The sequence below is a fragment of the Cyanobium sp. BA5m-21 genome, from assembly GCF_024346235.1.
Classification (GTDB): domain Bacteria; phylum Cyanobacteriota; class Cyanobacteriia; order PCC-6307; family Cyanobiaceae; genus Cyanobium_A; species Cyanobium_A usitatum.
The window spans coordinates 1-108,323 of record NZ_JAGQCO010000002.1 but is presented as its reverse complement, the minus strand read 5'-3'; the positions used below and the strand labels follow the sequence as shown (position 1 = coordinate 108,323).

Sequence of the window (108,323 nt, the reverse complement as noted above, 5' to 3'; positions counted from 1 at the left end):
CCGTCCGGTGGGGAGAGTCCCTTCGGTGGCAGTCCCCAGGAGCTGTACCTCGACCCCGAGATGCTGGCTCAGGAGCTGGCAGAAGAGCTGCGCGGTGATCCGCTCGACGATCTTGATAGCAGTGATCCAACGGCCAGTGATGTGGCGGCCGAGTGCGATCTGGGCTTGGCATTGTTGCGGGGCGATGCAGGGGCAGACAGCCAGGAGCGGTGGCTGCAGGGTTTGCGCATTTTTTGTGAACACCGTGATCCCCGGGCCCTGCCCCTGTTGCTGCCGCTGCTGACGGAGAGCTGCCCGATCCTGCGGATGAGCGCGGTCTACGCCTTGGGCCGCAACCCCAGCCCCCAGGCGGTTGAGCCCCTGCTGGGCCTGCTGGTCTCAGATGACAACGGCTACGTGCGCAAGGCCGTGGCCTGGAGCCTGGGCAACTACCCCGACGCTCCAATCCTTAATCCCCTAATCCGCTCCCTGCAGGTGGATATCTCCGCGGTGCGCCTCTGGGCTGCCAGCTCCCTGGCTGAGGCGGGCTGCACCGGGCCGGCAAAGGCCGATCCAGCTGCGGCCCAGCTGTTGCTCAGCATGCGCATCGACAGTGAGCCGGCGGTGCGCAGCAACAGCGCCTGGGCCCTCGGTCGCATCTACGGCGAGCTGGTGGAGCCTCGGCAGCAGCTGGTGGTTGAGTCCCTGTTGCACGCCATGCTCAACGATTTCGAATCGGGTGTGCGCGATGAGGCCCGGCTGGCCCTTGAGCAGCTCGAGCAGCCGGAGGTGTTGGAGCGTCTGCAGACCCTGGTGGAGGAGGGGTTGCTCAGCTGAACGGGAGCAGGATTTCCTGGTTAACATCTTCGAACCTTTCCAGCGTGGGATGGAACAGCTCACCATCCGTTATCGAATCCACCCCGATGGGCGCGTCGATGAGCTGGTGGAAGGGCTGAATGGCATGGCGTGCGAGCAGCTCACTGAGCGCATTGAGGCCAGGCTTGGAGTTGTGCAGCAGCGCCGGTCAACGGCTGAGGCCTTTCTCTGCGAGCAACAGGCGCAGCAAAGCCAGTTCCAGTCCCTCTCCTGAACCGATTACCTCTTCCTAGATCGATGTCGCACTTCAGCACCATCAAGACCGAGCTCCGTGATCGCCAGTCCTTGCTCGAGGCTCTCGAGGATCTGGGCCATGGCCCAAGGCAGGGAAGTTTGATGGTGCGCGGTTATCGCGGCCAAACCGTGGAGGCCCAGCTGGCTGTGGCCCAGGCCAATGGCGCTGATATCGGTTTTCGCCTCAATCCTGAAACCGGTAGCTATGAGCTGGTGACCGATCTCGACCTCTGGAATCAGGCCGTGCCGGTGGAGCGCTTCTTGGCCCAGCTCAATCAGCGATATGCCCTGCGCAGCATTCTGGCCGCCACGGCTGAGGAGGGTTTCCAGGTGAGCGAGCAAGCCCAGCAGCAAGACGGCTGCATTGAATTGGTGGTTACCCGTTGGGCTTAGATCCGGGAGCTCACCCCGGCATGGTTGATCCCTCCCTGGCGTTCACCGCCACCGCCTTTTCCCCCGAGTCACGTCGTAGTGGTCACGAACCACTGTTGGGTGGAGCTTTGGGTCAGAAGGCCGTATGGGTTGACGAGGCTGTCTGCATTGGCTGCCGCTACTGCGCCCACGTGGCCGTCAACACCTTTGCGGTCGAGCCCCACTGGGGCCGCTCCCGGGCGATTCGCCAGGACGGCGACGCCACCGAGCTGATACAAGAGGCGATCGATACCTGTCCCGTTGATTGCATCCATTGGGTTGCTTATGAGCAGTTGCCCGAGTTGCAGCAGCAGCTAGACGGCCAGGAAATTCTTCCCCTTGGTGTGCCTTCGCCGGTGCGGCTCAAGCGCACGTTGCCGCGCCCAGGGGCTGCTTAGCCGGCAGCCCCACGGCCCTGGGATAGGTGCGCGGGCAGGGGGCCAGCGGTTTAACCACCAGGGCGTGGCGGCTACCCCGGCCACTAGGTAATTCCCTGGCCAGGCACTGGTCGATGCCAGCCTTCAGGGGGATAAGGGCGGCGCTGAGGTCCCGTTGGTCATCGGCTGACCACTGGCCGCGATAAAGCAGGGCTCGCCCTTGGGGTTGCAGCAGCGGTACCAGGTATTCGGCCACCACCGGCGCGCTGGCCACGGCCCGGGCCAGAGCCCAGTCGAACTGGCCCCGACAGGCCTGCTGCTGGCCGGTGCGCTCGATCCTTTCGCAGCGCAGCTGCACTCGCTCCCCAAGCCCTAGCGCTGCGGCCATGGCCTGCACCGCCTCCACCTTGCGCCCCACCGAATCCACCAGGGTCAACTGGGCCTGGGGAAAGGCGATCGCTAGCGCTAGGCCGGGGAAGCCACCGCCGGTGCCCACATCGATCAGCCGCATCGGTGCCTGGGCTGCCCCCGATTGCAGCAGGGGCACCAGGGGCCAGAGGCTGTCAAACACCTGGGCTATCCAGAAGTCGTCGTCCTCCACCAGCCGGGTCAAGTTGAGCTTGCTATTCCATTGGCGCAGCTGCACCTGCAGGTCGCCCAGCGACTGTTCTTGGGCTGGGCTGGGCTGCCAGCCGAGCTCCTGCCAGAGGGCATTGCCGGTGAGGGTGCGAGCCATCCAGCTTGGTAACGGGTTTCTGATCTCTAGGATCCCGCAGACCGGATCGTTTTCCCGGCGCCCTGCCCTTGGCCAGCTCCCCACTTAGTTATTACACGTTGCTCCAGGTGCAGCAGAGCGCCTCGCCCCAGGAGCTACGCCAAGCGTTCCGGGGGCTGAGCAAGCGCTACCACCCCGATACCACCGTGCTGCCGGCTGGGGAGGCTGCATTGGCTTTCCAGCAGCTGCAGCAGGCCTATGGGGTGCTGAGCGACCCGGCCCTGCGCCAGCGCTACGACGACCAGCTGCGCCCGCCTTCGGCACCCAGTAGCCCCGTTGCACCGCCCCCGACCAGCATTACTCGGCCTGTTTCAGTGCGGCGTGAACTTTCTGGTGGCGAGTGGCTGGCGCTGCTGCTGCTGGGTTTTGCCCTGGTGTTGAGCTTGGTTCTGGGGGTGGGAGTGGCCTGGATGCGCGGCGCCCAATTGGTGCAATGGCCTAGCTGGTGGCCTGAGGGCGCTCCCACCAACGTGACAGGGTTGGTTTCATGACCGAGATGCCCAGTTCCCAGACACCGCTGTACCACCACCCCCTGCCTGCTTTGGAGCACTGGCTGGAGCAGTTGGGTGCCAAGCGGCAGCGCGCCAATCCCTGCCTCTGGGACCTGCACCGCCCTGAATGGAGCGCCCAGATTGAGCTGGAGGTGGACGAGCTCAAAGTGAGCTGGCACAGCGACGGCCAGGTGTGCGTGCGTCACTTTCCCTATGGCTTGTCGCGGGCCGATGCCGAGGCGGTGATCCTGGCGGGGCCTTAACGGCAGATGCGGCTCTGCTGCTCCTCTGCGCTGGAGAGCGGCCCGCAGTTGACCCAGCGCACCAGGGAGGTTTCCACGTCGGTGAACAGCACCAACACGCCGCCACAAAGCAGTACTAGGGCGCCACTTATTAACCAGTGCTGCTTGCTCATCGTCGGGGGTTGGGGGCTGCGCCCATGGCTGCCGTCAGGGTACGGCCCAGATCTTGCGCCCGCCATTGGGCAGCCAGCCCGGAGGCGGTGAGCGGTTCTAAAGGTGGCAGCTGGGCTAGAACCGGCGCTTGGGCCAATGCGGCCAGGGTGGCGGGATTGTCGGGATGGAGCGGGCCATTAAGCACTAGTCCCAACAGCGGAATGGAGCGCTGGCGCAGGGCCTCCACCGACAGCAGGGTGTGGTTGAGGGTGCCCAGGCCGCTGCGGGCCACCAGCAGCACCGGCAGCCTCCAGGCGGCTAGCTGATCGATTTGCAGCCAGTCGCGGCGCAGGGGCACCAGCAACCCACCGGCGGTCTCAACTACCAATGCTCCGGCCATTGCCGGCAGGGCCAGCCGGGCCGGGTCGATCGTGATGCCCTCTAGTTCGGCGGCCCAGTGGGGTGACACCGGCGTCTGCAGCCGGTAGGCCTCCGGTAGCAACCGCTCCGCTGGCAGCTGCAGCAGGGCCTGCAGGCGGCCCGAGTCGCCGCCGCCTTCCAGTCCGCTTTGTACCGGTTTCCAGTAGGTGGCCCCGAGCCCCTGGACCACAAGGGCGCTCACCACGGTTTTGCCCACGTCGGTGTCGGTGCCGCAGATCACCAGGGCGTTGCTGCAGCTGCTCATGGGCCGGGTCGCTGACCAAATAGCACTAATACTTCCCAGCTGACGCAGCCATCTGCTGGCCAGCAGTGCAGCAGCCGGCGCAACTGGGCCGCACTGAGGCGGTTGGCTCGGCTGGCGCTGGCCCCGAGGCCCTGTAGCTGCTGCAGAAAGCCGAGGCCGCTGCCGTAGGCGCGGCTGAAGCGCAGCCGGCGGCTGTAGTGAGCCATCAGGCCGCCCCTGCTGGCGGCGGCCAGCAGGGCTTCGGCGTCGGGCAGGCTCAGAGCTGTGCAGGGCACCCCTGCAGCCGCGGCGGCCTGGTGCCACTGGGGAAAACTGGCGCTTGTCGGCACTGCCAGGCCGAGCCAGCCCCCTGGCCGCAACTGCTCGCACCAGTGCTGTACTTGGGCTGGGGGATTCTCCAGCCACTGCAACGCGAAGCTGGAGGTGAGCAGGGAGGCCTGGCCCAGTTGCTCCGGCAGCCCCCAGTTGAGGTCCCAGCTGAGCTGGCCGCCGGCAGTGGTTTGGGGGTTATGGGCCAGCAGTTCGGGGCAGATATCAAGCTGCAGGAGGGCTCCCTGGCATCCCTGAGCCCGCAGCGCCTGCCCCACCAGCCCGGAGCCCGCGCCCAGATCGGCCCGGGGGCCGGCGGCAAGGTGGAGGGGCGCGCACAGGTGGGCCAGGCGCCAGGCCACCCCCTGCTGCAGGCGGGCATGGCGGGCATAGCCGGCGGCGTGGCGGCCGAAGCGGCTGCTCACTCGCGCGCTGAAACCTGCTTCATTTAAAAGCTTGTCATTTAAAAGCGTGTCTCTCAAAACCGTGTCGCGCACTGGATTTGCGTTCACGGCAGGCCCTCTATCCAGCCACACACGGTGGGCACGAGGGCCGGGCTGAGCAGGCAATGCCCCACGCCCGCCAGCACCAGGTTGTCGGCGGCAGGTAGGAGGTTGCGCAGCTGGTGGCGGGCTTGTGGATTCACGATTTGATCCTCGCCGCCCTCCACTATCAACAGCCGAGCCTGGAGCGGGAAGCCAGGCGGTAGCCCCGCCGTGGCCGCCAATAGGTTTAGATCTTCCGCCAGCCGCTGGCGGCCGGAGGCAGCAATAGGGGCGGCGGCGATGCCAGGGGGCAGCAGGCTGGAGGGTTGGGGGGCTGCGGCGCGCTCCATGAAGGTTTGGAGCATGGCGCTGGCTTCGGGGCCGGCCAGCTGGCTTGCCATGGCCGCCACGGCGCTGCGCAGCCGGCCGCCGCCGGGGCCCTCGGGCACAAAGCGGCCAAAGCTGGCGAGCAGCACCACCGCATCGGCCTGGGCCAGCACGGAGGCGGGCAGCAGATGGGGGCCCAGCGAGTGGGCGATCACCAGCTTCAGGCCCTGGTCGCTCTGCCAGGCCACCGGCCTGGGAGCTTGCCCGCCGTAGCCCCGTTCGCCGCACTGCCACGTCCAGCCGCGGGCGCTCCAGGCGCTTTGGAATGGTTCCCAGCCCTGGGCATCGCCGGCCCATCCGTGCATGGCGATCAGCTGCATGCAGGACTCCCCAGAGCTGTGAGCAATCGCTCCAATGTGCCCGCCGGTAGGTCGTGGCGCAGCACCAGCCGCAGCCGCGCCGTGCCTTCAGGCACGGTGGGGGGGCGGATGGCGACGCTTAAGAGGCCGGCTGCTTCTAAGCGTTGTTGCAGCTCGAGAGCCCGGTGATCGTCGCCCACCAGCAGCGGCAGGATCGGCCCGGTGCCTGGCGGCCGCGGCCAGCCGGCCGCTTCCAGACATGTGCGCCAACGGGCGGCTCGCTGCAGCAGGGCCTCGCTGCGGGGTTCGGCCTGAATCAGGGCCAGGGCGGCCAGGGCGCCGGCGGCCAATGGTGGGGCTAGGGCCGTGGTGTAGCGGTAGGCGCCGCTGGATTGCAGCAGCCAGTCCCCCACCAGGGCATCGCCGGCCAGAAAGGCCCCGCCGCCACCAAAAGCCTTGCCCAAGGTGCCGCTGATCAGGGCGATTTCGGGCTGGTTGTGGCCCAAGCCCCGTCCGCCGGGGCCGAGCACTCCCAGGGCATGGGCCTCATCGAGCAGCAGGGCGGCGCCGTGTTCGGCGCAGAGGGCCGTCAGGACCGCCACATCCACACTGGTGCCCTGCATCGAGAACAGGCTCTCGCTCAGTACCAGCAGCCGCTGTCCGGGAGCGCGCCGGCGGGCTGCTTGCAGCTGGGAGTCGAGCTGGGCCAGGTCGTTGTGGGCGAAGCGCTGCAGCCGGGCACCGCTGGCGCGCACCCCGGTGAGCAGGGAGTGGTGGATCAGTCGGTCGGCCAGCACCAGGCTGTGGCGATCAGCTAGGGCCCCTACCGCCGCCAGGTTTGCCTGAAAGCCGCTGGGAAATAGCAGCACCTGCTCGCGCCCCAGCCAGGCCGCCAGCGCTGCCTCCAGCTCGTCATGCACCGGCCGACTGCCACTCACCAGCCTCGATGCTCCTGCCCCCAGTCCCTGGCTGGCCGCGGCGGCCTGGGCGGCTGACACCACCTCGGGGTGACGGCTCAGACCTAGGTAGTCGTTGCTGGCTAGATCCAGCAGGGGGGCACTCCTGCTACCGGGAGTTGCCAGATCAAGGGTGGCGGCGGTTGCGGCGGGGGCAAAGCTGCGCAGGCCGCGGCGGCGCTGGGGGGGAATGGCTGCAAGTTGACGCCGCAATTCATCCCGCCAGCTGGCGGCTCTTTCCCCTGAGGGGGGAGAGGTGGTGCCGGGTTGTGTCAACGACCGGACATTGCTCCGCAAACGCTAAATCCGAGCTTGTGCCACGGCCTGTTGCTACTAGAGCTTGCCCGAGGCGGAACAGGCTCCTCCCTCATAGGATGGCTTCATGATCCAGCTCAAATAGCAGCGTGCCTGAAACGGCGCCCAATGGGCTGGATCCTGCAGCAATTTTCCCCTTCCCGCTCGACGACTTCCAGCTCGAGGCGATCGACGCGCTCAACCAGGGCCACTCGGTAGTGGTGAGCGCCCCCACGGGCTCCGGTAAGACCCTGGTGGGTGAGTACGCCATCTACCGCGCTCTGGCCCACGGCCAGAAAGTTTTTTACACCACGCCGCTGAAGGCCCTCTCTAATCAGAAACTGCGCGATTTCCGGGAGCAGTTTGGTGCCGACAAGGTGGGGCTGCTAACCGGTGATATGAGCCTCAACCGGGAGGCCCAGGTGGTGGTGATGACCACCGAGATCTTCCGCAACATGCTCTACGCGGAAGCCGATGCGGGAGATGACCCGCTTGAGGGCGTGGAGGCGGTGGTGCTCGATGAGTGCCACTACATGAACGATTCCCAGCGCGGCACCGTCTGGGAGGAGTCGATCATTCACTGCCCGCTGCCGATTCAGTTGGTGGCTCTTTCGGCAACGGTGGCCAATGCCGGCCAGCTCACCGACTGGATAGAGAGAGTGCATGGGCCCACCCAGCTGGTGCTCAGTGACCACCGGCCGGTGCCGCTGGCCTTCAGCTTTTGCAGTGCCAAGGGACTGCACCCCCTGCTCAACGACGAGGGCACCGGGCTCCATCCCAACTGCAAGGTGTGGCGCGCCCCCAAGGGCAGCCAGCGCAAGGGTCCGAAAACACCGAAACCACCCCAGCCCGAGGCTCCGCCCCTGGGTTTTGTGGTGGCCCAGATGGCGGAGCGCGACATGCTGCCTGCCATCTACTTCATCTTCAGTCGCCGCGGTTGCGATAAGGGCGTCAAGGAGCTGGGCAAGGCCGCCCTGGTGACGCCTGCTGAACAGGCGCGCATCAAGGCCCGCCTGGATCTGTTTATGGCAACGACCCCCGAGGCGGTGCGGGAAGGCGGCCACGCTGAGGCCCTGCTGCGGGGCATTGCCGCCCACCATGCCGGCGTGCTGCCGGCCTGGAAGGAGTTGATCGAGGAGCTGTTCCAGCAGGGGCTGATCAAGGTGGTGTTTGCCACCGAAACCCTGGCGGCCGGCATCAACATGCCGGCGCGCACCACGGTGATTTCGGCGCTGAGCAAGCGCACCGAGCGAGGCCACCGCCCTTTGATGGGCAGTGAGTTTTTGCAGATGGCGGGCAGGGCCGGCCGGCGCGGCCTTGATACCCAGGGCTACGTGGTGACCGTGCAGAGCCGCTTTGAAGGCGTGCGGGAGGCGGGCCAGCTCGCTACTGCGCCGGCAGATCCGCTGGTCAGCCAGTTCATGCCCAGCTACGGCATGGTGCTCAACCTGTTGCAGCGCTACGACCTGGCTAAGGCCAAGGAGCTGGTTGAACGCAGTTTCGGCCGCTACCTGGCCACCCTCGATTTAGTCGAGGACGAGGCCCGCATCGGCCAGTTGATGCAGCAGCTCGAAGGCCTGGAGGATGGCTCCGGCGAGGTGCCCTGGGACGACTTCGAGGACTACGAAAAGCAGCGAGCTCACCTGCGCGAAGAGAGGCGCATCCTGCGGATCCTCCAGCAACAGGCCGAGGAAACCGTCGCCCATGAGCTCACCTTGGCGCTGCAATTCGCCAGTGAGGGCACTTTGGTGAGTCTCAAGGCGCCCCAGCTACGCGGCCGGGTAACGCCGGCGGTGATTGTGGAGAAGGTGAAAGGGCCGGGGCAGTTTCCTTTGCTCAAATGCCTCACCGACGAGAACCTTTGGCTGTTGCTGCCCTGCCACGGGGTGGTGAGCCTCCATGCCGAGCTCAGTTGCCTGCAGGTGAGCCAGGTGGATCCCCCCGAGTTGCGCCAGCTTGGCGAGTTGCGCCACGGCGATCAGGCCAGCGGTGGCCTGGCCCTTGCCGTTGCCCACATGGCCAGTCGCCACGACATGGCCACGCCCCAGTACGACCTGGCCGGTGAGGTGCAGGACCAGGCCCAGCAGGTGCATCAGCTGGAGGAAAGCCTGGAGCTGCATCCGGCCCACCGCTGGGGCGACCGCCGCCAGCTCAAGAAGCACCGCCGCCGCATGGAGGAGTTGCAGCTGGAGATCGAGGAGCGCCAGCAGCTGCTGCACTTCCGCTCTAATCGCCACTGGGACACCTTCCTGGCCCTGATTGAGGTGTTGCGCTTTTTTGGGGCTCTGGCGGGAGCTGATGGCCTGGAGCCCACCGAAGTGGGCCGCACCGTGGCCGCCCTGCGCGGCGACAACGAGCTGTGGCTGGGACTGTCGCTGATGAGCGGCCACCTCGATGAGCTCGATCCGCCCCAGCTGGCGGCGGTGTTTGAAGCCATCTCCACCGAAGTCAACCGGCCCGATCTGTGGTGCGGCTACCCGCCGCCACCGGCCGCCGAGGAGGCCCTGCATGATCTGTGCGGCCTGCGCCGCGAGCTGGAGCGTCAGCAGGAGCACGCCAAGGTCAACTTCCCGCTTTGGTGGGAGCCCGAGTTGATGGGCCTGGTGCACGCCTGGGCTAAAGGTGCCAGCTGGAGCGACATGATTGCCAATACCTCCCTCGACGAGGGTGATGTGGTGCGGATCTTGCGCCGCACCGTGGATTTGCTGGCCCAGGTGCCCTACTGCGAGGCAATCAGCGAGCAGCTGCGCAGCAAGGCCCGCGCTGCCCTCAAATCGATCAATCGCTTCCCGGTTTGCGAGATCGAGGATTTGGTGGCTAGTGGCAACGGTCACCTGGATCCGGCGATCGAGCGCCCCCAGTCTTGAGGTTGGTGGGCCGTAACCCATGATCAACTCCGCCCGCATACGCATCATTGCCGTCGGCAAGGTGCGCAAGGGCTGGGTGAGCGAAGGGGTAGAGACTTATCGCAAGCGGCTCCCGGGCCTGGAGATCGTGGAACTGCGGGACGGTGGCATGGCCCGCGAGGCGGAGGCCATATCCGCTGAGCTGCGCGGCGGCGAGCAGTTGGTGGCCCTGTGCGAGGAGGGCCAGAGCTACGACTCGTTGGCCTTCGCCAAGGCGCTTGAAGGTTCTGGCTCGGAGCGGCTGGCGTTTGTGATCGGTGGGGCTGATGGTCTCGACCCGGCGCTCAAGGGGCGGGCCCACTGGCGCCTGAGCCTCTCACCGATGACCTTCCCCCACGAGCTGGCGCGGCTGCTGCTGTTGGAGCAGCTTTACCGGGCCAGCTCGATTCAGCAGGGCGGGCCGTATCACCGCGACGGCGCTTGACTGGGGTAGTGCTTACGCCCCGCGATGACCACGATTGACAGCCGCTACGAGGGAGCCCTGCGCTGCCACTCCAGCCACGGGCCTTCGGGCTGCGAGCTCGAGACCGATGCCCCCACCGACAACCAGGGCAAGGGGGAGCGTTTCTCGCCCACCGATCTGGTGGCCACGGCCCTGAGCACCTGCATCCTGACGATCCTGGGGATCGTTGCCGAGCGCCACGGCTGGCCGCTGCAGGGGGCCAGCGCTCGGATTGAAAAAACCATGACCCCCGAGGCGCCACGGCGCATTGCCCTGCTGGAGGTGTGGATCAGCTTGCCGGCGGGTCTCAGCGAGGAGCAGCGGGCCGTGCTTCACCGGGCCGGAGAGACCTGCCCGGTGAAGCTGAGCCTGGAGGGTGCTGTGCCGATGCGGCTGCACTGGGCCTGAACTGCCTGCCAGCTCAAATCCTTAGCTAAATCCCTAGTCGCTGCCAGATCACGTCCAGGTTGGCCTGATGCAGATCGGTGCTGAAACACTCAGCCAGCTGCTCAGCGCTGAGCTTGCTGATCACCTCTGCATCGGCTTCAAGGTTGGCGCGGAAGTTGCCGCCGTCCATATTCCAGGCGCTGTGGGCGTTGCGCTGCACGATCCGGTAAGCGTCTTCGCGGTTGATGCCGGCTTCCACCAAGGCCAGCAGCACCCGCTGGCTGAACACCACTCCGCCGTAAACGTTCATGTTGCGGGCCATGTTGTCTGGGTAGACCCCTAAGCCCTTCACTACCTCGGTCATCTCCCGCAGCATGAAGTGCAGGGTGGCGGAACAGTCGGGCAGCATCATGCGCTCCACCGAGCTGTGGCTGATGTCGCGCTCGTGCCAGAGGGCGCAGTTTTCCAGGGCCGCCACCACATAGCTGCGCAGCACTCGGGCCAGGCCACTGATCCGCTCGCTGCGGATCGGGTTGCGCTTGTGGGGCATGGCCGAGCTGCCCTTCTGCCCCTTGGCGAAATTTTCCTCCACCTCGAGCACGTCGGTGCGCTGCAAGTTGCGGATCTCGGTGGAGAAGCGCTCCAGTGCCGCGCCCACCAGGGCCAGGGTCTGCACGTATTCGGCGTGGCGATCGCGGGCGATCACCTGGGTGCTGGCCGTATCTGGCTCCAGGCCAAGCTTGGCGCAGGCGATCGCCTCCACCTGGGGGTCGGTGTTGGCGTAGGTGCCCATGGCGCCGCTGATCTGGCCCACGCTCACCACCCGCTCGAGCCGCTCGAGGCGCTCGCGGTTGCGTTCCACTTCCGCCAGCCAGCCGGCCACCTTGAAGCCGAAGCTGATCGGCTCGCCGTGGATGGCATGGCTGCGGCCGATCATCACCGTGCCCTTGTGCTCGCGGGCTAGCGCCCTGAGGGCATCGGCGAGGGCATCAAGCTCGGCGCGCAGTAGGGCCACCGAAGCTTTCATCTGCAGGGCCAGGCCTGTGTCGAGCACATCTGAACTGGTCATGCCCACGTGGATGTAGCGGCCCGCATCCCCCACGTGTTCATTCACATTGGTGAGGAAGGCGATCACGTCGTGGCGAACCTCGGCCTCGATCTCGAGGATCCGCTCTACCGAAAATCTGGCCTTCGCCTTAATCGTCGCAACTGCCTCAGCGGGCACTCGCCCCAAATCACAATTGGCCTCGGTGGCAGCGATCTCCACATCGAGCCAGCTTTGGAACTTCGCCTGCTCGCTCCACAGGGCGCCCATCTCGGGCAGGGTGTAACGCTCGATCAAGGCCGCGCCTGGCTCACTGCCAGACCAATGTATGGGTGCGCCCCTTAGGCAGCGGTCGTCAGGCGTTGGTGCTCCACCTCCCAGTGCACCTGATGGCCCCAGGCCTGCTGCCGCACCCAGCAGCGGCCGCCGCGGCACTGGATCAGCTGGAAGGGGGGCAGGTCGGAAGGTTGATTGCGCAGTTTGACGAAGCTGCCGGGATAGAGCAGTTCCAGCACATTGGCTGCAGCATTCGCGGTCCGGATTGAGGTGGCCATCGGTGCCGGATCAACTTCTGGGTGCCATCCTCTGCCGGGTTTTGGTGCGGAGGCAGAGATGCTTGGAATCTGTTCCGTTTGCGTTGTGGTTTGATCACAAAAGGTGGAGCGCCATGGCTCGCAAGCAACGACTGGATTTGGAGCTCGTGGCCCGCGGCCTGGCGGCTAGTCGTCAGCAGGCCCAGCTGTTGATTAGGGCCGGGCGGGTGCGCCACGGCGACAAAGTGCTCGATAAACCAGGCACCGAGGTGTTGCCGGAGGCCGAGCTGGTGGTGCAGCAACTTCCTCGCTATGTATCAAGGGGTGGCGAAAAGCTGGTGCGGGCCCTTGAGGCCTTCCCCATCGCCGTGCAGGGGCGCGTTTGCCTTGATGGCGGCATCTCCACTGGCGGCTTCAGCGATTGTCTGCTTCAGCACGGGGCCTGCCGCATTTATGGAATTGATGTGGGCTACGGCCAGACGGCCTGGAGCCTGCGCAGTGATCCGCGGGTAGTGCTCAAGGAGCGCACCAACCTGCGTCACCTCACCCCGGATGCTCTTTACGGCCCCGAAGACCCCTGGCCCGATCTAGCGGTGGCCGATGTGTCGTTTATTGCCTTGGCCTTGGTGCTGCCTGCCCTGCTGGCGCTGCTGCAACCCCAAGCACCCGTGGATCTGCTGTTGCTGGTTAAACCCCAGTTTGAGGTGGGCAAGGGCCGGGTGGGCAAGGGCGGGGTGGTGCGTGATCCGGTTGCGCATTGCGATGCCATCGAAGGGGTGATCACCGCGGCCTCTGGCCTGGGTTTGGTGGCTTGCGGCCTGGTGGCATCACCAATCACTGGACCTGCCGGCAACCACGAATACTTGCTCTGGCTGCGGCGCTCCGATTGCGATGGGCGGGTCGGAATGGGTGATGTTGCCGGGGATGTTGCAGTGGATGTTTTTGAGCCTGTTGAACAGCTTGTTGAACCAGCCCAAAGCGACCCGAAATTCAGCTCTGCGCCAATCCGCCCTGCGCCAATCAGCCCAGAGCAAATAAAAAACCTGGTAGCCAGCACGCTGACTCCCAGGGAATAAAAATCAAAAGGGGTGCTGGCGCTCAGATGGCGCCGCTGTCCCGATCACCGGTGCGGATTCGAACCACCGAATCAATCGTGCTCACGAAGATCTTGCCGTCGCCGATTTCGCCGGTGCGGGCCGCGTCTTGAACGGCGCTAACCACGGTGTCGACCTTGTCGTCATCGACAACTATCTCAAGTTTCAGCTTCTGGAGGAATTCGACGGTGAATTCAGAGCCGCGATAGCGCTCTACCTGGCCCTTTTGACGGCCAAAACCCCGCACTTCGCTCACGGTCATGCCCACGATCCCCGCATTGACCAGGGCGACCTTGACGTCCTCGAGCTTGAAGGGACGAATGATGGCCTCAATTTTTTTCATAGGAACAGCTCGGGCTAATTAGGAAGTCTCTCAGGAAATCCCTGCCGATGGTAGGGAGTAAAGCCATTACGCCCGAGCTTTGCGGGGGTCGTCGTAGCGATTGCTACCGGCTCGGGCAGCCGTTGGCTGCGGCCACTTTCCTTAAGATCGCCCAGTGGCACTGGCCCTTACCCTTTCCTTGCTCCGATGTCTTCCAGCCCAGCTTCTGCTAACGCGTCCTCCCTCACCCAGGCGCCCATGTATGGCGAGCGCGCCATCGCTGAAGCAGAGCTGATCTGTTTTGACAATCCCAGGCCTGCCCGTGCCTACGAGATTTCCATCGAGCTGCCGGAGTTCACCTGTAAGTGCCCATTTTCCGGGTACCCCGATTTTGCGGTGTTGCGCCTGATCTACCAGCCCGGCCCCCGGGTGGTGGAGCTCAAGGCCATCAAGCTCTACGTCAACAGCTACCGCGACCGCTCCATTTCCCATGAAGAGGTGACCAATCGCATCTTGGATGATCTGGTTGCCGCCACCGATCCCCAGTGGATGCAGCTGGAGGCTGATTTTCACCCCCGCGGCAACGTTCACACCGTGGTGCGCGTCAGCCACGGCACGCGGCTGGATTGTTAGAGCTGGGCGAGCATCTGGGGCAGCTCGGCAGCGAAGCCGGTGAGATTGCGGTTGCAGAGGCCCGCAACGTGCAGCTGACCCGCTTGGCCGGCCGGCTGCTCAGCGATGGCCCAAAGCTGACGCGTAGCAAGCAAGCTGAGACCACCGCCGGCTAGGGCGATCGCAAATCCTGCATAAACCAGTGGAACCCCAGGATCACGCTTCAGCAGGATGCCACTGGCGGGGAGCACGCTTTCAACCCGTATCGGTAGCCCTTTCACTTCCACAGCTGCGCCGCCTGGGGCTAGGCGAGCTAAGGAGATTCCGTCGGCGCCGTAGATCTCCACAGGGCCTTGTTCGCTGCCCAAGCTGAGCAGCACCGGCTCGCTGCCATCGGGACGGGTGGGCAGCACGATTCCCCAAATCTGTTCGCCTAGCTGAGGAAAGCTCTGTAGCGGTAGCTCCAGTAGGGGGCTTTTGCCCAGTTGCAGGCTGATGGTGGCCAGGGCCCAGTCGGCTTGATAAAGGGTGACCCCCTTGAAGCGCAGCGGATGGTTAACGCTGATCTCAGCCTGCTTCAGCAGGCTGCCGCCGCTGCCATCGCCCTCCAAGATGCGCAACTGGGAGGTGAATTGCTCAGGTCGTCCGGCGGGATCGCGCTGGATTGAAAAGTGGTCGAGGGCGAGGGTGAGTTGGCTGCTGCCCCGGCTGTCCATCAGCTCCAGGCTGCGGCCGGGGGCGAGGTATTGCTCAGCCCGTTGCCCCCCAAGTGCCCCCCAGGCGGCTCCGAGCATCAGCACCACCATCCCGGCGTGCACCAGCAGGGGCCCGACCCGGCCTAGCAGCCCCTTGCGGGCTGCTAGGCGGTCGTCGTGGCGCTGAATTTGCCAGCCCTGGCGCTGCAGCAGTCCGGCCAGCTGATCGAGGCTCGCCGTGGGGGAGTTGGTGCTGAGGGTTTCGGCCACGCTCAGCTTGCTGAGCTGGCGGGGGGTGCTGTAGTCGATCCAGCGCAGGGCGGCCTGCAGGGCGGGCCACTGGCGGCGCCAGCTGCATAGCAGCAGGGCTAGGGCCAGCCAGGCCAGCAGCCCCAGGAACCAGCCGCTGGAATACACATGGTCGAGCTGGAGGGCCAGCACCCCATCACCGTTCAGCAGGCCGAGCCAGGGCTGGGGGTCGTAGAGCCGGTGGTAAAGGTCGGCTGGTTCCCGCTGGGGGATGGCCGTGCCGACGCCACTGGTGACGGCAATCACCAGCAGCAGCACGATCGCTACCCGCAGATCGGAAATCCAGCCGACCAGCCGCAGCAAGGCTTTCATCGCCAGTTGGCCACCAGGGTGAGGGCGCCGGTGGTCACCAGCACCACGCCGCTGATCGGGGGAACCCATTGGCCCAGCCGCCTCAGGCTCAGCAAGCCCGGCAGGCTGGCGGCCGCCGTGCCGGCCAGCAGCAGCGGCACCACCTGACCCGCTCCAAAGCTGGTGAGCAGCAACATGCCTACCAGTGGTTTGCCGTTCTGGGCCATCCAGGCCAGCAGCACAGCCAGCACTGGCGTTGTGCATGGGGTTGCGGCCAATCCAAAAGCCAACCCTGCCGCCAAAGGAGCTAGGGGGGCTGGCACCCGGCGACGCCAGACTTCAGGATCGGGTCCGGCGGGCAGGGGCAGCTTCAGCAGGCCCAGCAGGTTTAGGCCCATCAGCAGGGCAAGCACAGCCACCACCGTGGGAATCAGCCCGGGGATTTGGCCGTAGATCCGGCCCAGTAGGCCGCTAACCAAGCCCAGCAGCACCAAGGAGGCCACGATGCCGGCCGCAAAGCTGAGGCTGCGCTGCCAGGGAGCCTGGCTGGGCTTAACGCCGGGCGTGCCGCCAAAACCAGCCAGATAGGCAAGGGTGACCGGCAAAAGCGACAGGGAGCAGGGCCCCAGGCTCGTGAGCAGGCCGCCAGCAAAGACAACCCCAACGGTGGTGGGGGTGGGGCTGGCCAGGGAGCGCTGCAGCAGCGTCTCGCTGCTGCGGGCCCAATCGGCCAGTTGGGGCCCAAAACTAATCATCCAATCAGCCTATCGGGCAGCTGCGGTGCGGCGGCGCCTGGGGGTAGGGGCAAGACCGCCTGCCTCCAGCGAGCAGCGGATCAGCAAGCCGCAAATAAGCAGGCTGGCCATCAAGGAGTTGCCGCCGTAGCTGATCAGTGGCAAAGGCAGGCCGGTGGTGGGCATGGCACCGCTGGCTACGGCGATATTGAGGATGGATTGGCCCACCAGCAAGGTGGTGCAGCCGATGGCGATTAGGCGCTGCTGGTTGCTGCGGCAGCTGAGAGCAACCCTCAGGCCCACAAAGCCAAACAGCAGCAAAAACAGCAGCAGCACCAGCGAGCCCACGAAGCCAAATTCCTCAGCAAAAACTGCAAAAATAAAATCGGTGCTCTGGATCGGCAGGTATTGCAGTTTCTGGGTGGAAAGGCCAAACCCCTCGCCTAGAAAGCCTCCTGAGCCGATCGCCATCAAGCTCTGCACCAGTTGGTAGCCGTCCCCCTGGGCGTCCCGCCAGGGATCCAGGAAGGACACCACCCGCAAACGCTGGTATTCGTTGATCATGATGCTGGCGCTGCCAAGCAGCCCTCCCGCTCCGGCTGCCCCGAGCAGCATGGGCAGGGAAAGGCCCCCAGCCAGGGCCATCAGCCAGAGCAGCAGCCCTGATAGGGCGGCGGTGCTGAGGTTTGGTTGCTTGAGGATCAGCAGGATCAGGGCCCCAAATGCCCCTAGCCATAGCAGTTTCTGGTCGTTGCCGATGCGCTTCCAGTGGGCAAAAAGGGCAGCGCCCTGCAACACCACAAAAGGCTTGACCAATTCCGATGGCTGCAGCTGTACCGGTCCAAGCACCAGCCAGCGACTGGCGCCGTTGACAGTGCTGCCCATCACCAGGGTGGCTGCGACCAGAATGATCCCAACCCACAACCCCAGCGGAGCTAGGTGCAACCAGCGCCGCAGGCTGGTGCGCAAGCCAAACCAGAGCAGCCCCCAGCTGGCAGCCATCCAAACCAGCTGGCGTTTGAGATAAAAGGCGCCGTCGCCCATCTCCCGTTCAGCTACCCACCAACTGGCGGAGGTGAGCACCAGTAGTCCGATCACGCTCCAGACCGCCACCATGCCCAGAAGCAATCTGGCCTCTGCAGGCCACTGGGACCAGGGCAACGGCAGCAGCACCCCAGCCTTCGGAGGACCGCCGACAGCGTCGCGGTGGAGGTTGTGAGTTGCGGTGCGGGCCAAGGCTGGAATTGGGGAGTGGCAGAGGTAGGGCCATCTTCAACCCATTGAGCCGTGCCCGGGGGGGTGTTGTCGACCCCTGGCAGCCAGAGTAAAACAACAAAAAAGCCCGGCATCTGCCGAGCTTGGGAAGAAACGAAATGTACTGAATAATCAGTTGCCGACGTTCTGTTGGCGACGCCCAGCGGCTAGTTCTACTTTGAGGATCTTGCCGCCCTGTTTCATGATCCGCTGCTGCTCAGCGAACCAGCTGTCGTAGGGCACCCATTTGGTGAAATAGGTGTTTTGAAGCTCACGCTGGGAGCGGCTCTTTTCCGGGCAAGGAATGCAAGCCGTGATCTTGAACAGACGCATGGAGATGATCCTCGGGTGTGCCGATGGCAGGGATCAGTTGCCCAGGCCGGAGCAGATGTAGTCGAAGTAGACGGCCATTTCACGACCGGCATCAGGACCCACCAGTGCAGCGGTGGTTTCCTTCATGGCCTGGATGGATTGCACGGTGGCACCAATGGGTACACCCAGGGAGTTATAAGTCTCCTTGAGACCATTCAGCACCCGCTCATCCAGGATGGAGGTGTCCCCAGCCAGCATGGCGTAGGTGGCGTAACGTAGGTAGTAGTCCAGATCGCGGATGCAGGCTGCATAGCGACGGGTGGTGTACATGTTGCCGCCCGGACGGGTGACATCCGAATACAGCAGCGACTTAGCTACGGCCTCTCTGATGATCGCCGAACCATTGGCGCTGATGGTGGCAGCGGCGCGGACGCGCAGTTCACCACTGGTGAAGTACTGCTCCAGGCGGCCCATGGCGGAGTCGTCCAGGTACAGGCCCTGAACGTCGGCCTGGTTAATGACGTTTGTGATCGCGTCTTGCATGAATCCAGCTGTGGTGGCGGGGAGTAGTAAAAGAACGCTGCCTCAGGAGAGGGCGCCAATGACGTAGTCGAAGTAGAAGCCGGCTTCTTCAGCGTCAGAGCCGGTAAGTAGACCCATGGCGGCGTTCTTCATTTCCCGCACGGACTCAGCCATGGCATCGAGGGGAGTGCCGAGGGAGCGATACATCTCCTTGGCTCCGATGATGCCAACCTCTTCGATGGGGGTCACATCGCCGGCGATGATCCCGTAGGTCACCAAACGCAGGTAGTAGTCCATGTCGCGGAGACACGAAGCGGTCATCTCCTCGCCGTAGGCGTTGCCGCCGGGGGAAATCACGTCGGGACGCCGCTGGAACAGGGCGCCACCAGCGGTCTTGACGATGCGCTCGCGGCTTTCTCCGAGAACCTGGGCGACGCGGATACGACGTTGACCAGCGCCCACGAAGGACTTGATCTGGTCGAGTTCGCCAGGGCTGAGATAGCGGGCTTCCGCGTCCGCGTTGATGATCGAGTTGGAGACGATGCTCATGCAGTTCTGCCTCGAAACAAGCGGCCGCCTTGACGGAGACCGATATCCGGTGGGTAAGGGAAAGGATCGACTTGCGCCGATCGCCAAATCATTCTGCGGCAAAGCCCCTCGCTGGCCCCCTGGCGGTAACAGTTCTTCATGGCGTTTGTGGTTGAAAAACCCCTTGCGGCGCAATGGCTTTGGGCGGTATTGTTAATAGCGGCTTGGCGCAGCAATTATTCATCATTTTGCTTCGCTAATCGCTCCACTTGTTTCGGCTTGCGGCTCAACTTTTGCGACAATTATTATCTTGATCATAAAAAACCCCCCGAAGTGTCTCCGGGAGGCTCGCGAAGTCGCTGAAGCAGCGCGCAGGGGTGGCATCGGGTTGAGGCGTTGCTGGGCGTAGGGGCCTACTTCCAGCGGCGAGTTGGTGCAGGTGCTTGGCGGATGCTGCCCGGCCCTGCGATGAAGTTGTCTTCGGGCCGAGATGCCGTCATGGTTTCTCCCCCTACGGTCTGAGCTGTCCAGCTCCCCACGACAATCTGCCGGCGCCCCGGCAGGTTGCGATTGGTTACATCTCCGGTAGTGCGTACGGTCTGGTCAACGGGCACGTTTGGACGTTTGTCCTGGGTAAATTCATTGGCATAGGCAGAGGCGTCGAAGGCGCGGTTGAGGCCGGGCACCTTGCGCGCATTGCGATCAGTAGCGGTGACAAATCGCTCGTAGGGGACTATATCTTCACCGTAGGTTTCGTTGTATTCGCGGCTGTTCAGGATCCCGTCGACGACGCCGTAGAAGCCGGTGCGGGCAGCGGTATCGAAGTAGGCGTCAATTTCCCATCGCCCGAAGGTTGGGCGACCTAGCAGCCGGCGATGTATAACCTCGATGGCCTTGGTGATGTATAGGCCGCTCCAATAACGGCGGCGGAAGGCCTTGGAGCGGGCGACCTGGCGGATGAATTCCCGCAGGCTGATATCGCCGTTCTCGAGCTTGATTTCTTCAACCTTATTGCGCTCTCCGGCATAGCCAGCAGTGCCTAAAACTTGCACATAGACCGCATTAATAACGGCCTGGGTGCTGGCTTCAGTGCCACGGATGCTGGGCTGGCCGCCACGGGTGGGCACGGAGCTGCCGCCGGTAGCAATCTGCTGGAGGCGTACAACCTTGGGCCCCACCCGGCGGGGCTGGGCCTTACGGAACTGGGCGCTGTCCATCTGGCCAGGCTGGGCCAAGCCATTGCCGATCAGGATGCGGCGGCTGTCGTAGCCGTAGGGCGCTGGCCGGGTGGCCACTGAGGCGGTGCCGGAAGGGAAAATCGCGCCGAAGTTGAGGGCCAGGGGATCGTTGCCGCCGCCGTAGACGTGCTGATCGGCGAAGGGTTGGCGATAGGACGCGTAGAGGGTGACGTATTGGGGTGCGCCTTCAAAAGGCGCGCTGAAGCGGAATAGCTTGCGGTTTGATCCCCAGCCGGCACTCTCCTGGGCTTCTTCACCGAGATCCCGCAGGTAGGGCACGGTTTCCTCGCCGAACACCCGCGCGTATTCCAAGGTGTTGATCAGGGAATCCACTAGACCATTCAGGCCTTGGACGCTGACGATGTCGAAGTAGCGGGTGAATTCCTCACGGGAGCTGATGCCGCGACCGAGGAAGTGGCGGAAGGCCAGCTCAACCGCCCTGCTATTGGAAAAGCGTCCGAAAAACTGTTGGCGATATTCTTTGCTGTGGCCGAGGGAGCGGATGAATTCCCGCATCGACAGCTGGCCCTGGCGCACCTGGCTGGCTTCAACCGGGCAGGGCGTCTGGCTGTAGGCCTTGGCGATGTCCCGTTCAAAAACCTGGCGATAGGCGGCTCGAATCACTTCGGCTTTCTGGGCGCCACTTAGGCGCTTTCTCATGATGAAGCGCTGCTTGCCGTCTGCGGCTAGGGCATAGGTGGCAGGCAGTTGCAGGCCCTGACTTTCAGGGCTGCCGAGGCGCTGCCGGGTGCTTGGTGTGGCCACCTGCAGTTCGGCGAGCAGCACGTTGAAGTACTGGATCACCAGCTCGCGGGCCTGGGGATTGTCTTTGCAGAGGCCGGCGGCTGCGGCGCGCATTTCCTGCAGGGCCACATTGGTAGCCGCCAATGAGCAGGCCTTCTCCAATATGTCGCGCAGGCCGCGGGTGTTCACGGCCAGGATGCTGGGGTCTCCTGCCACCAGGGCGTAGCCCACATAGCGGAGGAACCAGCCCATGTCGCGCAGCGACTTGCGCATCCGATCGGTGCCGTAACGGCCCACGGCAATCGGGCTGAAGCCGGTGGGCAGCACAACCCTTACATCGGCGTCGCCACCTGAGCTTTCGAGCAAGCGAGTGATCAGGTTGCCGCTGGAGTTGCCGGTGCCCTGGGCGAAGGTCTGCACCGAACGCTGAAAGGCGGCCTGGTCAGCGGCCAAGGGGGTGGCGTCGCTGGACCCACTGCTGACGACGCTCAAGGGAGCATCTAGGTAGGAGAGGGGCGTGCCTCCGGAGAAGATCCGGTTGGCCGCCTTGGCCACGATGAAATCAGCGTTTTCTGAGATGCGGCGTGCAGCTTCTAAGCGCTGCTGGCCACTCTGGAAAAACGCCACCAAGGTTTCAAGCTCGCCGCCGTCGGGGAAGCGATCCTGTTGCTCCGCCTGACGGACGCTGGAGAGCGGCAGGGTGTCGTAGCGCTGGGGTGAAACCCTGGTGCTGCCGCTGCTGGCGGTCACGGTCATTGACGAGAGCGAACCGGGCAGGGCCACGTTACGGCGGGCCCTCGGGGCCTTTGCCCAGCCATGAACAAATGTTTGCAGCTTCGCTGGCTTGCTGATGCCAATTGACCCGTTTTGACTCGTTCTAGTGGCCGCTGGACGTGAAAAGCTCAGCCGGTTGCCGCTGATCCGTCCTTGCCTGCCAGTGATGCCGCCACGCCGATGGTGAGCGCCTTTTACGACCGTTTCCCCTACCCGGGAGACCCCCTCCAAGACGGCCCACCCCCTGGATACAACTGGCGCTGGTGCATCGATAGCGCCTGGGCTGCTGCTACTGGAGCCCTACCGCCGCGCTCCGACCAAGGTGAACGGTCTTGGCGGATTCTCGACGCCGGCTGCGGCACCGGCGTCAGCACCGATTACCTCTGCCACCTCAACCCCGGTTCCTCGGTCCTGGCGGTAGATATCAGCGCCGGAGCGCTTGAGGTGGCACGGGAGCGCACCCGACGTTCAGGGGCTGCAAAAGCAGTGCGGGAGTTGCGTATCGAACAGCGCAGCCTGCTTGATCTGGCTGGCGAGGGACCCTTCGACTACATCAATTCCGTTGGTGTTCTGCACCACCTGCGCGAGCCAGAGGCTGGTTTGCAGTCATTGGCTGGATTGCTGCGGCCAGGCGGGCTACTGCATCTCTTTTTGTATGCGGATGGCGGCCGCTGGGAAATTCACCGCACCCAGCGGGCCTTGGCACGGCTGGCCGTCGGTTCAGGAGCGGAGGGGCTAAGGCTGGGTCGCCAGCTGCTGGCTGAGTTGCCTGAGGGAAACCGACTGCGCCAGCATCACGAGCGGCGCTGGATCGTCGACACGGCAGCCGATGCCAATTTTGCGGATATGTATCTGCACCCCCAAGAGACCAGCTACAACCTCGAACGTCTGCTGGCTTTTGTCGCCTCAGCCGGTTTGGAGTTTGCCGGGTTTTCCAATCCGGAGGTGTGGTCGCCCGCGCGCTTGCTTAGTGGTGAGCTGCTGGAGCGGGCCCAGGGCCTCAGTCAGCTTGAGCAGTGGAGCCTGGTGGAGGAGCTTGATCCTGATATCAGCCATTTCGAATTTTTTCTCAGCCATGGTGCGGTGAGGGCACCCGATTGGAGCGACGACAAAGTTTTGCTGGCAGCTCGGGGTGAAATAAACCGCTGCCTTTGGGGTTGGCCAGCCACCCGCTTGATGGGGCCAGACCTAACGCCCCTTGACGTCAGCGAGGCGGGGCTCAATTTGATGGCTGCCCTTGAGACCGCACCGGGTGTGGCGATCGGCCAGCTGCCTTTGGATTGGCCTGCAGCGCAACGGCTTGCCGTGGCCCGCCAACTGCTGAACCAGAGGGTTTTGCTGCCGGTGCTCTGAGGGGGCAGGGATCAGGACCGTGATAGATTCCGCGCGCCTTTTCAGGGATTTGAGCGCGCTTGTCGGTATCCCTCCCCTGCCCCCTACTTCCCGACCCTGAACCCACCGTTTCAACGGCAGTTCAGGCTGGTGAAGCGGTTGAGCAGCTGGATGATGCCACCGGTGCATCAACCCTGCCAGCGCTAACCGCCGATGTCAGCAATGGCATGGATGGTTATTTCCGGCTCCAACGCCGGCTCTTGCTTGCAACCTTGCTGCTTTCGGCAGTGGCGGTGGCAGGAACAGCCGTTTTGGGCTCCATCTCCACGGCTTCCAGCCTGTTGGTGGGTGCTTTAGCTGGCCTTCTTTACCTGTGGCTGCTCAGCCGCAGTGTCACCAAGCTGGGAGAAAATGCTCGGCGGGTTAGCAAGGTTCAGCTGCTGGTGCCGGTCGTCCTGGTGCTTATCGCAGCCCGGATTCCCCAACTTTCGATCCTGCCGGCTCTTTTGGGCTTTCTGCTCTACAAGCCGGCCGTGATCCTTCAGGCAGTCTTCGACACCTGACCCCATTTCCGTTCCGTCGCCCTGGCGACCCCGAACTCCCCTTCGCTGGCTCCGATGCCTCTCCTTCTCCCCTTTGCTGAACTGGAGGTTGGTAAACACCTCTACTGGCAACTTGGCAACCTCAAGATTCACGGCCAGGTTTTCCTGAGCTCCTGGGTCGTTATCGGTGCCTTGCTTGCCTTTGTAGTGGTTGGCACCCGCAAGCTGGAGCGTGATCCCCGAGGTACCCAGAACCTGCTGGAGTTCCTCTGGGATTACATCCGAGATCTCTCCCGTGAACAGATTGGTGAGAAGGCTTACCGCGATTGGATGCCCTTCATCGGCACCCTTTTTCTGTTCATCTTTGTGAGCAACTGGGGCGGAGCCCTGGTGCCCTGGAAGCTGATCCATCTGCCTAGTGGCGAGCTTGGGGCACCAACGGCTGATATCAACACAACCATTGCTTTGGCTTTGTTGGTATCCCTTGCCTACTTCTATGCCGGCTTGAGCCGTAAGGGGCTGAGGTATTTCGAGTACTACGTGGAGCCGACACCGATCATGCTTCCATTCAAGATCGTTGAAGATTTCACCAAGCCCCTTTCCCTTTCCTTCCGTCTATTTGGCAACATCTTGGCGGATGAACTGGTAGTCGCAGTTCTGGCATTTCTGGTGCCCTTGATTGTGCCCCTGCCTGCAATGTTCCTGGGTCTTTTCACCAGTGCTATTCAGGCCCTGATTTTTGCCACCCTCGCCGCCTACTACATCGGCGAGGCGGTGCACGAAGAGCACCATTAGGAGCTCCTCGCCAGCTGCTCCGCTCCGGCGGTCTGCTAAATCTCCCTCGCGCAGGTCCGGAAGCATCCCGGGCCCATTCTTGAAAGGATGTCCTCAGCGCAGGGTTTTATTCCCGGTCCATAACGCGCCACAACCGCGACCCCAATCCCCCACTCCACCATGGATTCCATCACCTCCGCTGCGTCTGTTCTGGCCGCTGGTCTGGCTGTAGGCCTCGGTGCCATCGGCCCCGGCATCGGTCAGGGCACCGCAGCTGGCGGCGCCGTTGAAGGCATTGCACGTCAGCCTGAAGCCGAAGGCAAGATTCGCGGCACCTTGCTGCTCTCCCTGGCCTTCATGGAAGCGCTCACCATCTACGGCCTTGTGGTCGCCCTGGTGCTGTTGTTTGCCAACCCCTTCGCTGGTTGAGCGTTGTTGTGAGTGGAAGGAGGGCTGGGGCTTGTTGCTCCTGCCCTCCCAGGCTCACAAACCTCAATCCCGACCGATCGTTCCAGCGCCCTCGCCCAAATGACCAGCTGGCTTCTGCTCGCCGAAGCAGGTGTCCCTGAGGGAGGTCTTTTTGACCTCGATGCCACCCTGCCGCTGATGGCGGTTCAGGTTGTTCTCCTCACTTTCATTCTGAATTCGCTGTTCTTCCGCCCCGTAGGACGGGCAGTGGAGGAGCGTGAGAGCTTTATCTCCACTAGCCGCGCTGACGCCAAGCAGAAGCTGGCTCAATCTGAGCGGCTGGAAGCCGATCTCAAGGAACAGCTCAAGGACGCGCGTCAGCAGTCCCAAAAGTTGATCCTCGAGGCCGAGCAGGAAATGGATCGTCTCTACCGCGATGCCCTTGCCGCGGCTACGGCCGATGCCAATGCTTCCCGTGAGCAGGCCCGCCGTGAGATTGATTCTCAGCGAGACCAGGCGATGGACCGGCTTAATAAGGACGCCGACAAGCTCGGTGATCTGATCGTGACCCGCTTGCTGGCTGCCTCATGACTTTCCTGCTCCCCTCCTTGCTAGCAAGTCACGGCGGATTTGGTTTCAACCTCAATCCGTTCGAGACCAACATCATCAACTTGGCGATTGTGATCGCCTGCCTTTGGAAGTTTTTGCCAGGTTTCCTCGGCAGCATCCTGGAGCGCCGTCGTGCAGCCATCCTCAACGATCTGCAAGATGCTGAGCAGCGTCTTCTCGCAGCAACATCTTCGTTAGCTCAAGCCCAGCAGGATTTGTCGGCAGCACAACAAAAGGCTGAGCAGATTCGCGCTGATGGTTTGGCCCGTGCCCAATCCTTGAGGCTGGAAAGCGAAAAGCGCACGATCGTTGAAATGGCTCGCCTCAAGCAGGGCGCCATGGCCGACTTGAATGCCGAAGCTGCCCGCGTCACCGACCAGTTGCGCCGCGAAGCCGCCAACCGGGCTATTGCCCAAGCACTTGCCACCCTCCCCGGCAAGCTCAATGCAGATGCCCAGGCCCGACTGATCGATCAGTCCATTTCAACCCTGGGTAAAGCCTGATGCCACTCCTTAACTCGATTGCAACCCCATACGCCGAGGCGTTGCTGCAGGTAGCTGAATCTCGTAAGGAGACTGATGCTGTTGCCAAACAGGCAAAATACCTTCTGGCCGTATTGAGTTCGAGCCCCGAGCTAAAAGCTGCTCTGGCGTCGCCCGTGCTTGAGCCGGAATCCAAGAAGGCTGCTTTGGCAAAGCTTTTCGACGATCAGGTCACCCCTGCGGTGCAAAATCTGCTCAAGCTATTGGCCGATCGCCAGCGCCTGCCCATGATGGAGGCTGTCTTGATGCGTTTCCTGGAGCTTTATCGGGAGCTGCGCAACATCACTTTGGCCAAGGTGACATCTGCTGCTGCCCTCAGCGAGGAGCAGCAGGCTGAGCTCAACCGCAAGGTTCAAGCGATTGCAGGCTCTAAATCGGTGGAGTTCGACCTCGTGGTTGATCCCTCCTTGATAGGTGGCTTCATCGTCAGCATGGGCTCCCAAGTTATTGATGCCAGCCTTTCTGGTCAGGTGCGCCGCCTTGGACTGGCGTTGGCTCAGGTGAGCTAGCTCCTCTGTCCGCCCAAGCTGCCGGAACCTTATGGCTCCGGCAGCGCTCTCCCCGCTTCCCCGTCTTCCCCTCCATCAGCCCCCCTGTGGGGACTTCCTCCCATGGTTTCCATCCGCCCCGACGAGATCAGCGCCATCCTCAAGCAGCAGATTGAGGACTACGACAAGTCGGTTTCGGTTAGCAACGTTGGCACCGTGCTGCAGATCGGCGATGGCATCGCCCGCGTGTATGGCCTGCAGCAGGTGATGGCCGGTGAACTGGTGCAGTTCGAGGACGGCACCGAAGGCATCGCTCTCAACCTCGAAGACGACAATGTCGGCGTGGTGTTGATGGGCGAAGGTCGCGGCATTCAGGAGGGCAGCACCGTCAAGGCAACCGGCAAGATCGCCGCCGTGCCCGTTGGCGACGCCATGCTTGGCCGGGTTGTGAATTCGCTGGGCCAGCCCATCGACGGCAAGGGTGACATCGCCACCACCGAAACCCGCCTAATCGAATCGATGGCGCCTGGCATCATCCAGCGCAAGTCGGTGCACGAGCCCATGCAAACGGGCATCACCGCGATCGACGCCATGATTCCGATCGGCCGGGGCCAGCGCGAGCTGATCATTGGCGACCGTCAGACTGGCAAGACAGCTATCGCCATCGATACGATCATCAACCAGAAGGGCGAAGACGTCGTCTGCGTTTATGTGGCCATTGGTCAGAAGGCCGCATCCGTAGCCAACGTGGTTGAAGTGCTGCGGGAGAAGGGAGCCCTCGATTACACCATCGTGGTAGCTGCGAGTGCTTCCGAGGCTGCAGCCCTTCAATACCTGGCTCCCTACACCGGCGCGGCGCTGGCCGAATCGTTCATGTACAAGGGCAAGGCGACCTTGGTGATTTACGACGACCTCACCAAGCAGGCCCAGGCCTATCGCCAGATGTCCCTGCTGCTGCGTCGCCCCCCCGGTCGTGAGGCTTACCCCGGCGACGTCTTCTATTGCCACAGCCGTTTGCTTGAGCGTGCCGCCAAACTCAGCGATGCGATGGGCAAGGGCTCGATGACCGCGCTGCCGATCATCGAAACTCAGGCCGGTGACGTATCCGCCTACATTCCTACCAACGTGATCTCGATCACAGATGGCCAGGTGTTCCTGAGTTCCGACCTGTTCAACTCCGGTCTACGCCCCGCCATCAACGTTGGTATTTCCGTGAGTCGGGTGGGCGGTGCTGCCCAGACCAAAGCGATCAAGAAGATTGCCGGTACCTTGAAGCTCGAGTTGGCTCAGTTCGATGAACTGGCTGCCTTCTCCCAGTTTGCCTCCGACCTCGATGCTGCAACCCAGCAGCAGCTCGGCAGGGGTAAGCGCCTGCGCGAGATTCTCAAGCAGCCCCAGTTCAGTCCCCTAATCCTGGCGGAGCAGGTGGCTGTGGTTTATGCCGGCGTCAAGGGCCTGCTGGATGAGGTGCCTGTGGAGTCCGTGGTTCAGTTCTGCCGCGAGCTGCGCGAATACCTCAAGAGCAACAAGGCCGAGTTCATCTCCAAGGTGCAGACCGAGAAGCAGCTCAGCGACGAAGCTGAAGCCATGCTCAAGGATGCCATCAACGAGGTGAAGTCGACCATGCTCGCCTCCGTTTGAGGAGGGGCATAACTAATGGCAAACCTCAAAGATATCCGCGACCGGATCGGTTCGGTCAAGAACACTCGCAAGATCACTGAGGCCATGCGCCTGGTGGCAGCCGCCAAGGTTCGCCGCGCCCAAGAGCAGGTACTGCGCAGCCGTCCTTTTGCTGACCGGCTTGCCCGCGTGCTGGAAAATCTTCAGTCACGCATGCGCTTTGAAGATGCCGACGCTCCCTTGCTTGAGCAGCGCGAGGTTGGCACCATCACTCTGCTTGCCGTTACAGGTGATCGGGGATTGTGCGGTGGCTACAACGCCAACATCATCAAACGCACCGAACTGCGCACCGCTGAACTTGTTGGCCAGGGCTACAAGGTCGATCTGGTATTGATTGGTCGTAAGGCGATCACCTACTTCCAGAATCGCGCTAATCAGTACACGATTCGCGCCACCTTTACCGGTCTTGATCAGGTGCCCAAGGCCAGTGAGGCGATGGGTATCGCCAACGAAGTGCTGGCGGAGTTTCTCTCCGGCAGCACCGATCGTATTGAGATCATCTTCACCAAGTTCATCAACCTGGTGAGCTCCAAGCCCGTGATTCAGACCCTGCTACCTCTCGATCCCCAGGGAATTGCTATTCCTGAAGACGAGATCTTCCGCCTCACTACCCGGGACGGCCGGCTAGGGGTTGAAGTGGGTACGGCTGCCAACTTGCAGTCCAAGCTGCCCTCCGACATTGTCTTTGATCAGAGTCCTGATCAGCTGCTCAATGCCCTGCTGCCCCTTTATCTGGAAAACCAGCTTCTGCGTTCTCTGCAGGAGGCCGCAGCTTCGGAGTTGGCCAGTCGGATGACGGCAATGAACAACGCCAGTGATAATGCCAAGGCCCTAGCAAAGAGCCTCACGCTCGACTATAACAAGGCCCGCCAGGCCGCCATTACCCAGGAAATTCTGGAAGTGGTTGGCGGTTCTGCCGGTATGTCCTGAGTCTGGGGGGCTGGTTTGCAGATCGAGCCTCTGTTTCCGGTGGCTCTTGGCAGGGTGCAGCTATCGCCTGATCCCCTGGATACGGCACTGCAACTTCAGGCCCTGCACGAGCTGCGGGGCCATGCCAGCTCCAACCCCGATCCTGGCTGTGCCTGGACTGGTGACCTTAATGGTGTTTGGCAGTTGCAGCGTCAGCCGGCCTTTGCGCCCCTGATTACTGGCTTGACAGGCCATGCAGAAGCTTTTCTGCAGCAATTGGGTTTCGATCTCAGCCGAGTGGCCTTGCAGCTGCAGCGCTGCTGGCCCGTGCTCAGCGAGGAGGGGCAGGTGGTAGGCCGCCACCACCACCCCAACGCTCATCTCAGCGCCATTTACTACCTCAATGGAGATGGCAGCGGCCGCAGTGGCTGTCTGCGCCTGTGGCCGCAGCGGCAGGTGAATGAACTGGTGCCTGGGATGGCCGTTGGCCACGAAGGTCCGTTGGCTGCATCACCTTGGAGCGCACCTTGGCTTGATGTGGCTCCCCAGGCAGGCCTGCTGCTGCTGTTTCCCAGCTGTCTGGATCACGCGGTGCTTCCCAACGAGGACCCGGATGATTTGCGCTGCTCCCTCAGCATTGATTTCGCCCTAACAGCCCCCGTGGCTAGGGATGGGTCCTCGCCACCGGAATATCTGGCGCCCCACCCCAGCCAGTGGCAGGAGGTTTGATTGCCGCGGCTGGTGCGGGTGGGCTGGAACAATGGCCTCTAGCTGCCCACTCCGGCACCCTCCTGTGACCGAAACCCAGACCTTCACAATCACCGCCGAGTTTCAAGGCACCCAACACACTTTTTCCTGCCGCAGCAACCAAACCGTGCTGTCTGCAGCCGAGGCCGCTGGGGTCCCTTTGCCCAGTTCATGCTGTTCGGGGGTCTGCACCACTTGCGCGGCTCTGATCAGTGAGGGCAGCGTTCAACAGCCCGATGCCATGGGGGTCAAGGCGGACCTGCAACTAAAGGGCTATGCCCTGCTCTGCGTTTCCTTCCCCCAATCTGACCTGCGGCTCCAGGCGGGGATGGAGGACGCCCTCTACGAAGCCCAGTTCGGTAAATACCAGAAATGAGTGCTGCGGCGGTGCGCCTGCAGCCCATAACTCTGCAGTTCCGCCGTGCTCCAGGGCCTTTGTTGGCCCAGATCGAGGCCGTGTTGGCTTCGCACGGCCAACCGCTGCGCTGGGCGATCACCGCGGTGGAGCCTGGCCTGGCTGGATCTTGCCCATTGCTGACGCTTGAAGCGGTGGTGCTGGCATGACGACGAGCCGGCCTCTGCCTACCTTGCTGGTGATTCCCACCGGGATTGGATGTGAGCTGGGTGGTTATGCGGGTGATGGCCTGCCTGCCGCCCGCTTGCTGGCGGCCGCCAGTGGCTGCCTGATAACCCATCCCAACGTGATGAATGGGGCCTCGTTGTACTGGAGCGATTCCCGCATCCACTACGTGGAGGGCTCGGCCCTCGACCGCTTCGCTGCCGCTGGGATCGGCCTGCGGCCGGTGCGCCGGCAGCGGCTGGGGCTGTTGCTCGATGCCGGTATCGATGCGGAGCTGCACTGGCGTCATCTGCAGGTTGCCGAGGGCTGCCGGGCCAGCCTGGGTTTGGAGATCGGGCCGGTGGTCACCACCGATGCCCCCCTGGAGGTGAGCCTGTGTCTGGGGGGCAGTGGCGCCAGCTGGGGGCAACTAGGCCGCCCCGAGCTGCTGCTGCGGGCTGGCCACATGCTCAAGGCTGCCGGGGCTACGGCTATTGCGGTGGTAACTCGCTTCCCCGAGGACAACTCCAGCGAGGCACTAGCTGCCTACCGCCAGGGGTCTGGTGTGGATGCTCTGGCCGGTGCCGAGGCGGTGATCAGCCATCTTCTCAGCCGCGAGCTGGGCTTGCCATGCGCCCATGCGCCGGCCCTCAGTCCCCTGCCGCTCGATCCTGGTCTCGACCCCCGGGCGGCGGGGGAGGAATTGGGCTACACCTTTTTGGCCTGCGTGCTAGTGGGACTGAGCCGGGCGCCCGATCTGGTGCCGCTGGCGCCAGGGGTACCCGGCTCAGGAGCCTTGCCCGCAGCCGGGGCTGATCTGCTCCGCATCGAAGACGTGGGGGCTGTTGTGGCCCCGGCAGGAGCCCTGGGGGGGGCGGCTGTGCTGGCCTGTGCTGAGCGCGGCATTCCAGTGATCGCAGTGCACAACCCCTGCGTACTCAACGTGTCGGCGGCGGCCCTGGGCTTGGAGGTGCTCCCTGCGGAGAGCTATGCGGCGGCGGCTGGGTTGCTGGTCGCCCTGCGCGAGGGAATCAGCCCCTCTGCTCTGGTGCGCCCTTTGCAGCGGTTGAACAAGATCAGCGCAGACAGGCCATCGGGTGCCGGGGAGTCACATCCAGGGCCCGGGCAACGCCGGGATGACACACCGCCCCATGCACCGTGTTGAGACCGGAGAGTAGTCCGGGGCGGTCGGTGACGGCTTCAACCAGGCCCCGCCCCGCCATTACGAGGATGTAAGGGAGGGTGACACTCACCAGCGCTTCGGTGGAGGTGAAGGGCACGGCCCCTGGCATGTTGCCGACGGCATAGTGCTGCACGCCGTGGAGCGTGTGCACCGGATCGGTGTGCGTGGTCTCGCGGCTGGTGGCAATGCAGCCCCCCTGGTCGATCGCCACATCCACCACCACGGAGCCGGGTTGCATTTGCTGCACCAGCGCCTCCGCCACCAGGGTGGGGGCCCGGCCACCGGCGGTGAGCACGGCACCAATCAGTAGATCGGCACTAGGCACTAGGCGCTCGATCAGGCTGCTGCTGCTCACCAGGCTCACCAGCCGGCCGCGGCGGTGGGCCTCGAGGCTGCGCAGCCGCTCGGGCGAGCGATCCAGCAGGAATACCTCCGCATCCATGGCGGCGGCGATTCGGGCCGCATTCCAGCCCACACTGCCTGCACCCAGCACCACCACCCGCGCCGGCCGCACCCCGGTGCATCCCCCCATCAGGATGCCGCGACCGCCGTGGGGGCGCTCCAGCAGATGGGCCCCCACCTGGGCGGCCAGCCGACCGGCGATTTCGCTCATCGGCGCCAGCAGGGGCAGGCTGCCGTCTTCGAGCTGCACGGTTTCGTAGGCCACGGCAGTGGTGCCCGCTTCCAGCAGGGCCCGGCCCACCTCCGGGTAGGCGGCCAGGTGCAGGTAGGTGAACAGCACCAGATCGGAGCGCAGAAAGCCGAACTCCTCGGGCTGGGGCTCCTTGACCTTCACCACCAAATGGGCGCCCCAGGCTTCTGCGGCGCTCACCAGCCGGGCCCCGGCGGCGGCGAAGGCGGCATCGCTGAAGCCAGCCCCTAAACCTGCTCCCGCCTGGATGCGCACCTCCATGCCCTGGTTCACCAGATCGGCCACCCCGTCAGGGGTGAGGGCCACACGCTGTTCATCGCGCTTGATCTCTGCGGGCACGCCGATGCTTGCCATCGGGGCCGTCAGGTTGGCGCCGCTGGAGCTGGGGGGTGCCATGGATGTGCTGCTGTTTGTGGTTCCAGGTTGGCTGCGGCTGGCGATTGGCGCCATGCATGACTCAGCGGCTGGCGATCGGCATGCGCCAGCCGCTGCCGAAGGCCCGGTCGCCGATCTTGAGCAGGGGCGGTGCCTGGCGCCGCTTGAACTCGGCCCGGCGCAGCAGCTGCATCACCCGTTCGGCCAGCTCCGCTGGGGTGCCGCTGGCGATCAGCTGCTCCGGACTGGCCAACTCCTCGATGTAGGCCTTCAAGATCGGGTCGAGCACGGCGTAGTCGGGCAGGGAATCGCTATCGAGCTGGTCGGGGCGCAGCTCGGCGCTGGGGGGTTTATCGCGGATCGCCCGCCCCACCAGCTCGCCTTCGCCTGGCAGCCCCAGCTCACGCCGGCAGGGGCAGGCGGCGGTCGAATCGAGCCAGGCGCAGAGCTCGAACACGCTGGTTTTGTAGAGGTCACCAATCACGGCCAGGCCGCCGTTCATGTCGCCGTAGAGGGTGCAATAACCGACGGCCAGCTCGCTTTTGTTGCCGGTGGAGAGCAGCAGCTGGCCCTGCTGGTTTGCCACAGCCATCAGCAGGGTGCCGCGGATGCGCGACTGCAGGTTTTCGGCGCTCAGACCGCTGGGTGGGCCCGCCAGCACCGGTGTCAGGGCGGTGTCGAAGCTGGCCATCAGCGCCGCGATCTCAGCGGTGCGGCAGCCCAGGCCCAGGCGCCCAGCTAGGGCCTGGGCATCGCGTAGGGAGCCATCCGAGCTCCAGGGGGAGGGCATCATCAGTGCCTGCACCCGCTCACCCCCCAGGGCAGCGGCGGCGATCACGGCCACCAGGGCTGAATCGATGCCACCACTTAGGCCGAGCAGGGCGCTGCTGAAGCCGCATTTGCGGGCGTAGTCGGCCACGCCCAGCACTAGGACCCGAAACAACTGCTCGTTTTCAGTAGGCAAAGATGCCACTGGCAAAGATGCTGCTGGCCCCGCGCCGTTGACTTCCCAGCAGCTCACCTGCTCCTTGCAACTGGCCAGCTGGCTCACCACTCCGCTGCCGGCATCCACCACGAAGCTGGCACCGTCGAACACCAGCTCGTCGTTGCCGCCCACCTGATTGACGTAGACCACCGGGCAAGCGAGCCGGCTGGCGGCGCGGCGGGCCAGGCTCTGACGCAGGGCCACTTTGGCCTGGCCAAACGGTGATGCCGAGAGGTTGAGCAGCAGGTCGATGCGGCTTGAGAGCAGCTCGGCGACGGGATCGGTACCAGCCAGGCGGTGGCCCTGCAGCTCCTCCTCAACCCAGAGGTCTTCGCAGATCGTTAGCCCCAGGCGCCAGGTTCGGCCGCCCCGCTCAAGCTCCAGCACACTCGGCCCCGTGGCGGCGCAGAAGTAGCGCTGCTCGTCGAAGACGTCGTAGGTGGGTAGCAGCCGCTTACGGGCCACCACGCGCCAGCTGCCGGCCTCCACTAAGGCCACAGCGTTGAAAAGGTTGGGCAACGGCGCGGCGCCTGATGGTTCGGCCATGCCCACCAGCACGGCCAGCTGGGGCAGCTCTTGGGCCAGGTAAGCAGCCAGCTGGTCGAGCACGGCGCCTTGCTTCGCGATCAGGCTGGGGCGCAGCAGCAGGTCGCGCGGTGGGTAGCCCCAAAGGGACAGCTCGGGGGTGAGCACCAGATCAGCCCCCTGGGCAGCGGCCTGACGGCTGGCCGCCAGAATCAGCTCACCGTTGCCCCCTAGGTCGCCAACTAGCGGATTTAGTTGGGCCAGGGCGAGGCGCATTAGGGGCGTTTGAGGGGCTGGCTGAGGTTCGGTTCGCCCAATCCGTAGAGATTGTGCTTGAGCAGTAGCGGCAACAGGGCCGCAGGTAGCTGGGCGGGGTCGGGGGTTTGGCGCAGCGCCGAGCTGGCGGTGGCGGGAACCTGCAGGGGCAGGATCACCACCCGGCCCCCCAGCTGGGTGAGCTGTTCAAGTTGTTTGAGCTGCAGGGGCCAGCCGGCCCGGGGGGCGATTGCCAGCACGCAGGCCTTCAGCACGGCTTCGGCCTGTTTCCAGCTGGGGATCTGGGCAGCCAGATCACTGCCCACCACAAACACCAGCTCGCTACCAGGCCACTGGGCCGCTGCCTGCTCCAGGGTGGTGATTGCCCAGGGGCTGCTGAGCTCCTGCCGGTGGCTCAGCCTCGGATCGCCGATGGCTGCCACCAGCTCGCCCAGCAGGGTGGACCGTTGCTCCAGGGGGGCGCCGTGGAGTTTTTGGGGGTTGTCGCTTGCCCAGGTGGCGACCTGGGGATAGAGCTGCACCAGGCCCTCCAGCAGGGCCTGGTGGCCGCGGGTCGGCGGGTCGGCGCTGGTGCCAAACAGGGCGACCGGCCCCTCTGCGGCTTTGACGACCCCGTTGCTCATGGCAGCAGGGCCTGGAGGTTGGGGGCCGGCTCGCTGCGTTCGCCCAGCCACAGGCGCACCTGGGGATCGTTGATAGCCAGGCGCCGCAGCAGGGCGCCGGGTTGGCCGCCCCGCTGGGAGCTCCGCAGTAGTTCGGCGGCGGCGAGCCGGCCGGTGAGCCGGGTGGTGTGCACGGCCAGGGCCGCCTGGGCCAGGGCTACCGGCGCGGCTGGAGCGAGGCTGAGGCCGCCAGTGAGCGGCGCCGCCAGCAGCAGCAGTTGGCGTAGGGCTCCTAGGGCTAGCTGGATGCCGATCTGGGCGCCGCCCAGCAGGGCGTTGTGGCCGGAGAGCCGCCGCAGCAGCTCGCGGGCGCCGGCGCCGTGCATCGGCAGGCCGTAGAGCTGGCAGAGCTGCAGCACCAGGGCGGTGTCGCAGGCCAGGCCGCCGGCCAGATCCAGCAGCACCAGGGGGTTGGCGGCCACGCCGGTGGCCTTGAGGGCGGCGAATCGGCCGATCAGGCTTTGGGCGGCCTGGCGGCTGGCCCCCAGGCGCCAGCGTTGCAGGGACTGGTGAAAGCGCTCCGCGCTGCCCAGGGCATTAAGGGCAAGCAACAGGCAGCCGTGTTGCTCCAGCAGCTGCAGCAGCGACCGCCTCAGCGGCTCCACCTGCGGAGCTTGAACAATGCTGCGCACCCGGCCATCGGCCAGCAGCTGGGGTTGGCGTGGCGCGGCGGCCACCGGGATCAGCTCCAGGTGCCGGGCCGCTGCCGGCAGCCGCCGCTTGATGCTGGCGATCAGCTCGGCCTGCTCGGCCTCGCTCCAGCAGTCGCAGCGGTTGAGCACCAGCAATACCGGCTTGCCGCTGGCCAGCAGCGGCGCCAGGGCGTCGTGCTCGACGCTGGTGAGGTCGCCGTCGAGCACCAGCAGCACCAGGTCTGAGCCGAGGGCTACTCGGGCCGCCAGTCGCGCCCTGGCGGCGGCGGCGATCTCATCGATGCCAGGGGTGTCCACCAGCTCCACCCGGCTTAGCCCCGCCATCGGTTGCGCCCAGGCCTGGGCCTGCTGGTGGCGCGTACAGCCGTGGGCCACGTCGGTGGCAAAAGCCGCTTCTCCCAGCAAGGCGTTAAGCAGGCTCGACTTGCCCACCCCCACTCGGCCAAACACGGCCACCCGCAGACTGCGCTGCTGCAGGCGACCTAGCTGGCGATCCAGGGACAGAAGCTGGCCGGCCAGCTGGCTTTGCTCGCGGCCACTGAGCTGGAGCTGGCGGCGCCACTGGTCGAGCAGGGATTGGCAGCGCTCCGGGATGGCGGGCGCCTGATGGGGGCACGGTTCGGCGCACGGTTCGGGCCTCATGGCCGCATCCCTTCGCCCGCAGGTTGGGGACGGCGCCACCAGCCGGCCAGCACCGCCAGCACCGCTTCAGCGCCAATCACGCCCACGAAGCCGCCGAATTCGTCCACAACGACGCGAACGCCGCTGCTGTTGCGGCGGAAGCCCGTGAGCAACCGGTCGGCCCGGATCATTTCCGGCACGTAATCGACCGGCTCGCTTAAGGAGGCGGCAGTGCGATTGCCTTCGCCTTGGAGCAGGGCTGCCAAAAGGCGCTCCCGGCCGGCCACGCCGAGCACCTCATCCACCTCTTCGCCGAGCACCACCCACCATTCGGCGTTGTTCGCCAGTAGGTCTTCTCGCAACTTCTCCAGGCTGGTCGCCCCATCGAGGGTGGGAGCCGCCACCCGTGGTGTCATCAGATCGCGGGCGGTGAGATCGTTTAGCTGGAACACCTTGGCGATCATGGCCGCCTCATCGGCCTCGATTTGGCCCTTCTGGGAGCCCAGCCGAGCCAGCAGACGAATCTCCTCTTCGTCGGTGCTGATCTCGTTTTCGGCGGTGATCGCCGGCAGCAGCCGCTCCAGCAGCAGCACTAGGGGCAACATCAGGCCGGCCACGATCGACAGGGCAGGGGCGCTGGCCAGGGCCACCGGCAGGGCCAGGCGGCTGCCGAGGGCCTTGGGCAGGATTTCCCCCAGCAGGATCACCAGCACGGTGAGCCCTACGGAAAACAGGGGCAGGGCGACCCCCTCGATGCCCTGGCGTTTGAAGACGATGGCGGCGTAGCCGCCCAGCATCAAGCTGCCAAAAATATTGAAGCCGTTATTGGCGATCACCAGCACCGACAGGGTGCGGCCCAAGCGCTGGCGCAGCTGCTCCAGGCGCCGCGCTCCGCGCACGGGCTTGCTGCGGGCGGCAAGTTCGTGCACCCGCACCGGGTTCACGGTGAGCAGAGCTGCCTCAACTCCAGAGCACAGGGCCGAACCTGCGATCACCAGCACCACCAGCAGCGCCAGGATGAGCAGGTCGTTCATTCCGCCATTTCGCCGCTCGCCATCTACCTATTAAATCGGCTCCGCCAGCGTCTGTCCCGCTGCCTGCTCCAAACTGGTCTTCTGCAGGGCCCGCCGGCCGCTTTTTCATGATCGATCCGTCGACCTTCGCCCAGCGGCGTCAGCGTTTCTTCGCACAGCTCGGGGAAGCTGCTGCCGTGATTCCGGCGGCAACCCTGGTGACCCATCACGCCGACTGCGAGTGGCCCTTCCGCCAAAACAGCGACTTCTGGTACCTCACTGGTTTTGATGAACCCGAGGCGGTGGCCCTGTTTTTGCCTCACCGGCCCGAGGGTGAGCGCTACGTGCTGTTTGTGCAGCCCCGCGAGGCCAGCGCCGAGGTTTGGAACGGTTTCCGTTGGGGTACTGAAGGCGCCGTGGCCGAGTTTGGCGCTGACCTGGCCCACCCGCGCAGCGAGCTAGAGCAGCGCCTGCCCGACTACCTCAGGGGCGCTGAGGGCATCGCCTTTCGCGTTGGCAAGCACCCGAAGGTGGAGCCGCTGGTGCTGGCGGCTTGGGCCGCTCAGCTCGACCGAGCCCCCCGCAGCGGCCGGGCCGCACTGGGCCTGGTGGCCCCCTGTCCGCTCCTGCACGAGCTGCGGCTGCGCAAGGGCCCCGAGGAGCTGGAGCGCATGCGCGAGGCGGCGCGGATCTCGGCCGAGGCCCATGAGCTGGCTCGTCAGGTGGTGCGGCCTGGCCTCAATGAGCGGCAGGTGCAGGCCGTGATTGAGCAGCACTTCCTGGAGCAGGGTGCCCGTGGCCCGGCCTACGGCACGATCGTTGCCGGCGGCGATAACGCCTGCGTGTTGCACTACATCGCCAACAACGCCCCGCTGAACGACGGCGATCTCCTGTTGATCGATGCCGGTTGCTCCTTAGCCGACTACTACAACGGCGACATCACCCGCAGCTTTCCGATCAACGGACGCTTCAGTGGCGAGCAGCGCGCCCTCTACGAGCTGGTGCTGGCGGCCCAGGAGGCGGCGGTGGATTCGGTGGCCCCGGGCTTTAGCGCTGAAGGGGTGCACGAGACCGCCCTGCGGGTGCTGGTGGCGGGCCTGCTGGACCTAGGGCTGCTGGCGGGATCCCTTGACGGGGTGATCGAGCAGGGGGCCTACCGCCACCTCTACATGCACCGCACCGGCCACTGGCTTGGCCTTGATGTACACGATGTGGGGGCCTATCGCCTCGGTGAGCACCACGTGGAGCTGGAGCCGGGCATGGTGCTCACCGTGGAGCCGGGCCTCTACGTGAGCGATCGGCTGCCGGTGCCAGAGGGCCAGCCGGAGATCGAAGCTCGCTGGAAGGGCATCGGCATTCGCATCGAAGACGATGTGGCGGTAACGGCCCATGGCCATGAAAATCTCACCACCGCCGCCCTGAAGTCTCCGGCGGCGCTGGAGCGCTGAGGTTTAGGGCAGGGCATCAGCCCAGCTGCGGCAGGAGCGATTCCAGCAGGTTGGCCGTGCTTGGAATCACCACATCGGCGCCGGCCTCCAGCAGCCTGGCTTCGTAGGCGGCTCGCGCTTCGGGCTGCCTGTGCAGATGGGGTGGCGCTACCGCAAAGCTCAAGAAGCGCTGAGCTGGGCACTGGGCAGGGCACTGGGCGCGGGCGCGCTGCACGGTGAGCACATCGGCCACCGTGTCGCCCAGGTAAATCACCGGCGCTGCGCCAGCCCCCAGGCTCTCGCCGGCCAACCGGCTGGCTAGCAGCAGCAGGCCGGTGGGATCGGGCTTATCTGGCGCATCGCCCATGGCGATCAAGGGCGGATTGGCGAGCCCCAGGCGGGTTTGCAGCACGTAACGGCAGGAGGGGGGCTCAGCGCCACTCACGAAGCCGTAGGCCAGCCCTGCAGCCTCCAGAGCGGCAAAAAAGGCTTGCGGCACCAGTAGGGGCTCGTCGCGGATGAAGCCCCGCCAATGGCCCGGATCGCCGGCGGGATCGCCGCCGAAATAGAAGCCTTCGAACACCGCCACCAGCTCCTCAAACGCCGGTAGCGGGGTATGGCCGGTGCGGCGCAGCAGCTCCATCGAGGCCTGCCAATCGTTGTTCCAGCTTCCTTCGCTTTTAAGGCCGTCGATGGCGGCGGGCTCGGGACGCTGGCCATGGAAGTGGTGCACCGTTTCGACGATTGCCCGGCGGTAGCTGGCGCTTACATCGCGGATTACGCCATCGATGTCGAACAGCACGACGGCCCGGGGCGGAGAGGCGAACATGGGCATCAAGATTGGCTTTCAGGAACAGGCATCGCTTTCAAACTGGACGCTGGCTGCAGCGGTGGCCTCACTGCCGAATAGTTCAGCTGCCAGTGCCGGGCTGATCGTGAAGGTGTTCAGCCCTTCAGCGGCCAGGTGGCTGAGTTCGCTGGGCTGGCGCAAGCTGGCCACCAGCAGCCGCACGCTGGAGCCGAGCCCCGCAAGGCATCGCTGCATGGTGACCACTTCGGCTAGCCCATTGCGCCCCTGATCCTGGATGCGGCCCAGGTAGGGGGCGATGTATGCGACTCCCAGGGCCGCGGCGATCAGCACCTGGTGGGGCTCGTAGCAGGCGGTGAAGGTGACGGCAACGCCGGCGCCAACCAGCTCCCGGGCAACCGCTGCTCCCTGCTTGGTCACCGGCAGCTTCACGGCGATGCGGCCGGGGGCCAGGGCCGCTAGTTCCTGGCCGCAGCGCAGCATGTCTGCCGTGGTGGCGCCCCATGCCTGCAGGTGGAGTTCGGCGATGCCATGGGCCAGGGCCGTGCGGCTGAGGGCTGCCAGGCTGTCGAGGGTGCAGGGCTGGGCGGCCCGGCGCAGCAGGGTGGGGTTGGTGGTTACGCCGTGAAATAGGCCGCTGGTCAGCCACTGCTGCCAGGCTTTGGGATCTGCCGAATCGAGGAACAGGCGCAGGGCCATAGCCGCAGGCGGGGGCCGAGGGCGGCCAGGCGGCTGGTAGGTTAGTTCTTTGCTCTGTTGCCTTGAGCACTGACCCCATGACAGCCATTGAGAGCGCTCCTGACGCAGCAGTAACCGACATGGCCGAAGTGGCCGCGGCTGCCGAAGACACCACCACCCAGGGGCGTCCGGTGATGCGTGGCGGCAGTGCGGCTCTGGCGACCGCCATCATTGATGAGGATGGCGTTCCCTCTGGCTATACCCCCAAGGCTGACGAAGGTCGTTTCCTGCTCAAGATCCTGTGGCTGCCTGACAACGTTGCCCTAGCGGTGGATCAGATTGTTGGCGGTGGTCCGAGCCCTCTTACTTCTTACTTCTTCTGGCCCCGGGAAGATGCCTGGGAAACCCTCAAGACCGAGCTCGAAGGCAAGAGCTGGATCACCGATAACGAGCGCGTTGAGGTGCTCAACAAGGCTACCGAGGTAATCAACTACTGGCAGGAAGAAGGAAAAGGCAAGAGCCTGGACGACGCCAAACTCAAGTTTCCTGATGTCACTTTCTGCGGTACGGCCTGATCGTCGCTGAATTCTGAAGCTTAGTTTTTTGCCCAGATAAAAATTATATCTACAAGCGCTCCGCAAGGAGTGCTTTTTTATTCATCTTTTTTTATGCATCGTTTTGCTGAGTAACGGTATAGTCATAAAAAATCCGGAATACAACCCTAGGCACGGGTTGAAGTCCGGAATGAAATTCCTTGAAAATCTAGATTCCTTGAAAATCTAGATTCTTTGAAAATTAAACCGCTTTGCTAGCTTGAAAGCGGGCGCGAGAAGCAGCCAGTGCTTGCTGGGCTTTGAGCTTGTCTGGGCTAGCTGGCTTGCCCTCAAATGCAGCTGCTGCCGATTGGGCAGCCTCAAAGGCAGCCTCTGCGGATGCAGCATTAATTGAGCTGCCCAGCTCAGCGGCATTCACCAAAACGGTGACCTCGTCGGCCTCCACTTCGGCGAAACCACCCATCAGGGCGATCGTTGACCAAGCGCCGCCGGAGCGGAGACGCATTACGCCTGTATCCAGGGCTGCCAGCATGGTGACGTGGCCAGGCAGTATTCCTACTTGCCCAGTGGTGCTTGGCAGGATTACCTCTTCGGCGGTTCCATCAAAAACGCTCTGATCAGGGGCCAGAACGCGGAGGGTGAGACTCATGGGTAGGGGTCCTCAGGGAAAAGAAGGAATCAACCCTTGGCGTCGGCAAGAATCTTGGCGGCCTTGGCCCTCACCTGGTCGATGTTGCCCACCAGGTAGAAGGCAGCTTCAGGTAGGTCGTCTAGCTCGCCGGCCAGAATCATGTTGAAGCCCTTGATCGTGTCGTCCAGCTTGACGTACTCACCCTTTTGACCGGTGAAGATCTCGGCCACAAAGAAGGGCTGGGAGAGAAACTTCTCGATCTTGCGGGCCCGGTCAACCGTGCGGCGGTCGTCCTCGGAGAGTTCGTCGAGACCAAGAATCGCAATGATGTCTTGGAGCTCTTTGTAGCGCTGCAGGGTGCTCTGCACAGAGCGGGCGGTGCGGTAGTGCTCATCACCCACCACGGCTGGCTGAAGCATGGTGCTGGTGGAATCCAGAGGATCCACGGCCGGGTAGATGCCTTTGGAAGCCAGGCCCCGGCTCAGCACGGTGGTGGCGTCCAGGTGGGCAAAGGTGGTGGCAGGTGCCGGGTCGGTGAGGTCGTCTGCAGGTACGTAGACGGCCTGGATCGAAGTAATCGAGCCTTCCAGGGTGGAGGTGATGCGCTCTTGCAACATGCCCACGTCGGTGCCGAGGGTGGGCTGGTAGCCCACAGCTGAAGGCATGCGGCCGAGCAGGGCCGATACTTCTGAGCCGGCCTGCACGAAACGGAAGATGTTGTCGACGAACAGCAAGACGTCTTGCTTGTTCGTATCGCGGAAGTGCTCAGCCATGGTGAGTGCTGAGAGACCCACGCGCATGCGGGCACCAGGGGGCTCGTTCATCTGGCCATAGCAGAGAGCCACCTTCGATTTAGAAAGGTCGTCGGGGTTGATCACACCCGATTCCTTGAATTCCTCGTAAAGGTCGTTACCTTCCCGGGTGCGCTCGCCAACGCCAGCGAACACGGAAACGCCGCCGTGCTCCTTGGCGATGTTGTTGATTAGCTCTTGGATCAGCACGGTCTTGCCTACGCCGGCGCCGCCGAACAGGCCAACCTTGCCTCCTTGGCGGTAAGGAGCCAGCAGGTCGATCACCTTGATGCCGGTCTCAAAAACCTTGGGCTTGGTCTCCAGCTCAGTGAGGAGGGGGGCGGCGCGGTGGATCGAAGCGGTCAAGGTGGTGGTTACTGGACCCTTCTCATCCACCGGCTCGCCGAGCACGTTGAAGATGCGACCGAGGGTGGCCTCGCCCACGGGTACGCAAATTGGGGAGCCGGTATCAATAGCTTCCATGCCACGGACCAAGCCGTCGGTGGTGCTCATGGCAACAGCACGGACTCGGTGATCGCCCAGCAACTGTTGGACTTCAGCGGTAAGAGCGACTAGCTGACCGGCCGAATTTTTGGCCTCAATCCGAAGCGCGTTGTAAATCTTGGGCAGCTTGCCGGCCGGGAATTCAACGTCTAAAACCGGGCCAATCACCTGCCGGACGGTGCCTTTGGTGCCGGTGGCGGTAGCAGCTGCCATAGGTAAGGAAATCTTGGGGAAGCGCAGGGGGAATCAGCCCGCCTGAAGCGGCGCAACCTTACCACCGCGACAGGCGGTGGACCCTGTTCAGCATCTGTTCGCCCTGGTGGTTCGGTCACCCGCACGCTCTGGGCCTGGGCACCGGAACTTGATTGGGCATAAGTTGGCACTCGTTGAGCTCGAGTGCTAAATCGCCCCTCAGGCCCACTCAAGTTCACTGTTCTGTGGCGTCTCAGGCGTCATGTCATTGCTCCCGCAATCCATCCATGGCTGCTGTTTCTCTCAGCGTCTCCACGGTTAAGCCCCTCGGAGATCGCATTTTTATCAAGGTTGCCGAATCGGAGGAGAAGACCGCCGGCGGCATCCTTCTGCCTGACACTGCCAAGGAAAAGCCCCAGGTGGGCGAGGTGGTGCAGATCGGCCCCGGCAAGCGCAACGACGACGGCAGCCGCCAGGCTCCTGAGGTCAGCGTTGGCGACAAGGTGCTCTACAGCAAGTACGCCGGTACCGACATCAAGCTCGGCAGCGACGAGTTTGTGCTGCTATCCGAGAAGGACATCCTCGCCATCGTCAACTGACGACTGGCCGATTACTGAATCCGACCTAACCCCATAAGGACATCGCCTTCCATGGCTAAGCGCATTATTTACAACGAGAACGCTCGCAGAGCTCTCGAAAGAGGTATCGACATTCTGGCTGAGGCCGTTGCTGTCACCCTTGGACCCAAGGGCCGCAACGTGGTGCTTGAGAAAAAGTTTGGTGCTCCCCAGATCATCAACGACGGCGTCACGATCGCCAAGGAGATCGAGCTCGAGGATCACATCGAGAACACCGGTGTGGCCCTGATCCGTCAGGCCGCCTCCAAGACCAACGACGCAGCTGGTGACGGCACCACCACCGCCACGGTTTTGGCCCACGCCATGGTCAAGGCAGGCCTGCGCAACGTGGCTGCGGGCGCCAATGCGATCACCCTCAAAAAGGGCATCGATAAGGCTTCCGATTTCCTCGTAGGCAAGATCAAGGAGCACGCCAAGCCCATCTCCGACTCCAGCGCCATCGCCCAAGTAGGCACCATCTCCGCCGGCAACGACGAAGAGGTGGGGCGCATGATCGCCGATGCGATGGACAAGGTTGGCAAGGAAGGCGTGATTTCCCTGGAAGAAGGGAAATCAATGGTTACCGAGCTAGAGGTCACCGAAGGCATGCGCTTCGATAAGGGCTACATCTCGCCCTACTTCGCCACCGACACCGAGCGCATGGAAGCGGTGCTCGAAGAGCCCTACATCCTGCTCACAGACAAGAAGATCGGCCTGGTGCAGGACCTGGTGCCCGTGCTTGAGCAGATCGCCCGTACCGGCAAGCCCCTGCTGATCATTGCCGAGGACATCGAGAAGGAAGCCCTCGCCACCCTCGTGGTCAACCGCCTGCGCGGTGTGCTCAACGTGGCGGCAGTCAAGGCTCCTGGTTTCGGTGATCGCCGCAAGGCCATGCTCGAGGACATCGCCGTTCTCACCAACGGTCAGCTGATTACCGAGGACGCCGGTCTCAAGCTTGAGAACGCCAAGTTGGAGATGCTGGGCACCGCCCGCCGCATCACCATCAACAAGGACACCACCACCATCGTGGCCGAAGGCAACGATGTGGCTGTGAAGGCCCGCTGCGAGCAGATCCGCAAGCAGATGGACGAAACCGACTCCTCCTATGACAAGGAGAAGCTGCAGGAGCGTCTTGCCAAGCTGAGCGGCGGTGTGGCCGTGGTCAAGGTGGGTGCCGCCACCGAGACCGAGATGAAGGACAAGAAGCTGCGCCTGGAAGACGCCATCAACGCCACCAAGGCGGCTGTTGAAGAAGGAATCGTTCCTGGTGGTGGCACCACCTTGGCCCACCTGGCCCCCGCCCTCGAGGAGTGGGCTGCGGCCAACCTCTCTGGCGAGGAGCTGATCGGCGCCCACATCGTGGCCTCCGCGCTGACCGCGCCCTTGATGCGCATCGCTCAAAACGCTGGCGTCAATGGCGCTGTCGTGGCTGAGAACGTGCGCAACAAGCCCTTCAACGAGGGCTACAACGCCGCCACCGGCGAGTACGTCGACATGCTGGCTGCTGGTATCGTCGACCCCGCCAAGGTGACCCGCTCCGGTCTGCAAAATGCCGCCTCCATCGCCGGCATGGTGCTGACCACCGAGTGCATCGTGGCCGACATGCCAGACAAGAAAGATGCAGCTCCCGCCGGTGGCGGCATGGGCGGCGGTGACTTCGACTATTGACAGCGAGATGGGTGCCTTCTAGGCCCCACTCCTTCATCGTCAGCGAGGGCAGAAGGGTTTTCCTTCTGCCCTTTTTTTGTTCGTTTCCGTTCAGCCAAGCGGGCCCATCCATCCCGGCTGTATCGGTTGCCACCTTTAAAGGCTCTTTTGGTAGCGGTTGCTACTGGCTGCTGATCCGTTGGTCTTCAGGGTGGCGCCTGCTTTTGGCTCAGCTGTGCCGCTGCTGTTTGCAACCGATCTGGCCCTTCGCAGCGCCAACAATGGTTTTGTGCTGGTGAGTGCTGCCCTGGTGCTGATGATGACGCCAGCTCTGGCACTCTTTTATGCGGGCTTTGTTCGTAGCCGCAACGTGCTTAACACCATGGTGATGAGCTTCACCGCCATGGCCCTGGTGAGTGTGCTCTGGGTGTTGTTCGGCTACAGCCTGGCCTTCTCTCCCGGCAGCGGTCCCCTAGCTCCTTTCATCGGCGGGTTGCAGTGGGCGGGGCTCAGCAATTGGTCGGCGCCCTATGGGGATGGGCAACTCAGTCACGGTGCCGTTGCCCTGTTCCAGGTCACTTTTGCGATAATCACTCCGGCGCTGATTTCCGGTGCCGGTGGTGGAGCGGATGCATTTCCGCGCCTGGATGGTGTTTCTGCTGCTCTGGAGCACCTTCATCTATCTACCCCTGGCCCACATGGTGTGGGGCCCCGGTGGGTTCCTGGGCAGCTCCGGCCTCGGTGCTATCGACTTCGCCGGTGGCCTGGTGGTGGAACTGGCCTCGGGCGTGGCCGCCGCCGTTGCTGCCTTGGTGGTGGGCCGGCGTCGCAGTGGGGGCGTGGGCTATGCCGCCCCACCCCACAACGTGCCCTTCATCCTGTTTGGGGCGGGCCTGCTCTGGTTCGGCTGGTTTGGCTTCAATGGTGGTAGCGGCCTGGTGGCAGGCAATTTGGCCTCCCTTGCCTGCCTCACCACCAATACCGCTGCCGCTGCAGCTGCCCTGGGCTGGATGCTGCTGGAAACATGGCAGCGCGGCAAGCCCACTGCCGTGGGTGTGGCTACCGGCGCCGTGGCCGGCCTAGTGGCGATCACCCCAGCGGCTGGCTATGTGAGCCCTCTGGCGGCTGTGTTGATCGGCTTTGCGGCAGCACTAGTTTGCAGCTATGCCATGCAACTCAAGAACCGCTGGCGGCTAGATGACAGCCTCGATGTGCTGCCGGTGCATGGCGTGGCCGGGTTGCTCGGCACTCTGCTAACTGGAGTGTTCACGTTGAAAAGCCTCAATCCCGCTGGCGCCGATGGACTGCTAGTGGGCCAGCCAGGTCAGCTCTGGATTCAGCTCAAGGCCGCAGGATTCACCATCCTTTTTGTTGGAGTAGGCACGTATGTGATTCTTCTACTGATTCGCCTGGTGATGCCACTGCGTGTTAACGATATTCAGGAGCAGCAGGGCCTCGATATCAATGCTCACGGCGAAGAGGCCTACAACAGCGAATACACCGGTTAACCGGAGATGAAATTGAGGGCTGCGCCGTTATTGCAGTAGCGCTTGCCACTGGGCTTAGGGCCGTCGTCAAACACGTGGCCCTGATGGCCGCCGCAGCGCCGGCAGTGGTATTCGGTGCGGGGCACGATCAACTTGAAGTCCACCTTGGTGGCGATCCCTTTGGGCAGCGGTTGCCAGAAGCTGGGCCAGCCGGTGCCGCTCTCGTATTTGGCCTTGGAGCTAAACAGGGGCAGGGCGCAGCCAGCACAAACAAAAGTGCCTGGGCGTTTTTCGCTATTCAAGGGGCTGGAGAAGGGCCTTTCGGTGCCTTCCTGGCGCAGCACGTTATAGGCGGCAGGGTTGAGACGCTTCTTCCAGCTGGCTTCGCTGAGCTGCCAGGCGGGATCTTGGGCCTTGGAAGCTGCTTCGGCGCGGGAGACGCCAGTGAAGAAGGCGCCCAGGCTTGATCCCAGGGCTACCAGCAGATTGCGTCGCGGCATTGGCGTCACAGACCTAACCGAGCCAGCCGGCGCTGAGCACAACAGCCAGACCAAGAAAAATTGCTAGCAACGTCCAGCTGATGCGGTTGAGGGTGGCTTCGGCGCTACGGGCACTGGTGAACATCGAACCGCCGCTAGCGGCCAGCCCGCCCATGCCATCGCCCTTGGGGCTATGTAGCAGCACGCTGATGATCAGCAGAACGCCACTGCCAATCCACACCCATGACAAAACTGAAGTGAACATGGGCCTCTTTGGATAGGGGCAGGTTAAACGCCCAGGGTCTGGGGGATGGGACTGGATGCGGCTGCGGTGCCAGTTGCCAGGATCAGTGATTCACCGCTCATGGTTGCGGGCTTGGGCAAGTGCAAGATCTCCAGCAGGGTCGGGGCGATGTCGGCTAAGCCGCCATGGTCACGCAGCGACACATTGGTGCCGTGGCCGGGCAGCTTGCGTTTCTCGCCCTCAACCAAAATTACGGGCACGGGGTTTGTGGTGTGAGCCGTCCAGGGGCGACCATCTGGGCCCTCCATCACTTCGGCATTGCCGTGGTCTGCGGTGATCAGCAGCGTGCCTCCCATGCGGTTGGTGGCCTCCATCAGCTTTCCTACGCAGGTGTCGACAGTGGTGATTGCTTCAGTGGTGGCTTTCATTTTGCCGGTGTGCCCCACCATGTCCGGATTGGCGTAATTGATTACTACCAACGAGTAAATGCCCTTTTTGATTGCGGCAATACAACTTTCAGTGAGCTCGCCGGCGGACATTGCCGGGGATAGGTCGTAGGTAGCCACCCGGGGGGAGGGGACTAGGTGGCGATCTTCTCCAGGGAAGGCCTGCTCAATGCCCCCATTCATGAAATAGGTAACGTGAGGATATTTTTCGGTTTCAGCTGTGCGGAACTGGCGCAGCCCCGAGTTCGACACCACTTGGCCCAGTAAGCCATCGAGAGATTCGGGCGGAAAAGCTACCGCTACGGGCAAGCCCCTTTCGTATTGGGTGAAGGTGACCACATCCAGTTGGGCTTGGCGCTGCCGGGAGAAGTCGTCAAATTCCGGCAAAACCAGGGCGCGGATCAACTGGCGCACCCGGTCGGGCCGGAAGTTGAAACACACCAGAGCGTCTCCGCTCTTGATCAATCCCTCCGCCAATCGCAACGGTTCGAGGAATTCGTCGCCGATCTCTTGGGCGTAGGAGGCGTGGATGGCGTTGACCGGGCTCAGCTCGGATATCTCGCTTGGTTCGGTTAAGAGTCGATAGGCCTTTTCGGTGCGGTCCCAGCGGTTATCGCGATCCATGGCCCAGTAGCGGCCGCAGAGGGTAGCGATTCGGCCCACGCCGGCCCGACTGATCTGCTCTTGAACCTGGGTGACGAATCGGGGGGCACTGCTCGGGTCCGTGTCCCGGCCATCGGTGATCACGTGGATGCAGACATCCTTGAGACCGCGGCTCGCGGCCCATTGCAACAAACCCCCTAGGTGGGTGATGTGACTGTGCACGCCCCCATCGGAGCACAGGCCGATCAGGTGCAGGCAGCCGCCCTTGAGAAGTAGGCGGTCGGCTAAGGAATTGAGCGCAGGGTTGGCGGCCAGGCTGCCGTCCTTGACAGCTTGGCTGATCCGCACCAGCTCCTGGCGAATGATTCGACCGGAGCCGATTGTGAGATGGCCCACCTCAGAATTGCCCATCTGATGATCTGGCAGGCCGACAGCGGCGCCGCTGGCCTCAATCAGGGTGTGGGGGTAGGCGTGCCAGAGGGCATCCATCACCGGGGTGCTGGCAGCACGTATGGCGTTGTGATCGGCTTCGTGGCTGTAACCCCAGCCATCCAAAATGGCGAGTACTACCGGGGCCACAGAGGATGAAGCCCTAGAGGCCGATGCTGGGCCTGGCACCAGGGTGGATTGCTGCTGGGAGGGAATAGTCGTCACCCGTCTGGCCTAGCGACGTTGAACCAACGCCTTCCAAAACCAACTTACAGTGCAAATGTGCTGCGATCCCAACTGCTTCCCTCGGGGTCAGCCTTTGGTCACACAGCCAACCAGCCCTAGCCGACTCCTTATTCCCTAATGCATCGGCTTGAACTGCTCTCATCCCTGGATTTGGGCCGCACCCTTGACCGGCTTGCCTCCCAGGTGTTGGAAGGCGTGGCCGATAGCAGCTCCTTGGTGCTTCTCGGCATACCCACCCGTGGAGTGGCGTTGGCTGAGGTTTTGGCCTCCCGCTTGGCAGTCTTAGCCGGCCATCCGATCGACCAAGGCAGTGTCGATCCCACCTTTCATCGAGATGACCTGGAGCGAGTCGGCACCCGCCTGGGCCAGCCCACCGATTTGCCCGTGGCTCTGGATGGGCGCCAGGTTGTGTTGGTGGATGACGTGATCTTTACGGGGCGCACTGTGCGGGCGGCCCTTGAAGCCTTGCAAGCCTGGGGGCGGCCCAAGCGGGTCAGCTTGCTGGCCATGGTGGATCGCGGTCACCGGGAGCTGCCGATCCAGCCTGATTTCTGTGGAAAGCTAGTGCCCACCAGTCGCCAAGAATCAATCCAGCTCTGCCTACAGGAGATCGATGGCGAGGAGGGGGTGTTCCTGTTGCGGCCGGAGCTCTAGCGAGAGTCAGGCAAGCGATCAGGCGGGAGCCAGCTCATCTGAGCGGAAATGGGCTCGAAATTTGCCGAAGGCAACTACCACCGGCAAGGTTGGGCTGATCACCCGGCCCTTCCACTCGTTGAGAACGGTGACCACCTCACCCTGTTGGCCTTTGAGATCGAAGGCGACCCCGCGGTGCTGGGGGTGGTGGTAGACGACCACGCTTTGGGAGACCTGAACCTGATCACCTGGCTGCATGGCTCCAGAGCTTCATCGCGGGGCCAATCTTGTCACGCGCCAATCACCGCTTGCTGGATCGGCGCTGACAGGCCGTCTCCGGCCCGGCCTCAACCACCTGTCCACCTAAGGCCCGACAGGCCTCCTGGAACGCGGACCACTCGTCCATACCCTGGGAGATTCGTTGGCGCACATGGGCATCGAGTTGGGCGGCGGGCACGGTGTGGGGCAGCTGGCCATGGGCGTCGTGTTCGCGCTCCTGCACTGACAAGCCTTCGATGCCCTTCTGCACCTTGGCTTGTAGGCCGCGGCTCTGGGTCTTCCACCAGGGATGGTCAATGCGGGTGAGGGCTTCGAGGGCCTCCCACCAGCGCTTTTGCTCTGTGAGGCCCTTGGCCCGCTCCAGCTGCAGCCGGTTGCGAGTCCAGTTTTCACTGAGTTTGTCGCCCAGGCTGTCGCCGTCGGCCCGGTGGTCATCGCCCATCACAGCCAGGATCTTCAGGGCAGCGGGTAGGTCGCCCTCCTGGAAGCGGGTCATGGCGCGCTGCTGCAGGTTTTGCTGCCACACCAGCAGCCGCTGGCGGTCGGCTTCGCTGCCGGCAAGGGAGTTCACCAGTTGCAATTGCAACTGCAGAGCCTCGCCCCAGCGCTCCTGCTGCCAGAGCTGGGCCGCTTTGCGGCGCCGGCAGCTGCCTTGTTCGGCAGGGGCCTGCCCCCCCAGCCAGCGCAGGGCTTCGAGCTGTTCGCTGTAGCGCAGGCAGGCTTCTAAGTCGCCGCTCCTTGCCGCCTGCTCCAACCGTTGCGGCAGCTGCTGCTCCCACCAGTAGGTCGCCCCAATGCCGCAGGCCACAAGACCCAGGGTGAGACCCAGCCAGAAACGGGGCAGCCTGTGGCGGCGTAGGGCCAAGGCAAATACGGAAGTATGAAACTTAGTTTTATGGACGCTGCGGCCGAGATGCCGTCAGCGGAGGGCAGCGCTTGCGGCGTCCACTTAAGTTTGCCGCTAACTCTCAGCGCACCGGGCCAAGAAGTTGGGGGGCGCTGAGGCGACCACTGCGTAGGTCCGTGACCTCCAGCACCAGCTGGCCCTGGTCGTTGACAGAAAATGACAACCGCAGACAGTCCTCGCCAGGCTGTCCCGGCACGTCCAGGGCAAGGTCTGGGGGTTGCTCGCTCCAGGGCATCACTCGGGCTTGCCCCGCTGGTCGCGGACGCAGCACCGGTAGCCCGGCCTCAAACACCACCTCGCTGCGTCTTTCGTTGTCTGGTTCTCCCAGCACCAGCTCCAGGCTTCGCTGGTTGGGGCTGCTGCAGGCGAGCACGATTTCCAGCGGCCGCTCACTCGGCCAGGTTTGTCCCGCCACAAACAGCGGTTGCCAGTGATGGCGGCTGGAGCGCTGATCCCAGCAGCGCAGGCAAATTCCGTGGCGCAATACATCCCGCACCCGCACCCCCGGGGTGAGGGCCAGGGCCCCCAGGGCTACGGCTTCCACCGGCCGGCTTTCCTGCAGGGGAATGCCGCCGCAGCGCTCCTGCAGCCATTGGCGGATCAGGGGCATGCGGCTGCTGCCACCAACCGGCAGCAGGGCGGTGATCTGGTTTGGGGCCAGTCCATCGCGGCGGGCTCCCGCCAACACGACCTCCAACAGATCATCGAGTTGGGCCAGCAAGCCCCGCTCCACCAACAAGGCGTTTAAGCGGCTGCGACTCAGCCGCAGTGGTTGGGGAGGCAGGCCCGCTGGACTCCAGAACACCAGGGCCTCTTCGGCGCTGCTGAGCTGGCATTTGAGCGATTCAGCTGCCTCCAGCAGGGCCCCATTAAGGGGGGCTCCGGGACAAAGGTGGGCTGCGATCCAGCGATCTATATCCCGGCCTCCCAGGGCTACCCCCGCCTTGCCGATCACCCGGGCACAGCGCAGGGCCTGGCGACTTGAACTCAGATCCCGGCCGGCGAAGCGCAGCAGCTGGGCCATGGGCGCCGGGCGACCCTCGCCACCCTCTAGGGCCACCAGGGAGAGGTCGATGGTGCCGCCTCCCAGGTCCACCACCAGCACCGTGCTGCCGGCAGGCAATCCCGCACCGATGGCTGCGGCGGTGGGCTCGTCCACCAGGGCCAGCTCCGGCACCTCTAGCTCGCGGCATACCTCCTGCAGCCATTGGCGGTAGCGGGGGTAGCTGTCAATAGGAGCGGTCAGCACCAGCCGCTCGGGCGCAAGCCCTGGCGGCAGGGCGGCCCAGAGTTGCCTCAGCAGCAAGGCTCCGGCCTGTTCTGGCCGCAGTGGCAAGGCTGGGGGTGGTTGGGGCGCCGGGCAGGGGAGCGCGCCTATTTGCCGTTTGAAGTCCCGATGCAACTGGGGGCCATCGCTGTGGGCCAGGCCCGCCTCCAATACCTGGCGACCGATCAGGGGCCGTGGCATGGCTGGATCGCTGAGCCATAGCAGCGTTGGCACCGCAACCGGCTCGCTGGTGCTGTAAGGCGGCAGGGCCAGCAGCTTGGCCGCGGTGTCTGGCCCCTGGTAGGCCACCACCGTGGTGCTGCTGCCTAGATCAATCGCCAGCGTGCCCCGCATTACACCCTTCTAAACGGGGAGTTGCCGCTGTTGACCTAGGTTGAGGTGATTGAAAGGTTGCCCATGCAGAGCGGTATTGACGTCAACTACAAGGAACTGGCCCAGCGGGCCGAGAGCCTGATCCGCCACACCAGCAACCGTTACCTCACCACGGTGAAGATTGCTTTTCGGGCTAAGCAGCGTCGTTTCGATGATTTCGATGGCCTGCTTGACGATTCAATGATCAAACCCGTGCAGCGGGCCATCATCGAAATGAGCGATGAGCAGGACCAGCCCGATTTGCTGCCCGGCTGATTCGGCGGATGCTTGTTCAAGAAGGTGAGGGGTGGAGGTGGCTGGAGGATTCAGCCCGCCACCCCTTTTCTTTTTTGATTGGTGGCCAGGGCTGGGCCTCTGAGCTCACAGCGGAGGAGGCCCGTGGGCTGGGTCAGGCTCTGGTGCAGTTGGTGCAAGAGCACCATGATCTGGCCAGTCAGTTGATGGCTGAAGAGTCGATCAGCATTGAGCTAGAGCGCGGCCCTTTGTGGATTGCCTTGGAAGGCGACCGCAACGCCTGGTCACTGCGGTTTGTGCTCACGCCTGGGGCTGATTGCCGTGCCGTTGAGGGCAGCTGGCTACCCGGGCCTAGCGCGGCTTTGGTGGCGGCCCTGGCTCAGGGGGCTGGCGGCTAGCTGGGGCATGTGGGCAAGCCAGCACGGTTGCAGCTGAGACCCAGCGGCAGTTGAAGCTGTTCAGCACTGCTGATCATTGCCGTATTCCCGCCCAGCCCCCAGATCACTCTTGGTTTTGCTCAGTTTTTCCCCAGGTCAGTTGTTCAGATGGGTCTTGCCCACTAGGGCCTGGGGAGAAGCTCGCTGCCAGAGCCTTTCCCCTTGACAGCGCTGGCTCCAGCCTCACCGCTTGGCCCAAAGGCGAGGGGGCCATGGCAAATGCTCTGGCAGAGCTGGGTTCTTAGCTTTGGAGGCTGGCCAGGGCAGCTTCGCCAGGCCATTTGACGGGCCCGGCCCGATGTGGAGAACTGGTGCCACACAAGGCCGTTATTTCCCATGGATCTGCAGACTCCCGTCCGAGCTCAAGCTCCCGTGGAGGGGGAAGGCTTAACGGTGAGCTTTCGCGCAGAGGTGCCTGAGGCATTACTGGCCTCGATGCGTGGCTTTATCGACCAGCACCCCAATTGGGATCAATACCGGTTGTTTCAAGCTGCCCTGGCTGGTTTCCTGGTGCAGAACGGCCTTGGCGACCGGGAAGTCACCCGCTGCTACCTGGCAAATCTCTTTCCCGCCCAGGCGAGCTTCAGGCAGCAGTGAGCTGGCCCCGGTCCTCCTGGCCGAAGAGTTGCTGGTAGGCGGCCGTGAGGGTGCAGGCCGCCGCTGGCAACGCCACCACCAGCCCGATGAGCAGCACCAGGAAGCCGGCCAGCACCATGGCCAGCAGCACCAGGGTTAGGCCTAGGGCTTGGAGCCAGTGGGGATCGGTGGCGGCCCGACCGCTGCGAAAGGCTGCCAGGGGGGTAAGCCCTCCGATTAGGGCTAGCGGCAGGCTCAGAATTTGATCGGCGCTCAAATAAACAATGGCTGCCAAACCCGCCACCAGCGGTAGGGGGGCTAACAGAGGTTGAATCATCGTGAGCAGCCAGGAGCTCGCCTGGGCCAGGCGCACTATCAGTGCCAGCACCACCAGGATCAGCACCACGGTTCCAAAGCAGCGCAACATCGCTCTGCCATCGACCCGGATCAGTGCTCCCAGCCTGGGTCGCCCCTGATTGAGAGCTAGTTGGGCCCCCCGCATCAACCCCACCACCAGCCAAAGCCCGGTAAGGGCATAGATGATCCAGGCCGCCGCCGCCAGGGTGATGGCGATGGGGTCGGGCTTGCCCAGCAGCGACAGCACCAGGCTGCTTTCGTAGCGATAAAGAAGCTGGGCAGCCAAATTGGCGCCGCCGCTCAGCAGGGTGAACCCCATCAGCACCCAGGGGCAGTGGCTGAAGGCAGCCCAGCCTCGCTCGACGGCGCTGCGGATGGCTAGGGGGGGCTTGGGGCTGATCTGGGCCAGTTGGCTCATGGCGACTCAAGCAGGTCCAGCAGTCGCTTGGCACTGCTGGGCTCAACCGGCAGGATCGAAAGACGGTTGCCCCGCTTCACCACCCCCAGCTGCTCGGGGCTGAAGTTTTCCCGTAGGGCATCCAGGCTGAGCAGCTGCTGGAAGTGGCGTAAGTAGCGCAGCCGGCAACAGTCCCAGCGGGGCTTTTGCAAGCTTGCGGCGGGATCGAAATATTTGGAGTTGGGATCAAATTGGCTGGGGTCAACAATCTGGGTTTCAACCACCTCCATCAAGCCCACGATGCCCGGTGGTTTGGTGTTGGAGTGGTAGAAAAAAGCCCGATCGCCAATTTGCATGCTCCGCATAAAGTTGCGGGCCTGGTAGTTGCGAATGCCGTCCCATAGGGTGCTGCCTTCCCGCTGCAGATGGTCAATCCCATAGACATCGGGCTCGCTTTTCATCAACCAATAGGCCATGGCCCGTTGCGGTCGCCTGGTGCGCGAATGTTAGGAGCTAGATAGCTGAACGCCCTTACAGCGACATCACCAGCTCGCGGAAATGATCACCACGGGCCTCAAAATCGTTGTATTGGTCAAAGCTGGCGCAGGCAGGGGAAAGCAGTACCGCTAGGCAGCGATGGCTGCGGGCTAATTGGTCGGCCAGGGGTACGGCTTCAGTCAGGCTGTCGCAGCTGTGCACAACTCCGCTAAAGCCTGCCTGGCTAAGTAGTTGATCAAACTCAGCCTGGGCAGCTCCGTAGAGCACCACCGCTGCGGCTTTCTGTTGCAAGGCTGCCAGCCAGCTATTGGGATTTCCCTGCTTTGATTCACCACCGGCTAGCACTACTAGCGGACCGTCCAGGGCATGCAGCGCCACCTCGGCGGCGTCGTAGTTGGTGGCCTTGCTGTCGTTGTAGAAGCTGATGCCTTCCTGCTCGCGGATGAGCTCAAGCCGGTGGGGCACGCCGGTAAAGGAGCGGAAGGCTTGCTCCATCTGGGCGCCGCTCAAGCCGGCTTCGAGCCCGGCCGCAGCGGCCAGCAGCATGTTTTGGCGGTTGTGGGCGCCGGGCATGGCTAGGCAATCCGCAGCCATTAAAAGTTTGCCGGGGCCGGTCTCGCCGGGCTGGGGGGCTTGCCATACCTGGCCAGCTTCGATCCAGAGACTGGGCTGGATCGTGGGGGGGAGGTCCTCCCGGCTGCCGGCGGTGACCCAGATGGCCCGCTGCAAGCCGGCGGCATGGGCGCGTAGGTCGGCGTCATCGGCGTTGAGTATGGGCGACGTGGAACGCTCCAACAGGCTGCGTTTGATGGCCCGGTAGGCCTCAATGGTGCCGTGGCGCTCGAGATGGTCGGGGGTCAAGGTGGTCCAAATTCCTACCCGTGGTGCCACTTGAGGGGCCGATTCGATCTGATAGCTGCTGAGCTCCATCACCAGCCAGTTGGGTTGGGGATCGCCGCGCTCCAGTCGCTCCAGCACCAGCTCGGCCCCAGAGAAGCCAACGTTGCCGCCCATGGGGGCATCGAGCCCAGCGTGCTGAAGCAGGTGGCTCACCAGGTGGGTAACGGTGGTTTTGCCATTGGTGCCGGTGATGCCGATCCAGGGCACGTCGCCACTGGCTTGGAAAGCCAGCTCCATTTCGCCTTTGGTGCTTACTCCTGAGTTGCGCAGCTCCACCAGGGTGGGATGGTCCCAGCGGATGCCTGGACTCACCACCACGGCTGCTGGAGTAGGGCCAAGGGCGGCAAAGGCGTCGCCGTGGAGGGGCACGCCTAGCAGCACATCAATGCCTGCCTGGCGCAACTCGCTCGCTTTGGTTTCAAGTGCTGGGCTGGATTGGATCTCAATCACCAGCACCGCATGGCCGAGATGGTTAAGCAGCCGAGCAGCACCAATCCCTGAACGAGCAAGTCCAACAACAACGGTCAATTCCCTTGTTGCATCTGCCATCTCGAAACTTAGGGCTAATACTGAACTTTTAAAATGGGCGATACTGGATTCGAACCAGTGACTCCTACCGTGTCAAGGTAGTGCTCTACCTCTGAGCTAATCGCCCCAGAAGCTTTGCCAGGTTACAGGTAGGCCTGATTCAGGTAATCACTCAGCAGCGCACCAGCTCGATTCGCCAGCGCTCCCGCTTGGTTGCTGTGACCGTCTCAAGCTGCAGTTCGCCCCGGCCCTCCAGCTGAACCCGGTCTCCCACCGTCAGCGGCCGGCTGGGACTGCTGACTGGCTGCCAGTTGAGTCTCACCCTGCCTTGGCGGATCAGCTCGGCCATGCGGTTGCGAGATAACCCGAATCCGGCAGAGGCCACCGCATCGAGGCGCAGGGAGGCTTCCACGGTTTGAAAGCGGCGGGGCAGGCGCGGCGCCGGAAGTTGCAACTCATGCAGGGGGCGGGCTTCCAGGGCCACCTCCACCGTGCGCACCACAGCGGTGCGGCCATCAAAGGCAGCAGCTTGAGCAGCCGTGAGAATTGCCTGGGCACCCCGGTCGCCTCGCAGCCAGAGATCGCCCAGCTCTCCCTCCGCAGCGCCGAGGGCTAGCAGGCCCGCGCGGAAGTCTTGTCGCTCAGCCGGGTCAAATAGGAAATTGCCGCCCAGCTCCAGGCCCATCAGGCCGGCGGCAACTTCATCGGCATCAATGGCTGCGTCGTAGCGCTGCAAAAGCAGACGCTGGCGTTCAGCTCCTGGGTAGCCCCCCCGGCTGGCCATCTCCAGCTCGGCCAGCCCTGCCAGGTGCTCTTGGGCCTGCTCAAGCAACGCCCCATCAAGAAAGGGAGTCCACACCGGCTCCCAGGTGCGCAGGGCCTGGTCTGCGGCAGCGATCACGGCTTCAAGGTCCCTAGCCATCGCCCAGTCGCACCACCGCCAGGGGTTTGGCCTGCTGCAGGGAGGTCCAAGGCATATCGATGCCGTTAGCGGTTTCGGCCAGCAGCAGCCAGTTGCCTTCTTCCACCCGGTTGCGCAGGCTGCGGATGCGGTCGTCCTCTTCGGAGCGCACGCTCGCGGCGGCTGCAAAGCTGCCCATCCAGCCCGAACCCATGCCGAGCAGGGCGCCGATCAGGTGCTGGCTCCAGGCACCCGCAAAGGCGAAGGTGTCCAGATCGGTGATGTAGGTGAAGGTGAGGCCAGCCAAAAAGCCAAAGGGAATTAGCCAGCGCGCCATGCCCTGCTGGCGGGCCCGCCTTGCCACCGCAGGGTTTAGCCGGGCCACCTCGGCCATGGCCTGCTCTCCCTCTCCGATGGCCTCCAACTGCAGCAGCGGCGGCTGCAGCTCGGCCAGTCGATCCCGAAGCTGATGCAACCTTTTGCGGTCGTTCAGAACTACCACCACACTTGTGCCCACGCTGCGCCTTGCTCAGTGTTGTTGGGGCGATTCTCGCCGCTCACTACACTGCACGGCCGGCTCTCCGCTTCGCACCGCCGGGCATGACAAAGGTTCTCGTTTCGGATCCCATCGACCAGGCGGGGATCGACATCCTGTCCCAGGTGGCTCAGGTTGATGTACGCACTGGCCTGCCCCCCGAGGAGCTCAAGGCGATCATCGGCGACTACGACGCCCTGATGATTCGCTCAGGCACCACGGTGACTGCCGAAATCATCGAAGCGGCCGACAAGCTGCGGATCATTGGACGAGCCGGCGTCGGCGTCGACAACGTCGATGTGCCGGCGGCCACCAAGCGCGGTGTACTTGTGGTGAACTCGCCGGAGGGCAACACCATCGCCGCCGCTGAGCAGGCCTTAGCCCTGATGCTGGCCCTGTCGCGCCACGTGCCCCATGCCCATGCCAGCACCATGGCCGGCGGCTGGGATCGCAAGAAATACGTGGGCAACGAGCTCTACAAGAAAAAGCTGGGCGTGGTGGGTCTCGGCAAGATCGGCTCCCACGTGGCCCGGGTGGCCAAGGCGATGGGCATGGACGTGATGGCCTACGACCCCTACGTGTCTGCCGAGCGGGCCCAGCAAATGCAGGTCCGACTGCTGCCCCTGCCCGCCCTGTTTGCCGAAGCTGACTTCGTCAGCCTGCACCTGCCCCGCACCCCAGACACCGAGAACCTGGTGAACGCGGAGCTGCTCAAGACAATGAAATCGACGGCGCGGATCGTTAACTGCGCCCGCGGCGGCATCATTGACGAAGCGGCCCTCGCTGAGGCGGTTGAGAACGGCACCATCGGCGGCGCTGCCCTTGATGTGTACGCCAAAGAGCCCCTAGAGGCAGGTTCGCCCTTGCGGCAGGTGAAGGAGCGCCTAATCCTCACGCCCCATTTGGGTGCCTCCACCGAAGAAGCCCAGGAAAACGTCGCGATCGATGTGGCCGAGCAGATCCGCGACGTACTGCTTGGCTTGCCTGCCCGCAGCGCCGTGAATATTCCTGGCCTCAATGCCGAGGTGATGGAGCAGCTCAAGCCCCACCTGCAATTGGCCGAAACCCTGGGTCAGCTGCTGAGCCAGCTGGCTGGTGGCCCGATCAGTGAGCTCGAGGTGAGACTCCAGGGCGACTTCGCCGCCCACCCTGCCCAGCCGCTGGTGGTGGCGGCCCTCAAGGGTCTGCTTTCCACCGCCCTGGGCGACAGCATCAATTACGTGAACGCCAGCTTGGAGGCCAAGGAGCGCGGCATCCACGTGCTCGAAGTCAAGGATGACGCCAGTCGTGATTTCGCCGGTGGTTCGCTGCAGCTCAGCTGCCGCAACTCCCAGGCCAGCCACAGCGTTACCGGAGCGGTGTTCGCCGAAGGCGAGCTGCGCATCACCACCATCGATGAATTTCCGGTGAACGTGGCTCCAAGCCGCCACATGCTGTTCACTCGCCACCGGGACATGCCCGGGATCATCGGCCAGTTGGGCTCCCTGTTGGGCGAGCACAACGTCAACATCGCCTCTATGCAGGTGGGCCGCCGCATCGTGCGTGGTGACGCCGTGATGGTGCTCAGCCTCGATGACCCCATCCCCCCCAGCCTGCTGGTCTCGGTGCACGCCATCAACGGCATTCAGGAAGCCCACCCGGTAACCCTTTGATGGCCGCTGCCCCGGGCTGGTGGCGACTCGAGCTGGCCTCCCTGCCGGAGCTGGAGGAATCCCTGCTCTGGAAGCTCGCTGACCTGGGCATAGCTCGGGTTGCGGTTCAGCACCGTCCCGAAACCCCCAGCCAGCGGCAGCTGATTGCCTGGTTGCCGGCAATCGATTGGCCTGAGTTGGAGCGGCAACAGCTGGCTCTGGCTCTGGCGCCCCTGGCCGAGCCCTTCGGCTTGGCCCTGCCCCCGCTGCGGTGGAGTCAGCAGGCCGATGAAGACTGGAGCCTCAGCTGGAAGCAGCACTGGCAGGCCGATCCTGTGGGCAAGGGGCTGCTGATCCTGCCTGCGTGGCTGCCCTGTCCGCCCGAGCATGCCGAGCGGCGGCTGATTGCCATGGATCCGGGCAGTGCCTTCGGCACCGGCAGCCATCCCACCACCAGGCTGTGCCTGGAGGCCTTGGAGCTGCTGGCCGCCATGACGCCAGAGGGGCTGGCTGGCCTGCGGGTGGCCGACCTCGGCTGCGGTAGCGGCGTGCTGGGCCTGGCTGCCCTGCGGCTGGGCGCGGCCTCGGTAGCGGCTGTCGATACCGATTCGCTGGCAGTGCGAGCCACCACCGACAATGCTGCCCTCAACGGGCTCACGCCTCAAGTGCGGGTGCAACTGGGCTCGGTAGAAGCCCTCGCTGAGCTGCTCGAGGGCCAGCCGGCCGATCTTTTGCTGTGCAACATCCTTGCTCCGGTGATTCAGGCCCTTTGTCCAGCCTTCAACACCGTGCTGGCTGCCAACGGCGTGGGTCTGCTCAGTGGCCTGCTCGTTGACCAGGCTCCGGCGTTGCAGCTGGCCCTGCGGGACGAGGGCTGGCAGGCCGAACTCACTGCCGAACAAAGCCAGTGGGGCCTGATGACGATCCGGCGTGTCGCATAAGGCACGCTGATCTGTGCCTTCAATTTGATTGGCCTTCCAGCGTTCTGGCCGCCAAATCGACGGTTAGGGCGTCCGGCGGATGTATGAAGGGCGAGTCCTACAGGCCCGGCTTCCGGGTGCCTGTGAGCCCCAATCTTTTTCATGGCTTCCTACAAGGTCACCCTCATCAGCGAGAGCGAAGGCCTCAACAAGACCATCGAGGTTCCTGATGACCAGTACATCCTCGACGCTGCTGAAGAGCAGGGCGTTGATCTGCCCTACTCCTGCCGCGCCGGCGCTTGCTCCACCTGCGCAGGCAAGCTGACCTCCGGCACCGTCGACCAAAGCGACCAGAGCTTCCTCGACGACGACCAGATCGAAGCTGGTTTTGTGCTCACCTGCGTGGCCTACCCCACCAGCGATTGCACCATCAAGACCCACGCCGAAGAAGAGCTCTATTGAGCCCCAGATCAGCCTGCGCAGGCTCGGCAAATCCCGGACCTGCGCTTGAGCAATCTGAACTTCTCTGCCACCCTTAGGGGGTGGCTTTTTGCTGTCATTCCCGAGCCGCAGTTCTGTGTCAGCCCAGGCACCCCCCTCCCGGGGCAACGTCGCAGCCCTGCTGGAGCCAGGGAGCGAGCACACCAGCCCCGGCGGCCACTACAGCTATCGGGTGCTGGGCCCCTGCTGCCGCCTGTTTGATCGCGAGGAGTTGCCCTGGCCCTGCTGTCGGTTGGCCTGGCATAGCAAGGAGCCAAGCTGGCGGCGCATCGGCCGGCGCTTTGTGCCTGATCTGGCCTCCCGCCGCTGCCCGTCCTATGCCGTTGAGCTGCTGCAGCCCGGCGCCCGCCCCACCCGCACGGTTATCACCCTGTTCCCGATGCGGCTTGAATCCCAGTTGCAGGAGTGGTGGTACAGCAAGCAGCCCACCTCCCTAGACCTGACCAACTGCAAGCCACCGCCTTTTACGGCCAATAAAAAAGCCGGTGCTGTTGCACCGGCTGAACAAGGGGATTGAGGCTAAAAGTTGATCTGTTATTAAAAGTTGATCTGAGGCTAGAAGTAGATCTTGCCGCCGCCCCACTGGATGCCCTGAACCTTGGGGGACACCAGGATGTAGCCAGCCATCAGGCGCAGGTCTTCGTCGTCGAGGTCGCGCATTTTCACGAAGATGTCGCTGCTGCGCATGCTGGGGTGCACGTCAGCAATGCTGTATTCCCCGTCGTAGGAGGTGGGGTTCTTCATGTAGTCCACCAGGGCCTCAACGCTGTCCCGCGACGGCGTCGCCAGGGCCAGAGTTTCAGGGTCGAGGCCCACGTTCTGATTGGTTTTGGTGATGCCACCGGCGTGGCACTCGCCGCAGCTGCTGTTGAACACCTTGCGACCGGCCTTGATCTCCTGCTCGCTGAAGGTCACCAGGGTGCCGTCTGGCGTGGCGGGCACGGTGAGCTGCTCTGTGGTCCAGGCGGCTGCCAGAGCCGGGCTGCCGAAGCCCATGAACAGCAGCAGGGCAAGCATGGTTCGAGCAAGAACGCGAACCGCCTTGCGGAGGGCAGCCGAGGGGAAGGAGGAGGCCATTGGAAAAAGCCGGCGGGTAGGCGGTAAAGACCGCATCGGAGACCTTGTATCACGGGGAAAGGGCCCTCCGCAGCCGATTAACGCGAACTGTTGCAGGGCTAGGCCGTGGCTGGTTCGGATGGGGTGATGTCGATGCTGAGGAAATCCTTGGCCACCAGGGTGTTGGCAAAGATGGATTGGGCTTCCGCTACCAGGTCGTCGGGGGTCATCGGATTGCCTGGCATGTAGCGAGGGCTCAGGTGGGTGAGCACCAGTTGCTTGACGCCGGCCTCCAGGGCGGTTTGGGCCGCCATCGTGCTGGTGGAGTGCTGGCGCTGGTAGGCAAGCTCCGCTTCGGCGTGGGAAAAGGTGGATTCGTGGATCAGTAGGTCAGCGCCGCGGGCCAGCTCCACCGCCGCTTCGCAGAACACGGTGTCGGTGCAATACACAACGCTGACCCCCGGGCGATCGGGGCCGCAAAGGCTGGCGCCATTGATGATCCGGCCGTCTTCAAGGCTGATGTCGCGCCCAGCCTTGAGCTCGGCGTAGATCGGCCCTGGCGGGATGCCGAGGGCCTTGGCTCGCTCCACGTCGAAGCGGCCCGCCCGCGGCTTCTGATCGACCCGGTAGGCGTAGGCAGGCACCCGGTGGGTCAGCGGCGTGCAGCGCACCGTGAGGTCGTCGTCATCGAGGAGCAGGGCACCGCTCTCGGCAGCGGATCGCACCCGGTGGGTGCGAAGGGGGTAGCTGATCCGGGTGGAGGAGGTGCGCAGCACCCCTTCGAGGTAGTCGCGCAGGGGATCGGGGCCGTAGAGGTCGATGCCCGTGCAGGTGCCCGCCAGGCCGAGGCTGGCCAGCAGGCCGGGCAGGCCAAATACATGGTCGCCGTGCATGTGGGTGACGAAAATCCGCCGCAGCTGGCTCACCCGCAGATCGCTGCGCAGAAACTGGTGCTGGGTGCCCTCGCCGCAGTCGAACAACCACAGCTCGCTGCGCTGGGGCAGACGCAGCGCCACGGCCGAGACATTGCGGCCCCGGGTGGGCACACCTGAGCTGGTGCCTAAAAAGGTGACCTGCACGGTCGTGCTGCCTCTGGCGCATGTTGCCACGCCGGGCACAATGGGCCCCCTGAGTCGGGAGAAGCAGCCTCCGTGCCCGTATTGCGCTTTCCCCTGGTGTCTTTGCTGGCAAGCGCCCTGGTGCTGACCGGTGCTGCTCCGGGACAGCTGCGGGCCCAGCAGGCCAACCCGCAGGTGCGGGTGCTGTTGCTCGAAACGGTCAAGCTCACGCTGGCGGCGCCTCAGCAGCCCTTGGTTTTGCGGGCCGGTAGCCAGCGCTGGTCGCTGGCGCCGCTGGAGCCGGTGGTGTTGCAGCTGGCTGCCGGCAGCCTTGTGCTGGAACGAGCCGCCGGCGTGGAGCGACTGCCTGCAGTTAGAGAGCTCTGGCTGGAGCCGGCAGCCCAGTCCGCTGTCCCCCCGTTGGATTTGCAGTTCAGCCCCCAGGAAGGCGCCGATTTTCAGCTACAGCAGCGGGGCTATCGCGGCCGACTGCAGGTGCTTGTGGGTAGCTCATCCCTACAGGCCGTGAACCATGTGCCCCTCGAGGCCTACCTGCCCAGCGTGGTGGCCAGCGAGATGCCGGCGAGCTGGCCCCAGGCGGCCCTGCGCGCTCAGGCGGTGGCAGCCCGCACCTATGCCCTGCGTCAGCGCAAGCCGGCTGCCGCCTTTGACGTGAGCGCCACGGTTTCCAGCCAGGTTTACAAGGGTGTTGAGGCGGAAACCCCTTCAACCCGTCAGGCGGTTGTTAGCACCCGCGGCCAGGTGTTGATGTTTGGTCCCAGCCTGGCCAACGCGGTTTTTCACAGCAGCGCCGGTGGCAGCACCGAAAACAGCGGTGATCTCTGGAGCCAGCAGCTTCCGTACCTGGTGAGCGTGCCCGATTTTGATCAGCACAGCCCGGTGAACGCCTGGCAGTTGCGCCTGGAGCCCGAGCAGCTGCAGAAGGCGTTTGGCGAGATCGGCGGTGCCCAGCGCATCGATGTGCTCGCCACCACCGGCTCTGGTCGGGTGCGCCAGGCGCGGGTGACTGGCCCTGCCGGCACCCTGGTGCTCACCGGCGCCCAGCTGCGCAGCCGCCTGGGGCTCAAGAGCACCATGGTGCGCTTTGAGGTGCTGGCCCCACAGCTGGCGGCCCTGCCGGCCTTGCCGCCGCTGATGCCGCGGGCTGCCGACCAAAGTGGGCTAGCCGAGCCTGCCATCACCCCGGATCAGGGGCCCGTGCAACTGCCTCCGCCTTCGCTGCTGGCGATCGGCCGGGGCTTCGGCCATGGTGTGGGTATGAGCCAGTGGGGCGCCCACGGCATGGCCAACCGGGGCCAGAGCTACGAGCAGATCCTGCATCACTACTACCGCGGAACGGAGTTGCGCCCCTACGTCAGCCCCTGAAGTTGGAGTTGCGCTGCCTCGTTGATGGGCCGGCCGTGGCTGCTGCGGTGGCGTCCCGCCTGCTGGAAGAGCGCCTGCAGCGGCCCCGGCTTCCCCTGGGACTGGCCACGGGCCGCACCATGGAGCCTGTCTACGCGGCCTTAGCCCAGCAGCTTGAGCAGCTCAGTGGGGCGCAACAGCAGGCGATACGCCAGGGCTGGCTGAGCTTCAACCTGGATGAATATGTGGGCTTGGCGGCCACCGATACCCGTTCCTTTGCGGCCTTCATGGCTGCCCGGCTGCAGCGCACCTTGGGGTTGCAGCCTGAGCAGGTGCTGCTGCCCGATGGCCTGGCGGCCGATCCCCAGGCTGAGGCCAGGCGCTACGGCTCCGCCCTCGCGGTTGCTGGTGGTGTGGGGCTGCAGCTGCTTGGTTTGGGCTTAAACGGCCATGTGGGCTTCAACGAGCCCCCCTGCGGAGCTCAAGCCCCCTGCCGCTGCCTGACCCTCAGCGCCGCCACCCGGACCCAGAACGCTGGTGCCTTTGGCGGCGATCCCGAGGCGGTGCCGGCCCAGGCGATCACGCTTGGATTGGCGGAGATCCTGGCGGCAGAGCGGATCCTGCTGGTGGTCACCGGGGCCAGTAAGGCTGCCATTTTGAAACGGGCTTTGCAGGAGCCCCCCTGCCCTGAGGTGCCAGCCAGCTGGCTGCAGCACCACCCCCGGCTGGAGGTGGTGGCGGATCGGGCGGCCCTAGGGACGTTCCTGCAGGGCAGGTAGCTGCCATTGCCCTGAAAGGGCCGACGGGCCTGGCCCATAGAGACGGCCCACGAAGAAGAAGGGCCCAGCAGGAGCCGGCAGCCAGTTGGAGACCTTGGCTGGGCCTGGGTTTTCATGCTGGAGATAGATCTCCAGGGAGCCATCTGCCCCCAGCTTCAGGCCCTCGGTGCGATCCCCGATCGAATAGCGGTTGATCGGATTGGCCACCAGCAATCGCTGGGGGAGTGAATACATCGTGATCGACCAGAACTCACTCACCGGCGGTAGCTGGCCGGCGGGGAAGCGCAGCACCCACTGGCGGCGGCCATCGAGCACCTTGCCGTCGGGGCCTTTCTGCTGAGTGGCGTAGAAGGCCTCGGAACTGCTGTTGCCGTAGATCCCCAGCATCGCCCCCATGGCCCGGTAGGTGAGGTAATCGCTCCCGAGTTCCTCGCGGGTGCCGAAGAAGCCCTTGGAACTGCTCTGGGCCAGGGCCTTGCTGCGCAGGTTGGTGGCGGCGGCGGCCACCCCGGCCTCGATGGCGCTGCGGGTGGCGGGAGTCAGTTGTTTGGGGTCAAAGGGCCGCCCCGGGCCGATGCCGATGCGGGCGAAGCGAGTCATCATCCCCTGCTCCGACGGCACGGTGGGCATGAACGGCAGCAGGGCGTTGAGGTAGCCGATGAAGCCGATTCCCTCGGCCTTTGCCGGATCCCAGGCGGGCCAGTTCACCGGCGGAGCGGGCTTGGGCGGCTTGGTCCCTTCGAAGCTCGAAAGGGGGATCAACTGGTATTTCGCCTGCAGCGCCTGAAGCGCTGGGATGTCCCCGGGCCCGTTGAGCTGGGTGCGGGTGAGGCTGCCTACGAAATCTGTCTCGGCGCGGAACACCTTGGTGATCCCCTTGGGCACGCTGCCCTGCCAACGGGGGCCGGCAAACAAATAGGTGCCGGCGCCGCGCCCCGTGGCCCGCACGCCGGTGTAGGCGAAGTTGTGGGTGTAGAGGTCGACCCACTGGTTTACGTAATAGCGGGGTGCCGGCACGGCTGGCAGCTTCAGCACGATCGGTTCAGCCCTTAGATCCAGCCAGGTCCAGGAATAGGGCGTGTCGTTGTTGGGGGTGACGATGTCGGTGTCGGCCGGGGTGGCGGAGCGGCTCTAATGACGGAATCGGTTGAAGCCGCCCACATAGCCCGGAAAGGCCTTGTTCTGAGTCTGGTTCCAGAAGGTCTGGTAGCCCTGCAGGGGGGCATAGGCGTAGAGCCAGGCCTCAGCGGCGATGGCCTTCGCTTCGGCGGGGGTGGGGGCTGGCGCCACAGAGGCGGCTAGGGCTGGTCCCGGCGCGGCGCTGGTCACTGCCATCAGGGCGAGGATCAGCCCCAGGCTTCTGGGCGGACGCTGGTTGCTGGTCTTCATGGCTGGATCGTCGTGATGTCGTTGAGTTGCCAGGTTTTGGCGAAATAGGGCTCGGTGGGGCCGTAGAAGCGGAAGTAGGCAAACCAGCCCTTGCCTGGAGTGGTCTGGATCCAGTTCTTGGCACCGGCAGGCCGGATTGGCCCGAAATCCACATCCACCGAGCCGTCGGCGTTGCTCGCCAGATCGGGCTTGCGGGAGCTGAGGTCGGCGGCCCCCTGGGGGGTGATCAGCGGGCCGCGGCTGAGGTTGTCGTAGAGGGTGATCGACCAGAACTGCTTCACCGGCGCATTGGCCGGCACGCGCATGCGATAGCTGCGGCCGCCGTCGAGCCATTGGCCCTTGGCATCTTTGGAGGCCTCCAGATACACCTGGCCGAAGCCCACCACCCGGCCCTGCATCCCCACCGACATTGCTATGGCCTCGTAGAACCAGGAGCTGCGTTCGTCGAACTGAACCCGCAGCTTGTCGGGGGATTCCTGATTCAGATCAAACAGGACGGCGTACTCCCAGTGCTTGCCGGGGTACACCGTGGCTCCAGGGGTGCGCTTGTCGTAGGCGATGGTGCGGGCCATCAGGTCACCCAGCTGGGCCCCCTCGCTGAGGATTCGTGCCTGCCGGGCCTCGGGCTTGAAAGGCTGGCCCGGCGCAATGCCCAGGGGCGACAGCATCCCAAACATCATCCGATCGCGGGGGGCGACGGGCTCATTGGCGTAAAGATCACTGAGCAGCCGCCAGTAGGAGAGATCGGCGGGTTGGGCCGACTGCCAGGGGCGCCCGCCCACCTCGCTGTACCCGGTGGCCGCTGGGTTGGTGCGTTCGTTCCAGCCGTAGAGACGGTGCTGGCGCACGGTGGCCTCGGCCACGGCCTTGTCCGGCGCCAGGCCCCGGGTGCCGAACCACACCTGGTTGCTTGGGGAGCGGAAGATGCGGTAGCCCGGGGCCACCACCTCCGGCCCACCGGGGGGAAGGATCAGGTACTTGCCGCCGGCGCCCTTGTCGGGCCCGGTCTGGCCCAGGTCGGTGATCGGCTGCTGCCAGATGTCGAGCACGCCGCCGGCGGTGAGCCCGGCCGGCACCTCCACCACCAGCGGCCCCTGCTTGGCCAGATCCCAGAAGCTGAAGGCGTAGAGGGTAGTGATGTTGGGGGTGAGCATCCCCGCCTTGTCCTGCAGCGTGCGGTAGAGCAGCACATCGCCGTTGCGCACGCCCATGGTTTTCGCCTGGGCGTCGTAGAGGGCCTTGAAGCCCACCGCGGGCAGGGCCCACAGGTAGCCCTGGGTGGCCCGCTGCAGGTCGAGGGTGTCGTAGAGCTTGCGGGCGGTGGCGGCCGTGGGGTAGCCGTTCTCCAGTTGCAGGCGTCCCAAAGCCGGCGTGTCCACGCTGGTTTTGGCTGAGGCGGTGGGTGCGGCCTGGGCCAGGGACGGGCTGCTCAGGGGGGCCAGCAGGGCCAGGATTCCCAGGGATAGCGCTGCGGGGCGGACAGGGGGCATTAAGCGGGGTGCTAGGGGGGTCGCGTACTAATTATTAGTGAGGAACCTCGCCGCTGTTTGCCGCCGAATCACACAAAGTCGTGTGGCGGCTGAACGATCAGCTAGTCACGATTATGTAAGGAATCTTTCTCGGCCTTGCCAATGACATCTAATCCAGCTCCGCCCGCTTCCGGTGTTCGCAAGATTCCGGTTCGGACTGCTCACGGCACGTTTGAGGTTTGGACACGTTGCAGCGGTGCAAGTCCAAACATCAAGCTATTGCTGCTCCATGGCGGGCCTGGCTGCACCCACGAGTATTTCGAGGTGTTTGATAGCTTTCTGCCCCAGGCGGGAGTCGAGCTCTATTTCTACGATCAGTTGGGTTCGCATCACAGCAGCCAGCCTGATCACGCTGATCTCTGGGAGATCGAGCGATTTGTCGATGAGGTGGAGCAGGTGCGCCAAGCCCTGGCTCTCGATGGCAACAATTTTTTCTTGCTCGGTCACTCCTGGGGCGGGATTCTGGCGATTGAGTATGCGCTGCGCCACCAGCAGCATCTGAAGGGATTAATAATCTCTAACATGGTTTGGAGTGTGCCCGAGTATAATCGTTACGCTGAAGAAAATTTTCTACGTCAACTGCCGGCGGGCGTTCTGGCCGAGCTCCAAGCCATCGAAGCTGCCGAGGATTACGACAACCCACGCTACATGGAGTTGTTGATTCCGCACCACTACGAGCACCATGTGTTGCGCCGACCCTATGCGCAATGGCCCGATTCGGTTCTGCGTGCATTTGAGCACCTCAATCCGAAGGTCTACATCCCCATGCAGGGCCCCAGTGAGCTGGGCGCGCGTGGCAAGTTGGCCCAGTGGGATCGCAGGGCTGACCTATCACGGATTCAGGTTCCCACTCTCACCATTGGTGCCGCCCACGACACCATGAATCCCCAGCAGATGGCGGCTATGGCCAAGGCTCTGCCGCGGGGTTCCCATCTCCACTGCCCGAATGGAAGCCATATGGCGATGGTTGATGACCAGGTGGTTTATATCCAGGGTCTGATCGATTTTCTGCGGCGGGTTGATGCCCAAACGATTCGAGAGGATCCTTAAGTGGGTTAGCCACTGCCTAGAGCAGTTGCTTGGCACCGCTGCTCTTAGCCCATCACCGCCGCCAGCAGCCCCTCGTCGGCCTCCAGGTTGCTGGTAACGCTGCGCCCATCTTCCAGGTCCTCGAGGGCATCAAGCATGCGCAGGCAGGCACGCAGAGTTTCGGCGTCGCTTAGGGGGCAGGCGGTCTGGGGAATCCAGCGGTGTTCCCAACCCACCACTACCCAGTCTTGGTGCCGCAGGCCGTCCTGCAGGGCTTCCAGGTCTGCGAAGTTGCCGAACACCTCCAGCCCCCCTTCCTCAAGAGGGCTGTAGCCGAGGGCGGCGGGTCCGCCCTGCTCCTCCAGGGCCAGCAACCCCTCCAGCAGAGTTTCTTCATCGATGGCTTGGCCATCCCCGGCGGCGAGCTGCACCACCGAGCGCTGCTCAAACAGGTAGCCCACACAGCCGGTCTCGCCCAGGTTGCCGCCATGCTTGCCGAAGGCCAGGCGCACCTCGGCGGCAGTGCGGTTGCGGTTGTCGGTGAAGGCCTCCACCAGCACCGCCACGCCACCGGGGCCGTAGCCCTCGTAGCGCACCGCCTCAAAGGTTTCGCCAGCGCCACCGCCTTGCCCTGAACCTTTGGCGATGGCTCGCTCGATGTTGGCGTTAGGCACACCTGCGGCTTTGGCCTTCTCGATGGCGGTGCGCAGCTGGAAGTTGCCGGCGGGGTCGGCCCCGCTTCGGGCCGCCACCATGATCTCCCTGCCAAGCCGGGTGAACACGGCGCCGCGTTTGGAATCCACCACGGCCTTGGTGCGTTTTATCTGGGCCCACTTGCTGTGGCCGGCCATCGGGGTGCGGGGGGAGAGGAGCGAGGGGCTAGCCGGTTGCGTTGAACACCAGCTTGGGCTGCAAGAGGCCGCCTTCACTGGTGCGAGCCATGCCGGCCAGGTTGCCATCCGGCCCCAGCACCGCCACGGGCTCTCCTTTCTCCAGCGACAGCCCATGGTCAAGGGCGCGGCCGCAGCGCCAGCCTTCAAGTTCCGCATCGAGCAGCTGCCGTTGGGGTAGGTGCCCCAGAGCTGCCAGCGGATTCAGCAGGTCGGGCAATGGCGCCTGATCGAGGGCTTCCAATGGCACGGCCTGTTTGAGGCCAAAGCCAAGAGCCTCGGTGCGGCGCAGCCTCGCCAGGGCACCACCGCAGCCCAGCGCCTCGCCAAGGTCGCGGGCTAGGGAGCGGATGTAGGTGCCGGCTGAGCAGTGCACCAGCAGCTCCAGTCTGGCGGTGGCGGCATCCCAGCCCAGCAGCTCCAGCCGCTGGATTGTGACCGCTCGGGGGGCCAGCTCGACCTGCTCGCCCTGGCGCACCAGGGCATAGGCCCGCTGACCCTCCACGTGCACGGCTGAAACCTGGGGCGGCACCTGGTCGATCGTGCCACGAAAGGCTGCCAGGGCCGCCTCCAGATCCGACGCCACCAAAGCTGGCACGGCAAAGCGGGCCAGCACCTCTCCCTCCAGGTCGTCGCTGACGGTGCTCACTCCCAGTTGGACGACGCCTTGATAGGTCTTGTCGCCCTCCAGGTAGGGCAGTAGCCGGGTGGCGGGGCCTAGGGCGATTGGCAGCACCCCGGTGACTGCTGGATCCAGGGTGCCGCCATGGCCCACCCGCTTGAGCTTGTAGGCGCGCCGCACCCGGGCGACACAGGCGTGGGAGGTGAGTCCCGCCGCCTTGTCAAGCACCAGAAAGCCGCAGGGCTGGTCAGCCATGGATCGGAGCGTCACCCTTGCAGCGTCCCATGTTCAGCTCCAATGACCCTGCTGCAGCGCCGTGACCTGGCGTTTCTGGTGCTGGCTGGGATCTTCCTGGGCACCATGGGCATGCTCAACATTCTTGGCCTCACCCGCTTTCTGCAGTTGGGCACGATTGGCTCCTGGCCGATCGTGGTGGCGGTGGGGGCACTGCCCTATCCGATCACCTTTCTCTGCACCGACCTGATCAGTGAGCTGTGGGGCGAGCAGAAGGCCTCCCAGCTGGTGTGGGTGGGTCTGCTGCTAAACGGCTGGATTGTGCTGATCCTTTGGCTTGGCGGCATCCTGCCGGGGCTGGCAGGCGCGCCCGATGCCACCTTTTTTGAGGTGCGCCGGCTCGCCTTCGGCGCGGTTGGCGCCTCGATGGTGGCTTACCTGGCGGCCCAGTTCACCGACGTGCGCCTATTCCATTTCTGGAAGCGCCTCAGTGGGGGCAAGGCCCTATGGCTGCGCAACAACGGCTCCACCCTGGTTAGCCAGCTGGTGGATACCAGCGCCGTGGTGCTGATCAGTCACTACGCCAGCCATGTGCTGCCGGTGCGCCCCGGCGAGCCGGTGGTACCCCAGCTGGCCTCCTTCATCGCCAGTGGCTACCTGTTCAAACTTGTGGCAGCCCTGGCTGACACCCTGCCCTTCTATGGCCTGGTGGCCTGGCTGCGGCGCTGGTTAGAGGTGCCGGGAGAAGGGGCTGAACTAGTGGAAGAGGCCCGTATCGGGGCTGGCTCCTAGGTTGACGCTCATCTAAAGAGCATGGCAAGGCATGGGCGCGGCAGGGGAGCTGGAGTTGGGGGTGGAGCGGTTCTTGGCTGATGGCTTCGCCCTGCGCCCCCAGTTGGCCAGCTTCCTCGACATTTCTCCCGAGGAGCTGGAGCGCCGCCTGCCCAGCAGCACCGACGACCTGGCCGCCCTGCACCCCGGTGCCTTTGATCCAGACCAGGCGGGTCGCTTTTATGAAGACACTGTTGGCACCGGCCATCTGCTGGAGTTGGCGGCCTGGCACCTAGGCAGCGCCGACTACATCGCTGACACCCTGCGGCTGCAGCAGCGCTTTGCCCGCGGTCAGGTGCTCGACTTCGGCGGCGGCATCGGCAGCCATGCCCTGGCCGCGGCGGCTCTTCCCGAGGTGGAGCGGGTGTGGTTTGTGGATCTCAATCCCCACAATCGCGCCTTTGTGCAGGCTCGCGCTGCCGAGCTGGGCTTGGGCGCCAAGTTGAGCTGCTATCGGGATATGGATGATCCAGCCCTGCCCGGGCGCTTCGACACGATCGTTTGCCTGGATGTGCTGGAGCATCTGAGCGATCCTGCCGCCCAGCTGGCCCTGTTTGCCGAGCGCCTCGCCCCAGCCGGCATCGCCCTACTTAACTGGTATTTCTTCAAGGGATTTCAGGGCGAGTACCCCTTTCACTTCGATGCCCCAGAGCTGGTGGAGGCTTTTTTCCGCACTCTGCAGAGCCGCTTTCTCGAGGTGTTTCACCCCTACCTGATCACGACCCGGGCCTACCGATTGGCCTGAAGGGCAGGTAGCCCGGGGCATAAAAAAGCCGGCGGAGATCCGCCGGCAGTAAGGAATCGCTTTAAGGGCCTGGGGCCGATTCAGGCGATGGCAACATTGATGCGCTTACGGTTGCGCAGGCCGCGCTTGATGCTCTCGAAGTTGACTACGCCATCAACTAGGGCGAACAGGGTGTCGTCGGAGCCGCGGCCAACATTGACCCCGGGCAGCACGGAGGTGCCGCGCTGGCGAATCAGGATGGAGCCGGCGCACACGGTTTCACCGCCGTAGCGCTTGACGCCGAGGCGCTTGGAGTTGGAATCGCGGCCGTTGCGCGTGGAGCCTGTGCCTTTCTTATGGGCCATGGATCGGGGGTATCAGCTAGTGGAAATGGAAATTGGAGAGGGGCGGTAAAAAAAGCTCAGGCCAGAGCCTTGCCACCTAAGGAAATCGATTCGACCATCACGCGGGTCAACTCCTGACGGTGACCGTTTTTGCGCCTGGTCTTTTTCTTAGGGCGCATTTTGTAAATGATGATCTTGGGGCCGCGGCGATGGGCCATCACCTTGAGCTCAACACTGGCTCCTTTTACGTACGGCTGGCCCAGGGTCGTGGTTTTGCCGTCGTTGACCAGCAACACGTTGTCGATGGTCAAGGTGCCGTCGACATCGATGCCAAGGCGGTCGAGGTCGTAGTAGCGGTTCGGCTGCAGCCAGAATTGTTGGCCTGATGCCTCAACAATGGCGTAGGCGCCACTGGTGGGGGCGTCTTGGGAAGCGGCCGGTTCGGCGCTGCTCTTGGCTGCGGATTCGGTGGTAGGGCTCATGGCGGCAGGAGCGTGGCCAGGCTGACGGAGCACTTTTTGAGCCAAGGTTTTCAATAAACCCTGACCTAAAAATGGCTTAGCGTCATTCGGCCTGGCGCACAATCGAAAAACAAACAATAATCCTCTCGCCCGGCCCTCCCTTTCGTCAACATTCAGGGGCCTTTCCCGCGGGTTGCCCCGCTGCCAACGCGGTCCATGCCCGAACCGGCCCTCACCATCGCTTCTCTGATCCGAGATCCCCGCCTGCAGCAAGCATGCTCTCGCTGGCTGGTCGGGGGGCGTTGCCGCATGGTCTGGGTTGATCCCTCTACCAACCCCCTGGTGGAGCTAGAGCAGCGACGGGAGGAATTCGACGCCGTGCTGCTGGAGCAGGGGGGGCTCAGCCCAGATGACTGCCGCGCCTTTGGGGATCTGGGACTGCTGATGCCGGCGGTGGTGATCGGGGGCGTGGGAGGGAAGATCGAACTCCATGAAGCGGAGGTGCACCTGCCCCCCGATCAGCTTGAACAGCTCAGCTACAGCCTGGATGCGGCTGTCTCCCGCTATTTACGTGAAGGCCTGGCCGGCTCCGAGAGCTCCCCTGCTGGCCAGAGCACCGAACCCCCCGACCGCTGGAAGCTGGCCAACCGGTTGAAGGGCCGCGTCGGCTTTGTTGGGGTTTTCTACAAGCGTGATCCAGCCCGCTTTCTACGTAACCTGAGCGAGCGGGAGCGCGAAGAGCTGATCCATTCTCTAGAGCGCACCTATCGAGACCTGCTACTCAGTTATTTCCGGGATCCGGCGGCGGCAAACCAGGCCTTGGAAAGTTTCGTCAATACGGCTTTTTTCAGTGATTTACCCATTACTAAAACTGTTGAGATTCACATGAATCTCATTGATGGCTTCTCCAAGCAGCTCAAGCTGGAAGGGCACAAGAACGATTTCCTCCAGGAATATCGACTGGCCCTGCTCGATGTGATGGCCCATCTCTGCGAGATGTACCGCCGCTCCATTCCACCCGATGCGCCTTTGACTGGTTTGCCGGTCCAGGCGTCCGGCCAGCCCAAGACGGCTTGAACCAGGAGGTTTCTTAACCATGACTCCACGCAAGACCTACATCCTCAAGCTCTACGTGGCGGGCAATACGCCCAACTCGATGCGTGCCTTGAAAACACTGCGGAATATTCTGGAAACGGAATTCCGGGGCGTATATGCCTTGAAGGTGATTGATGTCTTGAAAAATCCTCAGCTGGCTGAGGAGGACAAGATTCTCGCAACCCCCACCTTGGCCAAGATCTTGCCGCCGCCTGTGCGCCGCATCATCGGCGATCTCTCCGATCGGGAGCGGGTGCTGATCGGGCTTGATTTGCTCTACGAAGAGCTTAGTGAGGAGGTTTTGGAAGAGGAACTATGCGACGCCGACGGCATGGCAAATCCGTCGGTTTCGGTTCCTACAGATCCTCTCCCTTCTCTTGAGCCGCTGCCCTGAGTAGTTTTTCTTCAGAACTCTTCCCTCGATGCAGGAACCAAGCCCCACTAGCAACCCTCTGATGCAGGTACAGAAGCTCCCGACTGGGATCGAGGGCTTCGACGACGTGTGCCATGGCGGTTTGCCCATCGGCCGCTCCACCCTGATCAGCGGCACCTCAGGCACCGGTAAGACGGTGTTTTCTCTTAACTTCCTATACAACGGCATTCGTCAGTACAACGAACCGGGAATCTTCGTAACCTTTGAAGAGTCGCCCCTAGATATTCTGCGTAATGCGGCAAGTTTTGGTTGGGATCTGCAAGAGATGGTGGAGCAAGACAAGCTCTTTATTCTTGACGCCTCGCCGGATCCGGAAGGCCAGGATGTGGCGGGGAGTTTTGATCTGTCCGGTTTGATTGAGCGGATTAATTATGCAATTCGTAAGTACAAAGCCCGTCGGGTGGCTATTGATTCGATTACGGCTGTATTTCAGCAATACGACGCGGTTTCCGTGGTGCGTCGGGAGATATTCCGCCTTATTGCCAGGTTGAAGGAAATTGGTGTCACCACGCTGATGACCACCGAAAGGATCGATGAATACGGTCCGATTGCTCGCTACGGGGTTGAAGAATTTGTTTCCGACAACGTTGTGATTCTCCGCAACGTGCTGGAGGGGGAGCGGCGGCGCCGCACCGCGGAGATTCTCAAGCTGCGCGGCACCACCCACATGAAGGGCGAGTTCCCTTTCACGATGGGTAGCCACGGCATCAGCGTTTTCCCGCTGGGAGCCATGCGCCTCACCCAGCGATCCTCAAATGTGCGGCTCAGCTCCGGCGTTCCCAGGCTCGACGAGATGTGCGGCGGAGGCTTCTTCAAGGATTCGATCATCTTGGCCACCGGTGCCACGGGTACGGGTAAAACCCTGCTGGTATCCAAATTTGTCGAGGATGCTTGTCGCTCTAAGGAGAGAGCAATTCTGTTCGCTTACGAGGAGTCCCGTGCCCAGCTGCTTCGCAATGCCACCAGTTGGGGTATCGATTTTGAGCAGATGGAGCAGGACGGCCTGCTCAAGATCATTTGCGCCTATCCCGAGTCCACGGGTTTGGAAGATCACCTCCAAATCATCAAAACCGAAATAGGCCAGTTCAAGCCATCGCGGATGGCGATCGATTCCCTAAGTGCCCTAGCCAGGGGCGTGAGCCACAACGCCTTTCGGCAGTTTGTGATTGGCGTTACTGGTTATGCCAAGCAGGAGGAGATTGCCGGCTTCTTTACGAACACCTCCGAGGAGTTCATGGGTAGCCATTCGATCACCGACTCCCATATCTCCACAATCACCGACACGATCCTGCTGCTCCAATACGTGGAGATCCGCGGTGAGATGGCCCGTGCCTTGAATGTGTTCAAAATGCGCGGTTCCTGGCACGACAAGGGCATCCGTGAATTCGTGATCACAAGCAATGGCCCTGAGATCAAGGATTCCTTTTCCAACTTCGAGCGCATCATCTCCGGGGTGCCCCACCGGATCACCACCGACGAGCGCAGCGAGCTCTCCCGTATCGCCCGCAGCGTCGCCGCCGACGAGATTTAAATCTCGGCCTGGTCGTAGCGGCGGCGCTCGGCCAGTAACCGCAGTTCGTCCGTGTCGGAATTCTCTAGGGGTAGGTCAAACCAGAAGGTGCTGCCCACCCCTAGGGCGCTGGCCATGCGCACCTGGGTGCCGTGTTTTTCGAGGTTGCCACGCACAATCGATAGGCCTAGGCCCGTGCCAGCTTCGGTGTGCACCGCGTTTTCAACTCGATAAAAGCGATCAAAAATGCACTCCTGGTCTGCATCCGAGATGCCGCAGCCGCTGTCGGCGATTTCGATTCGAATCCGGGGTAGGGGTGAGGTGAGATCGCAGCTGGGGCTGTCCCTGCTGGGTTCGTTGCCCGGAGTTAGCACGCAGAGATCGGGCCAGGGGTAGGCCCGTAATTGCAGCCGCCCACCCTTGGGGGTGAATTTGAGGGCATTGCCCACCAGATTGTCGAACACCTGCAGCAGCAGGTCCCAGTTGCCCAGGATGCGCGGCAGCTGGGGATCAGCTTCAAAGGCCAGGGAGACGCCCTTTTCATCGGCATTGAGGCGGTAGGTGCGCAGGATCTGCTCGATGGCTGGGGCCAGCTCCAGCGGTTCTAGGTTCCACTCCCGCTCCGACTCCAGCCGGGATAGGTCGAGTACGTCGTTGACAAGTCTGGTGAGCCGGTCGGCTTCGGCGTTGGCGATCCCCAGAAATTCGCGCTTTTCCTCTTCGCTGAGCTGGTCGCCTAGGTCGTGGAGGGTTTCCACGTAGCTCTTGATGTTGCACAGCGGCGTGCGCAGCTCGTGGGAGACATTGCTGATGAAGCGGCTCTGGGCGGCATTGAGCTCCACCTCGCGGGTTAGGTCTTGGATGGTCATGGCGATGCCCTTGAGGCTTTCGCCGCTGGCATCACTCACCGACTGCAAAACGATGCGCAGGGTGCGGATCGGTTCGCCAAAACTGCAACGCACATCGGCGCTGTCTCGGTCGCGGCAGGTCACGCTGTCGAGGGCTGGCTGCACCTCCATCGCCAGCCTTTCCGGCAGCTCGGCAATCAGGTCGTTGCCCTCGAGGTTGCGGCCCTCCCAGCGGAACAGCCGACGGGAGGTGGGGTTGGCCAGCACAATTGCGCCCTCGGCATCCAGCAGCACCGCCCCATCGGCCATCTTGGCGATCAGGGACTGCTGCTTCACCTGGGCGGCGGTGAGCTCCTCGATGTTTGCTGCCTTGTAGTCCTCCAGCTGGGAGGCCATGGTGTTGAAGCCGTCGAGCAGCTCCCCTAATTCCCCGCCCACCGGCAGGGCCAGCCGGGTCTCGAAGTTGCCGCCAGCGATCGAGCGCACCCCCTGCAGCAGCTCTTTCACAGGGCGCGTGATGGTAAGGGCATTGAAAACTGCCCCCAAAATCACCAGCACCCAGATTGAGATGAACACAGCCACTGTCACCTCCCGGGTGAGGGCGGCACTGGTGAGCAGGGTTTCGTTTGGATTGATACCCAGGGCCAGCACGCCGAGATAGCGGCCGTCACTCACCATCGGCACAAACACATCGGTCACCTGGCCGCCTGGGCTTAGGTGCTGGCGGATCAGGGGCGTGTCAGGCCGTTTCTGTAGGTCTGCGGGCAATTCGAGTCGGCGGCTGAGCAGCAGCTCGCTGCTGCCAGAGCTGGCACCGATCGGAATGCCTAGGTAGATCACCCCTTCTGGATCGGCGAAAAAGATGTAGCGAAGACTGCGGCTGGAGCGCCAGAAACGATCTGCTACTGCCGCCAGCTCCCGGTCGTTGCCCTCAGCCACCAGGGGCGTGATGTTGGCCGAGAGCAGCAGGCCTAGGTCTCGGGCGTAGCGGGTATCGCTCAGCTGGGCATCTCTCTGGATGCCATTGAGGGCCAAAAAGGTGATGCCCGTCATCAGCAGGCTCACCACCAGGGTGGCCACAGCCAGCAGCTTGGTCTGCAGGCTGAATTCCGCCCACCAGCGGCCCATGGCCTGGCGCCAGCTCATCGGCTGCGCACCTGATGGCCGATGTCGCGGCGGAAGGCCATGCCCTCAAAGTGCACTTGGGCTAGCCCGGCGTAGGCCCGCTCGAAGGCGGTGTCAAAATCGTCGGCCTGGGCCACCACCGCCAGCACCCGGCCGCCGCTGGTTAGGCAGCGGCCGTGGTCATCACGGCGGGTGCCGGCATGGAACAGCTGCAACTGGTCGGTGGGCTGCAGGGCGCTTGCGATGGGGTCGCCGCGGCGCAGCTCACCTGGGTAGCCCTCCGCAGCGGCGATAACGCAGGCACTGCAGCCGGGATGGATGGTGAGGGCTGGAGCTTGGTCGAGGTTGCCGTTGGCGCAGGCCAACAGAATTTGGGCTAGCTCCGGCCCCAGCAAGGGCATCAGGGTTTCGCACTCCGGATCGCCGAAGCGGCAATTGAATTCGATCACGCTCGGTCCGGCTGCGGTGAGCATCAAGCCGGCGTAGATCACGCCGCGGTAGTCGATGCCTCGAGCTCTCAGGGCAGCCACGGTGGGCTCAAGCACCCGCTGGCGCACCTCTTCTAGGCCGGCCGCATCCAATAGGGGAGCCGGGGCGTAGGCGCCCATGCCGCCGGTGTTGGCGCCTGTGTCGCCCTCGCCGATGCGCTTGTGATCCTGGGCAGTGGGCAGCAGCACCATGCGCTGGCCATCGCAGAGGGCGAATACGGACACTTCGGGACCAACGGTGCGCTCCTCCAGCACCAGGGAGACGCTTGTCAATTCGGCGCCGGCATCCTTGGGCCCTGCGCTGAAGCGGCCGGCAAAAATTTCCTCGATTGCGGCGCGTGCTTCCTCAACGCTTTCGGCCACCGTGACGCCTTTGCCGGCGGCCAGGCCATCGGCCTTCACCACCAGGGGGCGCCCCTGGGCCGTCAAAATTTGCAGAGCTTGTTCGCGGCTGTTTGCAGACCAGTAGCCGGCGGTGGGAATGCCGGCCTCCTTCATCAGCGCCTTAGCCCACTGCTTACTTGCCTCCAGCTGCGCCCCATCGGCCCCCGGGCCGAAGCAGGGGAATCCCGCAGCGCGCAAGCTGTCGGCCAGGCCAGCAGCCAGGGGGGCTTCTGGACCCACCACCACCAGTTCAATTGCCAGGTCGCGGCAGGCGGCCTCTAGCCCGTTGTGGTCGGATTCGGCGATGGCCAGTTGCTGGCAGCCCGGTAGGTCGCAGCTGCCCCCATTGCCAGGGGTAATCCAGACAGCCTCAACCCCTGGCGAGCGGGCCAGGGCCCAGCCCAGCGCGTTCTCGCGGCCACCCGCGCCGATCACCAGGATCCGCGCGGGTGTTGGACAGGAGGCAGGGGGCATGGGCCGGACGCGAGGTGGGGAGTGAGCGAAAGCTCTTCTAAGTTGAAACGTGGTGCGGGGGGCTGCCAGGCCCTGTTTCTAGACATGCCGGCAATACCAACGCCATTCTCGCCCCGGGCCCGGCTGTTCCTGATTTTTGGGGCTGCGCTGGTGGGCCTTATGGCCGCCGCGCCTGCCGCAGAAGCGCAAGCCAAGACCAGGGCCGCCAGCGCGGATCCAGCCCTGATTGCCCTGCTGCGCGATGGAGATCTCAATGCCCTCGACGCTGCCTGCGTCAATGCCGTGCGGCGCAGCGATGGGCCGCTGTTGAGCCAGCTGCAACAGCGGCTGCTCACGATCCACCCAGCGCCCCAGCCTCTTGTGGTGGTGCTGGCTAATGCCCACAGCCTGTTGAGCTGCCAGGCACCTGACGGGGCCCTGCAGGTGCTGGCGCGGGTGGGGCCGGCACCGGGCGCTGAGCGGACCCAGTGGCTGGTGCTGCAATGGCGCGCTGCCCAGGCGGGACTGCACCACCAGCTGGCGGCCGATGCCCTCTTGCGGCTTGCGGCTGGAAACCTTGGGCAGCTGGCGTTGCTGGAGTTGCCGGTGGGTGAGCGTCAGGACGGCACCCCGATCAATCGCCCAGCCCTGGATCTGTTGGCGGGCCATCTGGAAAGCCTGGGTCAATGGCAACGGGCCGCTGAGGTGTTGGTCAGCAGCGCCCAGCCCGGTGCGGCGACGGCGGCCCGGCTGGCTAAGGCGGTGGCGCTTTCCGGAGCACTCCCAGCTCTTGAGCAGGACCGGCTCCTAGAGCTTGCCCTCGAGCAGGCGGCTTCCTCAGGCAGCTGGGGGCTGGTAGCTGAGATCCTCGATCAGCAGCTGGCCCTGGCCGGTAGTACGCCGGAGCAGGTCGCCCGGGCAACGGAGCGGCGCCTGCGCCTTAGCTCCCGTATCGACGATGCCTACGGTGAGTGGATGTTGCAGCGGCGGGATCCTGCTGCCCTGTCCCGGCAGGGTGATCTGGAGCGTCAACTTCGCTCCCCCCGCGCCCCTGGTGGCCATGCCGCCGCAGCGCAGTCCCCCGATCCCCAGCCATGACGGCCTACAACCTTGGTTCCCTGCTTTACGAAGGCAAGGCCAAACGGGTATTCGCCACAGATCAGCCCGACTTGGTAGCGGTCGAATACAAAGACGATGCCACCGCGTTCAATGCCCTCAAAAAGGCCCAACTGGCAGGGAAGGGAGAGTTGAACTGCCGAATTTCGGCTTTGCTTTTTGAGCATCTCGCCGCACGGGGCATCCCCACCCACTACCTCGGGGTGGAAGGCAGCCGCTGGATGCTGGCCCGTCCAGTGCGGGTGATCCCGATTGAAGTGGTGATCCGCAACGTGGCTGCGGGCTCGCTTTGCAAGCAGATGCCCATCGCGCCAGGCACGCCGCTGGAGCCACCCTTGCTTGATCTCTATTACAAAGACGATGGCTTCGGAGATCCCTTGCTAACCGAGGCCCGCCTTGAGCATTTGGGCTTGGTTACCCCCGAGCAGCGCCGCCAGTTGGAAGAGCTGGCCCGTCAGGTGAACCGGGAATTGCTGGCCCTGTTTGATTCAGTCGGCTTGCAACTGGTCGATTTCAAGATCGAATTGGGACATACGGCCAGTGGTGAATTGGTGGTTGCTGACGAGATCAGCCCTGATACATGCCGTCTTTGGGATAGGGCGGTACTGGATTCTCAGGACCGGATTTTGGACAAGGATCGATTCCGACAGGATTTAGGCGGCGTTGTCGAGGCATACGGGGAGGTCCTCAAACGGGTCCAAGGGGCCTGTCCTCCACCCAGGGTCTACCGGTAAGGTCAGCCCAATTTGCGGCCTGTCCGCTCCGCTACCCCTTCCCCATGGCTGGTTTGCTGAGTTTGAAGGCTGTTTGGCCCCTGATGGGCGCCGCCCTCCTCTCGGCGACCCCGGCCCTGGCCCAACCTGCCTCACAGCAGGTGGACAATCCTTTGGCGGAGCCTGCCACCCAAGCGCCTGCCACCCAGGAGCCAGCCAGCCAGGCGCCTGCCCCAGCCCAGCCGATCCCCCAGACTCCATTTCCAACTCAGGCCGCTCCGGTAGCCGAGCCTGCTGCCAAAGCTGAACCCAAGGTTTTGATCGCGGAGGTGGCGATCGAAGGCCTTCAAGACCACCCTGAACGGGAACGGCTGGAGCTGGCTGCCTATGCCGCGATGGCAGCCACCCCAGGCTCGCGGGTGACCCGCAACGAGCTCCAGACAGACCTTTCAGCGATCTACGCCAGCGGCTGGTTTTCCGATGTGCGGATCCAGCCCGTAGATGGTCCGCTGGGCGTGCGGCTGGTGGTGGTGGTGGTGGCCAACCCGGTGCTGCAGCAGGTCAAGCTCGATCCAGCCGACCTGAAGTTGCCGGAGCAGGTGGTTAAGGACACCTTCGCCGCTGACTATGGCAAAACCCTCAACCTCAACACCCTGCAGACCCGCATGCAGGAGTTGCAGCGCTGGTACGCAGATCAGGGCTACTCCCTGGCGCGGATCACCGGTCCTAGTCGGGTGAGTCCGGAGGGGGTCGTGGAGCTGCTGGTGCGCCAGGGCACCGTTGAGGGGGTTGAGGTGCAGTTCCTCAACAAGGAAGGCTCCGCTACCAACGACAAAGGCGAGCCAATTCGGGGCAAGACCAAGCCCTGGGTCGTGACCCGCGAGGTGTCCCTCCGCCCTGGACAGGTGTTCAACCGGCGCGAGCTGGAGGAGGACATCAAGCGCATCTATGGCACGGGCCTTTTCAGTGATGTGAAAGTGACTCTCAAGCCGGTGCCGGCCGAGCCTGGCAAGGTGGTGATTGTGCTTGGCATTGTTGAGCAGTCCAGCGGTTCTTTGTCAGGCGGCCTGGGTTACAGCCAGAGCCAGGGCGTGTTTGGTCAGATCCAGTTGCAGGACAGCAACCTGTTTGGCCGCGCTTGGGACCTCGGTACCAACATTTCCTACGGCCAGTACGGCGGCCTTGGCGATATCACCTTTACAGATCCTTGGATCAAGGACAACAAATACCGAACTTCCTTCCGGGCTCGCCTCTTCTTCAGTCGGGAAGTGCCTCAGTTATTCCAGAACGAGAACAATTCCTTCACTTATGAGTTGCAGAATTTTGATGGATCCGACTTTGACGTAGTCACAAGTCGAACCGTCATTAATAATGGCACCGAAGCTGTAACCACGAATTTTGATACTGTTGCGATTCAGCGTATCGGCGCTAATATTCAGTTTGTGCGACCCCTAAATGGTGGCAACCCTTACAAGAAAGCTCCCTGGAACCTGATTCTCTCGTTTGGCGGGCAAGAAGTTACGCCGATGGATTTTTCCGGTAGTAAATATTCCTATGGGGTAGTTGGTGCAACGACATCTCCCGATATTGTTCCGAGTAATCAGGTCATTTGCCTAGCCTTTAATTGTGCTTCTGAAAACCAGTTGGTGAGTTTTCGGGTCGGGGCTACTTACAGCACTCTTAATGACCCACGTAATCCCACTAAGGGTAACTTTCTGAGTATCGGCACGGAGCAATTTATTTCGGTAGGCGAGAATTCACCCACCTTCAACCGCGTTCGCGGCAGTTTCACCCACTACATACCTGTGGAATGGTTGAAGATCTTCAAGGGCTGCCGGCCTAAGCCCGGTGAGACCAAAGACTGCAAGCAGGCACTGGCTTTCCAGGTTTCGGCTGGATCGTTGGTGGGCAGTGATATTCCGCCCTATGAGGCTTTCTGCCTGGGTGGTGGCAATTCCGTACGCGGTTATTACGATTGCGATTTGGGAGTTGGCAAAAGTTTTGCTGAAGCCACGATTGAATATCGCTTCCCCATTTTCAGCATCATTAGTGGTGAAATCTTTTTTGATGCTGGCACCACTTTCGGGAGCCAGGCAGACATCCCTGGTAACCCTGGTGGCCTGCTTGGTAAGAAAGGTGAGGGATATTCGCCTGGAGTTGGTTTAATCGTGACAACGCCAGTGGGGCCCCTGCGCCTTGAGGTTGCCACCCAGGATTTCTCCAGTGATTGGCGCTTCAACTTGGGTGTGGGCTGGAAGTTCTAGTGGCGCAATGGCCAAGTGACTATTCCGGTGCCTGGACTCTGAGCCAGTCGGTGCAACGGGAGGGTGTGGGCTTGCACAGCGGCCAGCAGGCCCAAGTGCGCTTACAGCCATCACGGCGCCCGGGCTACTGGGTGGGATGGCTGGATGCACCGGAGCTCCCCTTGATTCGTTTGGCGCCGGATTACGTAAGTGAAACTCAGCTTTGTACGGCTTTGCGGCTAGACCAACGCCGTTTAGCTACGGTTGAGCATCTGCTGGCTGCCCTGGCTGGCACCGGTGTTACCCAAGCTGAAATCCTCGTGAGCGGCGAGGAGATCCCCTTGCTGGATGGATCGGCCCTGCCCTGGGTAGAGGCGCTAGATGAGGCGGGGCTGGAAGCTCTGCCCTATGCATCGGCGCCTCTAGAGCTTGAGTTGCCGCTCACTGTTAGTAGTGGCGTCAGTTTTGCCACTGCCCTGCCCCACTCCGGCTTGCGGGTAGGTGCGGCAATTGAATTCGCCGATGCGGCCATTGGCCGCCAGCTGTTTTCACTTGATTTGTCACCGAGCACTTTTGTTGAGCAGATCGCCCCGGCACGCACCTTTGGATTGCGCTCTCAGGTGGACCAGCTGCTGGCAGCTGGCCTGATCCGGGGCGGCTGCCTTGAAAACGCCCTTGTTTGTGACGGCGACAGCTGGTTAAATCCGCCGCTGCGGTTTGTGGAGGAACCGGTGCGCCATAAAATCCTGGACTTGTTGGGAGACTTGGCGCTGATCGGATTGCCTCGAGCCCAGGTTTTCGCCTACCGCGGCTCCCACGGGCTCCACACCTCTTTGGCTGCGGCCTTGGCCGGCCTGGCCAAATCTTCTACCTCCAGTTCTTTCGCCAGTTGATGCCCTTGTCTGACGCCAGCCCACCGCTTTCTGATCCCGCCGCGCCGGCGTCTTTGGATCCCACAGCTGCGGTGATCCTCACCAGCGAGCAGATTCAGGGACTGCTGCCCCACCGCTATCCCTTCGCCCTGGTGGATCGGGTGATTGAGCATGAGCCGGGTAAACGCGCTGTGGCGATCAAGAACGTCACCCTCAATGAACCTCAGTTTCAGGGCCATTTTCCCGGTCGCCCCCTGATGCCGGGAGTGTTGATCGTTGAGGCCATGGCCCAGGTGGGCGGGTTGATCGTTACCCAGATGCCCGATCTGCCCAAGGGCTTATTTGTGTTTGCTGGCATCGATGGGGTGCGGTTTCGTCGTCCGGTGGTCCCTGGCGACCAGCTGGTAATCACCTGTGAGTTGCTGAGCCTCAAGCGCCGCCGTTTCGGCAAGGTCAAGGCAGAAGCCAGAGTGGATGGTCTGCTGGTTTGCTCCGGGGAACTGATGTTCTCGCTGGTGGACTGATGGCAACGACCATCCATCCCACGGCTGTTGTCGATCCCAAAGCTCAGCTGGCTGACGGAGTTGAAGTTGGGCCCTACGCCGTGATCGGCCCCCAGGTGGAGCTTGGTGCCGGCTGCCGCATCGGCCCCCATGTGGTTCTCGATGGTCGGGTGCGCATGGGCCGCAATAACCGCATATTTCCCGGGGCCTGCATCGGCCTCGAACCCCAGGATCTGAAATACACGGGGGATCCCACCGAGGTGGTGCTTGGCGACGAGAACACCATCAGGGAGTGCGTCACTATCAATCGGGCCACCACTGGCAACCAGCAAACACGGCTTGGTAGCGGCAATTTGCTGATGGCCTATTGCCACCTGGGCCACAACTGCGAATTAGGCGACCGGATCGTGATCGCCAATGGGGTGGCCGTGGCCGGCCATGTTGTTATAGGCGATCGGGCTGTGATTGGCGGTGTACTTGGTATTCATCAGTTCGTTCATATAGGAACCCTGGCCATGGTGGGGGGTATGAGCCGTATCGAGCGAGATGTACCGCCGTTCACCATGGTGGAGGGCCATCCCTCCCGTGTCAGGGCCCTCAACAAGATCGGTCTGCGGCGCAGCGGTCTGTTCGATCAGGACGGCGGCCAACAATTCGAGCAACTCAAACAGGCCTGGACCCTGCTCTACCGCAGTGGCATCACCCTGGCTGAAGCACTAAGCCAGTTGCGCTCCCAGCCCCTAGGAGGTGCTGCAGACCAGCTGTGCAGTTTCCTAGAGGCCTCCATTGGCCCCTCCCGCCGCGGGCCTATCCCGGGGACGCGCTGATGCTGCGGTTGCTGGTGAGCACCGGTGAGGTGTCTGGGGATTTGCAGGGATCGCTGTTGGTAAAGGCTTTGCACGAGGAGGCCCGGCGACGCCAGCTCGATCTCGAGATCGTGGCCCTTGGAGGCGAGCGCATGGAGCGCGCCGGTGCGGCACTGCTTGCTAACACCACCCGGATGGGTGCCATCGGCTTGCTGGAGGCGATTCCCTTTGTGTTGCCGACCCTGAGGTTGCAGCGGCGCTTGAAGCATTGGTTTCGCCGCGACCCTCCCGATGGCGTGGTGCTGATCGACTACATGGGCCCCAATGTGAGCTTGGGGCTGCGGCTCAAACGCAGATTTCCCAAGGTGCCCGTCACTTACTACATAGCCCCGCAAGAGTGGGCATTCAAATTCGGCAACGGCGGCCGCTCCAATCTGATCAGCTTCACAAATCAGATCCTGGCGATTTTTCAGGAGGAGGCCCGCTTCTATCGCTGTCGTGGCGCCAATGTCACCTATGTGGGCCATCCTCTGCTGGACACCATCGGTGAAGTGCCAAGCCAGCAGGAGGCCCGCCGTCAGCTTGGGCTGCGCGGTGATGCGCCAGTGCTGCTGCTGATGCCGGCATCGCGGCGCCAAGAGATCCGCTACATGCTGCCCTACATCGTGGCGGCGGCTGCCGAGCTGCAGCGCCAGCTGCCCGAGTTGCAGGTGGTGGTGCCGGCGGGATTGCCAGGTTTCGAGGCCCATCTGGCGCGGCAACTTGGCCAGGCAGGGGTGCGGGCGGAGATCATTGCTGCCACTGATTCAGACCAGCTCAAGGCCTGCCTCTGCGCTGCTGCCGATTTGGCCCTGGCCAAATCGGGCACGGTGAATCTGGAGCTGGCCCTGCGGGGTGTGCCCCAGGTGGTGGTGTATCGGGTCAGTAGGGCGACAGCCTTTGTGGCCCGGCACATCCTGCGGTTCAGCGTGCCCCACATTTCCCCAGTAAATCTGGTGCTAGGAGAGCGGCTGGTGCCGGAGCTGCTGCAGGAGGACCTCACTGCTGCGGCAATCGTGCGAGAGGCCTTACCCCTGCTTGAGCTTGATGTCAGCTGTGGGGCACGCCAAACCATGCTGGATGGATATCGGCGGCTGCGATTGGAACTTGGGGAGCCGGGCGTCACCCAGCGGGCAGCATCCGCCATCTTTGACCAGGTACTGGAAGCTCGATGAATACCCGCCCCCCCTCTCTTGGGGCCCGCCCCCTGGCCTGGCTGCTGAGCCTGCTGTTCCTGATTTGCCTAGCCCTGGCCCCATCACCTGTTATGGCTGCAAATGCGCCTCAGGAAGCGGTGCTTGCGGGCGGCTGCTTCTGGTGTTTGGAACACGACCTTGAAAAGCTCCCAGGGGTTTTGGACGCTCAGAGTGGTTACAGCGGTGGCGCCGGAGCTAACCCCACTTACGGCCAGGTATCGGCTGGGGGAAGCGGCCACCAGGAGGTGGTGCGGGTGCGGTTCGATCCCGCTCGGATCAGCTACGGCGCCCTGCTGCGCTCCTACTGGCGCAACATTGATCCCTTAGATGGTGGCGGCCAGTTTTGCGATCGCGGCAGCTCCTATCGCCCGGTGATTTTCACCAGTGGCTCCGATCAACAAAATCAGGCCCAGGCAAGCCTGCGCTCGGCCGCCGCCGAGCTGGGCCGTCCGGTCGCAGCCCTGAAGGTGCAGATCAAGCCGCTGAATCGCTTCTGGCCTGCGGAGGCCTATCACCAGAACTACGCGGAGCTCAACAGCGTCAAATACAACTACTACCGCTGGGCTTGCGGCCGGGATCGGCGGCTTGATTCGGTGTGGGGCAAGCGCGCTCGCAGTGGGGCGGCTTGGGCTTCTGGCAGCAAGTCCTGACTAGGCGGTAACTCCCGTGGGAGCGTAAGCAGCTGGGAATTGCGGCAATTCCTAGGAAAATCTAAAGAAGCAGGGGTCCTAGTGGTCGACTAATTGCTGTTATGGAGCGGCTTTCCGCCCTTTAAGGGCAAGTTAGGACTGACTAACATTCTGTCAATTACGTGAGCAGTCCTGTATGTATCTGCTGACCATCCGAGACGGTTTGAATACCCGTCATGTTGGGCCCTACCTAAGTCCGAAGCAGGCTGCTGACGACCTTGATCGCCTCTTGCCGCTTTGCGGTGAGCGTTCCCGCTGGCAGATTCATGCCCTGGAATCGCCCGCGGAGTTGATGGCCAGCCTGGGTGCTGGAACCGCGCGTACGGCAGTCGTGGCTGCTTGAGTCCTAACTGCGCCCGGGATAGCCGCGCAGTAGGCCGCTCTCGATCATCAGCCCCACGCCGGCATTGATCAGGATCAGGCCAAAGGTGCCGTACCAAAACCAGGGGCCGGGGCTGGCCAGGGTTTCCAATTTGCCTGCGGCGGCAAGCACCTGGATGCCTTTGCGGATCACCGCCTCGCCAAATAGGCAGAGCCCGGCGGGCAGGAGCAGCACGCCGAGTTGGGCCTTCACATACCAGCGGATCTTCTGAACGGCCATGGAGAGCTCAAAGGCGTCAGGGCTCCAAACTTAGGCCGATGCTTCAAGAGGTGCCCCCGAACACACCCAATTCACCAGCGTGCGCACGCCGAAGCCGGTGGCGCCGGCGGGATCCTGGCCGCGGCCCTTGTCACTCCAGACGGTGCCGGCAATATCCAGGTGGGCCCAGGCCAGCTTGGGGGTGACGAAGTCCTGCAGAAACAGGGCGGCGGTGATCGAGCCCCCGGGCCGGGGGCCGGTGTTCTTGAGGTCGGCAAACTGGCTCTTGAGCCCGGCCTTGTAGGAGGCCCTCAGGGGCATGCGCCAGAGGGCTTCACCGCTGGCTTCGCTGGCGCCCAGCAGGGCATCTGCCAGGCCGTCGTTGTTCGACCAGAGGCCCGCCATCTCCTCCCCCAGGGCGATCACGCAGGCTCCGGTGAGGGTGGCCAGGTCGACCACCGCATCCGGTTCGAGCTTGCACGCGTACACCAGGGCATCGGCCAGGGTGAGGCGCCCCTCGGCATCGGTGTTGTTGATTTCGATCGTTTTGCCGTTGGAGGCGGTGACGATCGCGCCTGGGTGGATGGCCCCGCCACTAATCATGTTTTCGCAGGCCGCCACGATCATGTGCACCTCCACGCCGGCGGGCTTGATCTCGGCGATGGCACGCATGGCTCCCAGCACCGCCGCGCTGCCGCCCATGTCGTACTTCATCATCTCGATCTGGGAGCCGGCGGTCTTGAGGTTGTAGCCGCCGGAATCGAAGGTGAGGCCCTTGCCCACCAGCACCAGGCGCCGCTTAGCCCCACCCTCGGGGCGGTAGGTGAGGTGGATGAACTTGGGCGCCAGGTCTGAGCCCTGGGCCACCGCCAGGTAGGAGCCCATACCCAGGGCCTCGCAGTCGCTGCGCTCCAGCACCGTCAGCTCCAGGCCAAAGTCGCGGGCGAGGGCAGCGGCGGTGTCGGCCAGGTGCTGGGGCGTGGCCACGTTGGGCGGAGCGGCCACCAGCTCCCGGGCCAGCTCGACGCCGGCGCAGCTGGCTGCCACTGCCGCCAGGGCGGGAGCGGCGCTTGCTGCCACCCCGATCAGGCTGATCGTCTCCGGCAGGCTCAGGGGCTCGGGCTCCCCCTTGAAGCGCTGGTCGCTGAACAGGGCCAGGCGGCTGGCCTCCGCCATGGCCTGGGCTGCAGCACCTGCTGACAAGGCCTCGATCGGCATGGCCAGGGCTAGATGGCTTGCTCCAGCGGCGGCGGCGGCCTGGCTGGCGGCGGCGCAGGCCCGGCGCAGGCCGGCGAGGTTGAAGTCGGCCGGAGCCCCCAGACCCACCAGGATCAGGGTCTGGGGGCTGGCATCTAGGCGATCGAGGCTGAGACATTCCCCGGGCTTGGCTTTGAAGCGCCGCTGCTCCAGGCGACTCGTCAGCGACTGACCCAGGGCGGCGCTGAGCTGCTCAAGCTGGGGGTGGTCGGGGCGATCTTCGGCAGCGGCGAACAGGCCGACGGCCAGGCAGTCACCATCGAAATCGCCCAGGGCCGCAGGCAGGTCGTCGGGGATGCAGCGAAAGTCCATGGAACGGCCGAGGTTGGGCGCGATCGTAGCCAGCGTGGCCAGCCCAACTCACCTAGGCAGGATCGGCTTGAAACGGCGTGGCCCAGCGGCTGCGGGTTTCCTTGTTGAAGGGCGGCAGCCAGCGCTGAATCAGGGCCTGCTCCAGGGCGCGGCGCGGGCGGATGGCGGCGGGCACATCTAACCAAAAGCGGATGCTGGTTTGGCAGCCCAGGCCCACTTTCAGCAGGGCTTCGCTGTAGGCGGCGAGGTAGGCCTTGCAGTCGTGTTCGCCTTTCCAGCGCCGATCTGCCTGGCCGGTTTCACCGACATAGAGCAGCAGGGGCTGGCCTAGATCGGCGGGCCGATCTGTCACCAGATAGAGGGCTGCACCCTGTTGGGGTGCGGCGGGCCAGCGCCAGAAGGAAAGGGCCTGGGGGGTGAGCTGCAGGGGGTTGAAGGCCTTGGCTATCTCTTCAGGCGTTCCGGGGCTACCGGCAAACAGCGAGACCTGTATGGCACCACCAGCTTGGTTGCTCCACAGGGGCTGCTGGTGGGCGGCGAGGCGGGTCTGCCAGTCCAGCAGCTGCGAGGCTTGCAGGGGCAGATCAGGGGTATCGGCGCGGCCAGTGCTCCCCAGCTGGCTGGCCGTAAACAACTCGCCTTGACGCGCCATCGCTTCAGGCCCCGTTGCTGGTTTGGCCTAGGCGGGTATTGCCCTTGCCGCCTGGGGGCAGTGCTGGCCCGGCAGGGCCTTGCTTGAAGCTCACCTTGCCAATCCAGCTTTCCACCAGGTCGGCGGGAAATTGCAGCCGCTGTTGCAGGTCGGCCAGATCGCGAAAGGGGCTGCGACTTCGTTCATGCAGCAGTCGGCTGAGCCTGGGCGGATCGAGCCCCAGCCCTGCTATCTCCTGGCTGGAAGCCTGGTTGAGATCCACCAGGGTGGCGGATTGCAAAGGCGCTGCTGGCTCGCCGTACCAGCGAAATTCCAGCAAAGGCAGCCAGCGGCGCACCAGCGCATCGGAGAGATCCAGCACCCGTTGCAGGTCGTCGGCGCCGCTGAGCTGGATGCCGCCCGCCTGCAGCCGCAGCAGCAGGTCCACCTGATCGACAGCGATGCCCGGCAGCCGCAGCCAGTCGGCCGCGGTGGCGCGATTCACATCAAGCCGCCAGCCCAGGGCAGCGGCCCGGCCTACGGCCTCAGCATCTTCAAGCCTGAGGGCAGGGTTGTGTTGCAGCTTCAGGGCCAGCAGCTCCTGCTCCACCAGCTCTTGCTCAACCAGCTCCCTCTGGACCCGCTCCCGTTCCCGCTCCGCCGCTGCATCGGCGGGTACAGCAGGGAGCTGATCTGGTGGGATCTGTGCTGGTGGGATCTGGCCAGTGGCCCTCAGCAGCTGACGTGCCAGGGGATCCAACCAGTGCCGCTTGGCCATGGCGGAATGCCACCGCATTAAAAACGCTTCAAACTTAGCGGGGGCCTCACTCTTCAGGCCAATCGATTAAGCCCCAGCGCAGGCCGAGCACAGCTGCATGGGTGCGGTCGCGGGCCTGGAGCTTGCTGCAGAGGGAACGCAGGTGAGTTTTGGCCGTGTCGGCGCTGATAAACAGCCGCTGGCCGATCTCGATGTTGGTGTCGCCTTCAGCTACCAGGCTGAGCACCTGGAGTTCGCGCCCAGTCAGCGGTTCTAGGGGCCCCCCCTTACCGGGTCCGCGGCGAAACAGCTCCGTCAGACTGCGGTCTACGTAGACCCCGCCGCCGCTGATCGCATGCAGGGCGGCCATGGCACTGCCCAGCCCAATGCGGGACTCCACCAGCAAGCCGTCGCAGCCGGCCTCGATCGCTGCTTGGATCTCGCTCTGGCGGTGCTCCTGGGTGATCAGCAACAAGGTGTGCAGGCCGGGCCAGCGCTGCTTGATTTGCAGCAGTAAGGAGATTCCCGAGCCCTGCTCCAGGGTGTCGCTGAGAAACACCATCGAGGGCCGGTGCCGCTCCACCAGCTCCAGGCCGGCGGCCTCACAGGTGGCGGCACCCACCAGGTGCTCCTGGCCGATCAGGCCGCCCACAAAGAAGCTGAGCAGGGCCCGGTTGCCGAGGCAGGCCACCAGGCGGGCATCCCGCAGCAGGTTGTTGATCTGGCTGGTGTTGCGGCGGATCTGCTCAAGCTTGGGCGTGAAGTCCATCGGCGCTGAAGGCTGGGCTGGGGGCCTGCATTGGCGCCATCCTGGCCAGCTCCGCTCGATCCGCCAGGGGCAATACGCCTATCCGCACTCCCCAGGGGTGCCAGGCCTCACCAGAATTTGCGAACGCTGCGCTGCCAGGGTTATGGCGTTTTTTGAATCCGAAATCGTTCAGGACGAAGCCAAGCGGCTGTTTGGCGATTACCAGCAGCTGATGCAGCTGGGTAGTGAGTACGGCAAGTTTGATCGTGAGGGCAAGAAGCTCTACATCGAAAAGATGGAGGACATGATGGAGCGCTACCGGGTGTTCATGAAGCGCTTCGAGCTCTCTGAAGACTTCCAGGCAAAGCTCACCGTGGAGCAGCTACGCACCCAGCTGGGCCAGTTCGGCATGACACCCGAAACGATGTTCCAGCAGATGCACCAGACCCTGGAGCGCATGAAGTCTGAGCTGGAGGCCACGGCATAGCGGCTGCCTACGATCTCGCCACAGAGCAAGGCGGGTCGCAGTTCGAATGACAACAGCGCACCCTCCAGCAGACCAGCCTCCAGCAGAGCAGCCACCTACCGGGCTGCCTCCTCTGCCGGCCTGGCTTGAGCGGGGAATGGCGGATCTGTTCCCCGCCGGCAGCGGTGCCGGTGCCTGCAGCGACCCAGACCAGCAGCTAGCCGCTCGCCTGGAAGAGGCCGATCGGGCCGGGCGGCCCTTGCGCATCAAGCTCGGCATCGACCCCACCGGCTCCGATATCCACCTGGGGCACTCGCTGCTATTCCGCAAGCTGCGGGCCTTCCAGGATGCTGGCCACATCGCCGTTCTGATCATCGGCGACTTCACCGCCCGCATCGGCGATCCCACCGGTAAGAGCGCCACCCGGGTGCAACTCAGCGCTGCTGCGGTGGAGGCCAATGCCGCCACCTACCTGCAGCAGCTGGGTCAGGGCCAGGACCCCGAGCGCGCCCTGCTTGATTTCGAGACTCCTGGCCGGCTGGAGGTGCGCCGCAACAGCGAGTGGCTCACCGGGCTTGACCTGCCCCAGGTGATTGAGCTGCTGGGCATCAGCACCGTGGGCCAGATGCTGGCCAAGGAGGACTTTTCCAATCGCTACGGCTCGGGCGCCCCCATCTCCCTGCACGAGTTTCTTTATCCGCTGCTGCAGGGCTACGACTCGGTGCAGGTGCAGGCGGATCTGGAGCTGGGCGGCACTGATCAAAAGTTCAACGTGGCCATGGGCCGCGACCTGCAGCGTCACTTCGGTCAGCGCCCCCAATTCGGCATGCTGCTGCCAATCCTGCCGGGCCTCGATGGCGTGCAGAAGATGAGCAAAAGCCTGGGCAACACCGTGGGCCTCGCCGAAGATCCACTTTCGATGTACTCGAAGCTTGAAAAGGTTCCCGATGCGGTGGTCGACGACTACCTAACCCTGCTGACTGATCTGGATTTGGCGGGTCTGCCGCAGAACCCTAGGGAGCGTCAGAAGCTGATGGCTCTGGAGATCACCCAGGCGCGCCATGGTGAGGCTGCGGCGGCGGCGGCCCAGGTGGATGCAGCCAAGCTTGTGGCCGGTGCCGCGGGTAGCGGTGCCGCCGCCGCCGAGGTGCCGGAGGCCTCGCTGGCGGCAGTGAATTTCCCCGCCAAGGCCTTCTACCTACTCAGTGCTGTGGGCCTCTGCACTAGCAGCAGCGAAGCCCGCCGCCAGATCCAGGGCGGCGGCGTCAAGCTCGATGGCGAAAAGCTTGTTGATCCAAACCAGGAGTTTGCCGGCCCGGAGGTCCTCGCCGGCAAGGTGCTGCAGCTGGGCAAGAAGACCTTTCGGCGGCTGGTGGCGGGCTGAGCGCTACTACCGGCAGCTCATACCTGGTGCCCTCCTACCTGCTGCCCAGTAGATCGTCCCAGCTCGGGCCCTGGGCTGCAGCTGCATCACCGGAGCTGCCACGGGGAATGGTGATGCCCGCATCGCCCCAGAGGTGCCAGGCAGGTAGGGGGCAGGAGGCGCCCGCCTCAAAGTTGAGGGTCGCCGGCAGGGGAGTGGAATCGGAGAAGGCCATGGCTACGGCTCGCACTGCCCAAGCCTGGGCGCTGGCATGGGGCCCTCAATGCAGCGCTGATGCCATCGCCATGTCGTCTGGAAGACGCCCTCCCTAACCTGCAAGCAAGCTGCCAGCGGCCCTTGCTTGAGCCCAGTGATCAAATCATCGTGGCCCTCGATGGCATGGCGCCAGAGCAGGCCATGGCCTTTGCGTCTGCCGTGCCTGCGCTGCGCTGGGTGAAGGTGGGCCTGGAGCTGTTCGTGGCTGGCGGGCCGGATGTGGTCCAGCAGCTGCGCGACCAGGGCAAGCGGGTGTTCCTCGATCTCAAGTTCCACGACATCCCGGCCACCATGGCCGGCGCCTGCCGCAGCGCCGCCCGCCTCGGTGCCGAGCTGATCACGGTGCATGCCAGCGCTGGCAGCGTGGCCATGGGCGCGGCCCAGGCGGCGGCGCTGGAGTCGGCTGCGGCGGTAGGCCTGTCTGCCCCCACCCTGCTGGCGGTGACGGTGCTTACCAGCTGGGAGCAGGCCCGTTTTGCATCCGAGCTGGCCATTGAGGAACCGTTGTCCACCTACGTGCCACGGCTGGCCCAGCTGGCGGCTGCTGCTGGCATCGGCGGCTGCGTCTGCTCCCCGCTGGAGGTGGCCGCCCTGCGGGCTGCCCACAAGGAGCCCTTTGCCCTGGTGACCCCCGGCATCCGCCCGGCTGGAGCGGCCCTGGGGGATCAGCAGCGGGTGCTGACGCCCGCCCAGGCCGTCGCCGCCGGTGCCAGCCAGCTGGTGATTGGCCGGCCGATCACGGCGGCGCCAGATCCGGTTGCGGCGTTTGCTGCCTGCTGTCGGGAGCTGGAGCTGGGCGGGTTTTAGTTCACCGATTAATTTCAGGCCACCAGTGAGCCTCGGGGCACCAGTTCGGCGTAGAGCGCCTCGAGGGCGTCGATGTTGCCTTCAAGTGTGTAGCGCTCCAGGGCCCGCTCCCGGGCCCTGCGGCCCAGCTCGGCGGTAAGCACCGGCTGATCGCGCAGCACCGGGATCAAGGTGCGCAGCTGGGTGGTGACGCCCTGGGTACTGATCACGATGCCCGCGCCTCCCTCCAGTACCTCGCCGTCGGCGCCGGCGTCGGTGGCGATGCAGGCGGTGCCGCTGGCCATGGCCTCCAGTAGGGCCAGGCTCAGGCCCTCCACCAGGGAGGGAAGCAGGAAAACCTCGGCTAGCTGCTGGAAGGCCACGCGTCGCTCCAGGCTGGGCTCATAGCCCCACCACACCAGATCTGGTTCGTCTCCAGGGGCCTGCAGCGCACTACGCAGGGGGCCATCGCCCACGATCACCAGCACGCAGCCGGCGGGTCGCACTAGCCGCCAGGCCTTGATCAGGGCCTCGACGTTTTTCTCAGTGGCCACCCGGCCCATGTACAGGAAGACGCGCCGGCCCGCAAAGCGCTGGCGCAGCTCCTGCAGGTCTGGGCTGGCAGCGGCGGCCAGCGATGCCGGCTGCCACATGGCGGTGTCGACGCCGTTGGGGATCACGGCCAGCCGCTCGGCCCGCACCCCCAGGCGCAGCAGCATCTCCGCCTGCAGCTCCGAAAACACGATCACCCGATCAAATTTGGCCAGGGTGGGCCCATAGAGCTGGTAAGTGAGCTGCTGGGTGCCGGCGGTGAGGTTGCGCAAGCTGGCATCGAAGGCCGGATGAAAGGTGGCCACCACCGGCAGCCCCAGCTGCTGGCAGAGATCGGGTAGGCGGAAATCGAGGGGGGACAGGGTGAGGCTGGCGTGCACCAGGTCGGGCTTGAGTCGCTCCAGGGATTCGCGCAATTCCCGCTGGGCCCCCAGCGATGGAATCGTGTACACCTGAGACTTCACCAGGTAGGGCAGGGCCACTTCCGGGCCGCCGCCATTGCTGTCGCCCTGGTTGTCAGCGTCCGGCAGGGCATCGCTGGAGCGAGCCAGGCTGCCGGGGGGTGTGTCGAAGTGGATAAAGCTGATGCCATGGCCGCGGCTGCGCAGCGCGTGGGTCGTGCTCAGTCCGTAGGTGACGTTGCCGCAGAACGGTGTTTTCTTGCCCAGCCAGGCAATGTGGGCCACCAGGGCTCGCGCGTCCGGAGGCCCACGCTACCAGCGCTTCCAGGGACGCTCCAATAAGGCCGCCACCAAGGCAATGGCTGCCAGGCCCCAGAGCACAGGCAGCAGGCCGTATCTGCTCACCACCGCCCCGGCCAGCACCAAAGGCAGGCTCAGGGCCACGTTGATCAGGTTGTTTTGCAGGCCAAACACCTTGCCGCGCAGATCTTCGGGTGTTTCTTCCTGGATTGTGGTTTGGGCGGGAATCGCCAGCAGGGCTGAGCCCACCCCCAGCACGCCGCAGAGCAGCAAGGTGAACACCAAATTGCCGCGCAACTGACCCAGCAGCACCAGGCTCCAGCCGATCGTGCCCAGGCCTGTGGCAGCCAGGTGGCGGCGGTTGAGCCCCTGGCCCAGCTGGGCCACGGCCAGGGCCCCAATGGCCAGGCCCAGGCCGCTCATCGCCAGCAGGGTTCCAAACTGGGTGGGGCCAAGCCCGGGGATAGCTGCCGCCAGGCTGATCGCCAGCACGTAAAGGGCGGCAAGCAGGCTGTAGAGCAACACCAGCTGCACCATGGCGCTGAACACCCGCGGCCGCTCCCGCAGCACCTGAAGCCCCTCTCCGATCTCTTGCCACACGGTTGTGCGGGTCGGCGCCCGAGGCGGCTCCTGCCAGCGGATTCGGCTGATGGCTACGGCCGCCAGGCCATAGCAAAGCGGCAGCAGCAAAAATTCACCGCCGCTGATGCCGATTCGTTGCAGGCCCAGGTTTAGGAGCCGCAGGATCGGATCACCCAGGGCAAAGCCCACGATCGTGGCGGCCATGCTGGTGGCCTGATAAAGCGAGTTTGCTGCGAGCAGCTGGTCGCTTGGCACCAGCTGGGGTAGGGCTGCTTGTTCGGCCGGCGCAAAAAATTGGGTGAGCACCGACTCGAAAAAGGTCATCAGCACCAGCCCCCAGTAGCCCCAGCTCAGCCCCAGCCACTCGGGGCCCTCCACCAGGCATAGGGGAGCTAGCAAGACCAGCAACGCCCGCAGGCCGTTGGAGGCCACCATCACGCCCCGCTTGGGCCAGCGGTCGGCCCAGACCCCGGCGACAGTGCCCAGCAGCATGGCTGGAATCGTGTTGGCCACGTAGATCCCCGTGGCCAGCAGGGTGATCATCTGGGCCCGGGTTTCGGGCAGGTCCAGCCGGATTGCCGAGGCGGCCTCCGCCAGGGCGGGGTTGGCCTCAGGCGTTCCCTTCACCCAGGTCTGGGCGATCAGGAACACCATCAGCACGATGTAAAACTTGTCCGCCAGCTGGGAGAAGATCTGGCCAAGCCAGAGCCAGCGGAAATCGGGTAGCGCCAGAACGCCCTGCAATCCGGTGGCGTTGGAATTGCCGCTCAAACTGGCTCGAATTGCTGCAGGCTCGTCATGATGGCGCAGCCCCGGCTGCCAAGCCGGTGCGCAGCAGCCGGAAGGCTCGGGGTTTGCGGCTGAGATGCTCCTGGCACCAGTGCTCCACCAGCTCCAGCAGGTGCAGCCACACCGGCAGGGGGCCCATCAGTTCGCCATCGCGCCGGCGGGGCAGGTTGGGCCGCAGCAGCCGTTGCAGCAGGGCCAGTTCGGATGCATTGAGCACCACCCGCGCCCCCGGCACGCCACCGATCACCAACCCCTCGCTCGGCACCAGGCTGCAGCGCCAATCCCAATCGCCCACGGGTGGATCCAGGGGCTCACCACTGCGGCTGCAGCAGCCCAGGGGTAAGGCGTAGCCGCCGAGGGCCAGCAGGTGGACGCTGCCCTGCACCGCGATTGCCAAGGCTTCTAGGTCGCAGCCCCGCTCCCGCACCAGGGCGTCGAGGCGGCCCAGCTGCATCAGTAGGTCGCCCAAGATTCCGGCGCAGGGTGCCTCGCTTGGCACCAGGGCCAGGCAGAGCTCCATCAGGGCCTGGGCGGCGGCGAGGGCCTCCAGCTGCTGGGCCAGGCCGCTGTAGCTGCGCAGCACTTTCAGTTGACGCACCCGCCTCAGGCCGCTGCGACCGCCCACCTGCAGGCGTAGATGGCTCAGGGGCACGGCGGCGGCCAGGCTGCTGCGGGGTCTGCGCGCCCCCGGCACGGCCAGCCGCACCACCCCCTCCTCGTCGCTGAGCAGGGTGAGCAGCCTGTCGTTTTCGCCCAGGGGCCGGCAGCTCAGCGCCAACCCTTCGAGGCTTTGCTCCGGCACGGTTGCTTCAGCCCCGCATCGCCTGGGCCAGGGCCACGCCGCGGCTGGTGCCGAGCCGGGTGGCGCCAGCCTCCACCAGGGCGAGGGCCTGCTCCAGGCTGGCGATGCCACCGGAGGCCTTGATGGCAGCCCGACCGCGGGCCAGCTGGCGCAGCTGTTCGATGTGGTCCACCGTTACCGCTGGCCCAAAGCCGCTGCCGCTTTTAAGGAAGCGGGCGCCGGCATCGATGCTGATCTCCACCAGTAGGGCCAGGGCGTCGGGATCGAGCCTGCCCACCTCCAGGATCACCTTCACCGGCAGGCCCAGCTCGCAGATGGCGGCGAGTTCGTCGTGGATCGGCGTGCTCTGGCGGTCCACCAGGGCGCCGAAATCGGGCACCACGTCCAGTTCGTCGGCCCCGGCCTCAGCCGCTGCCACCGCTTCGGCCAGCTTCACCGCCGCCGGCACGGCGCCGAAGGGGAAGCCCACCACGGCAATCAGCTGGGGGCTGGCGCCCTTGCCCTCAAGGGGCAGCTGCTCCCTAGCAGTGGCCACCCAGCGGGAGGCCACGCACACCCCGGCAAAGCCGAAATGGCGGGCTTCCTCGCAGCACTGGCGCACGGCGCTGCTGCCGTGGTGGGGATCCAGCAGGGCGTGGTCGATCAGGGGGGCTAGGTCTGGCCGGTCGGCGCTCACGCGTCTTTGGCCTGGATTACCCCGAAGCCGCCATGGTTGCGGTGATACACCACCTGGATCTGGCCAGTTTCGGCGTCGCGGAAGACGTAGAAGTCGTGGTCGATCAGCTCCAGCTGGTGCAGGGCATCATCGAGGCTCATCGAGGGCATGTCGTAGTACTTGCGCCGCACACCCCGGTTGGGCAGTTCGGGCTCCTTGCCGTCCACCAAGGTGCTGCCGGGGGGCGGCAGATTGGCGGCGGCGCCGGCCTCCTCGTCGCGGGCGGAGCGGTGCACCGGCCCCTGGGCCTGCTCCTGGATGCGGTCCTTGTAGCGGTGCAGCTGGCGGCTGAGCTTGCTGGCCACCAGGTCGATGCTGGCGTAGAGGTTGTCGCTGCGCTCCTGGGCGCGGATCACGGTGCCATTGGCAAACATCGTGACTTCGACCGTTTGCTGCGGCACCCGGGGGTTGCGGGCCACCGACAGGTGCACGTCGGCCTCTTTAACAAGGCCCTCAAAGTGGTGAATGGCGCGGGTCAGCTTGGTTTCGGTGTACTCCCGGATGGCGGGAGTGACGTCAAGATTGCGGCCATGGATCAGCAGTTTCATCAGATGGCAACCACCTCAGGTGCTCTGGTGCACCAACGCTAAGAACGGCTTGTGATATCTCCCAACCTCGATGCAATCCTTTTTGAAGCGACGGCTCCGGTGCCGTTTGAACGGGCCTGGGCGGTCCAGCGCCAGCTGCAGCAGCGGCTGCTGGCCCATCCCGAGGGGCCCGACAGCGTGCTCCTGCTTGAGCATGAGCCCTGCTACACCCTGGGCCGCGGCGCTTCGGAGGCCTTTCTGCGCTTCGATCCCGCCGCACCGCCCCTGCCCCTGCACCGCATTGACCGTGGCGGCGAGGTGACCCACCACGCCCCGGGCCAGCTGGTGCTCTACCCGGTGCTGAATTTGCAGCGCCACGGCGCTGACCTGCACCTGTATCTGCGCCAACTCGAGCAGGTTGTGATCGATGTGATGGCGGGTCTGGATCTGCAGGGCGAGCGGATCGATGGGCTCACCGGGGTGTGGCTGGAGGGCCGCAAGCTGGCGGCGATCGGTGTGGGGGCCAGGCGCTGGATCAGCCAGCACGGCCTGGCCCTGAATGTGGATTGCGACCTGGCTGGCTTTGCGGCAGTGGTGCCCTGTGGACTCCGTGATCGGCCCGTGGGGCGTCTGGTGGATTGGCGGCCGCAGCTCAACGCCCAGCAGCTGCGTCAGCCCCTGCTGGATGCTTTTGCCAGAAGTTTTGGCCTGGTGCTGCGGCAATCCAATCCTCAGGATGGGGTGTTCAAGCTATGACGGCTGCCCTGGCCAGGGAAATTATTTTCCGCAGCGGGGAACATCTCGTCCTGGTTGTTTCCAGTGTGGCGTTGGCCCTGCTGATCGCCCTGCCCCTGGGCCTGGCGATTCAGTCGCACCCCAGCTGGCGCCGCCTGGTGCTGGGGCTGGCCAATGCCGTGCAGACCATCCCCAGCCTGGCGATTTTTGGATTGCTGCTTACCGTGCCCCTGCTAGGTGGCATTGGCCCCACGCCAGCGGTGGTGGCGCTGACCCTCTACGCCTTACTGCCCCTGCTGCGCGGTCTGCTCACCGGGCTCCAACAGGTTCCGCCCGGGCTGAAGCAGGCCGGGCAGGCATTGGGGCTCAGTGGCGGCCAGGTGCTGCGCTACGTGGAGCTGCCGCTGGCCCTGCCCAGCCTGATGGCGGGCCTGCGGGTGGCTGCCGTGATCGCCGTGGGGGTGGCCACGATCGGCGCGGCGATTGGTGCCGGTGGGTTGGGGGTATTCATCTTCCGGGGCATCGCCACGGTGAACAACACCCTGCTGCTGGCCGGGGCCCTGCCGGCGGCTGCCATTGCCCTGGCTGCCGATGCTTGTCTGGGAGCTCTGGAGAATCACCTTGTTCAGGGGATGCGGCGGCCCCCTCAAAGGTCACGGCTATGGCTAGGGATCCGGGAGTGGATTCGGCGGCGGTGGACCCTGGCGGCGGCCCTGACCGGCGCGGCCCTGCTTGCCGTCGTCCTCGGCTGGCATCAGCTGGCCCCTCCAGGCCCTGCCGGCTCGGTGGTGATCGGGGCCAAGGGTTTTACCGAACAGCAGTTGCTCGGTGAACTGCTGGCCCAGGAGATCGAAGAACACACTTCGCTGCAGGTGCGGCGCGAATTCAGCCTCGGCAGCACCTTTCTTTGCCATGAGGCCGTGCGCCAGGGCCGGGTCGATGGCTACGTCGAATACACCGGCACGGCCTGGTCGGCGATCCTCAAGCAGCCCTCGGGCCCCGGCGCCAGCGACCGCGCCAGCCTCTGGAACCGTGCTCGCCGGCTTTACGCCGAGCGCTACGGGCTGCGGATGTTCCCCTCGCTTGGCTTCGAGAACACTTTTGCAATTTTGATCCGCCAAGCCCAGGGGCAGCAACTCGGGCTCCGGACCATCAGCCAGGCGGTGCAGCCCGCCCGCCGATGGCGGGCCGCCTTCGGCTATGAGTTTCTCAACCGGGGCGATGGCTACCCGGGGCTGGCGAGCCGCTATGGACTGCGTTTCGCCGCGCCGCCTACGGCCATGGATCTGGGCCTCACCTACCGGGCCCTGGCCGACGGCCGGGTGGATTTGATTGCAGGAGATAGCACCAGCGGCCTGATTCCCGCCCTGAAGCTGCAGGTGCTGCTGGATGACCGCAACTACTTCCCCTCTTATGACGCGGTGCCCGTGTTCAACGCGGCAAGCCTGGAGCGCCATCCGGAGCTGGTGCCGGTGCTGGAGAACCTGGCGGGCCGCCTCTCGGCCGTCACCATGCAACAGCTCAATGCTGCGGTGGATCTGGACCACCAGAGCCCCGAACTGGTGGTGCGCCGCTGGCGGCAGGAGCACTGAACAGCCCCCTTCCTGGCGCCGTTAGGCCAAGGCCGCCGGTCCCGGGTGTTAACACTGCTGGCAAGCCCTACCGCTTCCACCGCCGTGGCCCGCGTCGCCTCCCCCGCTGAAATCCATTGGAGCGGCAGTCGCCGCGATCGCCAGGCCCTGGCCCAGCGCGCCGACTGGAGCGGCCTCACCGGCCTGGAGCAGCTCTGGCCAGTGCTCGCGGCGCGCCACGGCGATGCCTTGGCCCTGGAGGCTCCCCACGCGGCCACGCCCGAGCAGCTCAGCTACCGCGAGTTGCAGCAGCGCATCGAGCAGGCCGCGGCGGCCTTTGCTGGCCTGGGAGTGGGCGCTGGTGATGTGGTGGCCCTGTTTGCTGAAAACGGTCCCCGCTGGCTGCAGGCCGACCAGGGGCTGATGCGGGCTGGGGCCGCTGATGCGGTGCGGGGCAGTGCGGCGCCGGTGGAGGAGCTGGGATACATCCTTGAAGATTCTGGCGCTTGCGGCCTGGTGGTGGAGTCGGCGTCCCTGCTGGCCAAGCTGAAACTCTCCACTGAGACAAGGGCGCGCTTGCGCTTTGTGGTCCTGTTGGCGGGGGAACGGGATGCGGGGTCGGCGCCGGGATCCTGTATCAGTTGGGGCGAACTGCTCGAGCGCGGGGCGGCGGCGTTGGCCTGCGGCACGCCGGCCCCGCCACCACCGGCTGATGGGGCCCGCCTCGCCACGATTTTGTACACCTCTGGCACCACGGGGCAGCCCAAGGGTGTGCCCCTGAGCCACTCAAACTTGCTGCACCAGCTGCGCCACCTGGGGGTGGCCGTGGCACCCAAGCCGGGTGACCGGGTGGTGAGCGTGCTGCCGATCTGGCACTCTTATGAGCGCAGTGCTGAGTATTTCCTGCTGGCCTGTGGCTGCCGCCAGACCTACACAACCCTCAAGCAGCTGCGCGCCGACCTGCAGCAGGTAAAGCCCCACTATTTGATCAGCGTGCCGCGGCTGTGGGAGGCCCTGCTCTCTGGCTTTGACGATGCCCTGGCGGCCATGCCGGCCTGGCGCCAGCGCTTACTGGGCGCGGCCCTGGCCAACAGCCGCGCTTTTGGCCGCCGCCGCCGCCAGGCCCTCGATCTCACCCTTGCGCCGGAGGCCTGGCCGGCCAGGCTCGGCGCCGCGGGGCTGGCCTTGCTGCGCTGGCCCCTGCACCGGCTGGCGGCGGCCTTGCTCTGGCCGAAGCTGCGCCAGCAGCTGGTGGGCGGCCGGCTGCGTACTGCCATCAGCGGTGGCGGCGCCCTGGCCATGCACGTGGATGGCTTCTTCGAAGCCATCGGCATCGAGCTGCTGGTGGGCTACGGCCTCACCGAAACCAGTCCCGTGCTCACCTGCCGGCGCCGTTGGGCCAACCGCCGCGGTAGCGCCGGCCAGCCCCTGGCGGGCACCAGCCTGCGGATCGTTGATCTCGAATCCGGCGAGCTGCTGGCCCTGGGGCAGCGCGGCCGGGTGCTGGCCCGAGGCCCCCAGGTGATGGCGGGCTACTGGGGCAAGCCGGATGCCAGCGCGGCTGTGCTTGACGGCGAAGGCTGGTTTGATACCGGCGATCTGGGCCACCTGCTGCCCGATGGCTCCCTGGTGCTCACCGGCCGGGCCAAGGACACGATCGTGCTCAGCAGCGGCGAAAACATCGAGCCCGGCCCCCTCGAGGAGGCCTTGGTGGCCAGCCCCTTGATCGAGCAGGTGCTGGTGGTGGGCCAGGACCGCAAGCAGCTCGGCGCTCTGGTGGTGGCCAAGGAGGCGGCGGAGTGGAGCGAACTAGCCCAGTTGCGCGCCCTAACGCGGGAGTGCAACCGGCTACTGGCCGCCCGCCCCGGCTCACGCCCCGACGAACGCCTTAGCGGTGTGGCCTTGGTGGAGCCATTCACGCTCGATAACGGTCTGCTCACCCAGACCCTCAAGCAGCGCCGCGACCGGATTACGGCCCGCGATGCTGCGGCGATTGAGGCGATCTACGCACCCCGCTGACCCTTGTGGGTGCGGTGCGGCGAACCGGCGGTTGACCCCGGTGCGCCCTGCTGACAGCCTGGGCGCTGTTTTACTCCCCCCATGGCTGACGGCTCCCTCACGATCAAACGCACCATCACCGTGCGTGCCGTGGTTACCCCCCGTTGGAAGGAGGACGCCGAGCGAGAGCTAAGCAATGCCATCGCCAATGTCGACGCCCAGTTGTCCCAGCTAGAGCAGGAGGGTCAGCAACTGGTAGATGAGATCCGCCGCCAGAGCGCCAACCCCCTCGACCCCCGGGTGCAGGAGCAGGTGGCTTCAGTGCAGCAGCAGGTGGCGGCAAAGCGCGCCGAGCTGGAGGAGCAGAAGCGCCAGATGCTGGAGCAGCAACGCCAGGTGCGCGAACTGGAAATGGAGCAGATTGTTGAGCAAGGCCAGATCGAGAGCGTCTGCGATGTGCAGGTGGGCGACAACCTGGTTGAGAAGTTGCAGGCGGCTGTGCTGGTGCGCGATGGCGTGATCGAGGCCATCGAGGCCGGCTGATCCCCCTGGCGGGAGCCGCGTAAAATCAGCCCATTACACGGCAGACCTCCGTTGGCCACCCACGAAATCTTCATGCCGGCCCTCTCCTCCACCATGACGGAGGGCAAGATCGTGGAGTGGCTGAAGCATCCAGGCGACAAGGTTGAGCGCGGCGAGTCCGTGCTGGTCGTCGAGTCGGATAAGGCCGACATGGACGTGGAGTCTTTCAACGAGGGCTACCTGGCGGCTGTGTTGATGCCTGCCGGCGGCACGGCGCCGGTGGGCGAAACAATTGGCCTGATCGTCGAAACCGAGGCTGAGATTGCCGAGGTGGCAGCCAAGGCCCCAGCGGCATCTGCCCCAGCTGCTGCCCCAGCCCCAGCGCCTGCGGCCGCCACCCCAACTCCCGCTCCCTCCGCACCCGTAACCCCACCTCCTGCTCCGGCTATTGCTGTGGCGGCTCCGGTGGTGGCTCCGGCCTCCACGGCCAGCGGCCGAGTGGTGGCCTCGCCGCGGGCCAAGAAGCTTGCCTCCCAATTGGGTGTCGATTTGGGTGTCCTGCGCGGCAGCGGTCCCCACGGCCGCATCCAGGCGGAAGACGTGATGGCTGCCACCGGTCAGCCGATCACGGTGCCGCGGGTTGCCGAGGGCTCAGGCCCCGCCTCCGCACCTGCCGCTTCCAATGGTGCAGCTGCGCCTCTCCCAGCTCCCGCCGGCGATGCCTTCGGCCGGCCCGGCGAGAGCGTGGGCTTCAACACGCTGCAAAACGCTGTCAACCGCAACATGGTCGCCAGCCTGGCGGTGCCCTGTTTCCGGGTGGGATACACAATCACCACCACCAAGCTCGACGCTTTTTACAAGCAGGTGAAGCCCAAGGGCGTCACGATGACTGCCCTGCTGGCCAAGGCCGTGGGCGTGGTGCTGGCGCGCCATCCCCAGGTAAATGCCGCCACCAGCGTCGATGGCACTGCCATGGCTTTCCCGGCCTCAGTGAATGTGGCCGTGGCCGTAGCCATGGAAGACGGAGGCCTGATCACTCCGGTGCTGGCCAACGCCGACAAGACCGATATCTATGCCATGGCCCGCAACTGGGCCGACCTGGTGGCGCGGGCCCGCAGCAAGCAGCTCCAGCCTGAGGAATACAGCACCGGCACTTTCACCCTCTCTAACCTCGGCATGTTTGGTGTGGATCGCTTCGACGCAATCCTGCCCCCAGGCACCGGCGCCATCCTGGCGGTGGCCGCCTCCCGGCCCGCAGTGGTGGCAGGTAAAGACGGCTCGATTCGGGTGGCCAACCAAATGCAGGTGAATCTCACCTGCGACCACCGCACGATTTATGGCGCCCAGGCGGCTGCCTTCCTCAAGGACCTGGCTCAGCTGATCGAGACCAACCCAGAAAGCTTGGCCTTCTGAAGCCCCTATCGCGATGAAACAGCCTGCGGCCCAACCCTTGCTCCGCAGGCTGTTGGGCAAACCTCTGCCTCGCGCGGAAGCCTCTGCTCAGCGCCTGCCCAGTGTGCAGGCTCTGCCGATTCTTTCCTCAGATGCTCTCTCCTCGGTGGCCTATGCAACCGAGGCTGCGCTTGGGGTTCTGGTGTTGGCCGGCAGCCAGACCTTGGGCCTGTCGCTGCCGATCACCGCAGCGATCGTTGTTTTGATCGCCATCGTGGTGTTCTCATATCGCCAGACGATCGAGGCCTATCCCCAGGGCGGTGGCTCCTATGTGGTGGCCCGCGAAAACCTGGGCACCGGGCCTTCGCTGGTGGCGGCGGCAGCTCTTTTGGTGGATTACACCCTCACCGCGGCAGTGAGTCTGATGGCAGGTACTCAAGCCCTCTCCTCGCTTTTGCCAGCCCTGCTCCCCTACGAGGTGCCCTTGGCGCTGCTGCTGCTCCTGGCTGTCGGATGGGCCAATCTGCGGGGCCTGCGCGAAGCCGGCCAGGCGTTCACCGTTCCCACCTACGCCTTTGTGGTGATGGTGGCGCTGCTGGCGGTGTTCGGCCTCCACAACCTGGTGTTTGCCCATGGCTTTACGCCCGATGCGCCACCGGTGATCCGGGCGGTGGAGCCCCTGGGACTGTTTTTGCTACTTCGTGCCTTCAGCTCTGGCTGCTCTGCGATGACTGGAATTGAAGCCATCGCCAATGGAGTTTCGGTGTTTCGTGAACCGGCGGCTCGCCGGGCCCAGGCCACCTTGTTGGTAATGGGGGTAATGCTGGCCGCCATGTTCCTGGTCGTCAGCGGACTTGCTTTCCTCTACGGAGTGGCTCCTGATCCGGAGCGCACGGTGCTGGCCCAAATCGGCATGAGGGTGTTTGGCGCCGGCAGTCCAATGTTCTGGGCATTGCAGATCACCACTCTGCTGATCCTTGCCCTGGCGGCCAACACCGCCTTTGCGGGGTTCCCCCGATTGGCGGCGATGCTGGCCCATGACCGCTTCCTGCCCCGTCAGATGGGCTGGATTGGCGACAGGCTTGTATTTCAGAACGGTATCGCCGTGTTGCTGGTGACCACCGCTCTGATCATCCTCGTGTGCCGGGGTGACACCAGCGTGGCTGTGAACCTCTACGCCTTGGGCGTGTTCCTGGCCTTCACCCTTTCCCAGGCGGGGATGGTGGTGCGCTGGTTGCGGCTACGGGGCGCTGGCTGGCTGGGTCGATTGACGATGAATGCCTTGGGAGCACTCACGACCTTGGTGGTGCTGCTGGTGATCGTGGTAGGAAAATTTGCCGAGGGGGCCTGGATAGTGGTGATTGCTATCCCGCTTCTGGTGTGGCTGCTGGCACGCATTCGGGGCCGCTATCACAGGGTTTATGCGGCTATTTCCCTGCCAGCCGAGGCACAGGGCACAGTGCGCTTGCCTGATCGACGCGACCCCGTGGGCAACTGCAGCATCGTCTGGATTCCTTCCCTGTCACGTCCATCCCTAGATGCCCTGCGCTACGCCGCCAAGGTGTCGGATCAGGTGATTGGGGTGTGGGTTCGCTCCGAGGAGGACGACCCTGCAATGATCCGCCGCGACTGGCAGCGGCTAGTAGGCGAGTCGCCCGGAATCCAATTGCATATCTTGGCAAGCCCCTTCTCCTCGCTGGTTGATCCTTTTGTGGCATTCGTGGCGTCTGAGGAGCAGCTTCACCCAGACGTCACCCACACAATTGTGATGCCGATGGCGATACCTCGTTACAGCTTTGATTCGCTACTTCTCAATCAACGCGGCATCAATATGCACAGAGCCCTTGATGCCAGCGGCAATCGCGTTTTTACCCTCGTGCGCTATTACCTTCCGGCATGAGCGATTCCGCCGATCTACGGCTCTCCAGTTACGACTTTAATCTGCCAGAGGAGCGCATCGCTCAGCGTCCCGTGGAGCCGCGCCATGCGGCGAGGCTGCTGGTGGTGGAGCCAGGCGGGGCTAGTCCTGCGCCCCAGGCTCGTCATTTGAACGTCTGGGACCTGCAGCAGGAGCTGCGGCCCGTCGACCTACTGGTGGTGAACAACACAAGGGTGCTTCGGGCTCGGCTGGAGGCGCGCCGGCCCAGTGGCGGCTCCGTGGAACTGCTGGTGCTGGAGCCTTGGCATGGCGGGCAGGGCCAGTGGCTCTGCCTGGCTAAACCCGCCAAGAAGCTCAAGCCTGGTGATTGGATCGAGGTGGTGGCCGAAGGCCAGACGCCGCTGCCGTTGCAGGTGCTTGGCAGTGACCCCGATACGGGCGGGCGGATTGTGCAGTTTCCGCTGGAGTGCGCCGATGCGGCGGCATTGGAGCCGCTGCTGGTGCAGTACGGCGCCATCCCCCTGCCGCCCTATATCCACGAGCACGACGAAAGCGACAACGAGCGCTATCAGACCCGCTACGCCGCCAAGCCTGGGGCTGTTGCTGCGCCAACAGCGGGGCTACATCTCAGCGACGAACTGCTGGCGGCGA

At 64.2% G+C, this 108,323-nt stretch carries 121 protein-coding genes, 1 tRNA gene and 2 pseudogenes; 64 read left to right on the top strand and 60 right to left on the bottom strand.

Translation table 11 applies throughout. The features are described from left to right. Positions 1-60: 60 nt before the first annotated feature. From KBY72_RS01305 to KBY72_RS01290, 4 genes are read left to right on the top strand one after another with little or no spacing between them, the layout of a single operon-like run. Positions 61-816: a HEAT repeat domain-containing protein gene (locus KBY72_RS01305; RefSeq protein WP_254931232.1), complete on the top strand. Its 756-nt coding sequence runs from the start codon at positions 61-63 to the stop codon at positions 814-816. A gap of 49 nt (positions 817-865) precedes the next feature. After that, complete coding sequence (locus KBY72_RS01300) at positions 866-1,069, top strand: DUF2997 domain-containing protein (protein WP_254931228.1); 204 nt, start codon at positions 866-868, stop codon at positions 1,067-1,069. A 23-nt stretch (positions 1,070-1,092) separates the two neighbouring features. Further along, positions 1,093-1,482: a DUF1257 domain-containing protein gene (locus KBY72_RS01295; protein WP_254931227.1), complete on the top strand. Its 390-nt coding sequence runs from the start codon at positions 1,093-1,095 to the stop codon at positions 1,480-1,482. Positions 1,483-1,502: 20 nt separating this feature from the next. Continuing rightward, a complete protein-coding gene (locus KBY72_RS01290) occupies positions 1,503-1,898 on the top strand; it encodes a ferredoxin (protein ID WP_254931226.1) in 396 nt (131 codons plus the stop codon). On the opposite strand, the gene rsmG is transcribed toward KBY72_RS01290, so the two are convergent. Next, positions 1,864-2,613 (bottom strand): 16S rRNA (guanine(527)-N(7))-methyltransferase RsmG, encoded by a 750-nt coding sequence (gene rsmG, locus KBY72_RS01285; protein WP_254931225.1) that lies wholly within the window; start codon positions 2,611-2,613, stop codon positions 1,864-1,866. The two genes, KBY72_RS01290 and rsmG, sit on opposite strands and share 35 nt — an antisense overlap. A 68-nt stretch (positions 2,614-2,681) precedes the next feature. Between rsmG and KBY72_RS01280 the strand changes: the two genes are divergently transcribed. Together KBY72_RS01280 and KBY72_RS01275 are read left to right on the top strand one after the other, a co-directional pair. Continuing rightward, positions 2,682-3,143, top strand: a complete 462-nt coding sequence (locus KBY72_RS01280; RefSeq protein ID WP_254931224.1) for a J domain-containing protein — start codon at positions 2,682-2,684, stop codon at positions 3,141-3,143. Continuing rightward, the gene (locus KBY72_RS01275; RefSeq protein WP_106502354.1) at positions 3,140-3,406 is read left to right on the top strand and encodes a DUF3143 domain-containing protein; all 267 of its coding nucleotides are present in this window, start codon (positions 3,140-3,142) and stop codon (positions 3,404-3,406) included. The genes KBY72_RS01280 and KBY72_RS01275 overlap by 4 nt, the downstream gene beginning before the upstream one ends. Here KBY72_RS01275 and KBY72_RS01270 read toward each other — a convergent pair. From KBY72_RS01270 to KBY72_RS01250, 5 genes are read right to left on the bottom strand one after another with little or no spacing between them, the layout of a single operon-like run. Further along, positions 3,403-3,558, bottom strand: a complete 156-nt coding sequence (locus KBY72_RS01270) for a hypothetical protein (RefSeq protein ID WP_254931223.1) — start codon at positions 3,556-3,558, stop codon at positions 3,403-3,405. The two genes, KBY72_RS01275 and KBY72_RS01270, sit on opposite strands and share 4 nt — an antisense overlap. Next, positions 3,555-4,223: a dethiobiotin synthase gene (gene bioD / locus KBY72_RS01265; protein ID WP_254931222.1), complete on the bottom strand. Its 669-nt coding sequence runs from the start codon at positions 4,221-4,223 to the stop codon at positions 3,555-3,557. The genes KBY72_RS01270 and bioD overlap by 4 nt, the downstream gene beginning before the upstream one ends. Continuing rightward, positions 4,220-5,044, bottom strand: coding sequence for a methyltransferase domain-containing protein (locus tag KBY72_RS01260; protein ID WP_254931221.1), 825 nt, complete (start codon positions 5,042-5,044; stop codon positions 4,220-4,222). Before KBY72_RS01260 ends, bioD begins: the two co-directional genes overlap by 4 nt. Then, positions 5,041-5,724, bottom strand: coding sequence for an alpha/beta hydrolase (locus KBY72_RS01255; RefSeq protein ID WP_254931220.1), 684 nt, complete (start codon positions 5,722-5,724; stop codon positions 5,041-5,043). The genes KBY72_RS01260 and KBY72_RS01255 overlap by 4 nt, the downstream gene beginning before the upstream one ends. Next, positions 5,715-6,872 (bottom strand): aminotransferase class I/II-fold pyridoxal phosphate-dependent enzyme, encoded by a 1,158-nt coding sequence (locus tag KBY72_RS01250; RefSeq protein ID WP_396121800.1) that lies wholly within the window; start codon positions 6,870-6,872, stop codon positions 5,715-5,717. Before KBY72_RS01250 ends, KBY72_RS01255 begins: the two co-directional genes overlap by 10 nt. Before the next feature lie 191 nt (positions 6,873-7,063). Here KBY72_RS01250 and KBY72_RS01245 point away from each other — a divergent pair, with 191 nt between their 5' ends. Genes KBY72_RS01245 through KBY72_RS01235 form a run of 3 tightly spaced genes read left to right on the top strand, consistent with a single transcriptional unit; the run spans position 7,064 to position 10,709 of the window. Next, positions 7,064-9,820: a DEAD/DEAH box helicase gene (locus KBY72_RS01245; RefSeq protein WP_254931218.1), complete on the top strand. Its 2,757-nt coding sequence runs from the start codon at positions 7,064-7,066 to the stop codon at positions 9,818-9,820. A gap of 22 nt (positions 9,821-9,842) precedes the next feature. Then, the gene (locus tag KBY72_RS01240) at positions 9,843-10,283 is read left to right on the top strand and encodes a 23S rRNA (pseudouridine(1915)-N(3))-methyltransferase RlmH (protein ID WP_254931231.1); all 441 of its coding nucleotides are present in this window, start codon (positions 9,843-9,845) and stop codon (positions 10,281-10,283) included. 24 nt (positions 10,284-10,307) lie between these two features. Further along, a complete protein-coding gene (locus KBY72_RS01235; protein WP_254959863.1) occupies positions 10,308-10,709 on the top strand; it encodes an OsmC family protein in 402 nt (133 codons plus the stop codon). A 25-nt stretch (positions 10,710-10,734) separates the two neighbouring features. Here KBY72_RS01235 and purB read toward each other — a convergent pair whose 3' ends face one another. Both purB and KBY72_RS01225 read right to left on the bottom strand, forming a co-directional pair. Further along, positions 10,735-12,030: an adenylosuccinate lyase gene (gene purB / locus KBY72_RS01230; RefSeq protein ID WP_254959862.1), complete on the bottom strand. Its 1,296-nt coding sequence runs from the start codon at positions 12,028-12,030 to the stop codon at positions 10,735-10,737. 44 nt (positions 12,031-12,074) lie between these two features. Beyond that, a complete protein-coding gene (locus tag KBY72_RS01225) occupies positions 12,075-12,287 on the bottom strand; it encodes a hypothetical protein (RefSeq protein WP_254959861.1) in 213 nt (70 codons plus the stop codon). 113 nt (positions 12,288-12,400) lie between these two features. On the opposite strand from KBY72_RS01225, the gene KBY72_RS01220 reads away from it, so the two are divergent. After that, the gene (locus KBY72_RS01220) at positions 12,401-13,342 is read left to right on the top strand and encodes a TlyA family RNA methyltransferase (RefSeq protein ID WP_254959860.1); all 942 of its coding nucleotides are present in this window, start codon (positions 12,401-12,403) and stop codon (positions 13,340-13,342) included. Between the two features lie 22 nt (positions 13,343-13,364). On the opposite strand, the gene KBY72_RS01215 is transcribed toward KBY72_RS01220, so the two are convergent. Beyond that, positions 13,365-13,703, bottom strand: coding sequence for a P-II family nitrogen regulator (locus KBY72_RS01215; protein WP_106502346.1), 339 nt, complete (start codon positions 13,701-13,703; stop codon positions 13,365-13,367). A 186-nt stretch (positions 13,704-13,889) separates the two neighbouring features. On the opposite strand from KBY72_RS01215, the gene queF reads away from it, so the two are divergent. Continuing rightward, on the top strand, positions 13,890-14,315 hold the full coding sequence (gene queF / locus KBY72_RS01210; protein ID WP_254959859.1) for a preQ(1) synthase: 426 nt from the start codon (positions 13,890-13,892) through the stop codon (positions 14,313-14,315). Here the strand turns inward: queF and KBY72_RS01205 are convergent. From KBY72_RS01205 to KBY72_RS01175, 7 genes are all read right to left on the bottom strand, one after another. After that, complete coding sequence (locus KBY72_RS01205) at positions 14,312-15,610, bottom strand: cytochrome c biogenesis protein ResB (RefSeq protein WP_254959898.1); 1,299 nt, start codon at positions 15,608-15,610, stop codon at positions 14,312-14,314. The genes queF and KBY72_RS01205 overlap by 4 nt on opposite strands. Next, positions 15,607-16,344, bottom strand: a complete 738-nt coding sequence (locus KBY72_RS01200; protein ID WP_254959858.1) for a cytochrome c biogenesis protein CcdA — start codon at positions 16,342-16,344, stop codon at positions 15,607-15,609. Before KBY72_RS01200 ends, KBY72_RS01205 begins: the two co-directional genes overlap by 4 nt. A gap of 9 nt (positions 16,345-16,353) precedes the next feature. Continuing rightward, positions 16,354-17,496, bottom strand: a complete 1,143-nt coding sequence (locus KBY72_RS01195) for an FtsW/RodA/SpoVE family cell cycle protein (RefSeq protein ID WP_254959897.1) — start codon at positions 17,494-17,496, stop codon at positions 16,354-16,356. A gap of 213 nt (positions 17,497-17,709) precedes the next feature. Continuing rightward, positions 17,710-17,910 carry a phycobilisome linker polypeptide gene (locus tag KBY72_RS01190; protein ID WP_106502342.1) on the bottom strand — a complete coding sequence of 67 codons (201 nt, stop codon included), beginning with the start codon at positions 17,908-17,910 and terminating at the stop codon, positions 17,710-17,712. Positions 17,911-17,943: 33 nt separating this feature from the next. Then, positions 17,944-18,432 (bottom strand): allophycocyanin subunit beta, encoded by a 489-nt coding sequence (gene apcB / locus KBY72_RS01185; RefSeq protein ID WP_106502341.1) that lies wholly within the window; start codon positions 18,430-18,432, stop codon positions 17,944-17,946. Positions 18,433-18,474: 42 nt separating this feature from the next. After that, complete coding sequence (locus KBY72_RS01180; RefSeq protein WP_106502340.1) at positions 18,475-18,960, bottom strand: allophycocyanin; 486 nt, start codon at positions 18,958-18,960, stop codon at positions 18,475-18,477. Between the two features lie 392 nt (positions 18,961-19,352). Next, positions 19,353-21,677: a phycobilisome rod-core linker polypeptide gene (locus KBY72_RS01175; RefSeq protein WP_254959857.1), complete on the bottom strand. Its 2,325-nt coding sequence runs from the start codon at positions 21,675-21,677 to the stop codon at positions 19,353-19,355. A 198-nt stretch (positions 21,678-21,875) separates the two neighbouring features. Between KBY72_RS01175 and KBY72_RS01170 the strand changes: the two genes are divergently transcribed. From KBY72_RS01170 to KBY72_RS01110, 13 genes are all read left to right on the top strand, one after another. Then, positions 21,876-23,048, top strand: a complete 1,173-nt coding sequence (locus tag KBY72_RS01170) for a class I SAM-dependent methyltransferase (protein ID WP_254959896.1) — start codon at positions 21,876-21,878, stop codon at positions 23,046-23,048. A 59-nt stretch (positions 23,049-23,107) separates the two neighbouring features. Then, positions 23,108-23,590 (top strand): ATP synthase subunit I, encoded by a 483-nt coding sequence (locus KBY72_RS01165; protein ID WP_254959855.1) that lies wholly within the window; start codon positions 23,108-23,110, stop codon positions 23,588-23,590. 54 nt (positions 23,591-23,644) lie between these two features. Then, complete coding sequence (gene atpB, locus KBY72_RS01160; RefSeq protein WP_396121797.1) at positions 23,645-24,364, top strand: F0F1 ATP synthase subunit A; 720 nt, start codon at positions 23,645-23,647, stop codon at positions 24,362-24,364. A gap of 159 nt (positions 24,365-24,523) precedes the next feature. Then, complete coding sequence (atpE, locus tag KBY72_RS01155) at positions 24,524-24,772, top strand: ATP synthase F0 subunit C (protein WP_106502337.1); 249 nt, start codon at positions 24,524-24,526, stop codon at positions 24,770-24,772. A 99-nt stretch (positions 24,773-24,871) separates the two neighbouring features. Beyond that, the gene (locus KBY72_RS01150) at positions 24,872-25,342 is read left to right on the top strand and encodes a F0F1 ATP synthase subunit B' (protein ID WP_254959854.1); all 471 of its coding nucleotides are present in this window, start codon (positions 24,872-24,874) and stop codon (positions 25,340-25,342) included. Beyond that, on the top strand, positions 25,339-25,863 hold the full coding sequence (locus KBY72_RS01145; protein WP_254959853.1) for a F0F1 ATP synthase subunit B: 525 nt from the start codon (positions 25,339-25,341) through the stop codon (positions 25,861-25,863). The genes KBY72_RS01150 and KBY72_RS01145 overlap by 4 nt, the downstream gene beginning before the upstream one ends. Beyond that, entirely contained in the window at positions 25,863-26,411 is a 549-nt protein-coding gene (gene atpH / locus KBY72_RS01140; protein ID WP_254959851.1) for an ATP synthase F1 subunit delta, read from the top strand. The genes KBY72_RS01145 and atpH overlap by 1 nt, the downstream gene beginning before the upstream one ends. A gap of 102 nt (positions 26,412-26,513) precedes the next feature. Beyond that, the gene (atpA, locus tag KBY72_RS01135) at positions 26,514-28,031 is read left to right on the top strand and encodes a F0F1 ATP synthase subunit alpha (protein WP_254959850.1); all 1,518 of its coding nucleotides are present in this window, start codon (positions 26,514-26,516) and stop codon (positions 28,029-28,031) included. 15 nt (positions 28,032-28,046) lie between these two features. Beyond that, positions 28,047-29,000 (top strand): F0F1 ATP synthase subunit gamma, encoded by a 954-nt coding sequence (locus tag KBY72_RS01130; RefSeq protein ID WP_106502332.1) that lies wholly within the window; start codon positions 28,047-28,049, stop codon positions 28,998-29,000. A gap of 15 nt (positions 29,001-29,015) precedes the next feature. Next, entirely contained in the window at positions 29,016-29,708 is a 693-nt protein-coding gene (locus KBY72_RS01125; RefSeq protein ID WP_254959849.1) for a TIGR02466 family protein, read from the top strand. 31 nt (positions 29,709-29,739) lie between these two features. Then, positions 29,740-30,102 (top strand): 2Fe-2S iron-sulfur cluster-binding protein, encoded by a 363-nt coding sequence (locus KBY72_RS01120; protein ID WP_261359427.1) that lies wholly within the window; start codon positions 29,740-29,742, stop codon positions 30,100-30,102. After that, positions 30,099-30,290 carry a hypothetical protein gene (locus KBY72_RS01115; RefSeq protein WP_254959847.1) on the top strand — a complete coding sequence of 64 codons (192 nt, stop codon included), beginning with the start codon at positions 30,099-30,101 and terminating at the stop codon, positions 30,288-30,290. The genes KBY72_RS01120 and KBY72_RS01115 overlap by 4 nt, the downstream gene beginning before the upstream one ends. Next, positions 30,287-31,450: a DUF3326 domain-containing protein gene (locus tag KBY72_RS01110; protein WP_254959846.1), complete on the top strand. Its 1,164-nt coding sequence runs from the start codon at positions 30,287-30,289 to the stop codon at positions 31,448-31,450. Before KBY72_RS01115 ends, KBY72_RS01110 begins: the two co-directional genes overlap by 4 nt. Here KBY72_RS01110 and ald read toward each other — a convergent pair. From ald to KBY72_RS01085, 5 genes are all read right to left on the bottom strand, one after another. Continuing rightward, positions 31,362-32,474: an alanine dehydrogenase gene (ald, locus tag KBY72_RS01105; protein WP_254959894.1), complete on the bottom strand. Its 1,113-nt coding sequence runs from the start codon at positions 32,472-32,474 to the stop codon at positions 31,362-31,364. The genes KBY72_RS01110 and ald overlap by 89 nt on opposite strands. Positions 32,475-32,577: 103 nt before the next feature. Beyond that, entirely contained in the window at positions 32,578-34,281 is a 1,704-nt protein-coding gene (locus tag KBY72_RS01100; RefSeq protein ID WP_254959845.1) for an NAD+ synthase, read from the bottom strand. Next, complete coding sequence (locus KBY72_RS01095) at positions 34,281-34,904, bottom strand: nicotinate-nucleotide adenylyltransferase (protein WP_254959844.1); 624 nt, start codon at positions 34,902-34,904, stop codon at positions 34,281-34,283. Before KBY72_RS01095 ends, KBY72_RS01100 begins: the two co-directional genes overlap by 1 nt. Further along, the gene (locus KBY72_RS01090) at positions 34,901-36,238 is read right to left on the bottom strand and encodes a GTP-binding protein (protein ID WP_254959843.1); all 1,338 of its coding nucleotides are present in this window, start codon (positions 36,236-36,238) and stop codon (positions 34,901-34,903) included. Before KBY72_RS01090 ends, KBY72_RS01095 begins: the two co-directional genes overlap by 4 nt. Continuing rightward, positions 36,235-37,251 (bottom strand): CNNM domain-containing protein, encoded by a 1,017-nt coding sequence (locus tag KBY72_RS01085; protein ID WP_254959842.1) that lies wholly within the window; start codon positions 37,249-37,251, stop codon positions 36,235-36,237. Before KBY72_RS01085 ends, KBY72_RS01090 begins: the two co-directional genes overlap by 4 nt. A 107-nt stretch (positions 37,252-37,358) precedes the next feature. Here KBY72_RS01085 and KBY72_RS01080 point away from each other — a divergent pair, with 107 nt between their 5' ends. Further along, positions 37,359-38,678 (top strand): aminopeptidase P N-terminal domain-containing protein, encoded by a 1,320-nt coding sequence (locus KBY72_RS01080; protein ID WP_254959841.1) that lies wholly within the window; start codon positions 37,359-37,361, stop codon positions 38,676-38,678. 16 nt (positions 38,679-38,694) lie between these two features. Here KBY72_RS01080 and KBY72_RS01075 read toward each other — a convergent pair whose 3' ends face one another. Continuing rightward, complete coding sequence (locus KBY72_RS01075) at positions 38,695-39,486, bottom strand: TIGR01548 family HAD-type hydrolase (protein ID WP_254959840.1); 792 nt, start codon at positions 39,484-39,486, stop codon at positions 38,695-38,697. A gap of 18 nt (positions 39,487-39,504) precedes the next feature. After that, positions 39,505-40,164, bottom strand: coding sequence for a transaldolase family protein (locus KBY72_RS01070; protein ID WP_254959839.1), 660 nt, complete (start codon positions 40,162-40,164; stop codon positions 39,505-39,507). 77 nt (positions 40,165-40,241) lie between these two features. Here KBY72_RS01070 and KBY72_RS01065 point away from each other — a divergent pair, with 77 nt between their 5' ends. After that, positions 40,242-40,718, top strand: coding sequence for a 30S ribosomal protein PSRP-3 (locus tag KBY72_RS01065; protein WP_396121796.1), 477 nt, complete (start codon positions 40,242-40,244; stop codon positions 40,716-40,718). A gap of 220 nt (positions 40,719-40,938) precedes the next feature. Here the strand turns inward: KBY72_RS01065 and atpC are convergent, their stop codons facing one another. Then, the gene (gene atpC, locus KBY72_RS01060) at positions 40,939-41,346 is read right to left on the bottom strand and encodes an ATP synthase F1 subunit epsilon (RefSeq protein ID WP_106502320.1); all 408 of its coding nucleotides are present in this window, start codon (positions 41,344-41,346) and stop codon (positions 40,939-40,941) included. 29 nt (positions 41,347-41,375) lie between these two features. Then, positions 41,376-42,836, bottom strand: coding sequence for a F0F1 ATP synthase subunit beta (atpD, locus tag KBY72_RS01055; protein WP_254959838.1), 1,461 nt, complete (start codon positions 42,834-42,836; stop codon positions 41,376-41,378). A 266-nt stretch (positions 42,837-43,102) separates the two neighbouring features. On the opposite strand from atpD, the gene groES reads away from it, so the two are divergent. From groES to KBY72_RS01040, 4 genes and pseudogenes are all read left to right on the top strand, one after another. Further along, complete coding sequence (gene groES / locus KBY72_RS01050) at positions 43,103-43,414, top strand: co-chaperone GroES (protein ID WP_254959837.1); 312 nt, start codon at positions 43,103-43,105, stop codon at positions 43,412-43,414. Between the two features lie 51 nt (positions 43,415-43,465). Beyond that, on the top strand, positions 43,466-45,100 hold the full coding sequence (gene groL, locus KBY72_RS01045) for a chaperonin GroEL (protein ID WP_254959836.1): 1,635 nt from the start codon (positions 43,466-43,468) through the stop codon (positions 45,098-45,100). Positions 45,101-45,395: 295 nt separating this feature from the next. Beyond that, positions 45,396-45,635 (top strand): annotated as a pseudogene (locus tag KBY72_RS14480) (ammonia channel protein); the annotation flags it as partial. 73 nt (positions 45,636-45,708) lie between these two features. After that, a complete protein-coding gene (locus tag KBY72_RS01040; protein WP_254992950.1) occupies positions 45,709-46,587 on the top strand; it encodes an ammonium transporter in 879 nt (292 codons plus the stop codon). Here the strand turns inward: KBY72_RS01040 and msrB are convergent. The 3 genes from msrB to gpmI are packed head-to-tail and all read right to left on the bottom strand — an operon-like array spanning position 46,584 to position 48,917. Beyond that, on the bottom strand, positions 46,584-47,066 hold the full coding sequence (gene msrB / locus KBY72_RS01035) for a peptide-methionine (R)-S-oxide reductase MsrB (protein WP_254959834.1): 483 nt from the start codon (positions 47,064-47,066) through the stop codon (positions 46,584-46,586). The two genes, KBY72_RS01040 and msrB, sit on opposite strands and share 4 nt — an antisense overlap. Before the next feature lie 13 nt (positions 47,067-47,079). Next, positions 47,080-47,310, bottom strand: coding sequence for a preprotein translocase subunit SecG (gene secG, locus KBY72_RS01030; RefSeq protein ID WP_254959833.1), 231 nt, complete (start codon positions 47,308-47,310; stop codon positions 47,080-47,082). Positions 47,311-47,333: 23 nt separating this feature from the next. Beyond that, a complete protein-coding gene (gene gpmI, locus KBY72_RS01025) occupies positions 47,334-48,917 on the bottom strand; it encodes a 2,3-bisphosphoglycerate-independent phosphoglycerate mutase (protein ID WP_254959832.1) in 1,584 nt (527 codons plus the stop codon). Positions 48,918-49,130: 213 nt separating this feature from the next. Between gpmI and pyrR the strand changes: the two genes are divergently transcribed. Further along, positions 49,131-49,667, top strand: coding sequence for a bifunctional pyr operon transcriptional regulator/uracil phosphoribosyltransferase PyrR (gene pyrR / locus KBY72_RS01020; RefSeq protein WP_254959831.1), 537 nt, complete (start codon positions 49,131-49,133; stop codon positions 49,665-49,667). A gap of 18 nt (positions 49,668-49,685) precedes the next feature. On the opposite strand, the gene KBY72_RS01015 is transcribed toward pyrR, so the two are convergent. The 3 genes from KBY72_RS01015 to KBY72_RS01005 form a co-directional block, all read right to left on the bottom strand. Beyond that, the gene (locus KBY72_RS01015; RefSeq protein WP_254959830.1) at positions 49,686-49,904 is read right to left on the bottom strand and encodes a ferredoxin-thioredoxin reductase variable chain; all 219 of its coding nucleotides are present in this window, start codon (positions 49,902-49,904) and stop codon (positions 49,686-49,688) included. Between the two features lie 43 nt (positions 49,905-49,947). Then, positions 49,948-50,790 (bottom strand): hypothetical protein, encoded by an 843-nt coding sequence (locus KBY72_RS01010; RefSeq protein WP_254959829.1) that lies wholly within the window; start codon positions 50,788-50,790, stop codon positions 49,948-49,950. Positions 50,791-50,893: 103 nt separating this feature from the next. Then, the gene (locus tag KBY72_RS01005; RefSeq protein WP_254959828.1) at positions 50,894-52,453 is read right to left on the bottom strand and encodes an Hsp70 family protein; all 1,560 of its coding nucleotides are present in this window, start codon (positions 52,451-52,453) and stop codon (positions 50,894-50,896) included. Between the two features lie 63 nt (positions 52,454-52,516). Here KBY72_RS01005 and KBY72_RS01000 point away from each other — a divergent pair, with 63 nt between their 5' ends. The 3 genes from KBY72_RS01000 to KBY72_RS00990 all read left to right on the top strand — a co-directional run bounded on the left by KBY72_RS01000 (position 52,517) and on the right by KBY72_RS00990 (position 53,760). Next, the gene (locus KBY72_RS01000; protein ID WP_254959827.1) at positions 52,517-52,747 is read left to right on the top strand and encodes a DNA-directed RNA polymerase subunit omega; all 231 of its coding nucleotides are present in this window, start codon (positions 52,517-52,519) and stop codon (positions 52,745-52,747) included. 8 nt (positions 52,748-52,755) lie between these two features. Next, on the top strand, positions 52,756-53,124 hold the full coding sequence (locus KBY72_RS00995) for a DUF1818 family protein (protein ID WP_254959826.1): 369 nt from the start codon (positions 52,756-52,758) through the stop codon (positions 53,122-53,124). Positions 53,125-53,499: 375 nt separating this feature from the next. Continuing rightward, the gene (locus KBY72_RS00990) at positions 53,500-53,760 is read left to right on the top strand and encodes a DUF2811 domain-containing protein (RefSeq protein WP_254959825.1); all 261 of its coding nucleotides are present in this window, start codon (positions 53,500-53,502) and stop codon (positions 53,758-53,760) included. Here the strand turns inward: KBY72_RS00990 and KBY72_RS00985 are convergent. The 6 genes from KBY72_RS00985 to KBY72_RS00960 all read right to left on the bottom strand — a co-directional run bounded on the left by KBY72_RS00985 (position 53,747) and on the right by KBY72_RS00960 (position 57,837). Continuing rightward, complete coding sequence (locus KBY72_RS00985) at positions 53,747-54,514, bottom strand: hypothetical protein (RefSeq protein WP_254992949.1); 768 nt, start codon at positions 54,512-54,514, stop codon at positions 53,747-53,749. The genes KBY72_RS00990 and KBY72_RS00985 overlap by 14 nt on opposite strands. Beyond that, the gene (locus KBY72_RS00980) at positions 54,511-54,969 is read right to left on the bottom strand and encodes an EVE domain-containing protein (RefSeq protein ID WP_254959823.1); all 459 of its coding nucleotides are present in this window, start codon (positions 54,967-54,969) and stop codon (positions 54,511-54,513) included. Before KBY72_RS00980 ends, KBY72_RS00985 begins: the two co-directional genes overlap by 4 nt. A gap of 55 nt (positions 54,970-55,024) precedes the next feature. Continuing rightward, positions 55,025-56,440, bottom strand: a complete 1,416-nt coding sequence (gene murD / locus KBY72_RS00975) for a UDP-N-acetylmuramoyl-L-alanine--D-glutamate ligase (protein WP_254992948.1) — start codon at positions 56,438-56,440, stop codon at positions 55,025-55,027. A gap of 34 nt (positions 56,441-56,474) precedes the next feature. After that, positions 56,475-56,546, bottom strand: a tRNA-Val gene (locus tag KBY72_RS00970). Positions 56,547-56,591: 45 nt separating this feature from the next. Beyond that, a complete protein-coding gene (locus KBY72_RS00965) occupies positions 56,592-57,341 on the bottom strand; it encodes a photosystem II S4 domain protein (RefSeq protein ID WP_254992947.1) in 750 nt (249 codons plus the stop codon). Then, positions 57,334-57,837: a hypothetical protein gene (locus KBY72_RS00960; protein WP_254992945.1), complete on the bottom strand. Its 504-nt coding sequence runs from the start codon at positions 57,835-57,837 to the stop codon at positions 57,334-57,336. Before KBY72_RS00960 ends, KBY72_RS00965 begins: the two co-directional genes overlap by 8 nt. Before the next feature lie 83 nt (positions 57,838-57,920). Between KBY72_RS00960 and serA the strand changes: the two genes are divergently transcribed. The 4 genes from serA to KBY72_RS00940 all read left to right on the top strand — a co-directional run bounded on the left by serA (position 57,921) and on the right by KBY72_RS00940 (position 61,424). Next, entirely contained in the window at positions 57,921-59,507 is a 1,587-nt protein-coding gene (gene serA / locus KBY72_RS00955) for a phosphoglycerate dehydrogenase (RefSeq protein WP_106502302.1), read from the top strand. Further along, positions 59,507-60,427, top strand: a complete 921-nt coding sequence (gene prmA / locus KBY72_RS00950) for a 50S ribosomal protein L11 methyltransferase (protein WP_254959819.1) — start codon at positions 59,507-59,509, stop codon at positions 60,425-60,427. Before serA ends, prmA begins: the two co-directional genes overlap by 1 nt. Positions 60,428-60,568: 141 nt before the next feature. Continuing rightward, on the top strand, positions 60,569-60,868 hold the full coding sequence (locus KBY72_RS00945) for a ferredoxin (RefSeq protein ID WP_106502300.1): 300 nt from the start codon (positions 60,569-60,571) through the stop codon (positions 60,866-60,868). 88 nt (positions 60,869-60,956) lie between these two features. Continuing rightward, positions 60,957-61,424 carry a hypothetical protein gene (locus KBY72_RS00940; protein ID WP_409995472.1) on the top strand — a complete coding sequence of 156 codons (468 nt, stop codon included), beginning with the start codon at positions 60,957-60,959 and terminating at the stop codon, positions 61,422-61,424. Positions 61,425-61,462: 38 nt separating this feature from the next. Here KBY72_RS00940 and psbV read toward each other — a convergent pair whose 3' ends face one another. Next, a complete protein-coding gene (gene psbV / locus KBY72_RS00935; protein WP_254959816.1) occupies positions 61,463-61,984 on the bottom strand; it encodes a photosystem II cytochrome c-550 in 522 nt (173 codons plus the stop codon). Between the two features lie 98 nt (positions 61,985-62,082). Continuing rightward, a complete protein-coding gene (gene rnz, locus KBY72_RS00930) occupies positions 62,083-63,042 on the bottom strand; it encodes a ribonuclease Z (protein ID WP_254959892.1) in 960 nt (319 codons plus the stop codon). A 72-nt stretch (positions 63,043-63,114) separates the two neighbouring features. On the opposite strand from rnz, the gene KBY72_RS00925 reads away from it, so the two are divergent. Next, positions 63,115-64,407: a SpoIID/LytB domain-containing protein gene (locus tag KBY72_RS00925; protein WP_254992943.1), complete on the top strand. Its 1,293-nt coding sequence runs from the start codon at positions 63,115-63,117 to the stop codon at positions 64,405-64,407. Between the two features lie 2 nt (positions 64,408-64,409). Continuing rightward, positions 64,410-65,165 carry a glucosamine-6-phosphate deaminase gene (locus KBY72_RS00920; RefSeq protein WP_255021670.1) on the top strand — a complete coding sequence of 252 codons (756 nt, stop codon included), beginning with the start codon at positions 64,410-64,412 and terminating at the stop codon, positions 65,163-65,165. On the opposite strand, the gene KBY72_RS00915 is transcribed toward KBY72_RS00920, so the two are convergent. From KBY72_RS00915 to KBY72_RS00900, 4 genes and pseudogenes are all read right to left on the bottom strand, one after another. After that, entirely contained in the window at positions 65,139-65,552 is a 414-nt protein-coding gene (locus KBY72_RS00915; protein ID WP_254959890.1) for a DUF1214 domain-containing protein, read from the bottom strand. The genes KBY72_RS00920 and KBY72_RS00915 overlap by 27 nt on opposite strands. Positions 65,553-65,930: 378 nt before the next feature. Next, positions 65,931-66,278 (bottom strand): annotated as a pseudogene (locus KBY72_RS00910) (DUF1254 domain-containing protein); the annotation flags it as partial. 18 nt (positions 66,279-66,296) lie between these two features. After that, entirely contained in the window at positions 66,297-66,554 is a 258-nt protein-coding gene (locus KBY72_RS00905) for a hypothetical protein (RefSeq protein ID WP_254959814.1), read from the bottom strand. Beyond that, the gene (locus tag KBY72_RS00900) at positions 66,551-68,044 is read right to left on the bottom strand and encodes a DUF1254 domain-containing protein (RefSeq protein WP_254959813.1); all 1,494 of its coding nucleotides are present in this window, start codon (positions 68,042-68,044) and stop codon (positions 66,551-66,553) included. The genes KBY72_RS00905 and KBY72_RS00900 overlap by 4 nt, the downstream gene beginning before the upstream one ends. A 141-nt stretch (positions 68,045-68,185) precedes the next feature. Between KBY72_RS00900 and KBY72_RS00895 the strand changes: the two genes are divergently transcribed. Continuing rightward, positions 68,186-69,133 carry a proline iminopeptidase-family hydrolase gene (locus KBY72_RS00895; RefSeq protein ID WP_254959812.1) on the top strand — a complete coding sequence of 316 codons (948 nt, stop codon included), beginning with the start codon at positions 68,186-68,188 and terminating at the stop codon, positions 69,131-69,133. A 44-nt stretch (positions 69,134-69,177) separates the two neighbouring features. Here KBY72_RS00895 and KBY72_RS00890 read toward each other — a convergent pair whose 3' ends face one another. Continuing rightward, positions 69,178-69,963, bottom strand: a complete 786-nt coding sequence (locus KBY72_RS00890) for a YebC/PmpR family DNA-binding transcriptional regulator (RefSeq protein WP_254959811.1) — start codon at positions 69,961-69,963, stop codon at positions 69,178-69,180. 28 nt (positions 69,964-69,991) lie between these two features. After that, the gene (gene truB / locus KBY72_RS00885; RefSeq protein WP_254959810.1) at positions 69,992-70,879 is read right to left on the bottom strand and encodes a tRNA pseudouridine(55) synthase TruB; all 888 of its coding nucleotides are present in this window, start codon (positions 70,877-70,879) and stop codon (positions 69,992-69,994) included. Between the two features lie 42 nt (positions 70,880-70,921). Between truB and KBY72_RS00880 the strand changes: the two genes are divergently transcribed. Further along, positions 70,922-71,650 (top strand): queuosine precursor transporter, encoded by a 729-nt coding sequence (locus KBY72_RS00880; protein ID WP_254959809.1) that lies wholly within the window; start codon positions 70,922-70,924, stop codon positions 71,648-71,650. Between the two features lie 31 nt (positions 71,651-71,681). Continuing rightward, positions 71,682-72,434 carry a class I SAM-dependent methyltransferase gene (locus KBY72_RS00875; protein ID WP_254959805.1) on the top strand — a complete coding sequence of 251 codons (753 nt, stop codon included), beginning with the start codon at positions 71,682-71,684 and terminating at the stop codon, positions 72,432-72,434. Positions 72,435-72,514: 80 nt separating this feature from the next. Here the strand turns inward: KBY72_RS00875 and rpmA are convergent, their stop codons facing one another. Together rpmA and rplU are read right to left on the bottom strand one after the other, a co-directional pair. Then, complete coding sequence (rpmA, locus tag KBY72_RS00870; protein ID WP_106502291.1) at positions 72,515-72,778, bottom strand: 50S ribosomal protein L27; 264 nt, start codon at positions 72,776-72,778, stop codon at positions 72,515-72,517. 56 nt (positions 72,779-72,834) lie between these two features. Further along, positions 72,835-73,239: a 50S ribosomal protein L21 gene (gene rplU / locus KBY72_RS00865; protein WP_254959804.1), complete on the bottom strand. Its 405-nt coding sequence runs from the start codon at positions 73,237-73,239 to the stop codon at positions 72,835-72,837. Between the two features lie 195 nt (positions 73,240-73,434). Between rplU and KBY72_RS00860 the strand changes: the two genes are divergently transcribed. From KBY72_RS00860 to kaiC, 3 genes are read left to right on the top strand one after another with little or no spacing between them, the layout of a single operon-like run. Continuing rightward, the gene (locus KBY72_RS00860) at positions 73,435-74,295 is read left to right on the top strand and encodes a circadian clock protein KaiA (RefSeq protein ID WP_254959803.1); all 861 of its coding nucleotides are present in this window, start codon (positions 73,435-73,437) and stop codon (positions 74,293-74,295) included. A gap of 19 nt (positions 74,296-74,314) precedes the next feature. Then, a complete protein-coding gene (gene kaiB / locus KBY72_RS00855; protein ID WP_241518179.1) occupies positions 74,315-74,707 on the top strand; it encodes a circadian clock protein KaiB in 393 nt (130 codons plus the stop codon). 28 nt (positions 74,708-74,735) lie between these two features. Continuing rightward, positions 74,736-76,277, top strand: coding sequence for a circadian clock protein KaiC (gene kaiC / locus KBY72_RS00850; RefSeq protein WP_254941012.1), 1,542 nt, complete (start codon positions 74,736-74,738; stop codon positions 76,275-76,277). Here the strand turns inward: kaiC and nblS are convergent. Both nblS and purD read right to left on the bottom strand, forming a co-directional pair. Next, a complete protein-coding gene (nblS, locus tag KBY72_RS00845) occupies positions 76,274-78,250 on the bottom strand; it encodes a two-component system sensor histidine kinase NblS (RefSeq protein WP_254941013.1) in 1,977 nt (658 codons plus the stop codon). The genes kaiC and nblS overlap by 4 nt on opposite strands. After that, positions 78,247-79,575 (bottom strand): phosphoribosylamine--glycine ligase, encoded by a 1,329-nt coding sequence (gene purD / locus KBY72_RS00840; RefSeq protein ID WP_254992942.1) that lies wholly within the window; start codon positions 79,573-79,575, stop codon positions 78,247-78,249. The genes nblS and purD overlap by 4 nt, the downstream gene beginning before the upstream one ends. 42 nt (positions 79,576-79,617) lie before the next feature. Between purD and KBY72_RS00835 the strand changes: the two genes are divergently transcribed. From KBY72_RS00835 to msrA, 8 genes are all read left to right on the top strand, one after another. Further along, positions 79,618-80,652 (top strand): hypothetical protein, encoded by a 1,035-nt coding sequence (locus KBY72_RS00835; protein WP_254992941.1) that lies wholly within the window; start codon positions 79,618-79,620, stop codon positions 80,650-80,652. Beyond that, the gene (gene purC / locus KBY72_RS00830) at positions 80,649-81,404 is read left to right on the top strand and encodes a phosphoribosylaminoimidazolesuccinocarboxamide synthase (RefSeq protein ID WP_254941016.1); all 756 of its coding nucleotides are present in this window, start codon (positions 80,649-80,651) and stop codon (positions 81,402-81,404) included. Before KBY72_RS00835 ends, purC begins: the two co-directional genes overlap by 4 nt. A gap of 83 nt (positions 81,405-81,487) precedes the next feature. Then, a complete protein-coding gene (locus tag KBY72_RS00825; protein ID WP_254992940.1) occupies positions 81,488-83,647 on the top strand; it encodes a BamA/TamA family outer membrane protein in 2,160 nt (719 codons plus the stop codon). Further along, positions 83,647-84,519, top strand: coding sequence for a UDP-3-O-acyl-N-acetylglucosamine deacetylase (gene lpxC / locus KBY72_RS00820; RefSeq protein ID WP_254959797.1), 873 nt, complete (start codon positions 83,647-83,649; stop codon positions 84,517-84,519). The genes KBY72_RS00825 and lpxC overlap by 1 nt, the downstream gene beginning before the upstream one ends. After that, complete coding sequence (fabZ, locus tag KBY72_RS00815) at positions 84,519-85,022, top strand: 3-hydroxyacyl-ACP dehydratase FabZ (protein ID WP_396121795.1); 504 nt, start codon at positions 84,519-84,521, stop codon at positions 85,020-85,022. The genes lpxC and fabZ overlap by 1 nt, the downstream gene beginning before the upstream one ends. Continuing rightward, positions 85,022-85,828: an acyl-ACP--UDP-N-acetylglucosamine O-acyltransferase gene (gene lpxA / locus KBY72_RS00810; RefSeq protein ID WP_254959796.1), complete on the top strand. Its 807-nt coding sequence runs from the start codon at positions 85,022-85,024 to the stop codon at positions 85,826-85,828. Before fabZ ends, lpxA begins: the two co-directional genes overlap by 1 nt. After that, positions 85,828-87,021: a lipid-A-disaccharide synthase gene (gene lpxB, locus KBY72_RS00805; protein ID WP_254959795.1), complete on the top strand. Its 1,194-nt coding sequence runs from the start codon at positions 85,828-85,830 to the stop codon at positions 87,019-87,021. The genes lpxA and lpxB overlap by 1 nt, the downstream gene beginning before the upstream one ends. After that, positions 87,018-87,692, top strand: coding sequence for a peptide-methionine (S)-S-oxide reductase MsrA (gene msrA, locus KBY72_RS00800; protein ID WP_396111842.1), 675 nt, complete (start codon positions 87,018-87,020; stop codon positions 87,690-87,692). Before lpxB ends, msrA begins: the two co-directional genes overlap by 4 nt. 385 nt (positions 87,693-88,077) lie before the next feature. Here the strand turns inward: msrA and KBY72_RS00790 are convergent, their stop codons facing one another. Genes KBY72_RS00790 through KBY72_RS00770 form a run of 5 tightly spaced genes read right to left on the bottom strand, consistent with a single transcriptional unit; the run spans position 88,078 to position 92,037 of the window. After that, positions 88,078-88,332: a hypothetical protein gene (locus KBY72_RS00790; protein WP_254959793.1), complete on the bottom strand. Its 255-nt coding sequence runs from the start codon at positions 88,330-88,332 to the stop codon at positions 88,078-88,080. Positions 88,333-88,362: 30 nt separating this feature from the next. Then, positions 88,363-89,880, bottom strand: a complete 1,518-nt coding sequence (locus KBY72_RS00785) for a leucyl aminopeptidase (protein WP_254959792.1) — start codon at positions 89,878-89,880, stop codon at positions 88,363-88,365. Between the two features lie 52 nt (positions 89,881-89,932). Further along, complete coding sequence (locus KBY72_RS00780; RefSeq protein WP_254992939.1) at positions 89,933-90,532, bottom strand: GIY-YIG nuclease family protein; 600 nt, start codon at positions 90,530-90,532, stop codon at positions 89,933-89,935. Positions 90,533-90,536: 4 nt separating this feature from the next. Then, positions 90,537-91,307 carry a hypothetical protein gene (locus KBY72_RS00775; protein WP_254992938.1) on the bottom strand — a complete coding sequence of 257 codons (771 nt, stop codon included), beginning with the start codon at positions 91,305-91,307 and terminating at the stop codon, positions 90,537-90,539. A gap of 28 nt (positions 91,308-91,335) precedes the next feature. After that, positions 91,336-92,037 (bottom strand): response regulator transcription factor, encoded by a 702-nt coding sequence (locus KBY72_RS00770; RefSeq protein WP_254959788.1) that lies wholly within the window; start codon positions 92,035-92,037, stop codon positions 91,336-91,338. A 142-nt stretch (positions 92,038-92,179) separates the two neighbouring features. Here KBY72_RS00770 and KBY72_RS00765 point away from each other — a divergent pair, with 142 nt between their 5' ends. Continuing rightward, positions 92,180-92,503: a DUF1825 family protein gene (locus KBY72_RS00765; RefSeq protein ID WP_106502272.1), complete on the top strand. Its 324-nt coding sequence runs from the start codon at positions 92,180-92,182 to the stop codon at positions 92,501-92,503. A 136-nt stretch (positions 92,504-92,639) separates the two neighbouring features. Continuing rightward, entirely contained in the window at positions 92,640-93,866 is a 1,227-nt protein-coding gene (gene tyrS, locus KBY72_RS00760; RefSeq protein WP_254992936.1) for a tyrosine--tRNA ligase, read from the top strand. Between the two features lie 34 nt (positions 93,867-93,900). Here the strand turns inward: tyrS and KBY72_RS00755 are convergent, their stop codons facing one another. Continuing rightward, a complete protein-coding gene (locus KBY72_RS00755) occupies positions 93,901-94,080 on the bottom strand; it encodes a hypothetical protein (RefSeq protein WP_254959787.1) in 180 nt (59 codons plus the stop codon). A gap of 122 nt (positions 94,081-94,202) precedes the next feature. On the opposite strand from KBY72_RS00755, the gene pyrF reads away from it, so the two are divergent. Then, the gene (gene pyrF, locus KBY72_RS00750) at positions 94,203-94,928 is read left to right on the top strand and encodes an orotidine-5'-phosphate decarboxylase (protein WP_254959786.1); all 726 of its coding nucleotides are present in this window, start codon (positions 94,203-94,205) and stop codon (positions 94,926-94,928) included. Between the two features lie 14 nt (positions 94,929-94,942). Here the strand turns inward: pyrF and KBY72_RS00745 are convergent, their stop codons facing one another. The 5 genes from KBY72_RS00745 to hpf are packed head-to-tail and all read right to left on the bottom strand — an operon-like array spanning position 94,943 to position 99,596. Further along, the gene (locus KBY72_RS00745; protein WP_254959784.1) at positions 94,943-96,145 is read right to left on the bottom strand and encodes a glycosyltransferase family 4 protein; all 1,203 of its coding nucleotides are present in this window, start codon (positions 96,143-96,145) and stop codon (positions 94,943-94,945) included. 27 nt (positions 96,146-96,172) lie between these two features. Further along, positions 96,173-97,513, bottom strand: coding sequence for an MFS transporter (locus KBY72_RS00740; protein WP_261359424.1), 1,341 nt, complete (start codon positions 97,511-97,513; stop codon positions 96,173-96,175). Positions 97,514-97,538: 25 nt separating this feature from the next. Continuing rightward, positions 97,539-98,333 carry a DNA repair protein RecO gene (gene recO, locus KBY72_RS00735; protein ID WP_254959783.1) on the bottom strand — a complete coding sequence of 265 codons (795 nt, stop codon included), beginning with the start codon at positions 98,331-98,333 and terminating at the stop codon, positions 97,539-97,541. 7 nt (positions 98,334-98,340) lie between these two features. Next, on the bottom strand, positions 98,341-99,009 hold the full coding sequence (deoC, locus tag KBY72_RS00730; protein WP_254959782.1) for a deoxyribose-phosphate aldolase: 669 nt from the start codon (positions 99,007-99,009) through the stop codon (positions 98,341-98,343). Then, positions 99,006-99,596, bottom strand: coding sequence for a ribosome hibernation-promoting factor, HPF/YfiA family (hpf, locus tag KBY72_RS00725; protein WP_254959781.1), 591 nt, complete (start codon positions 99,594-99,596; stop codon positions 99,006-99,008). Before hpf ends, deoC begins: the two co-directional genes overlap by 4 nt. Positions 99,597-99,650: 54 nt before the next feature. Between hpf and lipB the strand changes: the two genes are divergently transcribed. The 7 genes from lipB to KBY72_RS00690 form a co-directional block, all read left to right on the top strand. Continuing rightward, the gene (gene lipB / locus KBY72_RS00720) at positions 99,651-100,331 is read left to right on the top strand and encodes a lipoyl(octanoyl) transferase LipB (RefSeq protein ID WP_254959885.1); all 681 of its coding nucleotides are present in this window, start codon (positions 99,651-99,653) and stop codon (positions 100,329-100,331) included. Beyond that, positions 100,328-101,902 (top strand): glycine betaine ABC transporter substrate-binding protein, encoded by a 1,575-nt coding sequence (locus KBY72_RS00715; protein ID WP_254959780.1) that lies wholly within the window; start codon positions 100,328-100,330, stop codon positions 101,900-101,902. Before lipB ends, KBY72_RS00715 begins: the two co-directional genes overlap by 4 nt. Positions 101,903-101,986: 84 nt before the next feature. Beyond that, entirely contained in the window at positions 101,987-103,900 is a 1,914-nt protein-coding gene (locus KBY72_RS00710; protein ID WP_254959779.1) for an AMP-binding protein, read from the top strand. Between the two features lie 81 nt (positions 103,901-103,981). After that, the gene (locus KBY72_RS00705) at positions 103,982-104,422 is read left to right on the top strand and encodes a YlqD family protein (protein ID WP_106502263.1); all 441 of its coding nucleotides are present in this window, start codon (positions 103,982-103,984) and stop codon (positions 104,420-104,422) included. A gap of 51 nt (positions 104,423-104,473) precedes the next feature. Then, positions 104,474-105,814 carry a dihydrolipoamide acetyltransferase family protein gene (locus tag KBY72_RS00700; RefSeq protein ID WP_254959778.1) on the top strand — a complete coding sequence of 447 codons (1,341 nt, stop codon included), beginning with the start codon at positions 104,474-104,476 and terminating at the stop codon, positions 105,812-105,814. 13 nt (positions 105,815-105,827) lie between these two features. Next, a complete protein-coding gene (locus KBY72_RS00695) occupies positions 105,828-107,693 on the top strand; it encodes an APC family permease (RefSeq protein ID WP_254959777.1) in 1,866 nt (621 codons plus the stop codon). Beyond that, a partial coding sequence (locus KBY72_RS00690; RefSeq protein WP_254992935.1) for an S-adenosylmethionine:tRNA ribosyltransferase-isomerase occupies positions 107,690-108,323 on the top strand: 634 nt, incomplete at its 3' end. The genes KBY72_RS00695 and KBY72_RS00690, both read left to right, overlap by 4 nt.

Bases quoted from the DNA above. Each gene is read 5' to 3' on its own strand.
- KBY72_RS01305 (WP_254931232.1), top strand. From the start codon at position 61: ATGCTGGCTCAGGAGCTGGCAGAAGAGCTGCGCGGTGATCCGCTCGAC.
- KBY72_RS01300 (WP_254931228.1), top strand. From the start codon at position 866: ATGGAACAGCTCACCATCCGTTATCGAATCCACCCCGATGGGCGCGTC.
- KBY72_RS01295 (WP_254931227.1), top strand. From the start codon at position 1,093: ATGTCGCACTTCAGCACCATCAAGACCGAGCTCCGTGATCGCCAGTCC.
- KBY72_RS01290 (WP_254931226.1), top strand. From the start codon at position 1,503: ATGGTTGATCCCTCCCTGGCGTTCACCGCCACCGCCTTTTCCCCCGAG.
- rsmG (WP_254931225.1), bottom strand. From the start codon at position 2,613: ATGGCTCGCACCCTCACCGGCAATGCCCTCTGGCAGGAGCTCGGCTGG.
- KBY72_RS01275 (WP_106502354.1), top strand. From the start codon at position 3,140: ATGACCGAGATGCCCAGTTCCCAGACACCGCTGTACCACCACCCCCTG.
- KBY72_RS01270 (WP_254931223.1), bottom strand. From the start codon at position 3,558: ATGAGCAAGCAGCACTGGTTAATAAGTGGCGCCCTAGTACTGCTTTGT.
- bioD (WP_254931222.1), bottom strand. From the start codon at position 4,223: ATGAGCAGCTGCAGCAACGCCCTGGTGATCTGCGGCACCGACACCGAC.
- KBY72_RS01255 (WP_254931220.1), bottom strand. From the start codon at position 5,724: ATGCAGCTGATCGCCATGCACGGATGGGCCGGCGATGCCCAGGGCTGG.
- KBY72_RS01235 (WP_254959863.1), top strand. From the start codon at position 10,308: ATGACCACGATTGACAGCCGCTACGAGGGAGCCCTGCGCTGCCACTCC.
- KBY72_RS01225 (WP_254959861.1), bottom strand. From the start codon at position 12,287: ATGGCCACCTCAATCCGGACCGCGAATGCTGCAGCCAATGTGCTGGAA.
- KBY72_RS01220 (WP_254959860.1), top strand. From the start codon at position 12,401: ATGGCTCGCAAGCAACGACTGGATTTGGAGCTCGTGGCCCGCGGCCTG.
- KBY72_RS01215 (WP_106502346.1), bottom strand. From the start codon at position 13,703: ATGAAAAAAATTGAGGCCATCATTCGTCCCTTCAAGCTCGAGGACGTC.
- queF (WP_254959859.1), top strand. From the start codon at position 13,890: ATGTCTTCCAGCCCAGCTTCTGCTAACGCGTCCTCCCTCACCCAGGCG.
- KBY72_RS01205 (WP_254959898.1), bottom strand. From the start codon at position 15,610: ATGAAAGCCTTGCTGCGGCTGGTCGGCTGGATTTCCGATCTGCGGGTA.
- KBY72_RS01200 (WP_254959858.1), bottom strand. From the start codon at position 16,344: ATGATTAGTTTTGGGCCCCAACTGGCCGATTGGGCCCGCAGCAGCGAG.
- KBY72_RS01190 (WP_106502342.1), bottom strand. From the start codon at position 17,910: ATGCGTCTGTTCAAGATCACGGCTTGCATTCCTTGCCCGGAAAAGAGC.
- apcB (WP_106502341.1), bottom strand. From the start codon at position 18,432: ATGCAAGACGCGATCACAAACGTCATTAACCAGGCCGACGTTCAGGGC.
- KBY72_RS01180 (WP_106502340.1), bottom strand. From the start codon at position 18,960: ATGAGCATCGTCTCCAACTCGATCATCAACGCGGACGCGGAAGCCCGC.
- KBY72_RS01175 (WP_254959857.1), bottom strand. From the start codon at position 21,677: ATGACCGTGACCGCCAGCAGCGGCAGCACCAGGGTTTCACCCCAGCGC.
- KBY72_RS01170 (WP_254959896.1), top strand. From the start codon at position 21,876: ATGGTGAGCGCCTTTTACGACCGTTTCCCCTACCCGGGAGACCCCCTC.
- atpB (WP_396121797.1), top strand. From the start codon at position 23,645: ATGCCTCTCCTTCTCCCCTTTGCTGAACTGGAGGTTGGTAAACACCTC.
- atpE (WP_106502337.1), top strand. From the start codon at position 24,524: ATGGATTCCATCACCTCCGCTGCGTCTGTTCTGGCCGCTGGTCTGGCT.
- KBY72_RS01150 (WP_254959854.1), top strand. From the start codon at position 24,872: ATGACCAGCTGGCTTCTGCTCGCCGAAGCAGGTGTCCCTGAGGGAGGT.
- KBY72_RS01145 (WP_254959853.1), top strand. From the start codon at position 25,339: ATGACTTTCCTGCTCCCCTCCTTGCTAGCAAGTCACGGCGGATTTGGT.
- atpH (WP_254959851.1), top strand. From the start codon at position 25,863: ATGCCACTCCTTAACTCGATTGCAACCCCATACGCCGAGGCGTTGCTG.
- atpA (WP_254959850.1), top strand. From the start codon at position 26,514: ATGGTTTCCATCCGCCCCGACGAGATCAGCGCCATCCTCAAGCAGCAG.
- KBY72_RS01130 (WP_106502332.1), top strand. From the start codon at position 28,047: ATGGCAAACCTCAAAGATATCCGCGACCGGATCGGTTCGGTCAAGAAC.
- KBY72_RS01120 (WP_261359427.1), top strand. From the start codon at position 29,740: ATGGCCTCTAGCTGCCCACTCCGGCACCCTCCTGTGACCGAAACCCAG.
- KBY72_RS01115 (WP_254959847.1), top strand. From the start codon at position 30,099: ATGAGTGCTGCGGCGGTGCGCCTGCAGCCCATAACTCTGCAGTTCCGC.
- KBY72_RS01110 (WP_254959846.1), top strand. From the start codon at position 30,287: ATGACGACGAGCCGGCCTCTGCCTACCTTGCTGGTGATTCCCACCGGG.
- ald (WP_254959894.1), bottom strand. From the start codon at position 32,474: ATGGCAAGCATCGGCGTGCCCGCAGAGATCAAGCGCGATGAACAGCGT.
- KBY72_RS01100 (WP_254959845.1), bottom strand. From the start codon at position 34,281: ATGCGCCTCGCCCTGGCCCAACTAAATCCGCTAGTTGGCGACCTAGGG.
- KBY72_RS01095 (WP_254959844.1), bottom strand. From the start codon at position 34,904: ATGAGCAACGGGGTCGTCAAAGCCGCAGAGGGGCCGGTCGCCCTGTTT.
- KBY72_RS01090 (WP_254959843.1), bottom strand. From the start codon at position 36,238: ATGAGGCCCGAACCGTGCGCCGAACCGTGCCCCCATCAGGCGCCCGCC.
- KBY72_RS01085 (WP_254959842.1), bottom strand. From the start codon at position 37,251: ATGAACGACCTGCTCATCCTGGCGCTGCTGGTGGTGCTGGTGATCGCA.
- KBY72_RS01080 (WP_254959841.1), top strand. From the start codon at position 37,359: ATGATCGATCCGTCGACCTTCGCCCAGCGGCGTCAGCGTTTCTTCGCA.
- KBY72_RS01075 (WP_254959840.1), bottom strand. From the start codon at position 39,486: ATGTTCGCCTCTCCGCCCCGGGCCGTCGTGCTGTTCGACATCGATGGC.
- KBY72_RS01070 (WP_254959839.1), bottom strand. From the start codon at position 40,164: ATGGCCCTGCGCCTGTTCCTCGATTCGGCAGATCCCAAAGCCTGGCAG.
- KBY72_RS01065 (WP_396121796.1), top strand. From the start codon at position 40,242: ATGACAGCCATTGAGAGCGCTCCTGACGCAGCAGTAACCGACATGGCC.
- atpC (WP_106502320.1), bottom strand. From the start codon at position 41,346: ATGAGTCTCACCCTCCGCGTTCTGGCCCCTGATCAGAGCGTTTTTGAT.
- atpD (WP_254959838.1), bottom strand. From the start codon at position 42,836: ATGGCAGCTGCTACCGCCACCGGCACCAAAGGCACCGTCCGGCAGGTG.
- groES (WP_254959837.1), top strand. From the start codon at position 43,103: ATGGCTGCTGTTTCTCTCAGCGTCTCCACGGTTAAGCCCCTCGGAGAT.
- groL (WP_254959836.1), top strand. From the start codon at position 43,466: ATGGCTAAGCGCATTATTTACAACGAGAACGCTCGCAGAGCTCTCGAA.
- KBY72_RS01040 (WP_254992950.1), top strand. From the start codon at position 45,709: ATGCATTTCCGCGCCTGGATGGTGTTTCTGCTGCTCTGGAGCACCTTC.
- msrB (WP_254959834.1), bottom strand. From the start codon at position 47,066: ATGCCGCGACGCAATCTGCTGGTAGCCCTGGGATCAAGCCTGGGCGCC.
- secG (WP_254959833.1), bottom strand. From the start codon at position 47,310: ATGTTCACTTCAGTTTTGTCATGGGTGTGGATTGGCAGTGGCGTTCTG.
- pyrR (WP_254959831.1), top strand. From the start codon at position 49,131: ATGCATCGGCTTGAACTGCTCTCATCCCTGGATTTGGGCCGCACCCTT.
- KBY72_RS01015 (WP_254959830.1), bottom strand. From the start codon at position 49,904: ATGCAGCCAGGTGATCAGGTTCAGGTCTCCCAAAGCGTGGTCGTCTAC.
- KBY72_RS01005 (WP_254959828.1), bottom strand. From the start codon at position 52,453: ATGCGGGGCACGCTGGCGATTGATCTAGGCAGCAGCACCACGGTGGTG.
- KBY72_RS01000 (WP_254959827.1), top strand. From the start codon at position 52,517: ATGCAGAGCGGTATTGACGTCAACTACAAGGAACTGGCCCAGCGGGCC.
- KBY72_RS00995 (WP_254959826.1), top strand. From the start codon at position 52,756: ATGCTTGTTCAAGAAGGTGAGGGGTGGAGGTGGCTGGAGGATTCAGCC.
- KBY72_RS00990 (WP_254959825.1), top strand. From the start codon at position 53,500: ATGGATCTGCAGACTCCCGTCCGAGCTCAAGCTCCCGTGGAGGGGGAA.
- KBY72_RS00985 (WP_254992949.1), bottom strand. From the start codon at position 54,514: ATGAGCCAACTGGCCCAGATCAGCCCCAAGCCCCCCCTAGCCATCCGC.
- KBY72_RS00980 (WP_254959823.1), bottom strand. From the start codon at position 54,969: ATGGCCTATTGGTTGATGAAAAGCGAGCCCGATGTCTATGGGATTGAC.
- murD (WP_254992948.1), bottom strand. From the start codon at position 56,440: ATGGCAGATGCAACAAGGGAATTGACCGTTGTTGTTGGACTTGCTCGT.
- KBY72_RS00965 (WP_254992947.1), bottom strand. From the start codon at position 57,341: ATGGCTAGGGACCTTGAAGCCGTGATCGCTGCCGCAGACCAGGCCCTG.
- serA (WP_106502302.1), top strand. From the start codon at position 57,921: ATGACAAAGGTTCTCGTTTCGGATCCCATCGACCAGGCGGGGATCGAC.
- prmA (WP_254959819.1), top strand. From the start codon at position 59,507: ATGGCCGCTGCCCCGGGCTGGTGGCGACTCGAGCTGGCCTCCCTGCCG.
- KBY72_RS00945 (WP_106502300.1), top strand. From the start codon at position 60,569: ATGGCTTCCTACAAGGTCACCCTCATCAGCGAGAGCGAAGGCCTCAAC.
- psbV (WP_254959816.1), bottom strand. From the start codon at position 61,984: ATGGCCTCCTCCTTCCCCTCGGCTGCCCTCCGCAAGGCGGTTCGCGTT.
- KBY72_RS00915 (WP_254959890.1), bottom strand. From the start codon at position 65,552: ATGCTGGGGATCTACGGCAACAGCAGTTCCGAGGCCTTCTACGCCACT.
- KBY72_RS00905 (WP_254959814.1), bottom strand. From the start codon at position 66,554: ATGAAGACCAGCAACCAGCGTCCGCCCAGAAGCCTGGGGCTGATCCTC.
- KBY72_RS00900 (WP_254959813.1), bottom strand. From the start codon at position 68,044: ATGCCCCCTGTCCGCCCCGCAGCGCTATCCCTGGGAATCCTGGCCCTG.
- KBY72_RS00895 (WP_254959812.1), top strand. From the start codon at position 68,186: ATGACATCTAATCCAGCTCCGCCCGCTTCCGGTGTTCGCAAGATTCCG.
- KBY72_RS00890 (WP_254959811.1), bottom strand. From the start codon at position 69,963: ATGGCCGGCCACAGCAAGTGGGCCCAGATAAAACGCACCAAGGCCGTG.
- truB (WP_254959810.1), bottom strand. From the start codon at position 70,879: ATGGCTGACCAGCCCTGCGGCTTTCTGGTGCTTGACAAGGCGGCGGGA.
- KBY72_RS00880 (WP_254959809.1), top strand. From the start codon at position 70,922: ATGACCCTGCTGCAGCGCCGTGACCTGGCGTTTCTGGTGCTGGCTGGG.
- KBY72_RS00875 (WP_254959805.1), top strand. From the start codon at position 71,682: ATGGGCGCGGCAGGGGAGCTGGAGTTGGGGGTGGAGCGGTTCTTGGCT.
- rpmA (WP_106502291.1), bottom strand. From the start codon at position 72,778: ATGGCCCATAAGAAAGGCACAGGCTCCACGCGCAACGGCCGCGATTCC.
- rplU (WP_254959804.1), bottom strand. From the start codon at position 73,239: ATGAGCCCTACCACCGAATCCGCAGCCAAGAGCAGCGCCGAACCGGCC.
- KBY72_RS00860 (WP_254959803.1), top strand. From the start codon at position 73,435: ATGCCCGAACCGGCCCTCACCATCGCTTCTCTGATCCGAGATCCCCGC.
- kaiB (WP_241518179.1), top strand. From the start codon at position 74,315: ATGACTCCACGCAAGACCTACATCCTCAAGCTCTACGTGGCGGGCAAT.
- kaiC (WP_254941012.1), top strand. From the start codon at position 74,736: ATGCAGGAACCAAGCCCCACTAGCAACCCTCTGATGCAGGTACAGAAG.
- nblS (WP_254941013.1), bottom strand. From the start codon at position 78,250: ATGAGCTGGCGCCAGGCCATGGGCCGCTGGTGGGCGGAATTCAGCCTG.
- purD (WP_254992942.1), bottom strand. From the start codon at position 79,575: ATGCCCCCTGCCTCCTGTCCAACACCCGCGCGGATCCTGGTGATCGGC.
- purC (WP_254941016.1), top strand. From the start codon at position 80,649: ATGACGGCCTACAACCTTGGTTCCCTGCTTTACGAAGGCAAGGCCAAA.
- KBY72_RS00825 (WP_254992940.1), top strand. From the start codon at position 81,488: ATGGGCGCCGCCCTCCTCTCGGCGACCCCGGCCCTGGCCCAACCTGCC.
- fabZ (WP_396121795.1), top strand. From the start codon at position 84,519: ATGCCCTTGTCTGACGCCAGCCCACCGCTTTCTGATCCCGCCGCGCCG.
- lpxA (WP_254959796.1), top strand. From the start codon at position 85,022: ATGGCAACGACCATCCATCCCACGGCTGTTGTCGATCCCAAAGCTCAG.
- lpxB (WP_254959795.1), top strand. From the start codon at position 85,828: ATGCTGCGGTTGCTGGTGAGCACCGGTGAGGTGTCTGGGGATTTGCAG.
- msrA (WP_396111842.1), top strand. From the start codon at position 87,018: ATGAATACCCGCCCCCCCTCTCTTGGGGCCCGCCCCCTGGCCTGGCTG.
- KBY72_RS00790 (WP_254959793.1), bottom strand. From the start codon at position 88,332: ATGGCCGTTCAGAAGATCCGCTGGTATGTGAAGGCCCAACTCGGCGTG.
- KBY72_RS00785 (WP_254959792.1), bottom strand. From the start codon at position 89,880: ATGGACTTTCGCTGCATCCCCGACGACCTGCCTGCGGCCCTGGGCGAT.
- KBY72_RS00780 (WP_254992939.1), bottom strand. From the start codon at position 90,532: ATGGCGCGTCAAGGCGAGTTGTTTACGGCCAGCCAGCTGGGGAGCACT.
- KBY72_RS00775 (WP_254992938.1), bottom strand. From the start codon at position 91,307: ATGCGGTGGCATTCCGCCATGGCCAAGCGGCACTGGTTGGATCCCCTG.
- KBY72_RS00770 (WP_254959788.1), bottom strand. From the start codon at position 92,037: ATGGACTTCACGCCCAAGCTTGAGCAGATCCGCCGCAACACCAGCCAG.
- KBY72_RS00765 (WP_106502272.1), top strand. From the start codon at position 92,180: ATGGCGTTTTTTGAATCCGAAATCGTTCAGGACGAAGCCAAGCGGCTG.
- tyrS (WP_254992936.1), top strand. From the start codon at position 92,640: ATGGCGGATCTGTTCCCCGCCGGCAGCGGTGCCGGTGCCTGCAGCGAC.
- KBY72_RS00755 (WP_254959787.1), bottom strand. From the start codon at position 94,080: ATGGCCTTCTCCGATTCCACTCCCCTGCCGGCGACCCTCAACTTTGAG.
- hpf (WP_254959781.1), bottom strand. From the start codon at position 99,596: ATGAAACTGCTGATCCATGGCCGCAATCTTGACGTCACTCCCGCCATC.
- KBY72_RS00715 (WP_254959780.1), top strand. From the start codon at position 100,328: ATGACGGCTGCCCTGGCCAGGGAAATTATTTTCCGCAGCGGGGAACAT.
- KBY72_RS00705 (WP_106502263.1), top strand. From the start codon at position 103,982: ATGGCTGACGGCTCCCTCACGATCAAACGCACCATCACCGTGCGTGCC.
- KBY72_RS00695 (WP_254959777.1), top strand. From the start codon at position 105,828: ATGAAACAGCCTGCGGCCCAACCCTTGCTCCGCAGGCTGTTGGGCAAA.